The organism is Pseudomonas sp. GP01-A4 (genome assembly GCF_058780865.1).
Map to the genome: position 1 here is coordinate 1 of NZ_JBYSWF010000004.1, position 109,593 is coordinate 109,593.

Below are 109,593 nucleotides of genomic sequence, written 5' to 3' on the forward strand. Positions count from 1 at the left end.
GTATCAGTCAGCCTATTTATCAGCTGACAGACCGCATTCGCGAGCAAGCCCGCTCCCACATTTAATCTTCATTTTTTCGACTATTTGGCCTTGTCTTCCCGCCCCCGCAACACCCGATCAGGCATGGCAATCGCCGCCGCCAACCCCAACAACGACACCCCGGCACTGACCATCAGCAAATGCCTGAAGGTAATCAACAACTCCCCCCGCAAGGCATCCTGCGCCGGCCCAGGCGCCGCATTCAAGCCATCCAGCAGCACATTCCCCGAACTCCCTTCCGCGACCAGCGCCCCACTGGCCAGGTGCGCAAAACTGGAGTCCTGCAACAACGCCAGCAACAGCGCCGACATGCATGCCACCCCAACCGCACCGCCCAGGGAACGGAACAGGTTGGTGGTGCTGGTCGCCACCCCGATATCCCGCTGCTCCACCGAGTTCTGCGTACCCACCAGGGAAGTCGGAAACTGCATCCCGGCGGCAATCCCGCACAGCAACATAAACAGACTGGTGACCGCCACCGCCTGAGGCGCACTCAACGCCATGCCGAAAATCGCGATCGGGCTCAGGAAGGCGCCAATCAGGATCATCGGTTTATAACGCCCGGTCACCGAGGTCATGCGCCCGGCAAAATACGCCCCCATCGGCAAGCCCATCGCCAGCGGCAGCAAATGCAAGGCGGCACTGTCGGCACCGGAACCGGTGACGGTCTGGTAGCGCAGCGGCATCAGCACCGTCAGGGAAATCGCCTGGAAACTGGTAAAGAAAATCGTGCACCAGCACAACACCGCGCTGCGGTTGGCAAACAGGTGCATCGGCAACAAGGGCTCCCGCGCCCGACGCTCGTGCCACACAAACACCGTCAACGCCACCACGGCACAGACCAACAGCCCCAGCACTTCATCGTCGCGCCAATGATGGCCCTGGCCGATTTCGGTGATACCCAGCAACAGCGCCGTCAAACCGACGATCATCAGCAAGGTGCCGAGGTAGTCGATCACCGGCTTGCGTTGCGGCACCGGCAGCCCCACCAGCGTGCGATGGGCCACCCACCAGGCGCCCGCGCCCAGCGGCAGGTTGATCAGGAACACCCAGCGCCACGACAGGTACTCGGTCATGTAGCCGCCCAACACCGGGCCGGCCACGCTCGCCACCGCGTACATGCTGCTGAAGTAACCCTGGTAGCGCCCGCGCTCACGGGGCGGAATAATGTCGCCGATAATCGCCTGGCTGACCGAAATCATCCCGCCAGCACCGATGCCCTGGAGGATCCGCGCCAGCACCAGTTGCTCCATGCTCTGGGCCATGCCGCAGAACAGTGACGCGAGGGTGAACAGCCCCATGCCGATCAGCATCATTGGCCGGCGCCCGTACAGGTCGCCGAGCTTGCCGTAGATCGGCACGGCCACGGTCATTGCCACCATGTAGCCGGAGATCACCCAGGCCAGCAGGTTGACGTCATGGAACTGGGCGGAAATCGCCGGCATGGAGACGGCGACGATGGTCTGGTCCAAAGCCCCGAGAAAGATCGCCATCATCAAGGCGACAAGGACACTGCGCACGGCGGGTGTGGCGGGCTGATTGAGGTTGGTCACGGCAGAACCTGCGAGCAAGGGCCCGCGGGAAAAGAAGGCCCACGGGAATGCTCGTCAGTGTACTAGATAGCTGACTATTCGATAGCCTCGTAAGGAAGTCCGACGTAATTTTCTGCAATGGTTTTACGACCGGCTTCTGAGTCCACGAAATACTCCAATTCGCTCTGTGCAATGCGCTGGCTGAAGCCGTCTGCCTCAGGAAACTGATGCAGCATCGAGGTCATCCACCAGGAAAACCGTTCGGCCTTCCAGATCCGCCGCAGGCAAATCTGCGAGTACTTCTCCAGCAATTCCACTCGGCCCTCGCGGTACACCTTGAGCAGGATATTGAACAAGGTGCTGACATCGCTGGCCGCCAGGTTCAAACCCTTGGCGCCGGTGGGCGGCACAATGTGGGCGGCGTCGCCGAGCAGGAACAGGCGGCCGTACTGCATCGGCTCCACCACAAAACTGCGCAGTGGCGCGATGCTCTTTTCGATGGACGGGCCGGTCACCAGTTGCTCGGTGAGTGAGCTGGGCAAGCGGGTTTTCAGTTCATCCCAAAAGCGTGCATCGGACCAGTCGTCCACCGACTCATCGGCCGGCACCTGCAGGTAATAACGGCTGCGGGTCGGTGAACGCATGCTGCACAGGGCAAAACCGCGTTCGTGCTTGGCGTACACCAGTTCATCGTGGATCGGCGGGGTGTCGGCGAGGATGCCCAGCCAGCCAAACGGATAGACCCGTTCAAAGACTTTCAATGCCTCGGTGGGAATCGACTGACGCGCCACACCGTGAAATCCATCGCAGCCAGCGATGTAGTCGCAGTCCAGCCGGTAATGCTCGCCTTTATGTTCGAAGCTCAGCCACGGCTCCGGGCTTTTCAGATCATGGGGCTGCACGTTGCCGGCTTCATACAACGTTGTCGCGCCGCTGGCCTGGCGCGCGGCCATCAGGTCGCGGGTGACTTCGGTTTGCCCGTAGATCATCACCGTCTTGCCGCCGGTCAGCGTCTTGAGGTCGATATGGGTCAGTTGCCCATTCAGCGCCAGCTCAAAGCCCTCATGCACCAGGCCTTCGGCATCCATCCGCGCACTCACGCCGGCCTGGCGCAGCAGGTCGACCATGCCTTGTTCCAGCACCCCGGCACGGATGCGCCCTTGCACGTAATCCGGCGTCTGGCGCTCAAGAATCAGGGTTTCGATCCCGGCGTTGTGCAACAGTTGACCGAGCAGCAGCCCCGAGGGACCGGCGCCGATGATGGCGACTTGGGTTTTCAGCGTTTTCATTATTTTTATGGCCCGCAAGCTTCACCCGAACGTATCCGGTGAAAGAGTTGTCATTGAAGGTGTTGCTGGCATTTTTCACTTGAGTGCCCGGCATAAGAAGGTGAAAACTGAGCCCAAAGCTGCGCTTTTCGCCAATTGGGGCGATTACCGCACAACTATCCCGAAGTATCGGATGAAGCCATGACCAAAACTGCCAGTGCCGCGATTCCAGTGTTCAAACTCTACGGTGAGAGCCAGCAATGGCCGACCCCGGATTTGTTGCACTGTGAAACCATCTCCCGGCGCAGCCGTGAGTACCAGTGGGAAATCCAGCCCCACCGGCATGCGGACCTGTGCCAGTTGCTTTACGTGCACAAAGGCCAGGCACAACTGGAGATTGAGGGGCAGCGCAGCACCCTGAATGAATCGACGCTGCAGGTGCTGCCGCCGTTATGCGTGCATGGCTTTCGCTTTTCCGAAGACGTCGAGGGGTTTGTGGTCACCCTGGCCGCGCCGCTGATGGCGCACCTGCAGGGGCAACTGGGCGCGGCGCTGGATGGCCTGAATGCCCTGGGCAGCTACCCTGCCGGCAACGACAGTGACTACCTCAACAGCCTGTTTGCGCGCCTGCAGGAGGAGTACGCCAGCGACCAACCGGCGCGAGACATGATGATGCACGCCCTGGTCAGCGTACTGCTGGTGTGGATCAGCCGCCAGGCCATCCAGCGTCGCCATCCACGGGCACCGCGGGGCCGCGAATACTTCCGCCGGTTCACCCAGCTGGTAGAGCAACATTATCGCGAGCACCCGAAAATCGAAGACCTGGCCCACAAGCTCGGGATCTCGGTCTCACACCTGAACGGGACGTGTCGGGAGTTGGGCGGGCAGCCCGCGTTGCAGATCATGCACGACCGCCAGTTGCTGGAAGCCAAGCGCCTGCTGACCTACACCAGCATGACCATCAATGAAATGTCGGAGGTTTTGGGCTTTTCCGACCCGACCAACTTCTCACGGCTGTTTCGCCGACGCGTCGGGTTCTCCCCGAAGGCGTTTCGGGAGCAGTTGAAAGCCGACCAGGACGCTAGCGAAGCGAACTGAAGGCAGCCATGTGGCCAACGCATTGACCGTGATTGCAGCTGGAGGCGAACCCCGGCTGCATGCGGGTCTGTTCGACGCGGTAGGCGGCAGTGCCATAGAGCGCGGTGGCGGCGGCGCACAGGGTGAAAATCATCAGGTACTTTCTTGTTTTGATCGACATGATGCTGACCTCTGATCCGATCAAGAAGGTGCTTTGATAAGCATAGGTCAGCTGGGGCAAGTCGCCATTATCGGGCGACATTCAACCTGTTTATGTCGGCTTAGAGACCGACGTCCCACACCGGCTCTTCCGGAAACCTCAATACCAGGAAATCCAGCAGGCTGCGCAGCGCCGCCGGCATATGCTTGCGCGAGGCGTACACCGCGTAGATGTTCATCTGCTGCGGCTCGGCCTCGGGCAACAAGCGGATCAACTCGCCGCTGCGGATGTAGTCGCCCGCCTGATAACTCGGCAGCCGCGACACCCCTGCTCCCGCCAGCGTCACCCGCAATAAGGTACTGGCCTCGTTGGCGCTGATATTGCCCTGCACCGGCACCGACACCGGCTCGCCGTTTTCCATGAAGTGCCACAGGCTTTTGCCGAAGTAGGAGTGGGTCAGGCAATTGTGCCGTGCCAGGTCCTGTACCTGCCGCGGTTGCGGATGCTCCAGCAGGTAAGCGGGCGATGCGCAGATCACCGAGCGGCACAGCGTGAGGCGGCGGGCGATCAGGTTGGGGTCCAGTTCGAAGCTGGTGCGGATCGCCAGGTCGATGCGCTCATCCACCAGGTTCACCGTGCGATCAAGCATCTGCATATCGATGTTGACCAGCGGGTAGCGCTTGACGTATTCGGCCATGGCATCGGCCAGCTGTGCCTGGCCGAACGAGGTGCTGACACTCAGGCGCAGCAGGCCGCGAGGCGCTTCGTCGGGTTCGCTGACGGCGGCCTGCATGTCGCTGCACAACTCCAGCATCTGCCGGCAACGGGGCAGGGTTTCGCTGCCGGCGGCGGTCAGGCTGAGCTTGCGGGTGGTGCGGTGCATCAGGCGCGCGCCGACCCAGTCTTCCAGCTCCGCCAGGTAGCGCGACACCACCGGGCGCGACAGGTCCAGATGGTCGGCTGCCGCCGACTGGCTGCCCAAGTCCACCACCGCGACAAACACCCGCATTGCTTGAAGACGATCCATGATTTGCCCGCTTTTAGAAACAAACTATGTCCAAGCATCGCATTTTTTGTAGCGTTTGGTGCAACTAAGCTCTGTCCACACCTTACCGATGACTGGAGCTGCACATGTTTGGATTCTCCCCGCTCAAGCGCGTGGCACTGGCCGCCGCCTCCCTGGCCTTCGCCGCGCACGCCATGGCGGCCGACCTGACCCTGGACGCCTACAACCCGGGCGAAACCGCGATGATGCCGGTCACCTCGGTACTGGTCAGCGGCGACAAAGATGCGATCCTGGTGGACGCCCAATTCGGCAAGACCCAGGCCGAGCAACTGGTGCAAAAAATCCGCGCCAGCGGCAAGCGCCTGACTACCATCTACATCAGCCACGGCGACCCGGACTACTACTTCGGCCTCGATACCCTGACCGCCGCCTTCCCCCAGGCCAAAGTCCTGGCACCGCAGCCGGTGGTGGACCATATCAAGGCCACCGTTGAACACAAACTGGCGTTCTGGGGCCCGAAACTGGACGCGGACAAGCCTGGCAAAGCCGTCATTCCCCAGGTGCTTGAGGGCCACAGCCTGACCCTCGAAGGCAAGCAGTTGGAGGTGATCGGCCTCGACGGCGCACAACCGGACCGCACCTTTGTGTGGATCCCGTCGATCAAGGCGGTGGTCGGTGGTGTAGTCGTCGCGGAAAACATTCATGTGTGGATGGCCGATACGCAGACCGCGAAGTCCCACACCGATTGGCTGGCCACCCTGCAACGTATCCAGGACTTGAAACCGCGCACGGTGATTCCGGGTCACTACCTGGGCACGCCGTCGCTCAAATCCGTGGCGTTCACCGCCGACTACATCAAGGCCTTTGACGAAGAAACCGCCAAGGCCAAGGACTCCGCCGCCCTGATTGCGGCGATGCAAAAGCGTTACCCGAACCTGGGTGACGAGAGCACCCTGGAACTGGGCGCCAAAGTCGCCAAGGGCGAAATGCAGTGGTGAGTTGATTCAACCCTTAACCGTACTGGAGAACGTCATGAGCAAGATCGCAATCATTGGTGCCACCGGTCGTGCCGGTAGCCAACTGCTGGAAGAAGCGTTGCGTCGCGGGCACACCGTCACGGCCATCGCTCGCAATACCGACAAGATTGGCGTGCGCCCTGGGGTCATCGCCAAGCAAGTGGATGCACTGGATGCCCAGGCGCTGGAACAGGCCATCCGCGGCAACGACGTGGTGATCAGCGCGGCGCACTTCGCCACCCTGCCTGCGGAAGCGGTGATCAACCCGGTGAAAAAAGCCGGCGTGAAGCGCCTGCTGGTGGTCGGCGGTGCCGGTTCGCTGTTGTTGCCGGACGGCAGCCGGGTGATCGACAGCACGGGCTTCCCCGAGGAATACAAAGCCGAAGCCAGCGCCGGCAGTGTTTTCCTCGATACCCTGCGCCAGGAAAAAGACCTGGACTGGACCTTCCTGTCGCCTTCGGCGGAGTTCGTCGAGACCGCGCGCACCGGCACATTCCGCCTGGGCCAGGATGAATTGCTGGTGAGCAGTGAAGGCCGCAGCTGGATCAGTTTTGCCGACTTTGCGATTGCGCTGATTGATGAAGTGGAAACACCGAAGCATTCACGCCAGCGGTTTACCGTCGGCTACTAAGGCTGACGCGCACTAAAAATGTGGGAGCGGGCTTGCTCGCGAATGCGGTGTGTCAGTCAACAGATGTATTGGCTGACCCGGCGCCTTCGCGAGCAAGCCCGCTCCCACATTTTGATCTTCATTGTGACGGCGACTGTGCCTGGCTCACCAGCCAGTCCATAAGCTGCTCCAACCCCGCCGAGGGCTCAGTGCCCGGCGGGTACACCAGGTAATACCCCATCCCCGTCGGCACCCGTAGTTCAAACGGCGTGGCCAACCGCCCCGCCTTCAGGTCCTCGCCAATCAGCGCGCTGTCACCAATTGCCACGCCCGAGCCTTGGGACGCAACCGTCATCGCCAGGTCCAGGGTTTCAAAATGATGCCCCTGGGCCAGATTGCTCAAGCGTGTATTCGCCGCTTTCAACCACAACGCCCAATCCCGCTCATCCCGCGTAGGGTGCAACAACACCTGTTGCTGCAAATCGGCGGGCGTGTGCAAGCCACCGAGCAAGGCCGGCGCGCACACCGGTGTCAGGCGCTCATCGAACAGATGCCGGGCCTGGGCCGACTGCTCGGCAATCGGCGCGTAGATCACCGCGGCATCGAACTGCTCGCGGCGAAAGTCGACCGTGTAGGCCACGGTGGTGGTCAACTCCACCGGCACATCCGGGCGTTCCTGCTGCCACTGCATCAGGCGCGGCAACAGCCAGCGCATCACGCAGGTGGAGGCCTTGAGCTGCAAGGTCTCGCGGCGGGTGCCGATCTGCTCCACCGCCTCGCCGATCAGGCCGAACACCTGCTGCGCCCGCAGTGACCATTCGCGGCCCTCTTCGGTGAGGCTCAAGCCACGAGCCTGGCGCTGGAACAGCGCATAGCCCAGATGACTTTCCAGCCCGGCGATCTGCCGACTCACCGCGCCCTGGGTGATGTGCAATTGCTCGGCGGCTCGGGTGAAGTTGCTGCACTGGGCCGTGACCCAAAAGGTGTGCAGGGCCGGCAGCGGCGGAAGACGTTTCATAAGGGCGCAGCCATGACGAGAGGACATGGCTAGTATGACTTTTTATCGATTGTTGCCGCTACGGGCCAGCCGTTCCAATACGGGCCTTTATCAACAATAAGAGCGACGACAATGGCGACCTGCGGCGAAGTATTGGTCAACCTGCTGGAAGGCTACGGCGTGGACCAGGTGTTTGGCATCCCCGGCGTGCACACCGTGGAACTCTACCGGGGCCTGGCGCGCTCGAGCATCCGCCACGTCACCCCGCGCCACGAACAGGGCGCCGGTTTCATGGCCGACGGCTATGCGCGCACCAGCGGCAAGCCCGGCGTGTGCTTCATCATCACCGGCCCCGGCATGACCAACATCACCACCGCCATGGGCCAGGCCTACGCCGACTCGATCCCGATGCTGGTGATCTCCAGCGTGCAGTCCCGCAGCCAGCTGGGCGGCGGGCGCGGCAAGCTGCACGAGCTGCCGAACCAGAACGCGATGATCGCGGGCGTGGCGGCGTTCTCCCATACCTTGATGTCGGCGGCCGAGTTGCCCGGTGTACTGGCCCGGGCATTTGCGCTGTTCCAGGCCGGACGACCGCGCCCGGTGCACATCGAAATCCCGCTGGACGTGCTGGTGGAAAACGCCGACGCGTTGCTCGGCAGCGAACCGGTCAGCGTTTCCCGCGCTGGCGCTGCGCCGTCGGCGGTCAAGCAGATGAGCCAGTTGCTGGCGGCGGCAAAACGCCCGCTGATTCTCGCCGGTGGTGGCGCCATCGACGCAGCACCCGAGTTGACGCAACTGGCCGAAGCCCTCGGCGCTCCGGTGGCGCTGACCATCAATGCCAAGGGCATGCTGGCCGCCAACCACCCGTTGCTGATCGGCTCGACCCAAACCCTGGTCGCCACCCGCGCGCTGGTGGCCGAGGCAGACGTGGTGCTGGCGATCGGCACCGAGCTGGCGGAAACCGACTACGACGTAACCTTCGCCGGCGGCTTCGACATTCCCGGCGCCCTGCTGCGCATCGACATCGATTCCGACCAGACCGTGCGCAATTACCCGCCGCAAGTCGCGCTGGTAGCCGACGCGCAAATCGCTGCGCAGGCACTGCTTGCCGAGCTGGGCAACAAACCCCTGGCCGCCCGCGACAGCAACTGGGGCGCCCACCGCGTCGCCCGCCTGTGGAGCGAACTGGAACCCACCTGGGACGCCGCCACCCGCGCGCAAACCCTGTTCCTCAACACCGTCCTGGACGAACTGCCCGACGCCGTACTGGTGGGCGACTCCACCCAACCGGTGTACACCGGCAACCTGACCCTGAACCTCGACCAACCGCGCCGCTGGTTCAACTCCTCCACCGGCTACGGCACCCTCGGCTACGCCTTGCCGGCGGCCATCGGTGCGTGGCTGGGGCGCGGCAACGGTGCGCCGGTGGTGTGCCTGATCGGCGACGGCGGCCTGCAATTCACCCTGCCGGAACTGGCCAGCGCCGTGGAAGCGCGCACGCCGGTGATCGTGCTGCTGTGGAATAACCAGGGCTATGAGGAGATCAAGAAATACATGGTCAACCGCGCCATCGAACCGGTGGGCGTGGACATCTACACCCCGGACTTTATCGGCGTGGCCAAGGCCCTCGGCGCTGCTGCCCAGCGCATCCAGGGTGTTGAGGAATTACGCAGCGCCTTGCGTGCCGCCACTGATCGCCAGGGCCCGACGCTGATTGAAATCGACCAGGGGCTTTGGATGAAGGAGGTGGCGGTATGAGCGCGGTATTGAATGGGCTGTTTATCAATGGCGCGTGGCGTGCCGGCCATGACGTGCTGGACGTGATCAACCCGGCCACCGAGGCCACCCTGGCCCAAGTGAGCGTGGGTGATGCAGGCGCGGTGACTGAGGCCATCGGCGCCGCCAGCGCGGCCTTCCCGGACTGGTCGAAAAGCACCGGCCGCGACCGCGCCGCGCTGTTGCGCAAGATCGCCGAGGGTGTGAGCGCAGAGCGTGAACACCTGATGCAACTGCAATCGAGCAACAACGGCAAGCCGCTGTTTGAAGCCGGCATCGATGTGGATGACGTGATCGCCACCTTTGCCTATTACGCGAACCTGGCCGACGAAATGGACGCCAGCCAGGACCGTCCGGTGGTACTGCCCACTGAGGATTTCAGCGCCCGTGTACGCCGTGAAGCCTGCGGCGTGGTCGGCCTGATTGTGCCGTGGAATTTCCCGATGGTGACCACCGCCTGGAAACTCGCCCCCGCGCTGGCGGCCGGTTGCTGCGTGGTGCTCAAGCCTTCGGAAGTGACGCCGCTGGCAGAGCTGGAACTGGCCCGGATCATCGCCTCGGTGGGCTTGCCTGCCGGTGTGTTCAACCTGGTCTGCGGCACTGGCCTGGCGGTGGGCGCGCCGATGGCGGCTGACCCACGGATCGCGAAAATTTCCTTCACCGGCAGCAATGCCGTGGGCGTGCAGGTGATGCAGCGCGCCGCCGAAACGGTGAAGGGTGTGAGCCTGGAACTGGGCGGCAAATCCGCGTTGCTGGTGCTGGCGGACGCCGACCTCGACCTGGCCGTGGAACTGGCCTGCGGCGGTGGTTTCTTCAACGCCGGGCAGATGTGTTCCGCCACCAGCCGGGTGTTGGTGGCCGACGAACTGGCGGACGAGTTTCTCACCCGCTTGCAGGCCAGGGCCGAGAGCATTCGCGTGGCGGACCCGTTTGCCGAAGACGTGGAAATGGGCGCATTGGTCAACCGTGCGCAGTACCAGCGGGTGCTGGGGCATATCGAACGTGGCGTGCAAGCCGGCGCGAAGCTGCTGTGTGGCGGCGGGCGCCCGGCGGATTTGCCTCATGGGTATTTCATTCGCCCGACGGTCTTCACTGAAGTGCCGTTGGACAGCGCGTTGTGGAACGAGGAGATCTTCGGCCCGGTGCTGTGCGTGCGCAGTTTTGCCAGTGAGGCCGAGGCGGTGGCGCTGGCCAATGACAGTGAGTTTGGCCTGGTCGCGAGCGTGCTGAGCAGCAACCTGGAAGCGGCTGAGCGTGTGGCCAATGCTTTGCAGGTGGGTTTGGTGTGGATCAACGCGCCGCAGGTGATCTTCCCGCAAACGGCGTGGGGTGGTTACAAGCAGAGCAGTATTGGCCGGGAACTGGGGCCGTGGGGGTTGCAGGCGTTTCAGGAGATCAAGCATGTGATCCGGGCGGTGTAGAAACACTCAAGAGCACCACTGTTCCCTGTGGGAGCTGGCTTGCCTGCGATTGCGGTCTATCAGACACAGATGTGTTGCCTGAGCCACCGCTATCGCAGGCAAGCCAGCTCCTACCTGTTGATTTGTGCCGTGTCAGCAGATGCATTTTTTCAATAGCCCCAACGACTTTCTCATTTGCCGCCCTCCCCCACGCCCGGCCTAATACTGCCCTTGTCAGTTCAAGGCTCGCCCATGGAAAACGTCCGCGCAAAACCCGCCACCGCCGTTTGGCTGATGATCAGCGTTGTGCTGGTTGCCCTCAACCTGCGCCCGTCGATGGCCGCCGTCGGCCCGTTGTTGTCGTCGATTCGCGCCGATGTGGCCCTGAGTTTCAGCACGGCCTCCCTGCTGACCATGCTGCCCGTCATGGCCATGGGCCTGGCGATGTTTTTTGGCATGGGCGTGGCCAAACGCTTCGGCGAGCATCGCAGCATTGTGCTGTCGCTGGTGGTGATCGGCCTGGCCACCGTCTCCCGGTTGTTCCTGGACTCGGCGGTTGAGCTGATCCTCAGCGCCATCGCCGCCGGCGTAGGCATCGCGATGATCCAGGCGTTGATGCCCGCCTTGATCAAGTCGCGCTTCAGCGACAACGTTTCCCTGTTCATGGGCCTGTACGTCACCGCGATCATGGGCGGCGCGGCCCTCGCCGCTTCGTTCTCGCCGTTTATCCAGGTGCAAACCGGCAGCTGGCGCATCGGCCTGGCCATCTGGGCGGTTCTCGCGGTATTGGCGCTGGTGTTCTGGTACGCCCAACGCTCGGTGCTGCCGCCGCTGCCGCAAGCCGGCGCAGGCCCGCAGGCGTCATTCTTCGGCAATCGCCGGGCCTGGTTGCTGGCGATTTTCTTCGGCCTCGGTACCGCGTCCTACACCTGCGTGCTGGCCTGGCTGGCGCCGTACTACGTGGAACAAGGCTGGAGTGAACAGAACGCCGGCCTGTTGCTGGGCTTTTTGACGGCCATGGAAGTGGTCTCCGGCCTGATTACCCCGGCCATCGCCAACCGCCGGAGGGACAAGCGGGGTGTGGTAGCGGTGCTGCTGGTGCTGATCATCGCCGGCTTCTGCGGCCTGATCCTGAGCCCGCAATACCTGAGCCTGCTGTGGCCGTGTTTGCTCGGCCTGGGGATTGGCGGCTTGTTTCCGATGAGCCTGATCCTGTCCCTCGACCACCTCGACAACCCGCGCCGCGCCGGTGGCCTGACGGCCTTTGTGCAGGGCATCGGCTACCTGATCGCCGGTTTGTCGCCGCTGATTGCCGGGATGATCCGCGACCAACTGGGCAGCTTCGAGTGGGCCTGGTGGTCACTGACGGCCGTGGTGGTGGTGATGCTGCTGATCGTACTGCGCTTCGATCCCCGGCATTACGCGCGGCATATTCGCTGAGGTCGTGTTGTAAACATTATTTGTCCCACCTCAAACAGAGAAAGGTCCGACAGAGCTTTCTATTGGTACGAGCGTTCCGTTAACATTTTGTATTGTCTTGTACCGAGTTCGGTACAAAGCGCTTGCGGACGGAACGGATGCTAAACAGCAACTTGCTTAGAAAGCTCGATATGCAGGACCTGATGGTGTTTGTCGCTGTTTACGACCAAAGCAGCGTCACCGAGGTTTCCGAAACCCTGTTCGTCAGCCAGTCCACCGTGAGCTACAGCCTGAAGAAGCTGCGCACCAGCTTCGAAGACGAGTTGTTTATCAACACCCGGGCGGGCATGCGTCCTACGTACAAAGCCGCCACCATGTACGGGCATGTGCAGAAAATCCTCGAAAGCATCAACCTGTGCCATGCCGGCAGCCAAACGTTCGACCCCACCCAGAAGGCTGTGACCTTCAACGTCTGCGCCCCCGAATACTTCGAACAGTTGATCCTGCCGCGCCTGCTGAAAAACTTCGACCGCGCCGATCTGCCGGTGATCGTCAACGTGCAGAAGCTCGAAACCGAGGTCCCGGCCGACGCCTTGCGCGACGGGCGTCTGGACCTGGTGATTTGCTTCGGGCCGCACTTTCATCGCGAGCACAAGGACATCAAGACCCAGATGCTGCTGGAGGACGACCTGGTGTGCGTGTTCGACAAACACTCGGCGCCCCGGGAACCGGCGTTCAGCCTGCAATCCTTCGTCGCCCGGCGCCATGTGTTCCCCACGCCCTGGAGTTCCGACACCAACATGATCGACGGCTGGCTGGCGCGCCAGTCCCACAAGCGCCAGGTGATCGCCCGCGCCAACAGCTACAGCGCGGCGCTGAAGATGATCACCGGCACTGACTTTATCGTCACCTTGCCCCGTCGAGTGCTGAAGCTGCTGGCAGACACGACCGTGTTCGGCCATTGCGAAGCGCCGAACGGTTTGCCGGGGTTTACCCTGGATATGCAGTGGAATGAACACAGCGCGCAGGACAGCGCCAACACGTGGTTCAGGGAGCAGGTGGTGAAGGTGTGTGCGGATCAGGGATTATTATGACCCCCTGTGGCGAGGGAGCTTGCTCCCGCTGGGCTGCGTAGCGGCCCCAAGAATTTTGGGAGCGCTTCGCACTGGAGCGCCAGCCCGGTCCAGCGGGAGCAAGCTCCCTCGCCTCAGAGTATTGCCCGTCAGCCGATGGTGACTTTGCTGTAGGACTCGCGATCCATATCGACCAGCAAGACACTGAGCTGCACCTGCAGGTCTGCAGGCCAATCGCCCAGGTCCTGCAGCGCCGCCAACAGGCTTTCCGACAATTGCTTCTTGACCTGCGGTGAACGCCCGCTGAGCAGCGACAGCTTCACCGCGATAAAAGCGCGCGGGCTGATGGACGTGCCAACCTGGAATGTCTCCACCTTCAGCGCGCGGCTTTTGATATCGAACTCGGAACCGAACTGCCCGGACGCCATCAGCACGTTGTTGAGCCGCAACAAGGTTTTCTCAACGGCCAGCTCTGTGAGGTTGGCGGTGTATTCCAGATGCAGATGCGGCATGAAGGCTCCGAGCTTGTTGTAGGAAAAGAGTCATACATATAGCACGGGGCCGGGCGGAATCAGACCGCTTTCAGTGTGAAACTTCGGTCAGGCTGTGCAGCGAGCGATTTTCCCAGATCGCCACGATCACCAACACCGCCGACGTCAACGCCCCCAGTACCAACGCCGAAAACACCTGCTGCAATCCCAGCGGCAGCAATACCAGCAGCATCAGCAAGCCGCCCAGGTGCGAAAACGGTGGCAACGGCCGGTCGCTCATCACCCACTTGAACAGCGCACTGCCCAGCAGGAACAACCACGGGCCGGCGATGATCGCCACCACGCCCGCCTGGCTGGCATGCCCCGGATGCACCAGCACCAGTTCGTCGGCCACGGCGCTGACGATAATCCCGGCGACGATCAATACATGCAGGTAGGTGTAGGCGATCCGCGCCTGACGGCCCGGGTCGGCAGAGCTGGCAATGCGATGGTGGGCGCGCTCGGCGCCGCTGTCGAAATAGATCCACCACAGGGCGATGCTGCCCACCACTGCCACCAGGAATGCCGCCAGCCCGTCCACGCTCCAGGGCAGTTCGGCGAAGGTCGCGCCGGTCACCAGCAACGACTCACCGAGGGCGATGATCACAAACAGGCCGCAGCGTTCGGCCATGTGGTTGCCTTCCACATTCCAGTCCGCAAGCGTCGAGGGCCCAAGCCCGGGCACCCAGAAATACACCGACGGGGAAATCAACTCGATCAACAGCGCCAGGGCCCAGAAGGCCAGGCGCTGCTCGCCTTCGAGCAGCGCACCGGTGATCCAGAACACCCCGGAAAACAGCATCCACGCCAGGATCCGCTGGAAATTGCGGGTCATGTTCAGCGACTCGCCGCGCACCGCCCACAACGCAAACAGCGTGCGTCCTACCTGCATGAACACATAGGCGCCGGCGAACAACAGCCCGCGATCGGTAAACGCCTTGGGGATCGACGAGGACAGCAACAGGCCCGCCACCATCAAGCCGAACAGGCCGATGCGGATCGGGATTTTTTCCGGGTCCAGCCAATTGGTGACCCACGAAGTGAAGATCCACACCCACCACACCGCGACCATCATCAACGCCACCTGCACGGCACCGCCGATGGACAAGTGGGCGAGCAGCGAATGGGACAACTGGGTCACGGCAAACACGAACACCAGGTCGAAAAACAGCTCGACCATGCCAACCTTGCCGCTGTCATGACTGCCGCGCCCACGCAGCAAGGAACGGGATAGGGCCATGCCTGGATCTCCCTGAAGGTTTTATCTCAAGATTTGGGTGCGACCACCGGCAGCATGTCCCGCTCGCTCATGAACGCCTCCAGCCGCGAACGCATCCAGCGCTCCGCCGGATCGGTGTCAACGTGGCTGAGCCAGACCATCGACAAGTCCAGGGTCGGGGTTTCGAACGGGAACGGTTCACAGAACAGATTGCCCCCGGCGGCCATGGCCTGGGCGGTGTAATCCGGCAGGCTGGCGATCATGTCGGTGCCGGCGAGCAGCGCCGGCAATGCGCTGTATTGCGGCACCGAGAGCACCACGTGGCGCTTGCGACCGATTTCCGCCAGCCACTCATCGGCAAACCCGGACACGTTGGCGGTGTGGGACACCAGCACATGGGGCCGCGCGCAATATTCGTCGAGGGTCAGGGGTTTGTCCGAGGCGTCCGCCCGCAGCAGGCACGGGCGGATATGCCGCAATAATTTGCGCTTGGCATTGGCCGGCAGGCCGCGGGTCTGGGTGATGCCGACGGTGATATCCCCGGAACCCAGCAGGTCCGGGATGCGCCAGTAATCCACATGCTGCACCACGAACACCACCTGCGGCGCTTCCTGGCGCAAGGCGCGCAGCAGCGGCGGCAGCAGGCCGAACTCGACGTCATCGGACAGGCCGATGCGAAAGGTCATGGTGCTGATGGACGGGTCGAAATCGTGGGTCAGGCTCAGGGCCGACGACAAGGAGTCGAGGGCCGGCGACAGGTGCTTGATGATTTCCTCGGCCCGCGCGGTAGGTTCCATCCGATGGCCGACACGAATGAACAGCGGGTCATTGAACAACGTACGCAGGCGGTTGAGGGCCGAACTGATGGTGGGTTGCCCGAGAAACAGCTTCTCCGCCACCCGGGTCACGTTGCGTTCGAGCATCAAGGTTTCAAAGACCACCATCAAATTGATGTCGGCCTTGCGTAACTCATTGCGATTCATCGGCGACCGCCCCACTGCCCTGGATAAGTCGCAGTTTAGAAACACCCGGGGCCCTGCGTCTATGCGCACACTGTTCAACACGGGCCTTTGGGACTATAAAGCAGCTTCCAAGGCTTGCGAGAACACCATCGTGCTGGTCATTTCTGCCTTGAGCGTCCTGGTTGCCGGGATTTTGCTCTGGGCCATCAAATTCATCGCTCATCCCACCGCCAGGACACTGTTACGGGTATTTGTCGGTTTGTGCCTGGCGGCAGTCGTGGCTTACCTGGTGCTGGCTTCGGGGTTTCCTACCTCGTTGCTGGTGTGACCGGGCTCCTGCTCCTGCCCCTGACGCAAACGCAAGGCGGCCAACGCGGCCACCACCAGCACCACGGCAATCACTTTCAAGCCATTCGTGGCATTGCCGGTGCTCATCTCGATCGCGCCCATCACCGACGGCCCGACAAACCCGCCGAGCAATCCGCAGGCATTGACGAAGCCCAACCCGCCCGCCAGCGCCACGCCCTTGAGGCGCGAGGCCGGGTAGAGAAAGATGATCGACTGCACCACAAAGAACATCACCGCCGACAGACAAAAGCCCAGCAGGCTGAACACCGGCCCCGACACCGAGGCAATCCCCAGCCCCAACGCCATGGTCAGCAAACCGGTAATCAACAGCCGCCGGGCACGGGTGGGCGTGGTCGCAAAGCGCGGCAGCAACACAGCGCCGGCCGCTGCGGCAATCCACGGCAATGAGGTCAGCAAGCCGACGCTCATGGTGCTCAATTCACCGTATTTGCTGATGATGCTCGGCAGGAAAAAGATCACGGTGTAGATGGTGATCTGATGGCAAAAATACACAAAGATCGCCAGCAGGATCTGCGGTGTCAGCCAGTTCTTCAGGGAATGCCCGCCCTCGCCTGCGCCCTCTTCGGTCTCCATCGCGATGCGCTGTTCAATCCCGCGCGCCTCTGCGGCCGAGAGCCATGGCGCCTTGCTCGGACGGTCCGGCAACTTGCACCACACCACCCAGGCAAACGCGACTGCCGGCAGCCCTTCGAGCAGGAACATCCACTGCCAGCCGTGCCAGCCGAGCAGCCCGTCCATGCGCATCAACGCCGCGCCCACCGGGCCACCGATGATGTTGGCAAAACACACGCCGAGCAGGAAATACCCGGTAGCCCGCGCCCGTTGCTCGCGGTTGAACCAGTAGGTGAGGTACAGCATCACCCCGGGAAACAGGCCGGCTTCGGCAATGCCCAGCAGCAGGCGCAGGATATAGAACGAGGTCTCACCCTGGACGAACGCCATGGCCGCCGAAATCAGGCCCCAGGTCACCATGATCCGGGCTATCCAGAACCGCGCGCCGACCTTGTGCATGATCAGGTTGCTGGGGATTTCCGACAGCGCATAGGTCAGGAAAAACAGCCCGGCGCCCAGGCCATAGGCCGCTGCTGAAATCCCCAGGTCAACGTCCAGGTGGTGCTTGGCCAAGGCGATGTTGGTGCGGTCCAGGAAGCTCAGCACGTAGGCGATGATCAGCAAGGGCATCAGCTTGACGAACATCAGTTTGTTCAACTCCCGTGGTTCACGGGCGGTGTTGGCAGTCTTCATCGGGCAATTCCTCTTGGCGCCCCGCCAGCGCAACGGCTGGGGGACGCATCGGTGTTGTTCTAGGGTTCGAGTTGCGCAACCAGCGCCGGCGGGCGATGGGAAAACAGTTGCAGCAGCGCCCCGCCCAGGGCACAGCCGGCCATCACGAAGAAGCACACCGTGTAGCCGTGCAAGGTGGTCCAGCCGCCGCCCATGGCAATCAGGCTGCCCATCAGCACCGGCGCCAGGCCGCCACCGATAAACATCGCGGTGGTGATGATGCCGTTGGCGGTGGAGGTCGCCGACGGCTCGGCCGAGTCGCAGGCCACCGCGTAGTAGATCGGCCACACCGCGTTGGCCACCAGGCCGAACAGCAGTTGCACGACGATGATCAGGGTCAGGGTGTTGGCGAAGTAGAACGCACCGACACTGGCGGCCATCCACACCCCGCAGATGATCAGGGTGACGCGCCGGCCAATGATGTCCGACAGCGACGGCCACACCAGTTGCCCGAGAATCCCGGTCAAGGTGAACACCACGCTCATCCCCGCCGACTCGGCCAGGGACAGCCCGGCAATGTTGTACAGGTAGGCCGGCAGCACGATGTTGACGCCCATGTACACGACTTGGGTCAGCATCGTATTACCCGCCGTCAGGGCGATATTGCGGTTGCGCAACGTGGCGATAAACGTGCGCCAGGCGTGGCCCTTCACTTGGCTGGCCGGTGCGTTGTCCGGCGGGGTCATGCCCTTGGCGGCGATGTCGACGTACAGCGCGGTGATGCGTTCGGCGGTGGAATACCGCGCCCAGAAAATCATCAGCGGCAACGCCACCACAAACGCGAAGAAGAACACGTAGCGCCAGTTGTCTTCACCGAAGGTGCTGATGACAAAGCTGGCGACGATGCCACTGAGCATGGCGCCGATCGGGTAACCGGTGTGGTGCGCGCCAAGGGCAAAACCACGACGCTCCACCGGCCACCATTCGGCGGTGTTGCTCACGCCCACCGGCTCGCCCCAGCCTGCGCCGAGGTTGACGCCAACCCGCAGCGCGATAAAGGTCGCGAGGTTGCCGCTCAGGGCCTTGAACCCGGAGAGGAACGAAATAGCCGTGTAGCCAAGCACCAGCGGCACCTGGAACCGCGCACGTTTCCAGCCACCGCCGTAGCGGTCACTCCACATCGAGCCGGGAATATCCAGCAGGGCCAGGGCCAGCATGATCACCGTGGCCATGGTGCCCCACTGGTCGGCCGACAAATCGAAATGCTTGGAGATGGTCGGCCCCAGGCGCAGCACGATCTCACGGTCGTAGGCGTTGAGGATCCAGATCATCCAGCACACCAGCAGCGACACCCAGGAGTGCCGGTGAATACTGCGCAGCGAGGCTTTTTTCAAGGTTGCCATGGGTTTCTCCAGGCGCGCGAGGGCGCGCACTGACACAAGGTTGCGAAAGGAAAGTGCCTTGTTGAAAAAAACGCGCTAGCTGGCGAACCGTCGCTCGGCTATTCCTTGCACGCCCAGCCCGGTGATCGCAAAAAGCGCCCCGCGCTGCTGACCGTCGGCCGGGAAACGCGGCAACGGTGGCTTGGCCATGGAGGTGACAAACAGGGTGTCCAGGTTCGGCCCGCCAAAGGTCAGGCTGGTGACCTTTTTCACCGGCATCTGGATGATCCGGTCGACCTGGCCGTCGGGCGTGTAGCGCACCAGTTTTCCGGCATAGACCAGCGCCTGCCACAGGCAGCCTTCGGCATCCACGGTGCAGCCGTCGGCAGCGCCACCGCCGCTGGTATCGACCTTGGCGAAGGTGCGTCGATTGCTCACCGCGCCGCTGGCTGGGTCGTAGTCATAGGCCCAGATCTCGCCGGACCAAGTGTCGCAAAAGTAGAACGTATCGCCCGCCGGGCTCCAGCACGGACCGTTGGACACGATGATGCCTTCGTCCAGGGTGTGCAGGCTCAGGTCCGCGTCGAGGCGGTAGAGTTTGGCGCTGGCGCTGTCTTCGAGGGTGTCCATGGAGCCGAAGACAAAGCGCCCCTGGCGGTCGACCTTGCCGTCGTTGAGGCGGTTGTTGGGCAGTGCGGGTTCCGGGTCGATCACCAGGGCCAGTTCGCCGCTGTTGAGGTCGAGGAGGTGCACGCCGTTTTGCAGGGCGACGATGGCTTGCTCGCCGCTATGGCGCAGGGCCATGGAGCCGATTTTCTGGCCCACATCCCAGGCGCGCAATTCGCGCCCATCCTCGGTGCAGCGCAGGATCCGGCCGTCGGCGCTGTCGATCCAGTACAACCGTTGTTGTTCGACGTCCCACACCGGGCCTTCGCCCAGGGTGGTCTTCACGTCCACAAGCACTTCGATACGCATGGTGTTATCCCCTTTTTTGTTGTTGTGCGGGATGGGCATGGCCGCGCCATGACGCGGCCGGTTTATCAATTAGAAATTGACTTGGTCGCGCCCCTTGAGCCCGAGGATTTCCCGCGCTTCATCCGGCGTGGCGACCTGATGGCCGAGGGCTTCGATCACTGTGCGAATGCGCCGTACCTGGTCGGCGTTGGACGCGGCCAGTTTGCCCGGGCCATCCCACAGCGAATCCTCCAGGCCGACCCGGGCGTTGCTGCCCATGGACAGGCCCATGGTGGCCAGCGGAATTTGCCCACGGCCGGCGCCGAGGATCGACCACACGTAGTCGTCGCCAAACAGGCGGTCGGCGGTGCGGCGCATATGGGCCAGGTCTTCCGGGTGCCCGCCGATGCCGCCGCGCAAACCGAATACCGACTGGATAAACAACGGTGGTTTCAGCAGGCCGCGCTCCAGGAAATGGGCGGCGGTGTACAGGTGGCCGATGTCGTAGCACTCGATTTCAAAACGGGTGCGGTTCTCGGCGCAGGAATTGAGGATGTGGGTAATGTCGCGGAAGGTATTGCGAAAGATCCGGTCGTCGCTTTCTTCCAGGTACGGACGCTCCCAGTCATGCTTGAACTCGGTGAAGCGGTTGAGCATTTCGTACAGGCCGAAGTTCATCGAGCCCATGTTCAGCGAGGCCAGTTCCGGCTTGAACTGCATCACCGGTTGCAGGCGTTCTTCGACGCCCATGGTCGGTGCGCCGCCGGTGGTGATATTGATCACCACGTCGCTGGCGGCCTTGATGTGCGGCAGGAATTCGGCGAACAGCGCGGGGTCCTGGCTGGGACGGCCATCGATGGGATCACGGGCATGCAGGTGGACAATGGCGGCGCCGGCTTCGGCGGCACCGATGGCGGCGTCGGCAATTTCCTGCGCGGTGATCGGCAAATGCGGCGACATCGACGGCGTATGGATGGCACCGGTGACGGCGCAGGTGATGATCACAGGACGATTTTTGGACATGACGATTCTCCGACTTTTATTCTTATGAAAAAAATCCCGGGTGTAACTTGTGTGTTCTTCCCTGGCTTAACGCTGACGCGGCCTACAGGTACTCGACGTTACCGTCGACACTGATCGCCTGGCCGGTGACATTGCGGGCGGCAGGCGAGCAGAGAAACAAGGCCATGGCCGCGACGTCTTCGGCGGTGACCATGCGCTTGAGGGAGATCTTGTTCAGGTATTCCTGGCGCATCTCGGCTTCCGGCACACCGACCTGTTCGGCACGGGCGCGGATCACGCCGTCCATGCGCGGGCCTTCAACGATGCCGGGCAGCAAGGCGTTGACGCGGATGTCGCTTTCGCCCAGCTCCGAGGCCAGGGATTTCATCAGGCCGACGATGGCCCATTTGGTCGCCGCATATGGCGTGCGCCAGGCGTAGCCGAGGCGCCCGGCGACCGAGGCGATATGCAGCAGATGGCCGTGGGACGATTCCTTGAGCATCGGCACCGCGTGGTGGGCAAAGCGGTATTGCGCCGTCAGGTTGATATTGATCGTGGCTTGCCACTCGGCATCACTGATGGCGTCGATGCCGCCGGTGGGCCCGGCAATCCCGGCGTTGTTGACCAGCACGTCCAGCCCGCCGAATTGCTCGCGCTGCACCTGGAACACCGCCTCGATCTGCGTGGCATCGCTCACGTCGGCACGGGTGGCGACAGTGCCCGGGTACTTGTCGCGAAACGCCGCCAGGGCCGGTTCGCTGACATCACACACATGCACCTTGGCACCCGCCTCCAGATAGGCCGCCGCCAACACTTCACCGATGCCGGCAGCCCCGCCGGAAATCAACACACGTAACCCAGGATAGGGCTGCAGCCGCTGTAGGACACTCATGCACGTTTACCTCCTGAAACAGACGACCGCGAACGGTCGTTCTTGACGAGCAGGCGCGCCAGGGAATCGGCGGCCTGCATGATGTCATCGGTCACGGCCGCGCGGGCACCGGCGCCATCGCGGGCGGCCAGGGCTTCGACGATGCGCGTATGCGCCTCCATCGAGCGTTGCAAGTGAGCTTTATCGGGGGCGACCAGGGCAAAACACGGGCCCATGTGCAGCCAGAAGTTTTCCACGGCGGCCATGGTCAATTCGGCCTGGGCGACGGCATAGATCCGACGGTGAAAGGCGAAGTTGGTCCACAGGTAGCGGGAAACGTCGACTTCGTCGGCGGCCTGTTGCATCTGTTGGCAGAGGTCGGAGATTTCGTCGAGGTCGGCTTTTTCCAGGAGCAATACGGCCTTTTCTGCCAGCAAACCTTCCAGGGCGACCCGCGCATCGCGGATTTCCCGCAGGCGTTCGACCGTCATCATGCGTACCCGCAGACGGGAGGTTTCGGTGACTTCAAAGGCGTTTTCGGCGCTGAGGCGCTGGAGGGCTTCGCGCACCGGCATGGGGCTGGAGCCGAGGGCTTCGGCGAGGCCGCGGATGGTGAGTTTCTGGCCGGGCTGGAAACGACCACTCATCAAGGCTTCGCGGATCTGGCGATAGACCTGGTCTTGCAAGGTATCGCGGGACACCTGGCGCAAGGTGGGAAGGAGAAGCGGGCCATCTGTCATGAGTCAAAACCTGTGTTGTCGTTCTTATGGTTCCAATATGTGATCACAAATCAAATATGTCAAATAGTTTCCCGTTGACGGTATGCACGACGCTGACTCTAATGAGCCCTTTCTCCAGCAAGGACCGCTGAACCATGAAATTTGCCTACACCATCGTCTACGTCCCGGACGTCGCTGCATCCCTGCAATTCTTCGAAAAAGCCTTCGGCTTCAGTCGCCGTTTCCTGCATGAATCGGGGACCTATGGCGAGTTGGATACCGGTGATACCACCCTCTCTTTTGCAGCGCATGAGTTGGGCGAGATGAACTTCAAGGGCGGGCATGTGGAGGCGCATGCTTCACAGCAACCGCTGGGGATGGAGTTGGGGTTTGTTACCGAGGATGTGTCAAAGGCTCATGCCAGAGCGCTGGCCGAGGGTGCGACAGAACTTGCTGCGCCGAGCACCAAGCCTTGGGGGCAGGTGGTGTCGTATGTGCGGTGCCCGGATGGGACGCTGGTGGAGTTGTGTACGCCGATTCAAAACTGAAGAAACACTGTAGGAGCGAGCTTGCTCGCGAAGGTCGTTAACGATAACGCGGGAAATCAGGTGCCCCGCGTCGCCCTCAGGTTTTTCGCGAGCAAGCTCGCTCCTACAGGAAACAAGGACTCAAGGCTTGAGCGGGCGCTCCTGGTCACGCTCGGACAGTTCCGTGCCATCGTCCGGATGCTTCCAGGTCTGCGGTTTTTCTTCCTCGCGAAGCTTCCTGGCGCGCTCCTGCTCCAACTCATCACGTTGCTTGTGTTCGTTGCTCATACCCACCTCCCGTCCGTAAGAATTGGACACAATGGAGAAGCATAGATGAGGGAGCGGTTTTGTGTGATCCCGGTCATTGATAACCAAGGCGCATCAATACATGTAAATAACTCACTTATCATTTCCAAATGTGTCAGCCACTATCCGCGGTCTTAAGCGAAACAAGCACTTTAAAAAGAACGCTGGAGACACAAGAAAATGCAAAACCCTTCACGGCCTGACTCTGCCCGCTCCAAAGTCGGCGCGGTCTTTCGCGTCACCTCCGGCAACTTTCTCGAACAGTTCGACTTCTTTCTGTTCGGTTTCTATGCCACCTATATCGCCGCCGCCTTCTTCCCTGCCGCTAATGAATTTGCGTCATTAATGATGACCTTCGCCGTGTTCGGCGCGGGCTTTTTGATGCGTCCGCTGGGGGCTATCATCCTCGGCGCGTACATCGATGATGTGGGCCGTCGCAAAGGCTTGATCGTGACCCTGGCGATCATGGCCAGTGGCACCCTGCTGATCGTGCTGGTGCCCGGCTATCACACCATTGGTTTGTGGGCACCGCTGCTGGTGCTGATGGGCCGGCTGTTGCAAGGTTTCTCGGCCGGTGCCGAACTGGGCGGCGTGTCGGTGTACCTGGCCGAAATGGCCACCCCGGGCCGCAAGGGTTTCTATACCAGTTGGCAATCGGGTAGCCAGCAGATCTCCATCGTGGTCGCGGCCGCCCTGGGTTATGGCCTGAACCAGTGGATGGAACCAGCCGTGGTTGCCGATTGGGGCTGGCGCATTCCGTTCGCCATCGGCTGCGTGATCATCCCGTTCATCTTCGTCCTGCGCCGCAACCTGCAGGAAACCGAAGAGTTCGCCAACCGCAAGCATCGCCCGACCATGCGCGAAGTGCTGGCCACCCTGGTGAAGAACTGGAGCATCGTGATCGGCGGCATGATGATGGTGGCGATGACCACCACGGCCTTCTACCTGATCACCGTGTACGCACCCACCTTCGGCAAAACCGTACTCAACCTGACCACCGCCGACGCCCTGCTGGTGACCTTGCTGGTGGCCGTGTCGAACTTCATCTGGCTGCCCATCGGTGGCACCCTCAGTGACCGTTTTGGCCGCAAGCCGGTGCTGATCGCCATGACTGCTTTGACCGTGCTGACCGCTTACCCGGCACTTTCCTACGTGGTCAATGCGCCAAGCTTCGCGCACATGCTGGAAACCCTGCTGTGGTTCTCCTTCCTCTACGGCATGTACAACGGTGCCATGATCCCGGCCCTGACCGAGATCATGCCGGTGGAAGTGCGTGTGGCGGGCTTCTCCCTGGCCTATAGCCTGGCGACCGCGATCTTCGGCGGTTTTACCCCGGCGATTTCCACCTGGTTTATCCACGAGACGGGCGACAAGGCATCGCCCGCCTACTGGCTGATGTTCGCCGCGCTGTGCGCCCTGTGCGCGACGTTCGCACTGTATCGCCGCGCCAGCGCCCGTCTGCAAGTTGCCTGAGGAGTCGCACTGATGAACCCCATGCTGAAAACACTGGCGGCACTGGCGATCGGTTCCCTGGCGATGGTCGCCCACGCCGAAGAGCTGAAAGTCATGACCTCCGGCGGCTTCACCGCTGCCTACAAGGTGCTGGGTGCGCAATACGCCACCCAGAGCGGCGACACCCTCGACACCATCCTCGGCCCGTCGATGGGCAAGGCGCCGGAAGCGATTCCCAACCGCCTGGCCCGTGGCGAACACGCCGACGTGGTGATCATGGTCGGCTACGCATTGGATGAGCTGATCAAGCAAGGCAAGGTCGACAAGGCGTCCCGCGTTGAACTGGCGGACTCGCGCATCGGCCTGGTGGTCAAGGAAGGCGCGGCCAAGCCCTCGATTGCCACCGATGCCGAACTGAAGACGGTACTGACCAACGCCAAATCCGTCGCGTACTCGGACAGCGCCAGCGGCGTCTACGTCGAAAAGGAACTGTTCAAGAAGCTCGGCATGCCGTCCAAGGGCACCATGATCGAACGCATCCCGGTGGCCTCACAGGTGGCCAAGGGTGATTACGAAGTGGGCTTGCAACAGGTGTCCGAACTGCTGCCGATTCCAGGCGTGACCTACGTCGGAAAGATCCCCGAAGACGTGCAGTCCGTCACCCGTTTTGCCGCCGGCATTCCGGTAAATGCGCAGCACCCGGCGCAGGCGAAAAAGCTCCTGCAATTCCTCGCCTCGCCCCAGGCGCAACCGGTGGTGCAATCCACCGGCCTGGATTCGGTCTCACACTGACCGGAACGGCATCTCCCGCGTCAACCGCTCCAGTTCCAGTGCCGCCGGCGTCAACGTACGCCCGCGGCGCTTGATCAACCCCACGTTGCGCACCACCTCCGGCTCCACCAGCGGCACGCTCGTCAGAATCGGATGTTCGCCGCCCGGCATCGCAATCGACGGCACCATCGCCACCCCAAGCCCCGCCTCCACCAGCCCGATCATGGTCGTCACGTGATGGGTTTCGCAGATGCTTGGTTTCTTCACCCGCACGCCGCGCAGGGCCTGGTCCAGCAGGAAGCGGTTGCCTGAGGTCTTGTCCACGGTGATGTAGTCGTGCTCGTACGCCTCGGCCCACGTCACACTGGCGCGGTCCGCCAGCGGGTGCTCCCGGCGACAGGCCAGTACATAACGCTCCTGCAACAGCAGCTCGAACTCCACCCCGTCTGCCAGGCTGCCGCTGAAACTCACGCCGAAATCCGCCTCGCCACTTTCCACCGCCGCACACACCTCGCCCGCACTCGCGTCCAGGACCCGCAGGCGAATCTTCGGATAGAGCTTGTGGAATTCGGAGATCACGTGGGGCATGAAGTAGTACGCGGTGGACGGCACACAGGCGATGGTGACATTGCCCATGCGGGTCGAGGCGACGTTGCTGATGCCCATCAGGGCGATGTCCAGGTCATCGAGCATGCGCTCGACTTGCGGCAGGAACGCGCGGCCGACCATGGTCAGGCTGACCCGGCGCGTGGTGCGTTCGAAGAGTTTGACGTCGAGGGCGGATTCGAGCTTCTCGATACGCCGGCTGAGGGCCGGCTGGGAGATACGGATGGCTTCGGCCGCCGCACGGAAACTGCCCTTATCTACGACGGCGCGGAAGGCCTGGAGGTCGTTGAGGTCGAAGTTGATGATCACGGGGGCAGCCATTGGTTGAGCAGATGTGGCGGGCATTATCGTATGGAGGCTGGCGGGATGCTATTGGCGCGGGCCACAGAATCGGGATCAGCCAATAACCCTACGGAAAATATGCGGTCATACATATCAGCAGGGAATTTGCGTGGGTTGGAAACGAGACTTCTGAAAAGCGTCAATACTGACAGCTCTTAGGTACCACCTCACAGGTCTAACATGGGAAAAATAGTTGTCAGCACAACACTGCTGATTTGTCTTACTGGATGCGTAGGGATCCATCTAGCCCTTCCCGATGATAAAGATGCTCACACCAACACCCGACCACAACCTACCAAACGTGAATGGTGCGGAATGACTGTATGGGCTGTAGTTCCACTCCCACTGAAATTGCCTATGTGCAACTCGCCTCCTGCCAAATCCCCGCTGTATGCCTGCGGTCCCTTTATGTTTCTCGCACCACTCATGCATGGGTATAAAGGAAATTCTTTATGCGGGAAAATTCCTGCTTAGAGCCTCTTGCAGGATGACGACGACAATCAACCGCAGCGGCAATCTTTTCCACTCACGAATACAGACTGGTAACGCAATCAATGGATGAAACAATAAAAAGGACTTCCAGCCCTGCGCCTCTCTATCGAGCGCTTCGAGCGGGGTTGTGGCTCCTGGGTTTGCTCTGCCTTGCAGCTTTGGGCTTCTTCGCCTGGCAAAGCTTCTACCCGGTCAGTGCAGCCGAAGACTGGAGTGTTCATGTCGTCCACCGAGACGTAGCAAAGGCCGCATCACTGATGCCGATGCCCGACGGTTCGCTGATGGTGAGCCAGGAATTGAGCGATGGGCTTGGCAGTATCGTACGCATCTTGCCCGACGGAAAACGCGAGCTGGTTGTAGGAAAACTATCCAAGCCCGATGGCATGGTCGCCACTCAGGGCGGTTGGGTGTTCAGCCAGGAAGTGGACGGCGCGCCGGTCAGCTTCCTCAAGGACGGCGTCGTCACCGAGCTGTTCAGGGGAGAAAGCGTGCAAGGGCTGTGGGACGACGGCGAGTACCTGTATGCCATCGAAGACCGCAAGGTCGGGGCGCGGATTCTGCGCTATCACTGGAGCGACAGGACCTTGAGCGTCGTGCGTGACCAACTCAGCGAAGGCGAGTCGATTGTTCGTTGCACGGATGGGCGCATGCTCTACACAGAAAAGAAGAAGGGCGTGGTGCGAGAGCTGACCATCGACGGTAGCGACCCGGTGGTACTGAGCCATTTGAACAAACCCACCTTCCTGATGTGCGATGAACGCGGGTTATGGATCAACGAGGATTCAACCCACCGTGCGCGTTTGTTGCTGATCGACAAGCACGGGCGCCAGCAGACGATCCTGTCTTTCCTGAAGGCGCCACAGTCGATTGTGCGTACGACGAAGGGAACGTACCTCGTGGCCGAAGGTGGCCGTGACCGTATCCTGGAACTGGTGCCATCCGTGGCACAAGTAGACCCCGTTACAGCTGAAACCGCGCCACCGCCTCATTGAGCGACACGGCCAAGCGCGCCAGCTCTTGGCTCGACCCGTTGATCTGCCCCGCTCCCGAAGACGACTGCGCAGACAGGTCACGAATATTGACGATGTTGCGATCCACTTCCTTGGCCACCTGCGCCTGCTCCTCGGCGGCGCTGGCGATGACCAGGTTGCGCTGGTGAATCTGGTCGATGGAGTCGGTGATCTGGCTCAAGGCTCCACCGGCGCCTTCGGCCAGGATCAAGGTTTCGCTGGCCCGCTGGGTGCTCGATTGCATTGAGGTCAGTGCCTCGCTGGAGCCACTGCGCATCGCGGTGACCATCTGGTCGATTTCCAGGGTCGATTGCTGGGTGCGATGGGCCAGCGCACGCACTTCGTCGGCCACCACGGCAAAGCCACGCCCGGACTCACCGGCACGCGCCGCCTCGATGGCGGCGTTCAGGGCCAACAGGTTGGTCTGCTCGGCGATGGAGCGAATCACATCGAGCACCTTGCCGATGTCCCGCGATTGATCGGCGAGGTTTTGCACCAGGCTCGAGGTGTCACCGATGTTGGTACTCAACGCCTGAATCGCGCTGACCGTCTCGCCGACGCGCTGCTGGCCATCGCGGGCCGTTTCATTAGAGAGCCGGGTGGATTCGGAAGTGGAGACTGCATTACGTGCCACCTCATCGGCGGCCGAGGTCATCTCGTTGACCGCGGTGGCGGCTTGCTCGATTTCAGCGGTCTGCTTTTGCAGGCTGCGGCTGCTCTGGTCGGTGATGCCGTTGAGGTCGGTGGCCGACGCGGCCATCTGCCCGGCCGACTGGCGAATCAGCTGCAAGGTACTGCGCAGGCTGCCTTGCATGGTCTGCAACGCCACCAGCAGGCGCGTCACTTCGTCATCGCCGGTGACTTCAACGGTCTGGGTCAGGTCGCCTTGGGCGACGTTTTCTGCGGCGCGCACCGCGTGGCTCAGCGGACCAACGATGCTGCGCGTCAGCAACCAGGCCAGGGCCACGGTGCTCAACGCCGCCAGCAGCACGAAGCCGAAGACCATCGTGCGCGAGCGGCTGTACTGCAACTCGGCCGTCTGGCCCTGCAGGTTTATCTGGGCGTTGTAATAGTCGGCCAGGGCATTGAGCTGATTGCCGGAACCGTCGACCACGGTCTTCATGTCCACCAGCAGCAACTTGTTCAGCTCGGCGGTCTGCTGCTTGTCGGCGAGGATGAATGACTGAGTGAGACCTTGCTGATACTGACGCAGGGAGACCTGGAACTGATCATAAAGATTGCGTACCTCGGGGGTATCAATCACCGCATTCAGGTCGGCCAGTTTCTTCGTCAGATCCTGGCTGCGGGTGTCCATCTGGCTACGGTATTGCGAGAGGCTCGCGGGATTGGGATCAAGGGCCATGCGCAGGGAAATAGTGCGGATGCGCAGCATGATTTCGCGGATATCCGAGACCAGGCGCATTTTCGGCACCAGGCCACTTTCAACCTGCACGGCGCTTTCGCGGATGCTTGCCATGTTCGAGAGCGCAAAGAACCCCAACAGCGCCACGAGCAAGGCAATCAAGGCAAAACCGAGACCCGCACGGCGGGCGATGGACAGGCTGCGGAGCGACATGGCGATTGTTCTCATTATGGGCATACGACATCGTATGACAGAGTTTCGGCCAGTCAGGGCGGGACTTTAGGGGTGTCGACCAGAAGTTAAGAGATATAAATTATCGACGTAAAAGGCCCACGGGGCGGACGCGCCTTGAATGTATTTCCAAGGCAGTCCGGGGCGCTTTATTCAGCGGGTTACATTGACCACGCCTGCGCACTTGCAAAAAACGCCTGAGCATTACTGTCCAGCGTTTCCAGGTGATACCCGCCCTCCTGCACGATCACACACGGCAACCCCAATCCACGAATGCACTCCCCCAGCCGCGCAAATCCTTCCCGTGTCACCGCCACTTTGCTTTGCGGATCCAGCTCGTAGATATCGAACCCCAGCGACAACACCAGCACGTCCGCCGAGAAGTCCTTCACTGCCTTCAATGCCTGTTCCAGCTTTTGGAAAAACACCGCCTCACTCGCGCCATGCGCCATCGGCAGGTTGAGGTTGAAGCCTTCACCCGCAGCAGCGCCGCGCTCTTCGGCAAAGCCTGCAACACCCGGATAGAAGTTGGTCGGGTCGCCGTGAATCGACACGTACAGCACGTCATCACGCTCGTAGAAAATCTCCTGGATGCCTTGCCCGTGGTGCATGTCGGTGTCGAGTACGGCGACGCGCTCGAAGCCAGCGCGCAACGCCTGCGCCGCAACCGCCGCGTTGTTGATATAGCAGAACCCACCGGCTGCATCAAAACGCGCGTGGTGGCCTGGCGGGCGGCATAGCGCGTAGGCCGCGGGTGCGCCGTCGAGGATGTCCCGGGCGGCAGCGACGGCGCTTTGGGCGGACCAATAGGCCGAGCGCCAGGTGAGTTCGCCAATCGGGCAACTGCCGTCGGCGAGGTAGCGCGCCGCCTGGGCAAGGATGCCGCGCAGGGCGTTGGGCTCGCGCACGAAGATGTTGGACATGACTTCGTCGCCCCAGTCTTCGGGGATTTCTTTCCAGCGCTGGTGGGCTTCCTGGAGGAAGGCCAGGTAGGCCGCACCGTGCACAGCCAGCAGTGGATCAAGGCCGTGGTCGTGGGGTTGCTGGATGTCGAAGCCCAGGTTTTGCGCGGCCAGCAGCAGATTGCGGGCGCGCTCCGGGACTTCCTGCGGGGTACGCATCTGGCCACGGGAGTAGTAGCTGCGAGGATGGTGCAGGAGTTGTTCGGGGTGGAAATAAGTACGCATGGGATTTCTCCTGATGGGCACACATCTGCGGTTGAACACCGGACCTGTAGGAGCTGGCTTGCCTGCGATTGCGGTGGTTCAGATACAAATTTGTTGCCTGAACCACCGCTATCGCAGGCAAGCCAGCTCCTACATTTTGATCGTGTTCAACCTTGCAGAAATGTTTCGTTAATTAGCCTGGCCGGCACGTTTCAACACGGCATTGAGCAATACATCGGTACCCTGGCGAACGTCCTCGGGCAGCACATCTTCGGCTTCGTTATGACTCAAGCCGCCCACACACGGGATAAAGACCATCGCCGTGGGGCAGAACCGCGCCAGGTGGATGGCGTCATGGCCAGCACCGCTGACAATCGATTGCTGGGCATAGCCCAACGCATCCACGGCGGACTGCACACAGGCGACACACTCGGCATCAAACGGTGTCGCCGGGCTGATCCAGTGCGGGCTGACGGTGACGCTCAGACCACGTTGGGCGGCGATGTCCTGCAAGCGGGCACGCACCTGTTGCTCCATGGCTTCTATGTCGGCGTCGCGGTGATGGCGCAGGTCGACGGTAAAATTCAGCAGGCCGGGAATGGTGTTGCGCGACGACTTGGCGATGCTCAATTCACCCACGGTCGTGAGGCCCTCAGGCGCAAAATCAGCCGCCAGGTTTTCCAGCGACTGGATCATCTGCGCGGCGCCGTACAAGGCGTCCTTGCGCAGTGGCATCGGCGTGGTCCCGGCATGGGCGGCCATGCCTTCCACGCGCACGTCGAGCCAGCGAATCGCCTGCCCACCGGTGACCACGCCAATGCTCTTGGCGTTGTCTTCCAGAATAGGACCTTGCTCGATGTGCGCTTCAAAATACGCATCCACCGCGCCGCCCAATGGGCGCTGGCCGTTGTAGCCGGTGCTGCGCAACGCATCCGCCACGCTGACACCGGCGACATCCCGGGTGGCCAGCGCGTTATCCAACGCCAAGGTGCCAGTGAACACCGCCGAGCCGAGCATGGCCGGGGTAAACCGGGCGCCCTCCTCGTTGGTCCATACCGCGATTTCCAGTGGTTTGCGGGTCTTGATGCCGTGGTCGTCGAGGCTGCGGATCACTTCCAGTCCGGCCAGCACACCATAGACGCCATCAAAACGCCCGCCTTCCGGCTGGGTGTCGAGGTGGCTGCCCATCATCACCGGCGCAGCTTCAGAGCCGGTGCCAGCCCGGCGGGCGAACAGGTTGCCGATGGCATCGACGCTCAGGGTCAGCCCGGCATCCTCACACCAGCGGCTGAACAGTGCGCGGCCCGCCTGGTCTTCGGCGCTCAACGCCAGGCGGCAACTGCCACCGCGGGCCGTGGCGCCGATTTCGGCCATGGCCATCAGGCTGGCCCACAGGCGCTCGCCATTAATCTTCAACATACACATTCTCCAATCAAACGCTTCAAGCCATTTCAAGACGGTGGGCGGTGGCGTGACGACGGGACAACGCGAGTACGCACAGCAGCGAAACCGCCGCGATCGCGCTGTAGAACACTGCCATCGGCCACCACTGGCCCTGGTATTCATGGGCCAGCCAGGTGCCGATCAACGGCGTGAGGCCACCGGCCAGCGCGCCGCACACTTGATAGGCCAGGGAGATGGCGGTGTAGCGCACGCGGGTTTCGAACAAGCCGCTGACGAAGCCTGCAATCACCGCATAAAACGAGGCCATGCACACCACGGCCAGGGCGATGCCGATGATGATCAATAGCGCCTGGCCGCTGCTGACAAGCACGAACATCGGATAAGGCGAGGCCATCGCAAGCACGCTCATCGCACACAGAAAGCGTGTGGCACCGACCTTCTCCGCCACCCAGGCCGCCAGCGGCTGGACACAGAACTGGATGATGGCCACGACAAACAGGCATTCCAGAATCAACGAGCGCGGCAGGTTAAGTTGCTGGGTGGTGTAGGCAATCATGAAGGTGTTGGTGAAATACACCCCGGCAATCCCCAGGGTGTTGGCACCGATGCACAGCAGCAGCGGGCGCCAGGCCGTTTTCAGCACTTCGATGACCGGGGCCTGATCCTGGGTGATGGCCCGGGCCTTTTCTGCCTTGGCTTTGTCTTCCAGGAACTCAGGCGATTCGTTGACGCCCAGGCGGATTGCCAGACCGACGATCAACAACAAGGCACTGGCCAGGAACGGCACGCGCCAGCCCCAACTGAGCAGGTCGGCCTCCGGCAAACGGGTTACCGCACTGAAGGCCAGCAACGACAGGATCAAACCCGCCGGGCTGCCCAACTGTGCAAAGGAGGCAAAGAAATTGCGACGGCCTTTGGGTGCATGTTCGCCGGCCATCAGCACCGCCCCGCCCCACTCGCCGCCAACGGCGATGCCCTGCACGATGCGCAGCAGCACCAGCAACACCGGCGCCGCGACGCCGATCTGCGCATAGGTCGGCAACAGGCCGATACATACGGTGACCACGCCCATCATCACCAGCGTGATCACCAGGGATTTCTTGCGACCGATACGGTCACCGATATGCCCAAACACAATGCCGCCCAATGGCCGGGCGAAAAAGCCCACGGCAAAGGTGCCGAACGCGGCCATGGTGCTGAACAGTTTGTCGTCGGAAGGGAAGAACAATTGACCGAACACCAGCGCGGCGGCGGTGGCGTAGATGTAAAAGTCGTACCACTCGATCATGGTGCCGATGAAAGCGGCGGCCGCGGCACGGCGCGGCTGCGGCGAAGCGGAAGGCTTCATGGGGCTGGCTCCTTTGGTTATTTTTTTGGCAGGAGAAAGGTCTGGCGCACGCGCTCTGATGGCGCTGGTTGAGGGTGATTTTTCGTCTCGGCCCTATGATTAGTCAATTTTCTATTTATTATTCCGATTATAAATCCTGCTTATTATCGAGCTGTCGACATGCCTGAAAATCGCCGCGATGTTCATCCGCTGCTCAATGACCGCCTGGACTGGAACCTGTTGCGCACCTTCCGGGTGATCGGCCAGGAGTTGAGCATCAGTCGCGCCGCCGCCCGCCTGCACCTCACCCAGCCGGCCATCAGCCAGGCGCTCAAGCGCCTGGAAGAACAGCTCGACTGCCAGTTGATCGCCCGGCGCGGCCCGCGCTTCGTGCTGACCGAAGCCGGCGAGCAGATTTTCGCGATCGCCGGCGAGATGTATGGCCAGGTCTCGCAGATGAGCAACGCCCTGCAAAAGCCTGGCGACGAGGTGCTTGGCAAAGTGCGGTTGCTGATGATCAGCCGGATCAGTTCGGACACCTTTGATGACTTCCTGGCGGACTTCCATCGCCAGCATCCCCGGGTCGACCTGGACGTTGAGGTGATGCGCAGCTCTGACATCGTCGCCGCCCTGCTGGAGAAAACCGCGACGCTGGGCCTGAGCCTCAATCGCCGGCCGCAACCACGGCTGGAGCAGCACCTGTTCCTACGTCAGCGTTATGCATTTTTTTGCGGGCGGCATCACCCGTTGTTCGGACGCACCGGGCTGGCGGAGGGAGATTTGCAGTCGGAGAACTTCGTGAGTTTTACCAGCGACCAGATCGGCGGAATGCTCTCGCCGTTGACGATCTTTCGCGACCAGCAGGGCTTCAGCGGGCGCATCGTGGCGTCGTCCTCCAGCCTGGAGGAAGTGCGGCGGTTGGTGATTGCCGGGTTTGGCCTGGGCTGCCTGCCGATTCATGTGGTGGCCGAGGATGTGAAGCATGGGTTGCTCTGGCGCTTGCCGCCAGACGAAGGGATTACCGACGTGGATATCCACCTGCTGTGGAACCGTGAGCAGAAGATGAGCCGGGCGGAGACGGTGTTTATCGAAAGCCTGTCGGCACGGTTGGCCGCAGAATAAAGGGCGTGATATGCAAGTCACTTGGCGGCCTCTTGCTAGTGTATGAGAGAAGCCGGTCGACCATCATTCGTTCACAGGTTACTCCCGCAGTCTCAAACGAAGAGGTGTTCGAATGTCCAGGATATGGTTTATCACCGGCAGTTCCCGCGGCCTCGGCCGCTCGATTACCGTAGCCGCCCTGCGCGCCGGTGATCGTGTGGTTGCCACCGCGCGCAATCCCAAGCAGTTGGATGACTTGGTGGCCGAATACGGCGAGGCGATTTATCCGGTCACGCTGGACGTGACCAATAACCAGCAGGTGCTGGAAGCGGTGGATGCCGCGGTGAAACATTTTGGTCGCCTGGATGTGGTGGTCAATAACGCCGGCTACGGTGACCTGGCGTCGGTGGAAGATGTGACGCTGGAGGATTTTTCCGCGCAGATCAGCACCAACTTCTATGGTGTGGTGCACGTGAGCAAGGCGGTGGTGCCGGTGCTGCGCGCCCAGGGCCGTGGGCATATCTTCCAGGTATCGTCGTTGGGTGGCCGCATCGGCATGGCCGGCCTGGCCGCGTATCAGAGTGCGAAATGGGCAGTCGGTGGATTTTCCACAGTACTGGCACAGGAAGTCACGCCACTGGGCATCCAGGTGACCGTGCTGGAGCCGGGCGGCATGCGCACGGACTGGTCGGGCAGTTCCATGACGATTCCGGCCATCAGTGAGCCCTACCAACAAACGGTCGGCGCCCTGGTTGAATTGGTCAACTCCCCCGGCATCCTGCCGACGGGTCCGGACCGGGTTGCCGAAATCGTGCTGGAGCTGGCACTGAACAAAGACGCCCCGCTACGCTTGCTGATCGGCAGCGATGCCGTGCAATACGCCGCCCGGGCAGCGGCAGACTTGGCCGAGTCGGATAAAAAGTGGCATGACCTCAGCGTGTCGGCCTCGGATTAATCTCACGCTTTTGAAAAAGGTGCCGCATGCCTGACGCGACCCAACCCCGTTTCAACATACCGGATGTGTTCTGGCTGGCGCTGCAGAGCGTCGGGCTGGAGCCGTCGGTGGTGTTGCGTCAGGCACGCTTGCCCATGACCCTGCATATCCGCGAGCGGCGAGACCGGCGGCAGGTGACGACACTGGAGTTCTTTCGCTTGTGGGAGGCGGTGCGCATACTTAATCCTGATCCGGCTGTCGGGATATTACTGGTGACGCGGCTGGATATCACCGCGCTTCCACCCTCCAGCTTTGCCGCTTTTATCGCCCGGGATTATCGCGATGGCCTGCACCGCCTCGCCCGCTTCAAGCAATTGTGCACACCCGAGCGCCTGCAGGTTTGCGAGGATGGCCGTACCTGTACGGTGACCATCGACTGGTTGCACACGCCAGAATTACCGCCTGCGCTGCTGGTGGATGCGGCGTTTGCGACGTTTGTTGAATTGGGGCGACGGGGAGCACGGACGCAGATCACTCCCCTGCAGGTCGAACTGGTTCGCCCGGACGATGGCAGCCGTGCACTGGCCGAGTTTTTCGGTTGCTCCGTGCGTTTTGGTGCCGGGCGCAACGCGCTGATACTGGACGCCGCCGATCTGGACCGACCTTTTCCGGGGTACAACCCGCAAATGCTCGAAATGCTGAACCCGGGCCTGGTGGCAGCGCTTGCGGAGGCCTCGACACCGGCCAGCATCAGCCATCAGGTCAAGATCACCCTCAAGCGCTTCCTGGCCAGTGGCCGCCCCGAGATGGTCGAGGTAGCGCGGGAGCTGGGCATGAGCGAACGCACGTTGCAACGGCGCATTACCGAGGCAGGCACCAGTTTCAGGCAACTGATGCTGGAAACCCGCCAGGAAGTGGTGCGGCATCTGCTCACCGAGCCGTCGATTGAGATAGACGAGATCGCGTGCCTGGTGGGCTATGAAGATACCAACTCGTTTTATCGTGCGTTTCGTTCCTGGGAGGGGACGACGCCGGCTCGGTGGCGGGCGTTGCAGACGCCCTCATCGTCTCATTGAAGCTATGCCGACAAAGCCTTCTCGGCACTGCGCGCCATGATCTGCAAATCCTCGAACGGGTTTCTGCCAATCAACATGAACGCATGGGACGGGCTGGACCAAAACACCACGTTCATGCCCCGGCGCTGTTCGGTGGCCATGGCCACCGCACCTTTTTTCGCCGCCGTAATGCACAGCGCCAGCGGGCCGTGGCGCGCGTCGAGGTAGGTCAGTTGGCCGATCAGTACGCCGTCATAATCGAGGATTTGTGCGCGGCGAAATTCGGCGCCAGGCAGGTGTACTGCATCCGGGTTCAACGACAGGCCGAGCTGGGTCCCGACCGAACTCAGCTGGGCGATATGGGAGTCGGGATCGGCGCTGAGGTTTTCCAGGGTCTGGGGCGTATACAGCGCCATGTATTCGGCCACCGAGGCACGCCAGCCCGAACCGGGCTCAGGCCGGGGCCAGGTCATGAACAATCGATCAGCGACCACACCGGCCACCGCAAAGCTTGCTGCTACCGCGAGAAATTTGCGTCGACTCAGGGTGGGTGTTTGTGCCGGCGGCAAGGCATCGAGCATCACCTGCAAACGCTCTGTAGGGGCTTGATCGAGAACCGAATCGAAGGCTGATTTGAACGGCAAGTGGCCGCGCTTGAGCAGCTCCAAGCGGGCTGTCACGGCAGGATCGATCCCCAGCAGGTTATCGATAACCTGACGCTGCCGAGGGTCTAACTCACCGTCCAGGTAAGCCACCAGCAGTTCATCCGACGGTGGTGTATTTTGAGTCATCGTCGTTCTCCGCTCGATTTATCCAACAAGCCGCTTGAGTGCGCAGTTTCAGCCAGCTTCATGCGTGCAGCGGCCAACCGGCTCATCACCGTTCCTACGGGAATATGCAGGACTTCGGCAATTTCCTTGTATGAGAGGCCTTCGACGTAGGCCAGAAAAACAGTCTCCCGCTGCGCTTCGGGCAATGCATTGACGCGCTTGATCACCTGCGCGGCCAGGACCTGGTCCTGAGCCAGGGCTTCACCGTCGAACGACAACGCCTGCTCGGCGTCGACAAACCCCTGCCCTTGCCGTACTCGCTGGGCGCGCAATTCGTTAAGCCAGATCGAATGCATGATCGTCAGCAACCAGCGGTCCAGCCGCGTGCCAGCCACGAACTGGCCTGCACGCTCCAACGCCCGCACGCAGGTGGCTTGCACCAGGTCATCAGCCACATGCTTTTGTCGCGACAGCACCAGCCCGTATCGCCATAAACGTGGCAACAGCTGGCTCAACTCTCGGCGCAACTCAGCGTCTGTGGTGATGGCAATCTCCCGACTGTTCGCTCACAGGTTCAAGCCTGAGGCGCGGCGGCGATGGCTTCAGCCAGGTCTTCGTACTCTTCGCAGGTGGTGCTGCACAACGCCTTGATCTTCACCAGTTGCTCCTGGGCCAGGTCCACACGGCCCTTGATGACGTAGGCTTCCCGCAGGTACTCACGGACTTGTGCGTAGTTGGGGTCCAGTGCCACGGACTTCAGGTAGTAGCTGATGCCTTCATCGGTGCGCCCCAGTTTGCGGGTGGCGTAGCCGCGGTAGTTCAGGGCCTTGGCGGTGTTCGGGTTGTGCAGGGTGTCGAGCAGTGACAGGGCTTCTTCGTAACGCCCGTCCTTGGCCAGGCGGTAGGCGTAGTCGGTGCGGTCGGCGTCCGACGTGGCCTTGCTGGTTTGCAGCACGCACTTGCCAGTCTTGGTATCCCAGACCTGGCCTTTGGGGCAGTTGGGCTTGGGCGGCGCCGATTCGTCACCGGAGGCATGGGCCTGGCCGGCCAATAGCGCGGCGGCCATACAGGCGCCAAAGAACAAAGCGGTGCGGTAACCAACGGCGTGCTCGGGACGATTCTTCATGGCATTCATGCTCCGTAACGATAGGGAAAGTACAGCAGCAAACTCAGTAGGGAAGATCGCCACGAGGGGCCGGCAGCATGCGGCGCAACGTGCTGTCGCGCTGGATGTAGTGATGCCACAGCGCGGCGCAGGCATGCAGCCCGGCGAGTACGATGATCGCCCAGGCGACATTGTTGTGCAGGCCACCCAGGGTGCCTCGCAATTCGTGATCGATCACAAAAGGCGCTGGCACCGGGAACAGTCCGAAAAAGTTGAAGGGCTCGCCCTGGGCCCAGCGGAACAGGAAGCCCAGGGTCACCTGCGTCAGTAACAACAGGTATAGACAGCCGTGGGCGATTTTGGCGGCCACGTTAAGCGCAGGGTGATTGTCGGCCTTTGGGTGATTGCCGCCGAACACACGCCAGAGGATACGTGCAGCGATCAGCACCGCCATGGCGATGCCCAGGGAGATATGGACCGATTGCAGGCCCTTGCGCAGTGGCGTGCCTTTTTCCAGGTTTTCCCAGACGTGGGCGCTGGCGAACATGAAGATCACCAGGGCGGCGGTCAGCCAGTGGAAGGTGCGGGTCAGGCGGTCGTAGCGGTCGGCGGGATTGTTCATGGGCGTTTCCTGAGTGGTCTGTGTGGTGAACACCGCAGCAGGAAAACTTATTCAGAGGGATGGAAAATTTACAGATTAGACTTGTTTATTTTCCAACCCCGCATCCTTGGTCAAAATATGCGAACTAAATGCTAGAAACTCATCCAGGTGTTTTGTAATGATCGCTACAGTAATCGGCAATTGAAGCGTCTGGTACTCGTGAACAGCAATGTTACGAAACCCGACCATGTTCTTCAGGTTGGTCAGCAACGCAGGATTGACCCAACCGCCCTGACATAACAATTCAAACACGTCACGGGCTCCTTGTGGAACGCCCAGGCGCTCACGACGAATCAAGTGTTGGCCCATGTCCAGCGCTGCCTCACAGGCACGCTGAATATTAAAAATCGCCGCATCCTGGCGCGTGAAATCTGTGGCGAAGCTGGTGGGATCTTTATCGTATTCCTGACGGGCGCGAGCAACGCACCGCTCAATGCTGGCTGCTTTATTGATGAGAACATCATCGACCATAAACTTTCCCTTCCTTCTGGATATCCGCCAACAACTCAGCCCTTGCCGTGTCCAGCGCGGTTTTTTCGCTCAGGACGTAGCTCTCGAATAGACCCGCCTGGACGTTCCCGGACCAGAGCCGACGCCCAGTGGTCAATACTTGGTATTGCATTACCGTTGAGGCTGCGCGCAAATCAAGCAAGTCGACGGGAACTCCAACGATATCGGCCAACTCCCCAGAAAGCTGCCATAGCAATAAAGGCTCGACCACTCCCGCAGAAAGGACCGCAACATCCAGATCACTCTCACTACCTGCCTCACCCGTCACTTGGCTACCGAACACATACACAGCCAATAGCTCGGGAACTTCAGCCTGCAAATGCGCCAGTACTTTTTTAAAATTCATGACCGATGTCCGAAGCGCCAATTAACGAAGACCGTAGCAGAATTCATTATGCAGTTTCTGACTGAAAGCAAAAAACCCCCGACAACATTGAAGTTATCGGGGGTTTTTCATTTTTCAATAATGGCGGAGAGATAGTCCGTCATTTTAGTGTTTCTAGAAATCCATAGATGTTTAATTATTTCTATTAAAACGCTATAAAAACATACAGTTGACGCAGATATTTTCTTTTGTGGTCCAGGCGTGACTATGGGAAGCCAGGGGCCAAGGTATGGGCTGGAGTATGGGCTGGCATTCATTTAGATTGAGTCATCATCCTTTCAAATAGGAAGTGAGTGATGGCATCTCTGACGACGAAAACGGTAGAAAAAATAGTCAGATCGGGGCTCCCTGGAATGACCAACGATGGTGACGGCCTTTACTTGAAACTTGGCCGTACCGGTGGCGCAAGCTGGATTTTCCGCTACAAGCTTGCTGGCAAGAGCCGAGACATGGGACTGGGCAGGCACCCCGAAGTAAATCTTGCGGTCGCTCGTGAGAAAGCAGCAGAAGCCAGAAAACTGAGCAAGTCAGGCGTCGATCCGCTTACCAGCCGAAACGAGGAGATGGAACGGCAACGGCTGGAAAAAGAAGCTGAACGTTTAGCTCAGGATGCAGCCAGGGCCAAAGCAATCACTTTCAAAGAGGTTGCTCTCGACTACATTACTGCCCACAGGGCAGGCTGGAAAAATGCCAAGCATGCCCAGCAGTGGGAGAACACTCTGGGTACTTATGCGTTCAAGGTCATAGGCGATCTTCCGACGCAGGAAATAGGCATTGAGCATGTGCTGAAAATCCTCAAGCCGATTTGGACAGTAATACCCGAATCCGCCAGCCGTTTGCGAAACCGTATCGAACTGGTCCTCGATGCAGCAAAGGCCAGAGGGCTGCGTGATGGAGAAAACCCCGCTCGATGGCGTGGACACCTGGACAAACTGCTACCACCTCGCGCAAAAGTGCGTGCTGTGAAACATCACGCAGCAATGTCGTGGACAGAGCTTCCCGCCTTCATGGCGCCCCTTGAGCAAGCAAATGATCTGAGCTCTAAAGCATTGCGCTTTACCATCCTGACGGCCTGCCGCACCAGTGAGGTGCTTGAATCAACGTGGGCAGAGATTGATGTCGCAGCAAGGGTATGGACCATTCCTGCGCCGAGGATGAAAGCAGGGAAGGAACACCGAGTGCCTCTATCAAAAGCGGCATTGGATTTACTCGCAGGGCTTCCTCGCGTGGAAGGAAACAATTACCTATTTGCAGGGGCTCGCAAAAAGCGCCCTCTAAGCAATATGGCAATGTTGATGGCATTGCGTCGGATGAAGCGGAACGATCTCACGACGCATGGATTCCGTTCGACTTTCAGGGATTGGGCGAGTGAAGTTACTCACTATCCTCGAGAGGTCTGTGAACAGGCGCTCGCGCACACCGTAGAGAATGCGGTAGAGGCGGCTTATCGACGTGGTGATCTTTTTGAAAAGCGGCGAATACTGATGGAAGATTGGGCGCGATATGCCACAGGGCATGCGGTAGCAAATACTGTTGCATGAGAAGCGAGATGTTCACGCCATCCTCTCACCTCGTTTATCGAGTGGAGGATGGCGACAGCGGCGACAGTGGCGACAACCCACGTATTACCTGGCCTGCAGCGTGGCGACAGAGGTGGCGACTGTCGCCGTTGCAAGTCTCGCTCTTGGGGCTTTTTCGGCCAAGCCCACGCGAGCGGGAAGGCTCCGCATTCCCACCTGCGTGGGCTCACATTAAAAACCGACGAATGACCACCCGGCCATGGAGAACCACCGGGTTCCAAGGTCTTCCAGCATTACCGATTGGCGCAAGAGCCGCCCCCAAAATACGGTTGACCGCGAGCAGAACGAGCGCTAAACCAAAACTGTACAAGCGCTGTCCTCGACAGCACCCAGGTAGCCAGAACCTTTGAGGCTACGCCACACCGTGGTGGTTCTCCCCCAAGTGCGATTAGCGTCCGGCGGCTCGCACGGTCACTACCCATGTGATGGATGCCTACTTCTTCCAGTATGCCCACTGCGGCAACTCATACTCCTTCCTGGCTGCTCTGCAGCAACTTATCCGCTTGGCCATTTCTTGCGCCAACCTGTTGCCCGTCTCTTTGCCTCCTAAAGAGACGGGCGCATATCACACTGCTGCAGCCCTGCTCGCACGGGCCTTTGCGGCTTTCCCCCTTGTGACAATCGGCGTGACAAACACCGAATGCTCACTCGCCATAGCGATGCCGATGATGGTGCCGCAGCCCATGAAATGGACTGCACCTGACTGACAGTCAGGCATGCCCCGGTCACCGCCTCACTGCCTTCACCTGACTCAGGATCTCGCGGCACTGGTCTCGTCAGCCAGTGCAGCCTCCACCCGCCCACCGCTATCGGTGTTCAGGAGGCCAGATCATGAGATGCCCAAGCTCCCGGCCGTAAGGAGCCGTCAGTCCCGCGTGAGTGGACAAACCTCACAGGTCGCAGGGGCCTTGATCCCTGGCAACACTCAACAACCGTGGCGGGATGAGTGAGGACGAAGTCGACAATTCCAGGAGAAGTGCGATGCAACTGTGCGAAGCGTTTGAGCCACCACAACCCTTGCTGGAATACCAGCAGGCGCCACTGCCCTACCCGGTCGAAGCACTCGGGGAATTGTTGGGCCCTGCGGTCGAACGACTGGCCGAGGTGATCGGCGTGCCCTGCGCCATGGCTGCGCAATCGGTACTGGCTACCACGGCCTTGGTGAGCCAAGGCCATGCCAATGCCCACCTCGACGGTCGAACCTATCCGCTGTCCCTCTACCTACTGACGGTGGCATCTTCGGGTGATCGCAAAAGCGCGGTGGATCACCTGGTACTGAAGGCGGCACGCGACTGGGAACGACAGCAGTGGACCCTGTATGAGGAAAAGCTCAAAGCCTATCGCTCCGCTACCAGCATCATGGCCAAACCCAAAACCTCGAAGACAACCTCCGGGGCGGAAGGCGGCGAGCTGTCCGAGCCGGTGCCACCGAGACTGATCATTGCCGAGCCCACCATTGAGGCCCTGGTCAAAAGCCTGTGCCATGGCTTGCCCAGCATGGGCTTGTTCAATGATGAAGGTGGCCAGTTCTTGGGTAGCAGCACCATGAGCAAAGAGAATCTGCTCAAGGCAATCACCACCTTGTCGCTGCTGTGGGATGGCAGCCCGATCGACCGGGCGCGCTCCATGGCTGGGGAAAGCCTGCGGGCCTATGATCGCCGCCTCAGCCTGCATCTGATGCTACAGCCCTACCTGGCCAACCAAATTTTCAAAGACCCGGTGATCAATGGCCAAGGCATCCTGGGCCGTTGCCTGATCAGTTGGCCCGAGCGCCTGGCCGGCCAACGAATCTACAAGGCAATCGACCTGACCCGAGATGCCAAAGTCCAGCGCTACCAACAGCGGATCACCGCCCTGCTGCAAAAGCCCTGGTCACTTCACAAGGATGGCTCACTCAATCCCGCCACGCTGGAGCTGACTCCCCGCGCCCGTCGTGCCTGGATCGATATTCACGACACCATCGAGTGCCAGTCTGGCGAGTTCGGCGAACTGGCCGGCGTCCAGCCTGTCGCGAGCAAGGCCGCGGCGAATGTACTGCGTATCGCGGGCGTGCTGGCCATGGTTGAAGAGGCCTGTGCCTTGGACGAAGCACACATCCAGCGCGCCTCCACGCTGATGGATTACTACCTGGCCGAGATTCAGCGCCTGACCGAACAGGAGCCGGTCAATAGCCGACGCGAGGAAGCGGATCGGCTGCTGCGCTGGCTGATGCAGAAAGGCTGGACCCAGTTCACCGTCCGCGACGTCAATCGCAACGGTCCGCGTTTTGCTCGCAAGAGCGCTGACCATACGGCCTCTTTATTCGTCGAGCTGATCACTCATCGCTGGCTGAGCTGCCGCGACGGAAAAACATTCGAGGTGCGCCATGTTTCGCCTCAATGACGCGGTGCGCCGCTACCAGGCGAAACATCAATCGCAACCTGAATCGTGGCGTGTCGCCGCTTCTGTCGCCACCCTGTCGCCACGCGCCAGGCCAGAAACGACGCGGGTTGTCGCCACTGTCGCCGCTGTCGCCACACCCCCCTTGGAACCTGCCCTCCTCGCCCGGCTGATCGAGCAACTGCGTGAGGAAGGGGCAGTGCTGCAACACCAGGAGAACGCCCTCCTGATCCGTCCAACACACTGGCGGCAGGTGGACAGACTCAGCCCTCACTGGAAAGCCCTGCTGCTCTTTCTGCAAACAAACGAAAACGGTGATGACGATGACTTTGATTAGTCGGCGTGATGGTCGCAACTTTGGCTATGGCCGCCAGCTGAGCTATGCCGGCTCACAAGCGCTAAAGGATTTGTTTGCCGGCGGCCACTTCGCCACGGTCAAAACGCATAGTGATCGCTGGCATGCGTTCGTGCGTTGGTGTCGATCAGAGGACGGCCCCGGTTACAACGATGCGCGCCAGATCGATAGACAGACGCTACAAGACTACGCCGCGTCTCTGCGCCAGCAGATCCAGCAAGGTGAACTCTGCATCGCCACCGCGCAGAACCGCCTGAGCAGCGTTAATCGCACCCTCGCCGCGCTACGCGGTGATCAGGACGTGAGGATCGCCAGCCCGAGTCAGGCGTTGGGACAGAAGCGCTCGAGCGTACGCACCCGCGCGCCGGATGGCCAAGACCACCAACAGGTGCGGCGAGTACTCGAGGCGCTTGGCGAACAGCACCACGAGCGGGTGGCCGCGATTGTCCTGTTGGCCCGAGCAACCGGCATGCGCCTGCGCGAAGCGATCCTGGCTGACCTGCCACGCTTGCACCGCGAAGCCGAACACTTGGGCCGCATCAACATCCAGGACGGCACCAAAGGCGGCCGCTCAGGGGCATCAGCGCCGCGATGGGTCGTGGCCAATGAAGCGGTGCAAGCGGCGCTGCAGTTGGCTCGTAAGGCATCGCCGCCCCACAGCCGCAACTTGCTGGCCCGAGACGAAAGCTACGCCGTGTTCCTGCAACAGACCGTGCTCCCCGCCCGCAAAACGCTGCATGAACACGGGCTGAAGGGTTTCCATGAACTGCGAGCGGCCTACGCCTGCGAGCGTTACGAGCAACTCACTGGCCACGCCGCACCGGTCAAAGATGGTCACTGCTATCGCATTGACCGCGACCTCGATCAACAGGCTCGGCATCAGATCAGCCTTGAGCTCGGACATAACCGGATCGATGTGGTTTCGGCCTACATTGGAGGTCGAGCATGACCAAGCCCTTCGATATGATGCTGTTCCTGAGCGGCGTATTGACTGGCTCGAATGCCACCCAGCAACGCCACCTACGCCAAGCCCAAATCATGCAGGCAGCCATTCAGCAACGATGGCGGCGAGACAATCCCTGGACCTGGCAGCTCAAGCATGTGCGCTGGTTTTTCACTCAGCACCTGAAAGATCATTCCGACGCCACCCGGTATTACTATCGACTCACCGCTATATTAATCACGAAGCGATTAGGGAACGACCGAGGACTCCTCCTCACCTCGGCATCTTGAGTTCCAGACTGAAGGTGCGAGTCCACACGTGAAGCTTATGCGCATTGCGGTCGACTTGGCCAAGAACGTGTTTCAGATTCACGGCGTGGATCGGCATGAGCAACCAGTCTGGCGGCAGCGTTTACCTCGAGATCGATGACTTCAAACGGTGCTGAAGAAGATCGAGCCCCACTGTAAGATCGGTATGGGAAATTGTAGCGGTGCGCACCATTTTGCGCGGCAGCTACAGGCATGCGGATTCCAGGTGAGGCTGATCGCGCCTCAGTTCGTCAAACCGTACGTCAAGAGCAACAAGAACGATGCCAACAATGCCGAGGCAATCTGTGAGGCGATGAGCCGCCCCAGTATGCGCTTCGTCGCCGTCAAGACAATCGAGCAACAGGATATCCAGGCGGCGCATCTCATCCGGGCCGGTTTAATCGAACAGCGGACAGCCAAAGCCAATCAGATTCGTAGGCGGATCGCCGAGTACGGCCTCATTGCGCCTAAGGCATTACTGATGCAATACCGTGCGGGCTAGAAGATGCAGGTAACGAGTACCAGGCTTTTTAGCCACCAATCCACCGATAACTTCGCCCCTCACCCCGCTTGCCAGAGCAAAACTCCGACTCGTTGGATCCAGGCCTTCGTCTGGATCCATCCCTGCGGGCTTTTATCCTACAGTGCCGCCCAATCGTTCTGCGACCCAATCCGCAATCCATGCACCGGCGTTCGCGGTGTTGTCCAGGCTGCTGTGGTGGATGCCGCCCTCACGTGGGGTAAATATCTTCAACTCGCGATCAGGGCTGTGGGTGAGTTGGTCGAAGGACTGGTGCGCGTACTCCAGCGGGATCTGCCGGTCCGCCTGGCCATGGGTCACTAGGAACGGTACCTTGATGCGCTCCATCACGCCGTTGAGGTGCACCTGCTCGGCGAGGGTCATGAACTCGTCCATATCGCTCGCACCCCATACCCAGCGCACGTGCTCCCAGTAATGCGGCACCGGCCGTTCGCCTTCGCGAGTCAGGCGGCGTTTTTGCATTTCGCCCCAGTTGTGGTTGGCGCCCCACACCACGCCCAGGGCGAAGCGCGGTTCGAAGGCCACGGCGCGCGGGCAGTAGTAACCGCCCAGGGACACGCCCAGCAAACCGATACGCTGCGGGTCGATTTGCGCGCAGGTCTGCAGGTAGTCCATCAGCGGGCTGGCCCACTGTTCGGTGTTCGGCACAGCAGTCATGCCGTGCAGGCGCAGCGCTTCCCCGGTGCCAGGCTGGTCTATGAACAGGCTGGCGATGCCGCGCTTGGCCAGCAACTGGGGGAACAGGCCCGCGCGATGGACCATCTCCTTAGTACTGTCCAGGCCGTTGACAATCACCAGGCACGGCGCCGCACCTGTCACACCTTCTGCCGGAGTGAATAGCCCGGCGATGTGGGCACCGGCGTAGGGGATCTCGAAGCGCTGGGTGTTTTCTTTCGACAGCTTCACGCCCTCGGCAAAGGTTCGCAGAAACTTGGCATAAAGAGCCTTGCGCGGCGCATAACCGTGGGCCTGCATGCGCTCCGCGGTGATGAAGTACACCGCGGCGCGGTTGAGCTTATCGCCAGCGCTGAGCAATCGGCCGCAGGCCTTGTCTTCTTCGGCCAGGGCCACCAGGTTGTCACCGCCCGCCTCCCATGCGGCCAGAAACGCCTGGGTGCCTTCGTCGTCACCCTGGCGAGCCACTTCCAGCAACGGCCGGCACATGGTCTCGATCTCGCCGATCTTGCCGCCCATCTCGATGGCCGCTGCCACCGCCAGGCTCCACACGTAGTTGGTTTCGAAATACTGGAACATGCTCATCAATCAATCCTTATCAAGTTCAGCGGCGCACGGCCGGGTGTTCGCCCTGGTAAAAGCTGACGTCCCACGGGATGTCGTCCTGCATAAACGGCGGCGGGTTACCCATCCACTGCGCCGTGCCGAAGCGGAATTCCCACTCGCGCGGCACCCAGTTGTCGTCCAGGTAGTCGGTATCGGCGCCGTATTCGGCTTCACCGCCAGTGGGCGAGTTGAAATAGCAAAAGATCGCTGAGGCGATGCGGTGCCGGCCGGTGCCGAGAAAACCGTGCTGCCAGCCGCGCTTGGTCATGTAGTTGGAGCCCACCATCACCTCGTCGAAGTCCTCGACGCCAAAGCAGGTGTGATGGAAGCGCGGCACCCCGCCCGCCCCTGGCGCCTGGTTGTTGAGCAAAAAGGTGTTGTGGTGCTCGTTGGCGCCATCGGCGCGCAGGTATGTGCCCACACCCTTCTGGTGGTCGGAGAGGCGAAAGTTCAATCGGTCGCGAAAGAACGCGAAACTCTGCCAGTAATCATCCACGGCAAACACCACGTGGTTAATGGTTTTCGGCCGCGCGCGGGTGCGCCACTTGCGGTGCTGGTTGAGGCGGTTAACGTTACCTGCGGCGTTGATCGGGTCGGGCGCGTAAGTCACCTTCTTGCGGGTGAACACGCGCAAGCCCAGGGCCTGACCGCAGTCGCTGTGAAAGTGCCAGGCGCCGTCGTCGCCCAGGCGCACGTCGCGGTCCTTGGAAAGGTCCGCCACCAGCCGCGCCAAGCTCTCGGTGTTGTCCACGCCCCAGATGGTTTCCTTCACGCCAAAGCCTTCGTAGCGCGAGACCGGGATGGAGGCGTGCTCGATGCCGCGCACGATGATGGTCGAGCCTTCATCCAGGCGGTAAAGGGTTTCCTGATCGTTGGCGCTCAAGCGCACCAAGCCGAAATCGTCGAAGAACCGCGAGGCCGAGGCCAGGTCCTCGACGCCGTACAACAAGGTGTCGATGCCGATGATCGCCATCTTAGGTCTCCTGCAAAATAAAGTTACGCTGCATTGTTGTTGTCCTTGTAGAGCGGAGTTGCCCTGCCAGAGTAAGGAAGCCTGGCCCCTGCCGACCAATCGTTTGTCGGCATGGGATCTATCCATTCTGTGGATAGCTAAAAAAGGAAACCACCATCCACGTTAAATACCTGGCCGGTCATGTAGCTCGAGGCGTTGGATGACAGGAACGCCAGCACCCCGCACAGGTCCTCGGGCTCGCCGGTGCGCTTGATCAACTGGCTGTCACGCACTGCCTCGAACAACTGCTCTGGCAAGGCAGCGGCGCTGCCAGGGTGACGGATGAGACCCGGTGAAATGGCGTTGACGGTGATACCGTATTCGCCCAGCTCCACAGCCAGCCCGCGGGTTAATCCGATCACGCCGCTCTTGGCGGCGATGTAGGCCAGAAAGCCCTTTTGCGGGCGCCCGGTGTTGCTCGAGGCCAGGTTGATGATGCGCCCCCAGCCGCGCTCGCGCATGCCGGGCGCAAAGGCCTGGCTGAGCAAGAACGACGCGTCCAGGGTCACCGCCAGGCAGTCACTCCAGTCCAGTAAGCTGGTATCTGCCAGGTTCTTAAGCGGGATGTAGGCAGCGTTGTTGACCAGCACGTCGCAACGGCCGAAGCGCTCCAATACCTGGCCCTGGAGGTAGGCGATCTGCTCGGGCTCGCGCAGGTCGCAGCGAAAGGCCTGCGCCACCCCGCCCTGTTGCTCGATGGCACGCACCACGTGGTCGGCATCAACGCAGTCGACCACAGCGATGCGCATCCCTTCCCTGGCCAGGCGTACGGCGAAGGCATGGCCCAGGCCACCCGCGGCGCCGGTGATCAGGGCGACCGGTTGATCGTTGTATTCAGCCATGGTGTTTCTCCGAATCAGTGGTGAGAGTTCAAACCGAGCATTTCGTCGAACTGCACGTGGAACAGCAGGCCCGCGGCGTAGCCGTCTCGTGGGTTGACGCCGGTGTAGGGGTTAAGCCAACTGTTGGCGCCCCATGTACGCAGTACAAACGGACTGACGACGATGCTGTCGGTGAGGATGAAGTTGGCGTCCAGGGACACGGCGTATTCATTACGCCCGGGGTTGTAATTTCCGCCCCCGGTTGCGGCGTGAGCCTCTTCGAGGAAGCGTTGCTCGCGGCTGGTCAGTTGCGCCCAGTTGACGTTCACCGAATAGCTGTCGAACGGCCGGCTGCGAAACGGGGCCGAGAGGATCAGCCCGGCGTTGCCCTGGGTGCCGACGCCGTTGGTGGTATCTTCGTCTAGGGTGTGGGTCAGGTTGGCATAGGCCGCCACGGCGGTGGGGGCAAGGTCGTTGGTTTTGCCGCCATCCTGGCGCCAGACGGTTTTCTTGGCGCCCAAGTAAAAGCCGCTGACGCCCTTGCTGGTGTCGGCTGCGGCACTGGGATCGGTGACTTTAGAGGTGCCGTTAACCGTGTAGTACGGGTCGGTCTGCTGGCCGTTGTTATGAAAACCCAGTACCTCGAGGGTTTGCGGGTAGGCTTCCATGCGGTAGTCAGTGCGATAGGCCAGGTTGGCCAGGTACACCGTGCTCAGGGTACCACCGCTGTCACCGGCGTCTCGCTCCCAGCCGTTGGTGAACGGGTAGGCATTGTTACTGCGCCAGGCTCCGACCTGGGCGCGTAACGCTGAGCTGAAATCGTAGCCCACCCGCGCGCCCCAGTTGGCGTAAGGCGGCGGGTTGAAACCGGCGGTGTCCTGCAAAATGGCGTTCACGCATCCAAGCGGGACGTTGCACAGCGGTAGGGCGAAGTAATTGCCGGCGTTGCTCTTACCCACCTCGATGGCCAGCTTGTCATCCATGAGCTTTTGCTCATAGGTGAACAGAGTCAAGTGGCTGACCCGTGGAATGTAGGGCCCCGGTTTGCCGGCGATGACGTCGCCCACCTGCCCGCCGTAGGTCAGGTTGCTGGTCCAGGGCACGTAGAGCTGCTCGAAGTGAATGGTGCCACCGGGCAGGCCCACCAGCTTGTCCAGGTTGAAATCGGCGCCGATGGCAAAGAGGGTCAGCGCTTCGTGGTTGCCGGTGTCCAGGCCTACGCTGGGGTTGCGCAGGTAGATCTCGGTCATCGACAAGTGCGGGCTGACGCCGTGGTCGTTAAGCCACTTGCCTTGCTCTTCCAGTAGCTTGCCACTGGCCGGCGGCACATTGGGCTCGACGTTGAGTACCCGTGGGCCAATCTTTTCGTTAGGGTATTCGGTGGCCATGGTGTCGGCCACCGGGCCGGCTTCGCCTGCCAGGGTGGGACCCGCCGCCGCGATCATCAATGCACAGCCAAGCGCTGTTCTAATGGTCATGTTCAGTCTCTTTTGTTGTTTTTTTGAGATGAGGATGTTCGCTCCGGTGCCAGGGCACCGGAGAGTTCTATCAGTTAAAGGTCAGGCGTCTTAGAGGTTGGCGCCCATCACCCGCACGTTGCGTGCGGCCCGGCACTTGACCAGGCTGGCGGCCAGGGCCAGCACCGCCACCGGCACGCAGAGCCAGCCGGCCCAACCGACAGTGGTGGCAAGGCTGCCGCTGATCTTGCCGATGGCCACCACCAGGATCGGGCTACAGAACATGCCCAGGCAGTAGCTGCCGTACCACATGCCGGTACCGAGGCCGCGGCGCTGCCAGGGCAGCTCACGCATGTTCCAGATGGCCAGGGTGGGCAACAGCAGCCCGCAACCCAGGCCATTGACCAGCGCCACCGCCATGATGGCCTGCCAGGTGTGCATCGCCGGGATCAGCAGGAAACTGGTGGCGATCAAGCCGAACGCCAGTGCCAGGCAATGTGGTGTGCGCAACCCTAGGCGGGTCAGCAGGTGTACGCTCAGGGTGCCCAGCACGATCATCACACTGCAGGCCGAAGCCACAAGGCCTGCGGTCTGAGGCGAATGCTCGCCGACATCACCCAGCAGGTAGGCCATCTGAATCTGCAAAATCATGAACATCACCGCGCCGATAAAGGTCACCACGCAGATGCCCAGTAACACCTGTGGCCGGAACGTCACCGTCTCGCGCGCCTGCTCTTCATCCGACGCCATGTTCGCCGCCTTCGGCTCCCACAGCATGATCTTGCTCAGCAAAGCCAGGGCCAAGGGCACCGCGTACACCACGTACGGCATGCGCCAGCCGATCTCGCCCAAGGCGCCGCCAACCATGAAGAACAGGATGGCCGAGGACGACGCGAAGGTGGTCTGCAGCGCCAGGTACTTCTGCCGTTGCGCGCCGCTGTAGTAGTCACCGATAAGCATGGTACTGATGGTCACCACCACCGCCTCCACGCAGCCCAGGGCGATACGGCTGACGATGATCGCATAGAGCGAATCGAGGAACATCGGCATGAGGCCGAACAGGCCGTAGCCGACGATGGATGCCACCAGCAACTGCTTGCGCCCGTAACGATCGGCGAGGATGCCCACCAAGGGGCTGAGCAGCGCCACCAGGAGACCCGGTACTGTCAGGGCCACCGGAATCAGGAACTCGACGTTGGGCACGCTGGCAAAATGCGCCTGCATTTGCGGCAGGCTCGGTGCCACGACAATTGCCGCCATGGGTGAAAGGCAATTGATCAACAACAGCAGGTACGTGGCGAGGGTCGCCTTGGACTGGGTGATGCTTGTGGGAGCGTTCATGGCCTCTCCGGATTGTTATTATAAAGGGTAAAACGCACGCTCTTTCTGTAGCAGCTTCTCAGGATTCGCGAGCAAGGCTTACTCCCACGGGAGAGCAAGCCTTGCTCGCGAATTTCAACGGCAGCGGTTACAGGGTTCGGTTGACCAGTTGCTGGATATCTCCGTCATGGCGCAGGCCGAGTGCTTCGGCGGCCTGCGCTTGCAACGGCGGGTAACGGCCGAAATTTGCTTCCAGTTGTTCATTGGGTTGGTAAACCACTTGTGCGCGACGGTCCTCGCCGAAGCGCTGGCACAGCCCGTCAACCAACTGCGCCATGCTCAGGTGCAGCACCGGCAAGGCAAACACTCGCCGCGCCAACAGTTTCTCGGCCGGCAGCGTGGCAGCGTGCAGCAGGTTGTCGACGCAGCGCGCCGCCGACATCCACCAGGCCACTGCCTGCGGCGACACCGGGCAGTCGAAGCGTTCGCCAGCCGCAAGCTTCCAGAACACCTCGCTCATGAACGCCGACAGCAGGCCCGAGGGCTGCGGAGGGCGCGCCACAATACCCGGAAGGCGCAGGCTAATACCATCAATCCAGCCACGGCGGCTGAAATCGTCGATCAGCAGCTCGCCCATCAGTTTCTGGGTGGCGTAGCTCAATTGCGGGCGCAGCGGCGTGTGGTCGTCCACCTGCACCGGCAACGGCGAGCCGTACACCGCGATGGTGCTGGCGAACACCACCCGTGCCGGGCTGTCCTGGTCCTTGAGCCCTTCGAGCAGGGCCAGGGTGGCGTCCAGATTGACCCGGCGGCCCAGGTTGTAGTCGCGCTCGGAGGCGCCGCCCGGGATGCTCGCCAGGTGAAAGGCGATGTCCACCGGGGTTTCCAGGGCATCGGCCAACAACGCAGTGTCGGCGATGCTGCCGGCCAGGCAACGCACACGGGCATCCTGCGGCGGCTCGGGAAAATTCAAGTCCAGCAGGGTCAGTTGGCTCCAGCCCGGCAGCGCATCGGGGTCCTCCAGCAAGCGGCGCACCAGGGTGGCGCCGACAAAGCCGTTGGCGCCGGTGATCAGTACATGCATGTCAGTTCTCCAGCACAGGCGCAGGGACAAAACGGTGATCAATGGCGCCAAACAGGCTGTGCCCGTCCAGGCCGAAGATCTCGAAACGCAGGCGGTCGCCGAACTTGAGGAATGGCGTGCTCGCCACTCCCGTCTCGATCACTTCCACCGCGCGGCGCTCGGCCAGGCAGGCAGAGCCGGTGAGGTTGTAGTCGCGATTGGAGAACGTGCCCGAACCCAGCACCGTGCCGGCGCGCAGGTTGCGAGTGCGGGCAAGGTGCATCACCAATTCCGGAAAGCTGAAGTCCATCTCGGCGCCATTGGGCTCGCCGAAACGCTGGCCGTTGCACTGCACGTGCATGGGCAACTTGACCCGGCCATCGTGCCAGGCCTCGCCAAGCTCGTCCGGGGTGACCGCCACGGGGGCAAACACCGTGCTCGGCTTGGCCCGCAGCGGGCCAAAACCAATGCTCACTTCCTTGAACAGGTGCGCACGCAGGCTTACGTCGTTAAGCAGCATCAGCAACTTGATGTGCCCAGTGGCCGCTGCCGGCTGGATACCCATGGGCACGTCATCGAGGACCACGGCCACTTCCCCCTCGAAATCGATCTGGTGCTCTTCACCCGGGACCGGGTAATCGTCGCAGGCACCAAGGAAGTCATCCCCCGAGCCCTGATAGATGATAGGCACCGCCGGGTCTTTTTTGATGTCCAGATTGTACGCACGCTCCATCAGGCTGCCGTGGTTGAGAAACGACGACGCATCGGCCCATTGATAGGCCCGTGGCAGCGGCGCCATGGCCTCCCGCGGCTCGAAATCAAAGGCCTGGGCCGCGCGCCCTTCATTGAGTGCGGCAGACAGTTGCTGCAAGGCAGGCTCGCAGCGCGGCCAGTCTTCCAGCGCCGCCTGCAGGGTGCCGGCGATACCACTGGCCAGCACGGCGCGGCTCAGGTCGCGGCTTACCACCACCAGGCGGCCGTCACGGCTGCCGTCCTTCAGAGTTGCGAGTTTCATCGGTGTTCTCCTTGCGCCGGCCACAGGGCCGGGCATTGAATGAGTTCCAGCAAGTTACCGCTGTTGTCGCGCATAAAGCCCATGGGCGTGCCGTCGATGACGTTCTCGAAGACGATGTCGGCACCCTTGCCGCGCAAGACCGCAAAGGCCGCTGGGGCGTCCTGCACGGCAAAGCACAGGTGCTTGTGGCCGTGGGTCTTGAGGTCCAGATGCGGCTCGCGGCGGTCGGTCGGCAGGGGGTGCGCCTGTTCAAGTTGGAACAGTTCGATGCGGTAGTCGCCGCTACGGATAAAGGCGATTTCGGCCGGAATCTGCGGGATAAACGCACGGTTCTCCAACTCGAAGCCGAGCATCAGCCGGTACCAGTCGATGGACTCATCCAGGTTGGGCACGCTGATGCCGCCGTGGTGGGGTTTGATCGCGAACATACCCACCTCCTCAGCTCAGGGGTCGTCCGCCATCCACAGGGATGACGGCGCCGGTGGTAAAGGTCAGGTGGCAGGCCAGGGCCAACACCGCCTGGGCGACTTCCTCGGGCAAGGCCAGACGCCCCAGTGGGGTGCGCGCGGCTTGCTCGTCACGCCAGTCCTGGGCCAGGCCCTGGACAAACTCGGTATCGGCCAGCCCTGGCGCCACCGAAACCACCCGTACCTGGGGCGCCAAAGCGCGGGCCAGGGATTGGGTCAGGTTATCCACCGCCGCCTTGCTGGCGCAGTAGGCGATGTTGCTGCCCATGGCCGTGCGCGCGGCGATCGAACTGATGTTCACCACCAGGCCGTCGCCGCTGGCCTTGAGCAGCGGTGCCAGCGCGCGAATGCAGGCAATCGGGCCGCGCACATTGGTGGCCAGGATGCTGTCGATCAGCGCGTCGTCCAGGCCGTCAAGGTCGACATGGGCGACAAAACGCGTGGTACCGGCGCAGTTGACCAGGATGTCGCAGCGCCCGTAATGGGCCTGAACCTGGCGGGCCAATCGGCCCAGCGCAGCGCTGTCGGTCACCGCCGCCGCCACGGCCAAGTGGCCGTTGGCAGTGGCTGGCAGGTCGGCGACTAGCGCATGGGCGGCATCGCTGGAGCGGTTGTAGCCCGCCACCACGCTGGCCCCGGCCCGGGCCAGCGCTTCACAGATCACCGCCCCCAGTCCCCCGGTGGCACCAGTGACGACCGCGACCTTACCTTCCAGGCGGTTCATCAAAGGGCCTTCTTCAGACGACGCACGCGAATGTCGGCCTGCTCCTTGTGCCCGGAGAAATGCTCCAGGGCGCACAGCCGCGAGCAAACCTCGCCAATGGCCACGCTGGCTTCGTCGGTGAGCACCCGCTGGTAGGTGTGGGTCTTGATGAACTTGCCCACCCACAGCCCGCCGGTGTAACGCCCGGCGCCCATGGTCGGCAGGGTGTGGTTGGTGCCGATCACCTTGTCGCCATAGGACACGTTGGTGCGGTGGCCCAGGAACAGCCCGCCGTAGTTAGTCATGCGCGCCAGGAACCAGTCCGGGTCGCGGGTCATCACCTGCACGTGCTCGGAACAGATGCGCTCGGACTCAGCGAGCATCTCTTCGTCGGTGTCGCATAAAATGATTTCGCCATAGTCACGCCAGGCCACACTGGCCACCGGCGCGGTGTCCAGGCGCGCCAACACCTTCTCGATGGCAGCCGGCAGTTCTTCGGCAATACGCGAACTGGTAGTCACGCAAAAGGCCGGTGAAGTCGGCCCGTGTTCTGCCTGGCCCAGCAGGTCCACGGCCACCAGTTCGGCGTCCACCGTGTCGTCGCAGATCACCATGGTTTCGGTGGGCCCGGCGAACAGGTCGATACCCACGCGGCCGTACAACTGGCGCTTGGCTTCGGCCACGTAGGCGTTGCCCGGGCCGACGATCATGTCGACCTTCTCGATGTTTTCAGTACCCAAGGCCATGGCCGAGACGCCCTGCACACCGCCCATCACGTAGATTTCGTCAGCACCGGCCATGGCCATCGCCGCGATGATCTCCGGCGACGGCTGACCATCGAACGGCGGCGCGCAGGCGATCACCCGTTTCACGCCGGCGACTTTCGCCGTCAGCACGCTCATGTGCGCCGAGGCCAGCAGCGGGTACTTGCCGCCAGGGATGTAGCAGCCCACCGAGTTCACCGGAATGTTCTTGTGGCCCAGCACCACGCCCGGCAGCGTTTCTACCTCCACGTCGCGCATCGAAAGCAGTTGGATCTGCGCGAAGCGGCGGATCTGCGCCTGGGCAAACTTGATGTCTTCAATCGCTTGGGGCGACAGGCTGTCGATGCAGCCCTGGATCTGTTCCTGACTCAGGCGCAGACTCGCTGGGTTCCAGCGGTCGAATTTTTCCGAATACTCGCGCACAGCCGCTTCGCCACGCTGTTCGATGGCGTGGATTATCTGCTCGACGGTGTCACGCACTTGAGCGTTGAGTTCGGCCTTTTGCTCGGCCGGTTTGCCTTTTTTCAGATAACGAATCATGGTCGGTTCCTGTCTTTTATTGATTTTTCAGCGCCAGTGGATCAGCGGCTGACCAGCCACCGGGGCCTGGAAAAACGGAATGTGGGTGCCCTGCAGGCTGCCCAGGTATACGGTCTTCAAGTCGGGCCCACCGAAGGTCAGGCTGGCCATCCACGGTGCCAACGTGCCGTGGGCGGCCTGCATGATCTGGGGGGTCAGGGTCTTGGCCTGGTAGTGCTGGTTCAGCAGTGCAGTGGCCTGGGGGTTGCCGTCGTCAAGCAGGGTCAACACCTCACCGTCCGGGGTCAGGGCGATCAGCTTGTCGCTCATCACCAGGGTCACCCAGAGGTTGCCGAAGGTGTCGAAGGCAAAGCCGTCGGGAAAGCCTTCCAGCTCCGCCGGGCCGAACACTTCGCGGTCGCTCAGCGAGCCGTCGGCGTTCAGGCGCAGGCGAGAGATGCGCCGCACATTGCTTTCCACCACGTACAGCCACTCTTCGTTGTCGTCGAAGCGGATCTCGTTGGTGCCGCCGAAGCCTTCGGCGACGATGCGGATACCCTGCTCGTCGATCACGCCGATGTAACCATCCAGCACGCCGGAATTGATCGAGTCAGTCCAGGGCTGCATCGTGGTGGTTACGGTGAACCAAATCCGGCCCTGACGATCACGCAACGGGAAGTTGGTCTTGCCCATGGGCTTGCCGTCGAGCTGGTCGAACAGCACCTGGATGTTGCCCTGGCGGTCGAGCTTCTCGATACGGTCCAGGCCCCAGTTACAGATGATGAAGTCGCCCTGCTCGGTCAGCGCCAGGCCGTTGGGCAGGGAGGCACCTTGCGATTGCACGTAGCGCGATTCAAAGGAGGTCTCGTGCCCCTCCATTTGCTTGGGCGCCAGCAATGTTTGCTCGCCACTGGCGGCAATGTGCATTACCCCGCCACGAGCATCGGCGGCCCACAGGCTGCCGTCAGGTTGGGCGATGATGCATTCGGGGCGCTGCAGGTCGTGGCCGATGAAACCGATGGTATCGCGCTCGACCTGCCAGCCATTGAGGGGGTTGCGTTGCATGTGCGTGTCCTTGCGTCAGAGCGGCTGGGCGACTACGTCGATCATCTTTTTCATCAGGCCGGCGAAGTCGGCATCCGGCGTGGGCCGTTGCTCCCATTCACCGATCTGCACCGAGCCCTGGTTGATGAACTTGCAGCGCTCAAAGCGGCGTTGCATGAAGCCGTCGAGCACCTGGTCAAGGGTCAATTCGGCACCACAGAGTTCGCCCAGCACCACGGCGTCTTCCACGGCTTGCGCGGCGCCCTGCCCCATGTGCGGCGTGGTGGCGTGGGCGGCGTCGCCGATCAGAAGCACGCGGCCGCGGTACCAGGGTGCCGGCATCAACAGTACTTCCAGCGGGCGGTACACCACCTGGCTGTTGTCGGTGATCTGCGCGCTCAGTTCCGGCACCAGGCCGCCGTAGCCTTCCAGGCGCAGGCGAAACTCGGCCGCCAGGGTGTCAGGGTCAAAGAACGGGTTACCCGGTTCCTCGAACACCGAGAGGATGTACAGGCTATCGTCGGTCAGTGGCGTGTAGCCAGCCTTGCCGCCCGCCTTGCCCTCGAACATGTGCGACCAGAGCAGGTCCTTGGGCCGTGGCAAGTTGTAGCGCCACACGCCCTGGCCGGTGAACTGCGGCGTGTACTGCTCGCCGAACACCGTGGTGCGCACCTTGGAGTACACACCGTCGGCGCCCACCACCAGGTCGTAGTCGCCACGACTGCCGTCGGTGAACTGCACGTTGACGTTATCGGCGCTCTGTTCAATGTTACTGAAGGTCAGGCCCAGGCGAAGGTGGGCGCCACTGGCGGTCACCGCATCAAGCAGCACCTGGTGCAACGCCGGGCGGGTCAGGCCGAGGTTGGCCGGGTACTGCTCACCGGCCAGCCGGGCGCCGCTGAGTTCGACTTTTACCTCGCCCTGCTGGTTGCAGATGCGCAGGCCCTTGTACGGGAAACCGGCGGCCACTGCGGCATCGGCGATGCCCAGTTGCGCCATGGCGCGAATGCAGTTGGCTTGCACCACGATGCCCACGTGGAAAACCTTGGCCTGGGGGCTGATTTCGACGATGTCGACCGCAACGCCCGCCTTGCGCAGGGCAATGGCGGCGCTGAGCCCACCGATGCCACCGCCGACGATCAGGACTTTCTTGATGTCGCTCATCAAAGCGTTCCTCTTGAACGGATCTTGTTGTAGGGGTGAATCGGGGCGGCCTTACGAGGAAATATGAGATGGGACACGGATCAGCTCTCCAAACTTATTCTTGTTATCGCCAGCCTGGTGGGGGTGCCGGCTGAACATGGCTCTACCTTAATCACCCCTCAGGTATGCCGGAAATTGTTTGTTCAGATAGGTCAAATCCAGACCGTGGATAGCTCAGCAAGCAGTCGCGCCGGCATCCACTCGTAGCTCCGTGGCCGTAACCCAGCTGGACTCGTCGCTGGCCAGGTAGATTGCCGCCTAACCGATGTCTTCGGGCTGGCCGATGCGCTGTGGTAGTAACTGATGGTCCAGGGCGGCCTGGCGAAAATGCGGGTCGGCCGCCAGGTGGGCACGGGTGGCGGCGGTTTCGATCAGCCCCGGGGAAATGCTGTTGGCGCGGATACCGTGAGGGCCGCCCTCCATTGCCAGTTGCCGGGTCATGGCCAGCACCCCGCCCTTGCCGGCGCAGTGGGCCAGTGCCGGTGAGCCTTTCAAACTCATCCAGACATTAACCGAGGCGAAGTTGATGATCGAACCGCCACCCTGGCCTTGAGCACCGGCCAGGCGGCCTGGCACAGCAGGAACACCAGGTCCAGTTCACCAGCGAGGGGCTTTCGCCAGTGCTGTGGTAATCCATGTCTTCGATCCAGGCGAACGCCCCGAAGGCAGCCTCGTTGATCAGGATATCAAAGCCCTGGTGCAGGTCTGCCGCCCACCGCACCAAGCGTTGAGCTTCGTGGGGATCGGTCAGGTCGCATGGGTGTAGGCTGTCGATGCACAGCCCTTCGCCCAAGGCCTGCGCCACGGGGTGTTGAGCGGCGACAGCGTCCAGGTCGCAGCCCAGTACACGGGCCCCCTGACGGGCGAACATCAGGGCGCAACACCGGCCAATGCCACTGCCAATACCGGTGACGAGGGCGACCTTGCCCAGCAAACGAGATGAATGAGTCATGTGCGTTCCCGCGAGAAGGATGGAACTCACCAATTTAGGAAGTCCGCCCTTCATCAGGAAATCGCCAGTCTGGATGCCAGGCATCCTTCTTGCGAATAGGCCATTTTTATCATCCAGGTTCCAACTTGCTCTATGCATAGGTATAACGACCACAAATGCCTGCCCATAATCATAAAAACACGGAGCAAGACCATGCGCTTCCATGGTTTGGATTTGAACCTGCTGGTGGTGCTGGACGTGCTGCTGGCCGAACAGAACATCACCCGCGCAGGCGAGCGCCTGCACCTCAGCCAGCCGGCCACCAGCGCGGCGCTTTCACGCTTGCGCAATTACTTCGAGGACGATCTGTTGGTGCAGATCGGCCGCAAGATGGTCCGCACGCCGATGGCCGAGACCCTGGCCCAGCCGATTCGCGACCTACTGATCCAAATGCGCTCCACGCTGGAGAACCGCACCCAGTTCCAACCGGAACTGGCCAGCCGCAACTTCACCCTGATGGCCTCGGATTATGTGGGCATGGTGCTGTTGCCCGAAGTCAGCCGCAAGCTCAGTGCCATTGCCCCGCAGTGTTCCATCGAACAGTACCTGCCCACCGATGAGGCGGCCCTCGAGATCGAACGCGGGCATGTGGACTTTTTGTTGCTGCCTGACAACAACATCCTCAAGGAACACCCTTCCACCGCACTGTTCAGCGACGAGTACGTGTGCGTGCTATGCAAGAATCACTCGGCGGCAAACGGGCCGCTGTCGATGGATGACTACAAGGCATTGGGGCACGTGCTAGTGCGTTGGGGCACCGAACATCGCGCGCCGATGGCCGATGAGTGGTTTGTGCGCAGCTTCGGCTTTGAGCGCCGGGTTGAGGTGACCACCAATACTTTCAACAGCGTGCCGCCCTTCCTGATCGGCACTCAACGTGTGGCCACCATGCACCGCCGCCTAGCCGAGCGCTGGGCGCACTACCTACCCCTGAGCGTGGTTCCCGCGCCTTGGACGGCGCCGCCGTTGACCATTGCCATGCAGTGGAATAAATACCAGCAGCATGACCCCGGGTTGGCGTGGTTGCGCCATCTGATCATCGAGACCGCAGCCTCTCTCCCCTGACCCGCTGCCTGTAGCCGCTGTCGAAGCTGCTACAGGTTAGCCGTAGTAGGCTTCGCGGGCGGCGTTGATGGTCGGGGCCTGTTGTTCGAGCCAGGCCAACAGCCCGTCCAACTGCTCCACGAGTGCCAACCCCAAAGGTTTGAGGCTGTATTCGACCTGCGGTGGGATGGTCGCGATCACCGTGCGTTCGAGCATGCCATCGCGCTCCAGGGCGCGCAGCTTGAGGGTCAGAATACGCTGTGAAAGCGTGCCATCGGCCATGCCATTGACCTCCCGCTGCAACTCGGTAAAGCGCAGTGTGCCATTGCGCAACACCAGCAACAGCAGCGGGCTCCAGCGATCGCCCAGGCGGGCCAGAGTTTCGCGGACCGGCCCATGGGGGTCGTTACCGCCGCGCAGCACGCGCGCTTTCAGATCGTCCAGCGCTTGGCGCTGAACCGTGTCGACCACTCGCGTAGACCCTTCGCCCTTGTGCATCCCACTCTCCACATATTGCGCCCAGGGGGTACGCACATTCAGGTAACCGACCCACATTAAAGTGCCGTCTTCCGCGTATCTACCAGCCGCTCTTAGAATCGCCCCAGCAGCGCCTGCACCTGGCAAGGAGCTGAAAACAAAAACAACAGACGCGGAAGGTCCACATGAATCACTACGATGTTGTCGCCATCGGCGGCGGGCACAATGGCCTGGTGGCCGCGGCCTACCTGGCCAAGGCCGGCAAGAAAGTCCTGGTGCTGGAGCGCAAGGACTACGTCGGCGGCGGCGTGACAACGCGCCAGCTTAACACTCCCGGCTTCTGGCATGACGAGCACTCGAGCGTGCACATCATGATCCAGGGCAACCCCCTGATCACCCAGGACGAGCTTGAGCTGTTCAGCAAGTTTGGCCTCAAGTACAACTACTCCGACGTGCCCCACGCCACCGTTTTCGAGGACGGTAGCGCGCTGATCACCTACCGCGACCTGGACAAGGCCTGCGAATCCATCGCCAGCATCTCTCCCCGCGATGCCGAAACCTATCGCAAACTGGCCACCAAGGCCGCGGGTCTATTGCCGATGTTCCTTTCCGGTTTCTACTCACCGCCCCTGCCCATGGGCGCCATGGTCGCCATGCTCGACCAGAGCCTGGAAGGTCGCGAGATATTTGACGCCATGCAACGCAGCACCCTGGACATCATCGATAACCTGTTCGAGCATGACAAGGTCAAGATCCATCTGCTGCGGGTGATCGCCGAGAACCTGCAAACACCCGATGAGCTGGGCACCGGCATGGGCGTCTACGTGTTCGTCGGCATCATGCACACCTATGGCGTATCGCAGCCGGTGGGTGGCAGCGGCAAGCTGTCCGAAGCACTGGTGCGCTGTATCGAGCACCACGGAGGCGAAATCCGCTGCAACAGTGAAGTGCGCAAGGTCATCACAGAAGGTGGCCGCGCTACCGGTGTCGAGCTAGCCGATGGTGAGCGCATACTGGCTCGCGACGCAGTGATCGGCGCTCTGCACCCCCATGTGATCAAACGCTTTGTCGATGGGCTGGACCCGGGTATGGTTGCCCGTGCCGAACGCGCCACGCTGGCTCCATTCAGCCTATTCGTCAGCCACTACGATTTGCACAACAAGGCCGAGTTCTACGCCGGAGCCGATGTCGGTCGCGCCACCATGTTGACCATGATGAGCAGCGACCGCCTGAGCGACATGCTCGACGACTTCGACGAGCTGCGCCGTGGTCGCGTGTCGAAGCGCCGACTGGTGGCCGGTGGTGACGAGAGCATCAACGATCCGACACGTGTGCCGCCTGGCAAAGGCATGTTCCATGGCATGACCTTTGCTCCCTACAATCTGGCAGAAGGCGGCGCCGCGCGCTGGGATGACTATAAGGAGGAGTTCGGCGACCTGAGCCTTCAGGCCTACCGCAAGTTCGTCAAGAACCTCACGCCCGACAACATCATTGCCCGCAAGGTGTGCTCACCGCTTGACCTGGAACGCAGCTCGCCCAACTCCATGGTCAAAGGCGACGTACACGGCGTAGCCCCCTACTTCTATCAGAACTTCGCGCACCGCCCCACGCCCGACCTGGGCCGCCTCTGCGTACCTGGGTTGGACAACCTGTACCTGGTAGGTCCCTTCATGCACCCAGGTGGTGGGGTATTTGGCGCAGGCCGTGGCACCGCCATCAAAATGTTCGATGACATGGGCATCGATTTCGAACGCGTGACGAGGAACTGAACATGAAGATTTTCGGTAGCGACAATAGTGAGTTGATGGCCGTCAGTGCCATTGAACGCAGTGGAAATGAGTTGGTGCTCAAGGGCAAGATTTTCGGTGCCATGCCGATGCTTGCCAAGGTACGGCCGGAGGAAGCCCGTGCAGCATTGCGATTGCTAGACTGCAAAACGGTTATATTCCTCCTTAGTCTTTTGTTCAGACCATCTAGTAAGAAGCCAAAAAATTGAGAGCCGCGGATAAAGCGATGTTGGATTTTGTTGAGCTCAATTCAGAAACGCAATATTTGATCCGGCTTTTCCTGGGCCGCTAGCTACTATCGGCTCCACCACTTCAACATCTAAAGACGTTCACGGACGTCTTTTTTTGTGTCTGAAATCCACCAAAATCAAGGGTTTGATCGCTACAGAGCTCCGCAGAGAATTTTTGAGTTCCAGCCGTTTGGGTATTCCAAGCCATCCGGTGCTATTTTTTGGAATACCAAAATGGTGTCAGAAGTAGCTCTCATGCCTGCTCCAGCCCTTCGCCTCTCCGACCGCTAGCTCAAGACAGTCAAGGCAAAAGACAAGGATTACGTCCTCAGCGATGGTGACGGCCTCCAGCTCCGATTCAGGAGCAATGGCTCGATGCTGTGGAACTTCAACTATTGCGAGCCGGTAACCAAAAATCGTATCAATATGGGGCTGGGCACGTACCCAGCGCTCTAACTAGCGAACGCCAGGAATGTTGGCGCCGACGCCGAATTGACCCACGTGCCAACGCAAGACTGACCCAACTTCAATCGGCAGAAATCCAGCACAGGAAATGGTTCGCGAGGAATCAGACTGAGTCAGTGGCATCTCGGTAACTGAGTCAATTCAGTGCCGGCGCCAACAGACAATCGCTGGCAAGCGTTCGTGCGTTGGTGTCGGTCAGATGATGATCCCGATTACAACGATGCGATTCAGATCGATCGACGGATCGCTCCTGGACTGCACCGCTTAGAAACTGTCGAAAAATCAGCCTTTGGTCGAAAAAACACTGAGCCATCCAGAGTATGGGCCAAAGTATGGGCTGGGATTTTTTTCAGAAACACAGAAACGAAAAAGCCCTGAATAATCAGGGCTTTAACGTATAGGTATGGCGGAGAGATAGGGATTCGAACCCTAGGTACCGGTGAAGGTACAACGGATTTCGAATCCGTCCCATTCGGCCACTCTGGCATCTCTCCAACGGCGCGCATCATAACAGCCTGTTTCCTGGAAGCAAAGCGCCAAAGCGATTTTTTTCCGTGCTATCAGATGCTTGCGTCGGTTACAGCGGTACGCCGAGACGATTGGCGACTTCTTCGTAGGCTTCGATGACATCACCGAGGCCCTGGCGGAAGCGGTCTTTATCCATCTTCTTGCGAGTGTCTTTGTCCCACAGGCGGCAGCCGTCAGGGCTGAATTCGTCGCCCAGGACGATGGAGCCGTCGTGGAACACGCCGAATTCGAGTTTGAAGTCCACCAGCAGCAGGCCGGCGTCGTCGAACAGTTTGCTCAGGACGTCGTTGACCTTCAGCGACAGCTCCTTCATGCGAGCCAGTTGCTCAGCGGTGCCCCAACCGAACGCCACCACGTGGGATTCGTTGATGAACGGGTCACCCTTGGCGTCGTCTTTCAGGAACAGTTCGAAGGTGTAGGGGTTGAGCTTGAGGCCCTCCTCCACGCCCAAACGCTTCACCAGGCTGCCGGCCGCATAGTTACGCACGACGCACTCGACCGGGATCATGTCGAGTTTTTTCACCAGGCATTCGTTGTCGCCCAGCAGTTTGTCGAATTGGGTCGGAATGCCGGCCGCTTCGAGTTTCTGCATGATGAAGGCGTTGAACTTGTTGTTCACCATGCCTTTGCGGTCGAGCTGTTCGATGCGCTTGCCGTCGAACGCCGAGGTGTCGTTGCGAAACAGCAGGATCAAGCGGTTGGCGTCGTCGGTCTTGTAAACCGATTTGGCTTTGCCGCGGTAGAGTTCTTCACGTTTTTCCATGATGGGCTCCGCTTGCTAAGTAGGTGGGCTAGGCGATGTGTCGCCAGTCGAGCCCTGAATCTTGATCGGCCAGTTGCAGCCAGTCCGGGTCGCACCCAAGGGTGTCGACAAAACATTGCCGGGCCAGCTGCGGCAGGTTGTTCTTGCTGCTCAGGTGGGCCAGGACCAGGTGTTGCAGGTCTTGCCAGCCCAACTCATACACCAGGTACGCCGCCTGGTGGTTGTTCAAATGTCCAAACTGCCCGCCGACCCGCTGCTTGAGAAAGGCCGGGTAGTGGCCACGCGCAAGCAGGTCACGGCAGTGGTTGGACTCGATCATCAATGCGTCGAGGTCCCGGTAACCGTCCAGCACCTTGGCGCAGTACGAACCCAGGTCAGTGAGCAGGCCAAAACGCCGTTCACCGTCACTGAATACGTATTGCGTCGGTTCCTGGGCATCGTGGGCCACTTCAATCACATCGATGCTCAAGGCACCGATCTGCAATTGTTCGCCACCGGCCAGCAAACCTGCGGGCTCAATCGGTTTGCGCATCCCGCGCAAGGTGCCGCGACTCAGGTACACCGGAAGATTGTAGCGCCGAGACAGCAAACCCACGCCATGCACGTGGTCGGCATGTTCGTGGGTCACCAGAATCGCGCTCAGCTGCGCGGGGTGAACCCCCAGGCGCAGCAGGCGCCGCTCGGTTTCCCGCAGGGAGAAACCACAATCCACCAGGACGTACGTGTCGTCATGGGCTACAAGCGTGCCGTTCCCTTGGCTACCGCTGCCGAGAACGGCAAAACGCATCGGATCAGCCCAGGTTGTCCTGAATCACGCCCAACACTTTGCGCGCCACTTCTGCCGGCGCCACGGTGTTGATGTTTTTCTCGACGGTGACTTGCACGCTTTCGCCTACCTTGCTCAAACGAACCTGGTAACGCTCGGCGCGGGTCTCGATCTCTTCCTTGGTCGGCTTGCTGCCGAACAACTTGCTGAAGAAACCTGGCTCGTCGTCTTTCTTCTCGGCTTTTTCGGCCAGGTTGATGTAGTACAGGCCCAGGCTGCGGTTGATGTCTTCAACGCGCCATTCGCCGTGCTCCAGCGCGCGGCCGACACTCGACCAGGCGCGGTCCAGGTCTTCACCCAGGTTGAGCACCACGTTGCCGCTGCCGTCTTCGCTGAGGCTGACGCGGCTAGGTGTGTCAAAGCTACCGGCGGCGAGCAGGGAGACGGAGCCGCCCTTCTCGGAAATACGGCTCATGCTGGCGAGCATTTCGTCGACCAGGGCAGCGTCCACGCCGGTGTTGACCGAACGTGGGGTGAAGTCGACGTTGGCGGTGCTGCCGGCAGGACGCTCGGCGCTGACTACGTAGACTTCACTGGTGTTGCGTTGCACGCCTGGCTCGATACGCACGCGGATGCGGGCTTCGCTGTCATTGGCTACGCCACCGGCCTGCAGGCGCTTGGCCATGGATGCCGACAGTTCGCTGGTGTGCTGCCACGCGGTGGTGAATTCACCGGTCTGCGGGCGTTGTTCGTCAATGCGGAAACCGTTGTCCTGGAAGAACTGGACCGCCACCGGCCAGACTTCGGCAGGTGGGCGCTGGGCCATGACCCAACGGGTGTCGCCGCTCTTCTGCAGGCTGTAGTCGCTGGCGTCGGCCACGGCCGACAACGGCTGTGGACGCGGCACTTCGTATTCACCCTTGACGGTGTCGTCGGCCACGTTGCGCGGAATCGGCAGCAACGGGTCAAGGCGCTTGGCGACATTGACGTCCGACGGCAATTTCATCGGGGCGGTTTGTTGGGCTTCCAGGTAATCGCTACCGCGGTCGCGGAAGTAGCCTTCCGGGCCCCAGATCCAACCGCAGCCACTGGTGCTGGAGATAATCAAGGCAAGTGCGGAAAGTCCGGCCAATCGCTTCATGCGTAGTGCTTCCTCAATTAAACCAGGACGCCGGACTGGCGCAGGGCCTGTCGCAGCGGTTCGTGACAGGCTTCGCTGAGCCAGGTGAGCGGCAGACGGATACCGTCCGGCATCAGGCCCATCTCATGCAGCGCCCATTTCACGGGGATAGGGTTGGATTCGATAAACAGGGTTTTGTTGAGCGGTGCCAGTTGTTCGTGGATCGCCCGGGCCTTGACCGCATCACCGGCGATGGCCGCGGCACACAGCTCGCTCATGGCGCGCGGTGCAACGTTGGCAGTCACCGAGATGTTGCCTTTGCCGCCCAGCAGGATCAGCTCGACCGCCGTGGCGTCGTCACCGGAGTACACCAGGAAGTCGCTGCTGACGCCGGCCAGGATGTCCTTGGCGCGCTGCAGGTCACCGGTGGCTTCCTTGATACCGATGATGTTCGGTACGGTGGACAGGCGGATCACGGTCTCGGCCTTCATGTCGCAGGCGGTGCGACCGGGTACGTTGTAGAGGATCTGCGGGATATCGACCGCTTCGGCAACGGCGCGGAAGTGCAGGTACAGGCCTTCCTGGGTCGGCTTGTTGTAGTACGGCGTCACCAGCAGGCAGGCATCGGCGCCGGCTTTCTTGGCGTTGCTGGTCAATTCGATCGCTTCGCGGGTCGAATTGGCGCCCGTGCCGGCGATGACAGCAATGCGCCCTGCAACGCGCTTGACCACGAACTCGATCACTTCGATGTGTTCTTCCACATCCAGTGTGGCCGATTCACCTGTGGTGCCGACCGCCACGATGGCGTTGGTGCCCTCTTGCAGGTGGAAGTCCACCAGTTTGCCCAGGCTGTCCCAGTCGAGATTACCTTGTGCATCCATGGGTGTGACCAGTGCCACCATACTGCCCGCAATCATGCAACCGCTCCTGCCGGAAAAAGAGAGCGGTAATGGTACTGGCGCCAAGATGCTTGTACAAGCGAAGTACCGCCTGAGGATGCGTTCTGGATCAACTTAGTTCGCAGCAGCGCCATCATTCGGCCAAAGCTGGGTTTGATGAAGCTGATTACGTAATGAAAACGCCACCTCCTAGCCCTTGGCGATGGTTTTCGCTACCCTTCATCCTTTGATTGATACCGCTTGCATCGTATCGACCGCTCATCGCTTTAGGAAGGCTGCATGTCCACCCCCACAGTCCGCGAACAATTCCTTGTCATCAGTGCCCTCGGCGCCAACCCCATGGAGCTGACTAACGTCCTGTGCCGCGCCAGCCATGAAAACCGCTGCGCCGTCGTGACCTCCCGCCTGACCCGCCATGGCGAGTGCAGTGCGCTGGTCCTGCAGATTTCCGGGACCTGGGATGCCCTGGCCCGCCTTGAAACCGGTTTACCGGGTTTGGCGAAGAAGCATGACTTCACGGTCAACGTGGTGCGCAGCGCCGCCCTGGAAAACCGTCCGCAGGCCCTGCCCTACGTGGCCTATGTCAGTTCGGCCTACCGCTCGGACATCGTCAACGAGCTGTGCCAGTTCTTTATCGACCACAACGTCGAGCTGGAAAACCTGACCTGCGACACCTATCAGGCTCCGCAGACCGGCGGCACCATGCTCAACGCCACCTTTACCGTGACCTTGCCGGCCGGCGTACAGATCAGTTGGCTGCGCGACCAGTTCCTGGATTTCGCCGATGCCCTGAACCTCGACGCACTGATCGAGCCTTGGCGCCCACAGAACCCTATGTAAGGAAGTCTTCATGTCTGTAGTGATCGACCAACCGGTAGCCGACTTCGAAGCCCAGGCCACCAGCGGGCAAACCTTCAGCCTCGCCGGGCTCAAGGGCAAGCAAGTGGTGATCTACTTCTACCCGAAAGACAGCACCCCGGGCTGCACCACTGAAGGCCAGGGCTTCCGTGACCAGCATGCTGCGTTCAAGGCGGCCAACACCGAGGTGTTTGGCGTGTCCCGGGACAGCGTGAAGTCCCACGAGAACTTCAAGGCCAAGCAGGAATTCCCCTTTGAGCTGATCAGCGACAAGGACGAAGCGGTTTGCCAGCTGTTTGATGTGATCAAGCTGAAGAAGCTGTATGGCAAGGAATACCTGGGTGTTGATCGCAGCACCTTCCTGATCGACAAGAATGGCGTACTGCGCCAGGAATGGCGCGGTGTGAAAGTGCCGGGCCATGTGGATGCAGTGCTCGAAGCGGCACAGGCGCTGAACCAGGCTTGATTCACCTGCTGGCTTTGAAATAGCTATCGCAGCCAAGCCAGCTCCCACCTGTGATCATTGTTCGACAGGACAACTCAGTCAATGTGGGAGCCGGGCTTGCCCGCGATGAGGCCCTGCACCGGCACCACAAATATCAGAGTAACGGCGCCACCACCGGCTCCTGCCGAGGCCAGGCATCCAGCACCGCCTTGAACAGCGTCGCCAGGGGAATCGCAAAGAACACCCCCCAGAAGCCCCACAACCCGCCAAACAACAACACCGCACAGATGATCGCCACCGGATGCAGGTTCACCGCCTCGGAGAACAGCAGCGGCACCAGCACGTTGCCGTCCAGCACCTGGATGATGCCGTACACCGCCATCAGGTAGATGAACTGATCACTCCAGCCCCACTGGAACAGCGCGATCAACATCACCGGCACCGTCACCACCACCGCGCCAACGTATGGCACCACCACTGAAACACCCACCAGCAGCGCCAACAGGGCAGCGTAGTTAAGCCCCAGCGCGACAAAACCGATGTAAGTGACGCCACCGCAGATAAAAATCTCGATAACCTTGCCGCGGATGTAGTTGGCAATCTGGCGGTTCATTTCCTCGGCGACCCGGGTAATCAGCGCACGCTCACGGGGCAGATAGCCACGCACCCAGCGACCGATCATCTCGCGGTCCTTGAGGAAGAAAAACACCAGGATCGGCACCAGTACCAGGTAGATCATGATGTTGACCAGCAGCGGCAAGCTCGAAAGGGAAAAGGTCAGCGCCCATTGTCCGAACTTTCCGATTTCGCCGCGAGCCACCTCAATGGCCTGCAGGACCTGCTCGTCCGACACCAGGTGCGGATAGCGCTCAGGCAACAGCAGCAGCAATGACTGCCACTTGGCGAGCATGCCCGGTAGCTCGTTGAACAAGGTGATCAACTGGTGCCACAGCAAAGGCACCACGATCACGATAAATACCAGCAACAGCCCCATGAACAAGGCAAACACCAGACCCACCGCTGCCCCACCCGGCAAGCGCAGACGCTCCAGGATGGAGACCAGGCCTTGCATCAGGTACGCCAGCACCATCCCCGCCAGTACCGGCGCCAGCATGCCGCCCAAAGTGAGCACGGCCGTAAAGGCAAGAAACAGCAGGACGGCCAGCACCACGGCTTCTTCGTCGGAGAAGTAGCGCTGAATCCAGTCACGTAACACTTTGAACATCAATAAACCTCAGGCGATAAGGACAGCATATTCAAGCGATTCAGGCCTTGCGCAACCAGTAACGATAGACGCCCGCTTCGTCTTCTTCATGCAGCAGGGTGTGGCCGGCCAGCTTGGCAAACGTACGAAAGTCCCGCTGGGAGCCAGCGTCCGTGGCGATCACCTTGAGCACCGCGCCGCTGGCCAGCCGATTGAGCTCCAGCTTGGCCTTGAGCAAGGGCAGCGGGCAGTTAAGGCCACTGGCATCCAGTTCGGCATCGAAGGCTACAGCGTCGGTCATGGTCTAACTCCGGGTGGGCGTCGAGGGCGCTTAGAATATCTGGTCCGAAGCTCAGTGTCCGGCTACAGTAAGCTCTTTGTCGAAAGGCTTTGTGCATGACTTTTTTGCGCCCTACCCTGCTGACGCTGGCTTGCCTGCTTGCCTCTCCAGGCTTCGCCGACGACCTGCCGTCACTTGGCGACGCCAGTTCTGCCATTGTCTCGCCAAAACAGGAATACGATCTGGGTCGGGCATGGCTGGCCTACCTGCGTGGCCAGGTCTCGCAACTCAACGACCCGCAGCTCAAGGATTACGTCGAATCCAGCGTTTATAAGCTGGTGGAAACCAGCCAGGTCAATGACCGGCGCCTGGAATTCATTCTGATCAACAGCCCGCAGTTGAACGCCTTTGCCGCACCGGGCGGCATCGTCGGGGTCAACGGCGGCCTGTTCCTCAACGCCCAGACCGAAGGCGAATATGCCTCGGTACTGGCCCACGAACTGGCTCACTTGTCCCAACGTCACTTCGCACGAGGCGTGGAAGCACAGCAGCGCATGCAGATCCCGATGATGGCTGCGCTGCTCGGCGGCATCATCGCTGCCGCCGCTGGCGCAGGCGATGCGGGCATTGCCGCGATCGCCGGCAGCCAGGCCGCCGCGATCCAGGAGCAACGGCGCTTTTCCCGGCAAAACGAGCAAGAGGCTGACCGCATCGGCATTCTCAACCTGGAGAAAGCCGGCTACGACCCACGGTCCATGCCAACCATGTTCGAGCGCTTGATGCGCCAGTACCGTTTCGATGCCAAGCCGCCTGAATTCCTGCTGACTCACCCGGTAACCGAATCGCGGATCGCCGACACCCGCAACCGTGCGGAGCAAGCCAAGCTGGGTGGCATTGAGGACAGCCTGCGCTATCAACTGATCCGTGCTCGGGTGCAGCTGTATTACGAAGACACCCCGGGGCTGGCCGCCAAACGTTTCCAGGCCCAGCTGGATGAAAATCCGAAGAACGATATCGCGCGTTATGGCCTCGCCATCGCTCAGATCAAGGGTGCCCAGTTCAACCTGGCCCGGGAAAACCTCAAGCCGCTGCTGGCCAAGGCGCCCAACGACATCACCTACAACCTGGCGCAGATAGAGCTGGACATGACCAACAATCGCCTGCCGGATGCCCAGCAGCGTACGGACCGAATGTTGACGCAATATCCAGGCAACTATCCGCTGAACCAGGTTCGTGTGGATCTGCTGCTCAAGCAGAACCGCAACGCTGACGCGGAAAAAGCCCTGGAAGGATTGTTGAAGTCTCGCCCGGACGATCCGGACGTCTGGTACCAGGTTGCGGAAACCCGTGGCTTGTCGGGCAATATCATCGGCCTGCACCAGGCCCGCGCCGAGTACTTCGCGCTGGTGGGAGATTTCAAGCAGGCCATCCAGCAATTGGATTTCGCCAAGCGTCGCGCCGGCAGCAACTTCCCGCTTTCGTCACGTATCGACGCACGCCAGCGTGAACTGATCGACCAGGAGCGCATGATCAAAGACATGATGGGCTAAACCTTTCAGCCACAAAAAAGCCCCGCTCTCGAACATCGAGAGCGGGGCTTTTTATTGGACTAGCGGATTACTCGGCCAGTTTGAAGGTAATGAAGCTGGCACGCCCCTGACGCAGGACGCGCATCGACACCGAACGGTTCTTCGGCAGCGCCTTGGCGATGTCGGTGAACTCTTTGGTGGAGTTGATAGCCTGGTTGTTCAGGTGGGTGATGACATCACCTGGTTGCAGGCCGATCAGGGAGGCAGGACCGTCCTGGACTTCCTTGATCACTACACCGCTCTTGAGGTCGAAGCTCTTTTTCTGTTCGTCGGTCAACTCGACGACGGCAATGCCCAGGCGATTGCTGCTGCGCTCGGCACCTGGCTTGCTGTTGCCCAGCGCATCCAGCGCCGCGCCTTCTTCCGGGATCGCACCGACGGTCAGTTCGACGTTCTGGCGCTTGCCGTCACGAATCACTTCCAGCTTGGCCTTGCTGCCGGCCTTGAGCGCGCCCACCAGGTGTGGCAAGTCCGCAGACATGACGATCGGCTGGCCGTTCATGCTCAAGATCACGTCACCGACTTGCAGGCCACCTTTGGCAGCAGGGCCATCGTCCTGGATCTGCGCGACCAGGGCACCGGCCGGCTTGTCGAGACCGAAGGATTCAGCCAGGTCCTTGTTCACTTCCTGGATCACCACCCCCAGCCAGCCGCGGCTGACTTTGCCACCGGTTTTCAGCTGGTTCGAAACGTCCATGGCCACGTCGATCGGAATCGCGAACGAAACGCCCATGAAACCACCGGAGCGGGTGTAGATCTGCGAGTTGATGCCAACGACTTCACCCGCCAGGTTGAACAACGGACCGCCGGAGTTGCCCGGGTTGATCGGCACGTCGGTCTGGATGAACGGCACGTAGTTTTCGTTCGGCAGGCTGCGACCGATGGCGCTGACGATACCCTGGGTCACAGTATGGTCAAAACCAAACGGCGAACCGATGGCGACGACCCATTGGCCGGCTTTCAGGTCCTGGGATTTGCCCAGTTTCAGCACCGGCAGGTCCTTGCCTTCGATTTTCAGCAGGGCCACGTCGGAACGTGGGTCGGTGCCCACCAGTTTGGCTTTCAGCTCACTGCGGTCCGCCAGGCGCACCAGGATCTCGTCGGCGTCGGCAATCACGTGGTTGTTGGTGAGGATGTAGCCGTCAGGCGAGATGATGAAGCCCGAGCCCAGGGACTGGGCCTCACGCTGGCCGCCACCACCGCCACGCGGCGTGCGCGGCTGGGGCATGCCGCGTTCGAAGAACTCCCGCAGCATCGGCGGCAGGCCTTCCAGGTCGGGCATCTGCTGGTTGGAGACCTTACGATCCGGCAGCTTCTGCGTAGTACTGATGTTCACCACGGCAGGCGACGCCTGCTCCACCAGTTGGGTGAAGTCAGGCAGCTCGGCCGCTTGCGCGGTAACGGCCTGACCCAGCACCAGCACCGTGGCGACTATGGATAGGTAAGACTTCAAACGTGGTATCGACATACAGCTCCCGTTACGACGAGCAGGGTTGAGCGACAGGGTTCAATAAACGCCGAAAAACTGCGACCGACATTTTTGTTCCGCGAACAAAACAAGGCCAGGGCCGTTAAGCCCTGACCTATAAAAAACATAGGGAATATTAGCAAGTGAAAAAAATGATCCAGACATTTCATGTCTCTCGGCAGAGGCAGGCATCGACTATCTCCTGCGCAACATTGAAATATCAGGATGAACATAGGATTAACAACTCAAGGCTTGGCGGGCACGGTGCCACTGCGTAGTGACAGCGCTATTCGCTCGGCGGTGCCAATCGGGATCTCGCCGACGACGGTCACCATCACCTCGCCTTCCAGGGTATTCAACCGCCGTGAAACGGCGACTGTCGGGCCCAACTGGGTGCGGGTCTCGTTTACGGTCGCACCGTTAAGCGGCTCCAGGAATACCGAAAAACGCGCCAGACCATCGTCATACATCAGACTGCTGACGGTTACCTTGGTGTGGGAGTCTTTATGGGCACTGCTGTTGACCAGCTGAAAGCCTGGTGGCAACCAGTCGAGGCGCCAATCCTGAGGGATTTCGACCTCCGGGGCCTTGGCGTTGGTCACCGCCACCGGCGTGCATTCGCCACTGGGCTGCAAATCACGATCGTCAGGCACCGATGTATTGAGCTGGGTGAACTGGAAACGCTCCAGCAACTGGCCCTGGTCGTTAAGCAACAATGACTTCAATGGCAGCGCAGTTTCACGATCCAGATGCAGCTCAAAACCATAACGGTATTGATCGCGGGGGGTCACGGAGACGATCACCGCATTCCGACCGGCCACGCGCGATTTGCCGATGACGGCAAGATCGTAGAACGCTTTGAGTTTTTGCGGATCAAGGGTACGCGCAGAGGTATTGGGGGAGCCCCCAAGCCCGGCAACCAGCGTGCCGCTCACGCATTGGGTACGGCCATCGAAGCGCAGGACTTCCTGGGCAGAACCATCGAGCTGCAAAAGCCGCTCACGGACCTGACCATTCTGGACACGATGCCAGATGTCATGGGTAGAAAAACTACCGTTACGCTCGTAGATGAAGGTGCCCTGAAAGCTTTGCTGCTGCTCCGCCCGCCCAAGACGCGTCAGCCAGTCTTGGGCTTCATCGGCATGGGCGGGGACTGCAAACCAGCCACTGAGCAAAAGCGCAAGGAGCGGTATGGCGCGCATAAAGCTCCTTGGCGGACTAGCGGTTTTCCAGGCTTGCAGCGCGGGCGTAAGGCAGAGCGCTTTCAGTGCCTTTCAAGGCCGATTCCTGTGCGTGTTGGCGCAGGTAGCCTGGAAGACGCTGATCCTGCCAGCCGGATTGCCCTTGAAGTACACCGTTGGCCATAGGCCCGGTGGTATCGGAGCTTTCCTTGTAGCCGGCCAGTACGGCTGGACCCTTGACCTGCGGGCCGGCCATGACCGGTTGCTGGGTCTGTTGGGCCAGTTCGGCACCGGCGATTTCGTCCTGGTTGTACAGGCGGACACCTGCCAATACAGCGACGGTCACCGAAGCAGCGACTGCCAGACGGCCCAGGCTACGCCAAGGACCGCGAGCAGCTTTTGCCGGAACGGCTTCATCAGCCAGTGCAGCAGAAACGGCCGCAGCAATATCCAGACGAGGGATTAGAAGATCCTTGTGCATCACCGCCCGAGCGACTTGGTAACGAGACCAGGTATCACGGGTTTCGGCATCATCAAATGCATTAAGCACTCGACGAAGTTCCAGTTCATCCGCTTCGTTATCCATCACTGCGGACAGCGATTCCTGCAGGGCATCACGACTCATGGCGGTTCCTCTCTTGGCTGTCGCCGCTGTCTCAGTTTTCCTGCAACAACGGCTGCAGGGCTTTATCGATGGCTTCCCGAGCCCGGAAGATCCGGGAGCGTACGGTACCCACCGGACATTGCATGACGCTCGCAATGTCTTCGTAACTCAGACCATCGAATTCACGTAAAGTTAACGCCGTACGCAAATCTTCTGGCAGTTGTTGAATAGTGCGATGGACGGTTCCTTCGATCTCGTCGCGCAGCAATGCACGCTCCGGCGACTCGAGATCCTTGAGGCCGTGATCACCATCATAAAATTCAGCATCTTCCGAACTAACATCACTATCCGGCGGGCGGCGACCGCGAGAAACCAGATAGTTCTTCGCCGTGTTAATGGCGATGCGATACAGCCACGTGTAAAACGCACTGTCACCGCGGAAATTACCGAGTGCACGGTACGCCTTGATAAAGGCTTCCTGTGCAACGTCCTGCGCTTCATGGGTGTCGTGCACAAACCGCACGATCAACCCGAGAATTTTGTGCTGGTATTTCAGCACTAGCAGATCAAATGCCCGCTTGTCGCCGCGTTGAACGCGCTCGACCAGCTGCTGATCCTCTTCCTGGGTTAGCATGAACACTCCTCGTTGTACTTGAAGGAGGCTTGCATAACTAATCGATCAGGCTTGCAAACATAGACTCGGACTTTTCGCAAAAGTTCTCCCCCTCCAAGCAAGTTTCCGGCGCGCACTGATTTGGCACACACGAAAAACGCAGCGCGGGCAATGCCGGCTGCGCGAATAATCTGTCGCCAGTTTCCTGACGCGCCTGACACAGACGCGGCTCAGCAAATCCAGCGTGTTCCCAGCTTTCGGGCATCCTGCTATTGAGTCGGGGCCTATGCAAAAAGTTCCCATCCCAATCGCTGTCCGTTTCATGAAAGCCGTGCAGTTCGTTGCCCGTAGTCTCACAATGCCACGAATGCCCGGCTATTGTGCCGCTCCCCCCCTCTATATACTAGTGGGCCGTGTCACCCTTTGATTCGCCGATCCAGGCGTCCTGTTTGCGCCCCCTACGGATCGCTTTTTGCGGAATCCTTCAAATGAGCCAACAGTTTCAACACGATGTCCTGGTGATTGGCAGCGGCGCTGCGGGTTTGAGCCTTGCACTGACCCTGCCGGGCCACCTGCGCATAGCCGTACTGAGCAAGGGCGACCTCGCCAATGGCTCGACGTTCTGGGCCCAGGGCGGTGTCGCCGCGGTGCTCGATGACACCGACACGGTGCAATCCCACGTCGAAGACACCCTGAATGCCGGCGGCGGCCTGTGCAATGAAGAAGCGGTGCGCTTCACCGTCGAGCATAGCCGCGAAGCCATCCAGTGGCTGATCGACCAGGGCGTGCCCTTCACCCGCGACGAACATTCCGGCACCGACGACGGCGGCTTCGAGTTCCACCTGACCCGCGAAGGCGGCCACAGCCATCGGCGGATCATCCATGCCGCCGACGCCACCGGCGCCGCGATCTTCAAGACCCTGCTCGCCCAGGCCCGGCAACGCCCCAACATCGAACTGCTGGAACAGCGGGTCGCCGTCGACCTGATCACCGAAAAGCGCCTTGGCCTGCCGGGCGAACGCTGCCTCGGCGCCTATGTGCTCAACCGGGCCAGCGGCGAAGTCGACACCTACGGCGCGCGCTTCACCATTCTCGCCTCGGGCGGCGCAGCGAAGGTCTACCTCTATACCAGCAACCCCGACGGCGCCTGCGGTGACGGCATTGCCATGGCCTGGCGTTCGGGCTGCCGGGTGGCGAACCTGGAATTCAACCAGTTCCACCCCACTTGCCTGTATCACCCGCAGGCCAAGAGCTTCCTGATCACCGAAGCCCTGCGCGGCGAAGGCGCACACCTGAAGCTGCCCAACGGCGAACGTTTCATGCAGCGCTTCGACCCACGAGCAGAACTGGCCCCGCGGGACATCGTCGCCCGGGCCATCGACCATGAAATGAAGCGCCTGGGCATCGACTGCGTCTACCTGGACATCAGCCACAAGCCCGAAGCCTTCATCAAGACCCATTTCCCGACGGTCTACGAGCGCTGCCTGGCGTTCAATATCGACATCACCAAGGGCCCGATCCCGGTCGTCCCGGCGGCGCACTACACCTGCGGCGGCGTGATGGTCGACCAGAACGGCCGCACCGACGTGCCCGGCCTGTACGCCATTGGCGAAACCAGCTTCACCGGCCTGCACGGCGCCAACCGCATGGCCAGCAATTCGTTGCTGGAGTGTTTCGTGTACGCCCGCTCCGCCGCCGCCGACATCCTTGAACAGCTGCCGCGCATCCCGGTGCCGGCCGCCCTGCCCCGCTGGGACGCCAGCCAGGTGACCGATTCGGACGAAGACGTGATCATCGCCCACAACTGGGACGAGTTGCGGCGCTTCATGTGGGACTACGTGGGCATCGTGCGCACCAACAAGCGCCTGGCGCGGGCGCAGCACCGGGTTCGACTGTTGCTGGATGAGATCGACGAGTTCTACAGCAACTATAAAGTCAGCCGCGACCTGATCGAGCTGCGCAACCTGGCCCAGGTGGCGGAACTGATGATCCGCTCGGCCATGGAGCGCAAGGAAAGCCGGGGATTGCATTACACCCTCGACTACCCGCAAATGCTGCCCGAAGCACGCGACACTATTCTGGTGCCAACCACCTACGGCGGCTGAACTTCAAGCGCACCCGCAGGCGCCGATGCACATCGGTAGCCTGCGAATCCCGTGGCACGCAGATCGAACGCACCCGCCAGTCACCCTGCACCCGAAAGCGCAGCACCACGGCCAACGGCAACGCCAGGCTGTCGGGGCGCAGTTGCACGCTGTGCCAGCCACGCGCGGCGCTCCACAACTGCCAGCCATCCTCGTCGCGGCGCAGGCCACGGATCGACGAACGGTGAGTCAGCAGGATATGACGCGGCAATACCCAACCGGCATGGGCCAGGCACAACAAGGCGCCAAAGGCTCCGAACCATCGGGACACATCGAGAAACCACAGCGCACCCAGTGCGAACGCCTGGGCGAAAAGATAAGCCGCCAGCAACTGCCCGGAGGCGTGCCAGCGGCATTCGAACGTATTACTTGGGCTGGACACGATCCAGAATCATCCGAACCATGCGCTGCAGCTCCGGGTCTTCCGATTCGGCGCGTTCCATGAACCAGCCGAACATGTCCTGATCCTCGCATTCCAGCAGCTTGCGGTAGCAGTCGCGGTCGACGTCGTTGAGGTGCGGATAGACCTCCCTGACGAACGGTACCAGCAACACGTCCAGTTCAAGCATGCCGCGGCGGCTGTGCCAGTAGAGGCGATTGAGTTCTACATCTTCGACCATGGAGCGCTCCTCAAATAGAGCGCAAGTATACAGGCCGAAGCTGCCTGGAACAGTCGGCTTTGGTCGGCCATACGGAAACTATCCATTTGCCGGGCGCCCCTCTATGATGCACTCATGACTTTTTAACCTGCGATGACCCATGGCTGACTCTGCTTTTTTCTGCCCCCTGTCCCACGAAGGCGTTCTCGCCGTCCGTGGTGCCGACGCTGCCAAGTTCCTCCAGGGACAACTGACCTGCAACCTTAACTACCTGAGTGACACCCAGGCCAGCCTGGGCGCGCGCTGCACCCAGAAAGGGCGCATGCAGTCGAGCTTCCGCATCCTACTGCAAGGCGATGGCGTGTTGCTGGCCATGGCCACCGAACTGCTGGAGCCACAACTGGCGGACCTGAAAAAGTACGCCGTGTTCTCCAAATCCAAACTCACCGACGAAAGCGCTGCCTGGGCGCGTTTCGGTGTGTCGGATGCCGATCAGGTACTGGCCGGCCTCGGCCTCCAACTACCCGCCGAGACCGACAGCGTGGTGCGCAGCGACGACCTGATCGCCATCCGCGTATCGCCGGGCCGTGCCGAACTCTGGGCCCCCGCCGCCCAAGCTCAAACCCTGCACAGCCAACTCGCCGCACAATTGAACGAAGGTGAACTGAACCAATGGCTGCTGGGCCAGATCCGTGCCGGTATCGGCCAGGTCATGCCCCAGACCCGCGAACTGTTCATCCCGCAGATGCTCAACCTGCAAGCCGTCGGCGGCGTCAGCTTCAAGAAAGGCTGCTACACCGGCCAGGAAATCGTCGCGCGCATGCAGTATTTGGGCAAACTCAAGCGTCGCCTGTATCGCCTGAGCCTGAATGCCGGCGAGCTGCCTGAGCCCGGCACCCCACTGTTTTCCCCGAATCACAACAGCGCCATCGGCGAGGTGGTGCTTGCCGCCCGTGCCGATCAGGCGATTGAACTTCTAGCGGTGCTGCAAGCCGAAGCAGCAGAGAGTGGCGATGTGCATGTAGGCACGCTGGAAGGCCCGGGCCTTCAGCTGCTCGACCTGCCCTACCAGCTGGACCGTGATCGCGAGATCCAGCGCTGATCGTCGTACCTTTTTGCTACACCCTAGAGATCTTGAATGAACAAGCTGGCGGAAAAAGTCCAACAGGCGTTGGTTGTGGCCATCGATAACGATGACCTGGTTCTGCCAACGCTGCCGGAAGTGGCCCTGAACATTCGCCAGGCCGCCGAAGACCCGGACATCAGCATCAGCCATCTGAGCAAAGTGATCGGCCGCGACACCGCCTTGTCGGCGCGGCTGATCAAAGTGGTCAACAGCCCCCTGTTGCGCGCGACCCAGGAAGTCACCGACCTGCACACCGCCATCACCCGCCTGGGCACCAACTACAGCAGCAACCTGGCGATCGGCCTGGTGATGGAACAGATCTTCCACGCCCGTTCCGAGGTGGTCGAACAGAAGATGCGCGATGTCTGGCGGCGCAGCCTGGAAGTGGCCGGCGTGAGCTATGCGTTGTGCCGCAACCACAGCCAGTTGAAGCCTGACCAGGCGGCGCTGGGTGGGCTGGTGCACCAGATTGGCGTGCTGCCGATCCTGACCTTCGCCGAAGATCACTATGAACTGCTGTCCGATCCGGTCAGCCTCGATCACGTGATTGAAAGCATCCACCCGTTGCTGGGGGACAAGCTGCTGCGGCGCTGGGACTTCCCGGAAATGCTGGTGAACCTGCCGGCGCAGTACATGAACCTTGAGCGCGACTCCGAGCGCCTGGACTATATCGACCTGGTGCAGGTCGCCGTGTTGTATTGTCACCGCGACACTGACCACCCGCTGGCCAGCGTGCCGATATTGACGGTACCTGCGATCAAGAAGCTGCGACTCGACCCCTACAGCGACACCTTGCGCGCCGAGCTGGATGAAGCACGGTCGATGTTCTACTGATTACCCCGCGATAAAACTGACCCGCACTTTCAACCCCGCCAACTCTCCGTCATGCAAGCTGATCTGCGCCAGGTGTGCCCGGCAGATCTCGCCAACAATCGCCAACCCCAAGCCCGCCCCCAAGCCCTGCTGGCTGCGCCGATAGAAGCGCTCGAACACTCGGTCCCGCTCATCCAGCGGGATGCCCGGGCCGTCATCTTCCACCTCAAGTACCGCCGGCGCCGTGACCCGCAGGATCACGTTGCCGCCCGGGGGCGTGTGGGCCAGGGCGTTGTCCACCAGGTTGCTCAACAACTCGTTCAACAAGGTGGGCTCGCCCCGCAGCCACACCGGTTCATCCGCCTCCAGCGCCAGGGCCACGCCACGCGCATGGGCCAGCGGCGCCATGGCCATGCCCAGCTCGCGAGCCAACTGGCTCAGGTCCAGCAACTGGGCCCCGCCTTCGGCAATCGCCCGGGCGCCGTTTTCGATGCGCGCCAGCGAGAGCAATTGATTGGCCAGGTGAGTCAGGCGATCAGTGCCCTGGGCTGCGGTTTCCAGGGTGGTGCGCCAGGTAGCCGGATCTTCGGCACGCAGGCCAAGCTCCAAGCGTGCCTTGAGCGCTGCCAACGGAGTGCGCAGCTCATGGGCGGCATCGGCAATAAACTGTGCCTGGCGCTCGAACTGCCCGCGCAGGCGTTCGGTGAAATGGTTGAGCGCATGTACCAGCGGGCCCAATTCATGCTGCACTTCCACCAGCGGCAATGGCCGCAGGTCATCGGGCTGACGCTCTTCCACGGCCGTGCGCAAGCGCTCCAACGGCCGCAGCGCCGCACTCACGGCAAAGAACACCAACAACAATGCACCGATGGCCAGCATCCCCAGGCGCAGCAAGGTATCGGCCATCAGGCTGCGCGCCATCGCCACCCGCGCTTCGTCGGTTTCGGCCACGCGGATTTCCGCCATGCCGTTCATGTTCGGTTCGGAGACTGCCTTGAGCAGGCTGACCACTCTCACGTTCTGGCCCTGATACCTGGCGTTATAAAAGCGCGCCAGCGCCGGATAGTCATCGGTGCGTGGAGTGCCCGGCGGCGGGCCCGGCAGGTTTTCGTAGCCGGAAATCAGCTTCTGGTGAATATCGTTGACCTGGTAGTAGATTCGCCCGGCGCTGTCGTAGGCGAACGTATCCAGGGCGACGTAGGGCACATCGGCACTCAAGGTGCCGTCGCGGTGGGACAGGCCGGCCGCAATGGTCCGCGCCGAGGCCAACAGCGTGCGGTCGTAAGCCGTGTCCGCCGCCTCGCGCCCATTCCAGTAAGCGCTCAAGCCGCTGGCAATCATCAACACCACCAGCAACAGCGCCAGGTTCCACAGCAGGCGCCAGCGCAGGCTGCTGGGCTTATGCATCGCGGGCTTCCAGCAGGTACCCCAGGCCACGGAAGGTGACGATGGCCACAGGCTGGCCATCGAGTTTCTTGCGCAGGCGGTGCACGTAGATTTCGATGGCATCGGGGCTAGCCTCTTCATCCAGGCCAAACACCTGGGAAGCCAGTTGCTCCTTGCTCATGACCCGGCCCGGGCGCGCGATCAGCGCCTCAAGCACCGCCTGCTCGCGGGAGGTCAGGGTCAGCAGTTCACCACCCAGGGTGAAGCGCCGCGTATCCAGGTCGTAAATCAGCACGCCACACGCCTGTTGCCGCTCACCGCCCAGCACGCTACGGCGCAGCAGCGCCTTGACCCGGGCTTCCAGCTCCGTCAGTTCGAACGGCTTGGCCAGGTAGTCATCCGCGCCCAGGTTGAGGCCATGCACGCGGTCCTTCACATCGCTGCGTGCGGTCAACATCAACACCGGCAGATTTTTCCCACGGGCCCGCAGGCGCGCCAACACTTCAAAACCGTCCATGCGCGGCAGGCCCACATCGAGAATCGCCACCGCGTATTCCTCGCTGCTCAAGGCCAGGTCCGCCGCCACTCCGTCGTGCAACACGTCGACGGTCAAACCCGTGCTCTTGAGCGCCTGGGCGACACTTTCGGCTAGCTGCAAATGGTCTTCGACCAGAAGGACACGCATGGGTTTTTACCTCGTTCGGGGGTGGTCGGCGCCACGCTTTGCCGGGGAGTTTACAGGCGCGGCCTGCGCTGTGAAGCCCGAAAACATTGAAAGGCGACTGAAAGGTTAGTGAAAGCTTCGCCCTTTAGCATCCAGCCACGGTGGGTTTCGCCTGCCGAGCTATTTCACCCATAGCGCCCGAAAAACGCCTCGAAGCGTTTTCGCCAAAATAAGAACAATAACGGAGTACACCCACGATGCTGCGCACACAGCCGCCTGCTCGTTCTTCTCGTATCACCCAGACCGCCCTTGCCAGTGCCGCCGCCCTCGCCGGCTTTTCGCCCGCAGGCCAGGCCGCCTTTTTCGAGGACAGCACCGCCACCCTCGAAACCCGCAACATGTACTTCAACCGCGACTTTCGCGACGGCACCAGCGCACAACAATCCAAGCGCGACGAGTGGGCCCAGGGCTTCATGCTCAACCTGCAGTCGGGCTATACCGACGGTACCGTCGGCTTCGGCGTGGATGCGCTGGGCATGCTCGGGGTCAAGCTCGACTCCAGCCCCGACCGCACCGGCACCGGGCTGTTGCCGACCCACGACGACGGCCGCGCCGCCAACGAATATTCCAAACTCGGCCTGACCGGCAAAGTGAAGATCTCCGCCACCGAGCTGAAGATCGGCGCGCTGATCCCCGAATTGCCGATCCTCAAGCCCAACGACGGGCGCATCCTGCCGCAGACGTTTGAAGGCGGCCTGCTCAGTTCCAGGGAATTCAAGAACCTGGTGTTCACCGGCGGCCGCCTGAACAAGGCCAAGGACCGCGACGACACCAACTACGAAGACATCGGCCTCAACAACAAAAACAGCCGCTTCCTCAGCGGCGCCACCGGCAAGCATTTCGACTTCGGCGGCGTGGACTACAAGTTCGCCGACAAGATCACCGGTAGCTACCACTTCGCCCAACTCGACGACGTGTACCGCCAGCATTTCCTCGGCCTCGTGGCCTCGCGCCCGATGGGCCCCGGCACCTTCGGCGCCGACCTGCGCCTGGCCGTCAGTGACGACACCGGCGCGGCGCGCGGCGGCAAGATCGACAACACCTCCCTCAACGGCCTCTTCAGCTATGCCCTCAATGGCCATAAGCTCAGCGCCGGTTACCAGCACATGTCCGGCGACAGCGCCTTTCCCTACGTGGACGGTAGCGATCCTTACCTTGTCAACTTCGTGCAGATCAACGACTTTGCCGGCGCCGAAGAACGCTCCTGGCAGGCCCGCTACGACTACGACTTCGCCAAGCTGGGGATTCCCGGCCTGAGTTTCATGAGCCGTTACCTGTCGGGTGACAACATCAAGCTCAAGAACGGCGAGACCGGCAAGGAGTGGGAACGCAACAGCGAGATCCGCTACGTGGTGCAAAGCGGCACGTTCAAGGACGTGGCCGTGCGTCTGCGCAATGCCACCTACCGTTCCAACTATTCGGCCCGTGATGCGGATGAAGTGCGCCTGCTGGTGAGCTACAGCGTCGCACTCTGGTAACAGCAACCTCATAACAACAATGATGGAGATGAACATGACCCTTTCACTGCGTAAATTTGCCCTGACGGCCAGCTGCATGCTGTTCGCCAGCCAACTGCTGGCCGCCGAGCCCAAGCGCCCGGAGTGCATCGCCCCGGCGTCCCCTGGCGGTGGTTTCGACCTGACCTGCAAACTGGCGCAGAGCGCGCTGGTCAACGAGAAACTGTTGAGCAAGCCGATGCGCGTGACCTACATGCCCGGCGGCGTGGGCGCGGTGGCCTACAACGCCGTCGTGGCGCAGCGTCCGGCCGACGCTGGCACGCTGGTGGCGTGGTCCAGCGGCTCGCTGTTGAACCTGGCCCAGGGCAAATTTGGCCGCTTCGATGAAAGCGCCGTGCGCTGGCTCGCGGCCGTCGGCACCAGCTACGGCGCCATCGCGGTGAAAAACGATTCGCCCTACAAAAACCTCGACGATCTGGTCAAGGCCCTGAAGAAAGATCCAGGCAGCGTGGTCATCGGTTCCGGCGGCACCGTCGGCAGCCAGGACTGGATGCAAACCGCCCTGATCGCCAAGGCCGCCGGCATCAACCCGCGTGACCTGCGTTACGTGGCACTGGAAGGCGGCGGCGAGATCGCCACCGCCCTGCTCGGCGGCCATATCCAGGTAGGCAGTACCGACATCTCCGACTCCATGCCGCACATCCTCAGTGGTGACATGCGCCTGCTGGCGGTGTTCTCCGACGAACGCCTGGACGAGCCGGAAATGAAGAACATCCCGACCGCCAAGGAACAAGGCTACGACATCGTCTGGCCGGTGGTGCGTGGCTTCTACCTCGGGCCAAAAGTCAGCGACGAAGACTATGCCTGGTGGAAAGACGCCTTCGACAAACTGCTGGCTTCCGAAGAGTTCGCCAAGCTGCGTGACCAGCGCGAGCTGTTCCCGTTCGCCATGACCGGCCCGGAGCTGGACACCTACGTGAAGAAACAGGTGGCTGACTACAAAGTGCTGGCCAAAGAGTTCGGCCTGATCCAGTAATCGCCCCTCTGTGGGAGCGGGCTTGCTCGCGAAAAACTTCAACGATGACGCGTGCTGCCTGTATAAACGCGACGTCCTGGCGTTCTTCGTGAGCAAGCTCGCGCCTACAAGAGTCTCCAAGGAGTTTCCCATGCTCTTACAACGCATTTTCGCCTCAGTGATGTTGCTGGTCTGTGCCGGCCTCGCACTGATGGCCTGGCCATATCAGGCGTCGTTTTCCTACGAGCCGGTAGGGCCTCGGGCCTACCCGCTGCTGATGCTCGGGCTGATGGGCCTGGGCCTGATCTACATGCTGTTTCGTCCACAGCCCACCAAGCACACAGAAGAAGAGCCCGCGCTGGACCGCCAGACCCTGATCAAGATCGGCATCTGCGTCGGGTTGCTGCTGGTGTTTGCCGGCACCTTCGAACCCTTGGGTTTCATCCTCAGCAGCATGCTGATCGGCATTCCGATGGCGCGCCTGTATGGCGGCCGCTGGATGCCCAGCGTGGTGATCGTGACCTTGATGAGCATCGGTCTTTACCTGCTGTTCGACAAGGCCATGGATGTACCGCTGCCGCTCGGCCTGCTTGAAGTTCTGGAGAACTGATATGGATACGTTCAGCTATTTGGGCCAGGGCTTCGGCGTTGCACTGACCCCTTACAACCTGATCACCGCACTGTGCGGCACCTTGATCGGCACCGTGGTCGGCCTGTTGCCGGGCCTTGGGCCGATCAACGGCGTAGCGCTGTTGATCCCCATCGCATTTGCCCTGGGGCTGCCGCCTGAGTCGGCCTTGATCCTGTTGGCGGCCGTGTACCTGGGCTGCGAATACGGCGGGCGCATCAGCTCGATCCTGTTGAACATCCCGGGTGAAGCTTCCACCGTGATGACCACCCTCGACGGCTACCCGATGGCTCGCAAAGGCCTGGCGGGCGTGGCGTTGTCGCTGTCGGCGTGGAGTTCGTTCATCGGTGCGTTTATCGCCACCTGCGGCATGGTGCTGTTCGCCCCGCTGCTGGCCAAATGGGCGATTGCCTTCGGCCCGGCGGAATATTTCGTACTGATGGTGTTTGCCATCGTCTGCCTGGGCGGCATGGCCGGTGACAAGCCGCTGAAGACCTTTGTCGCGGCCTTGATCGGCCTGTTTCTGTCAGCAGTGGGTATCGATGCCAACAGCGGCGTGTACCGCTTCACCGGCGATAACATCCACCTGACCGACGGCATCCAGTTCGTGGTGCTTGTATTGGGCCTGTTCTCCATCAGCGAGATCCTGTTGCTGCTGGAAAAAACCCACCGTGGCCAGGAAGCCGTGAAAGCCACCGGACGCATGATGTTCAACCTGAAGGAAGCTTCCGCGGTATTCGTCGTGAATATTCGCTGCGGCCTGCTGGGTTTCATCATGGGCGTATTGCCGGGCGCGGGTGCCACACTGGCCTCGGCCGTGGCCTACATGACCGAAAAACGCCTGGCCGGTGCCAGCGGTAAATTCGGTCAGGGCGACATGCGCGGCCTGGCGGCTCCGGAAACCGCGATCGGCGCTTCCGCCTGCGGCGCCCTGGTGCCGATGCTGACCCTCGGCGTACCCGGCTCGGGCACCACGGCGGTGATGATCGGCGCCCTGTCGCTGTACAACATCACCCCCGGCCCGCTGCTGTTCCAACAGCAACCGGACATCGTCTGGGGCCTGATCGCCTCGTTGTTTATCGCCAACATCATGCTGGTGATCCTCAACATCCCGATGATCCGCATCTTCACCCGCATCCTTGCCGTGCCGAACTGGGCACTGGTGCCGGTGATCGCCATCATCACTGCGATCGGTGTGTACGCGGTTCACGCCACCACCTTCGACCTGTTCCTGATGGTCGGCATCGGCATCTTCGGCTACATCCTGCGCAAGCTGGATTTCCCGCTCTCGCCGGTGCTGCTGGGCTTTATCCTCGGCGGGTTGATGGAGCAGAACCTGCGTCGTGCGCTGTCGATTTCCAACGGCGAATTGCAGATCCTCTGGTCGAGCCCGATCACCTTCGGCGTGTGGGTACTGACGGCCTTGATGCTGTTGTTCCCGCTCCTGCGCATCTGGCGCAAGCGTTCCCTGCAGCGTCGTGCCGTGGCCGATGTCTGAGGCCACGTTCAGAAACTGGTGGGCAACACCGCTGGTCGGTCTGCTGGGCGGGTATCTCGCCAGCCAGATCGGCTGGCCACTGCCGTACATGGTCGGCTCGTTGCTGGCGATCATCCTGGTGCGCTGCCTGACACCCTGGCAGCTCGCGGAAATTCCCGGCGGCCGCAAATGCGGCCAATGGGTGGTGGGCATCGGCATCGGCCTGCACTTCACCCCGGTGGTGATCGAGCAGGTGATGAGCCACTTCGGCCTGATCTTCTTCGGCGCGCTGGTCACCAGCCTCTCCAGCATTGTGGGTGTGTGGTTGATGCGCCGCAGCGGTGAAGACCGCGCCACGGCGTTTTTCTCGAGCATGCCAGGTGGATCGGGGGAGATGGTCAACCTCGGCGCACGCAATGGCGCAGTGCTCAGCCGCGTCGCGGCGGGCCAGAGTTTGCGGGTATTGGTGGTGGTGCTCTGCGTGCCGGCGGCGTTCAAGTATTTGCTGGGGGAAGGTGCCCCGCAGTTTCATCCGGCGACGGTGGATTGGACCTGGCTGGCGCTGCTGTTTCCCGTCGGCGCCCTGGTGGCCTGGGGCTGGCAACGCTTGCGTCAGCCAAACCCCTGGCTGTTCGGGCCGCTGCTGGTCAGTGCCGCCGCCAGCATTACCTGGGACTTGCACATCGGGCTGCCCGACGGCGGCAGCCAGATCGGCCAGTGGCTGATCGGCAGCGGCCTGGGCTGCCACTTCAACCGGCAGTTCTTCCGGCGCGCGCCGTTGTTCATGGGACGTACGTTGATCGGTACGGCGTTGACCATGTTGATTGCGACGCTGGCGGCTGTGGGCTTGAGTGCACTCACACATCTGGACCTGCGTTCGCTGACACTGGGCATGATGCCAGGCGGAATTGCGGAAATGAGCCTGACGGCGGAAACCCTGCAATTATCGGTGCCGTTGGTGACGGCGATGCAGGTGATGCGTTTGTTGTTTGTGCTGTTTCTGGCGGAGCCGTTGTTTCGGCACTGGAACCGGCAGCCAGACAAAATCTGAAGCCCAAGAGACATTCAATTGTAGGAGCTGTCGAGCTTTAGCGAGACAGCTCCTACATTGGAGCTATGTCAAACCGGCGGCAATCGCCACTCGATCGGCGTCTCGCCATTCTGCTCAAGAAACTTGTTGGTGCGGCTGAAATGCCCGCAGCCAATAAACCCTCTATAGGCCGACAACGGCGACGGATGCACCGACGTCAGCACCAGGTGCTTGGTGGCGTCGATCAGCTTCTGCTTGCCCTGCGCATGGGCGCCCCACAGCAAGAACACCAAGTGCGGCTGATGCTCGCTCACCACTTCAATAATCCGATCGGTAAAGAACTGCCAGCCCTTGCCCGCATGGGCGTTGGCATTCGCGCGCTCCACGGTCATGGTGGTGTTGATCATCAGCACGCCCTGGTCGGCCCAGCTTTGCAGGTAGCCGTGGTTGGGAATGTCGATGTTCAGGTCACGCTTGAGTTCTTTGTAGATATTGACCAGCGACGGCGGTGCCGGCACGCCCGGTTGCACCGAGAAGCACAAGCCGTGGGCCTGGCCCGGGCCGTGATACGGGTCCTGGCCGAGGATCACCACCTTGACCTTGTCCAGGGGCGTTGAGTTGAGTGCGTTGAAGATCATCGGGCCGGGTGGATAGATCTCCTTGCCTGCCGCGTGCTCCTGGCGCAGGAATTCCCGCAACTGGGCCATGTACGGCTGGTCGAACTCGTCACGCAGGGCGTGTTTCCAGCTGGGTTCGAGTTTGATACGGTCGTCGGTGGTCATGGTTACGCTGTCTAGTCAAAAGAATGAGGCGAACCCTAGGAAAGCCGACCTTGCTTGTCAATTGATCTGACGCAGATACCGCACTTTCCTGCGAAGCGATCATACTGAACCTTCACTTTATCGATTGAGGTCATGATGAACCTGCACTTCGAAGAGCTGATTGGCACCGGCGGCGCCCGCGTTGGCATCGCCAGCCTGGACGCGGAAAAATCCCTCAATGCCTTGTCGTTGCCGATGATCCTGGCCCTGAGCGAACGCCTGGACGCCTGGGCCAAAGACCCGCAAATCGTCTGCGTGCTGCTGCGCGGCAATGGCCCCAAGGCCTTTTGCGCCGGTGGCGAAGTACGCAGCCTGGCCCAGGCCTGCCGTGAACATCCCGGCGAAGTACCGGCGCTGGCCGCGCAATTTTTCGCCGCGGAATACCGCCTCGACTACCGCCTGCACACCTACCCCAAACCGCTGATCTGCTGGGGCCACGGCTATGTGCTGGGCGGTGGCATGGGCTTGCTGCAAAGCGCCGCCGTGCGCATCGTCACGCCAAGCAGCCGCCTGGCCATGCCGGAAATCAGCATCGGCCTGTACCCGGACGTGGGCGCCAGTTGGTTCCTGTCTCGCCTGCCCGGCAAGTTGGGGTTGTTCCTCGGCCTGACCGGCGCCCATATGAATGGCCGCGACGCCCTGGACCTGGGCCTGGCCGACCGCTTCCTGCTGGATGAACAACAAGACGAACTGCTTGAAGGCCTGCTGCAACTGAACTGGCAGGAACAGACCGACATGCAGCTCAACAGCCTGCTCAAGGCCCTGGCCCAGGAAGCCGCCGGCCAGTTGCCCGAAGCCCAATGGCTGCCGCGCCGTGGGCAGATCGACGAGTGGCTGGACGTGGGGGATGTGCGCTGTGCGTGGCGAGCCTTGAGCCAGTTACGCGATCACACCGACCCGCTGCTCCGCCGCGCAGGCAAGACCCTGAACGAAGGCTGCCCGCTGACCGCGCACCTGGTGTGGGAACAGATCCAGCGAGCGCGGCACCTGTCCCTGGCCCAAGTGTTCCAGATGGAATACACCTTGAGCCTGAACTGCTGCCGTCACCCGGAATTCAGCGAAGGTGTGCGGGCGCGGTTGATCGACAAGGACCAGCAGCCACACTGGCACTGGCCGGACATCAACTTGATCCCCGAGGCCGTGGTGCAGGCGCACTTCCACAAGGTCTGGGAAGGGCGGCATCCGCTGGCGGACCTGTCTGACTATTGAGCGTCCGCCGGCGCTTTTTTGCCCTCGAACGTGAAGGCACAATTATCGGGTTGGTGGTCGTCGCACTGGAAAATCTGTTGCCCGAAAGCATCGGTGCCCGGTACCCAATGCGTGGTATCTGCCAGCGACATCGCCCCCCTGGCTTGGGCCGTGCCGTACCTCAGGGTGACTGTCTTACCCCTCAGGGTTTTATAAATGCACTTTTCCAGATAGCCATGCTTGCGCTCGTCCTGCTCGCTAGGAGTAAAAAGCGCGCCGACAAAGGTTTCCACGAATTCCCCGCCGCTCATTGCCTGGCTTATCCATGGCGAGTCGCTGTCAGTTCCCTGAAAGTGACCGTCAACGTAGCGTACAGCGCTCGGGTAAGGACAGGATTGCGCTGCTGCCAACGTACTGACGCCAAGAAAAGCAAAAAATAACAGGTAGAGCGGGCTGACGTTCATGTCATGGGTTCCATCAGTCGATGCTGGAAGCGATACGCCAAACAGGCGACTGCTCCCAATTAACTACAGGCGTAACCCACAGGATAGCTGTCAAATATGACAGTGCCGACCAACGGTAAACAAAAACGGCGCCTGAGCGCCGTTTTTCCAATTATTCCTATCAGCGATGACCGCCGCCACGGCCTCCACCCTGACCACCACCCTGGCCATGTCCGCCACCATTACCCCAGTGACTGTTGCCCCAACCCTGGTTTGGGTAAGGCCGATAACCCGCGCGCGGCCCCGCAGGATAATAGCGCGGCGCCGGCTGGTAATAACGCGGCGACGGGTAATAACGCTGCGGTGGCGGGTAGTAACCCTGGCGGTAATGGTAATACGGGCCGCCGCCGTAGTAATACGCCGGCGCGGGCGCCGTGTAGACCTCGGAACCGTAGTAGGCCTGGCCGCCACCGTAATAAGGCGCGCACGCAGAAAGGGTCAAGCCGAGCAAAGCGATGAGAAGCAGTCGACGATACATGGCGGCCTCCTGGACCGCGGAAGAGCACACCCAGCGACGCTGGAGGGCGGCAAACAGCTTTCACTGCCTGACGAAATATCTGACATCAAAAACGGAATCTGGTGCGATTTAGACATAGGTTGATACATCTGCCGGTCGCCTCATTGCAGTGCAATCCCGCACCACCACGACGCATATTCACCGCACGTTGCGCCCCCCTCCTCGCGCCAACCCGCGCCATTACTGCACCCGTGCCACTTGGCACGACTCTCGCTTTACCTCTCCCGTGCAGGAGTCATCACAGGTTCGCGGCACCACAATTTGCAATGGCTGACTAGGGTTCCGGCTCGCTAAGGCGAGTGGCTGGTCCGAGAGTCGGCGACCTCCAGTTGAGGTTACACGGCGGGATAAAAGCCCGGGAGACAAGCCACCGTTCACGGTGCCGCGTTGCTCCTGCTCGCCCTTGATCAACTGGAGAAGCATCCATGCCCTCGATACGTTTACCCGCCCTGCTCGCCGCCGCCTTCGCCGCCGTGGTGAGTTTTTCCGCCCAAGCCGCCCCCAAAGACCATTTCAGCGTGTGCTGGACGATCTATGCCGGCTGGATGCCGTGGGAATACGCCGGCAGCCAAGGCATCCTCGACAAGTGGGCCAAGAAGTACGGCATCAAGATCGACATGGTGCAGCTCAATGACTACGTCGAATCCATCAACCAGTACACCGCCGGCCAGTTCGACGGCTGCACCATGACCAACATGGACGCCCTGACCATTCCCGCCGCCGGCGGCGTGGACAGCACCGCACTGGTGGTCAGCGACTTCTCCAATGGCAACGATGGCGTGGTCATCAAAGGTGAAGGCAAGACCGTCGCCGACCTCAAGGGCATGAACGTCAACCTGGTGGAACTTTCCGTGTCCCACTACCTGCTGGCCCGCGCCCTGGAGTCGGCCAACCTCAGCGAAAAAGACCTGAAAGTGGTCAACACCTCCGACGCCGACATCGCCGCCGCCTTCAACACCGACCAGGTCAAGGCCGTCACCACCTGGAACCCGATGCTCTCGGAGATCAAGGCCAAGCCCGGTGTCACCGAAGTGTTCGACTCCAGCAAAGTGCCCGGCGAAATCATGGACATGATGGTGGTCAACACCCAGACCCTCAAGGACAACCCCAAGCTGGGCAAAGCGTTGACCGGCGCCTGGTTTGAAGTGGTGGCGCTGATGAACGCGAAAAACGCCGCCAGCACCGACGCCCTGGAGCACATGGCCAAGGCCTCCGGCACCGACCTCAAGGGCTTCCAGTCGCAACTGGACACCACCAAGCTGTTCGCCACGCCCAAGGAAGCCCTGGCCTTCGCCACCAGCGCGCAGTTGCCCGCCACCATGGGCAAAGTCGCCGAGTTCTCGTTTAAACACGGCCTGCTGGGTGAAGGTGCCAAGGACACCAACGCCGTGGGCATGAGCTTCGCCAATGGCGTGACCCGCGGCGACACCGCCAACCTCAAGCTGCATTTCGACCCCAGCTACGTACAGATGGCCGCCGACGGCACGCTGTAAGAGGACGCGGCCATGCGCCTGATCAACCGTCACCCGGAACGCTCCAGTCGCCTGCTGTTGGTGCTGCTGCCCTTCGCCCTGCTGCTGTTCGCCTACTTCGTGGGCTCGGCCGAGCGCCTGGCAGACAACCCCAACGACAAGCTGCTGCCCAGCGCCGCACAAATGGGCGACGCAGTGAAACGCCTGGCCTTCAGCGCCGACACTCGCACCGGTGAATACGTGCTGTGGCAAGACAGCGCCTCAAGCCTGCGCCGCCTGGCGATCGGCCTGGGCATCAGCGCCCTCGCCGGCCTGTGCCTGGGCATTGCAGCCGGCACCTTGCCGCTGTTTGGCGCACCGTTGTCGCCGTTACTGACGGTGCTGTCGATGGTGCCGCCGCTGGCGATCCTGCCGATCCTGTTCATCGTGTTCGGGCTGGGGGAATTGTCGAAAGTGATGCTGATCGTGATCGGTATCACCCCGCCCCTGGCGCGGGACCTGGAACAGCGGGCACGGGAAATTCCCGTGGAGTTGCTGGTGAAGGCACAGACCCTCGGCGCCTCCACCTGGACCCTGATGCTGCGGGTGGTGCTGCCGCAATTGCTGCCACGCTTGCTGATCTCCCTGCGCCTGATGCTCGGCTCGGCGTGGCTGTTCCTGATTGCAGCCGAAGCCATCGCCTCCACCGACGGTTTGGGTTACCGGATCTTCCTGGTGCGCCGCTACCTGGCGATGGACGTGATCCTGCCCTACGTGGTGTGGATCACCCTGCTGGCCTGGCTGATGGACTGGGGCCTCAAGGCCCTGACGCGGCGCGCGTTCCCCTGGTACGAAGGAGCGCGGGCATGAGCTTTATCAACGTCAACAATGTGTGGCAGCGCTATGGCGACCAGGTGGTATTGGAGCGCCTGAACCTGCACGTGGCTGAAGGCGAATTCTGCACCCTGGTCGGCACCTCCGGTTGCGGCAAATCGACCTTCCTGCGCCTGCTGCTGGGGCAGGAAACCGCCAGCCATGGCGAGATCCTGCTGGACGGTAAACCGCTCGCCGCCGAACCCGATGCCAGCCGTGGCGTGGTGTTCCAGCGCTACTCAGTGTTCCCGCATCTGACGGTGCTGGACAACGTTGCGCTGGGCCTTGAGTTGCCGCGTTCAGCGTTGCTCGGCCGCCTGTTCGGCAGCGCGAAAAAACAGGCCCGGGAACAGGCCGCAGCCCTGCTGCATAAAGTCGGTTTGGGCCATGCCCTGGACAAGTACCCGGCGCAGCTTTCCGGCGGTATGCAGCAGCGGCTGGCCATCGCCCAGGCGCTGATCATGAAGCCCCGCGTGTTGCTGCTGGACGAACCCTTCGGCGCCCTCGACCCGGGCATTCGCAAAGACATGCACCTGCTGTTGCTGGAGCTGTGGCGCGAAACCAGGCTGACGGTGTTCATGGTCACCCACGACCTCAGCGAAGGCTTCAGCCTCGGCACCCGCTTGCTGGTGTTCGACAAGGTGCGCCTCGACCCCCACGCCCCCGGCGCCTACGGCGCCCGCATCACCTACGACATCCCTTTGAACAGCGAGCGCCGCAAGGCGATCGCCGCCGAACTTGGAGCCACTTCCAAATGACCGACTCAACTCAATTGTTCCCACCTTTCGCCGAGGAAATGCTCCCCGGCGGCGGCCACCGTTCCTTTGTGCTCAAGCGCGGCCAACTGCTGCGCCTCACCGACATTCGCGGCGGCGCCAACGTCAGTTTGACCCTGCTCAATGCCAATGAAAAAACCGAGCGCCTGAACCTGCCCGACAGCCTCAAATGCCAACACACCGCCAAGCTCACCAACGGCCATTGCCTGTACTCGGACATGGGCCGCGTGCTGGCTGCCATCACCGCCGACACCTGCGGCTGGAGTGACAGTATCGGCGGCGTGTCATGCGCCTCCGAGGTCGCGGAAAAATACGGCAAAGGCCGCTATCAAGAGCTGCGCAACGGCTTCTACCGCAACGGCACCGACAACCTGCTGGTGGAACTGGGCAAGTGGGGCCTGGGGCTGTCCGACCTGCTGATGACCCTCAACCTGTTCAGCAAAGTCACGGTAGATGAAGCTGGCAGCCTGCACTTTGTCCCCGGTCACTCCAAGGCCGGCGACTACGTCGAACTCTACGCACCGATGGACACACTGGTGGTGCTCACCGCGCTGCAACATCCCATGGACCCCAACCCCGAATACGCGCCGCAGCCGCTGAAACTCAGCTGGATGAACGCTGACCCAAGCGTCGCCGAACACTGCCGTACCTCGCGCCCGGAAAACGAGCGCGGCTTTATCAACACCGACCGTCTGTTCGCCTGAGGACCTGCCATGTCTATCGCACTCGCCAAACAACCGGACGCGGCCGTGTACCGCGCGACCATTCCCGCCGGCGAACCCTGGCTGATGGAAGTCAAGGCCGGCCAGACCCTGCGCATCCTCGACCTTGAGGGCAACCAGGCGGTCGACACGCTGTTCTACAGCCTGAAAAACCCCAGGGAACGCTACGACGTGCAGCGCACCCTGCGTCGGCAAAACAGCGTGTACCTGAGCACCGGCAGCGTGCTGTATTCCAACCTCGGCCAGCCGATGCTGACCATCGTCGACGACACCTGCGGACGCCACGACACCCTTGGCGGCGCCTGCGCCCAAGAGAGCAACACCGTGCGCTACGCCCTGGAAAAACGCTACATGCACAGCTGCCGCGACAACTACCTGCGGGCCTGCGCCCACGATGGCCGGCTGGGTAAAAGCGACATCGGGCCGAACATCAATTTCTTCATGAACGTGCCGGTGACCGCCGATGGCGGGTTGACCTTCGAGGACGGGATTTCCGCCCCCGGCAAGTACGTCGACCTGCGGGCCGAGATGGACGTGATCGTACTGATCTCCAACTGCCCGCAACTGAACAACCCGTGCAACGGCTACAACCCAACCCCTGCGGAGTTACTGGTATGGAACTGAAGATCAAGCGGTTGCGCCGGTGGTTGTTCGCCCTGTGCCAGGCTCGCGCCGGGCAGTGCCTCCGAAAACGCTGAAGATCACCTGTGGGAGCGAGATTGTGTGGGAGCGGGCTTGCTCGCGAAAGCGGCGTATCAGGCGACTGATGTATTGACTGAACCACCGCATTCGCGAGCAAGCCCGCTCCCACACTCCACCTCCCACACTGACTGCATGCGCTGCGGACGACCGTAGCGCCATCCACATTTGCGGGACGGCCCGCATCCCAGGACAAGGCCGAGCACTCATCGGCCTGCGGGGTTTTGCCATGTTCGAAAAACTGTTGATCGCCAACCGTGGCGCCATCGCCTGCCGCATCCTGCGCACCTTGCGTGAGCTTTCGGTCAAGGGCGTGGCGGTGTATTCCGAAGCCGATGCCGCGAGCCTGCATATCCAGCAAGCGGATGAGGCCTACAGCCTGGGCGAAGGCGCGGCGGCCGGCACCTATTTGTCGGTGGAGAAAATCCTCGCCACGGCCAAGGCGTGTGGCGCCACCGCGATTCATCCCGGCTATGGCTTTCTATCGGAAAACGCCGCCTTCGCCGAAGCCTGCGAAACAGCAGGCATCGCCTTCGTCGGCCCGACGCCGGAACAGCTGCGGGTGTTCGGCCTCAAGCACACCGCGCGCGCGTTGGCCAGGCAGCACAACATCCCGCTGCTCGAAGGCACCGAGCTGCTCAACAGCCTCGACGCCGCACTACTGGCCGGGGAAACCGTGGGCTATCCGATCATGCTTAAAAGCACCGCCGGTGGTGGCGGGATCGGCATGCGCGTGTGCCAAAGCGCCGATGAATTGCGCGACTGTTTCGAGGCGGTGAAACGCCTGGGCCAGAACAATTTCAGCGATGCCGGTGTGTTTATCGAGAAGTACATCCAGCACGCCCGGCACCTGGAAGTGCAGGTGTTTGGTGACGGCGGCGGCGAGGTGATCGCCCTCGGCGTGCGCGACTGTTCGGTGCAGCGGCGCAACCAGAAAGTGCTTGAAGAAACCCCGGCGCCGAACCTGCCCGACGGCATGGCGGATGAGCTGTGCCGTGCCGCCATCACCCTGGCCAAGGCAGTGAATTACCGCAGCGCCGGCACCGTGGAATTTATCTTTGATAGCGCCGATGGCCGCTTCTATTTTCTGGAAGTGAACACCCGGTTGCAGGTGGAACATGGCGTCACCGAGCAAGTGTGGGGCGTGGACCTGGTGCGCTGGATGGTGCAATTGGCCGCCGGGGAAATGCCGCCATTGCGGGAACTGCAACTGAAGCCTCACGGCCACGCGATTCAGGCACGCCTGTACGCCGAAGATCCGGGCCGGGAGTTTCAGCCAAGCCCGGGGCTTTTGACGTATGTGGACTTCCCGGTCGCTGAAGGCCTGCGCATCGACACGTGGGTGGAGGCCGGTTGCGAGATTCCGCCCTACTTCGACCCGATGATCGCCAAGCTCATCACCTGGGCGCCGACCCGCGAACAGGCACGCCTGGACTTGCATCAAGCCCTGAGCAACAGCCAACTGTACGGCGTGGAAACCAACCGCGATTATCTGCGCCAGATTCTGCTCGCTACACCGTTCGCCAGTGGCCATCCGTGGACGCGCTGCCTTGAAGATTTGGTGTACCACGCCAACACGTTTGAAGTGCTCAGCGCCGGCACGCAAACCAGTGTGCAGGACTATCCGGGGCGCCTCGGTTACTGGGCCGTAGGCGTGCCGCCGTCGGGGCCGATGGACAGTCGCGCGCTGCGCCTGGGCAATCGCCTGCTGGGCAATGCCGAGGGCACCGCTGCGCTGGAAATCACCATGAGCGGGCCGTTGCTGCGCTTCAATTGTGCGGCGGTGGTGGCGGTGACGGGTGCAGACATTGTGCTGCGCTTGAATGATGAAGCGGTACCGATGAACACCGCGTTGCTGATCCCGGCGGGCGCAACCTTGAGCCTGGGCACCATCGCCGGGGCCGGAGCTCGCAGCTACCTTTGCGTGCGCGGCGGGCTGCAGGTTCCGGATTATCTGGGAAGCAAAAGTACCTTCACCCTTGGCCAGTTTGGTGGGCATGGCGGGCGGGCTTTGCGGGCGGGTGATGTGTTGCACTTACTGCCGTTGGAGGATGTCAGTTGCGGCAATACGCTAGTGCCTGAACCGCTTGGCGAGGTGCGAACACTGCGGGTGATCTACGGCCCCCACGGCGCGCCGGAATACTTCAAGCCCGAGTACATCGAGACGTTCTTTGCCACCCAGTGGGAAGTGCATTTCAACTCCAGCCGCACGGGTGTGAGGTTGATCGGGCCGAAGCCTCTGTGGGCGCGTACGGATGGCGGTGAGGCGGGGTTGCATCCGTCGAATATTCACGACAATCCCTATGCGATCGGTGCGGTGGATTTTACCGGGGACATGCCGGTGATCCTCGGCCCCGACGGCCCGAGCCTGGGTGGGTTTGTATGCCCGGTGACGGTGATCGAGGCGGACTTGTGGCAGTTGGGCCAGCTCAAGGCGGGTGACAAAATCTGCTTCACCCCCGTCGACATCAAGACTGCCCGCGACCTCGCCTTGAAATGGGATCAAGTGTGGGAGCCGGGCTTGCTCGCGATGCAGGCAACTCGGTCCGACAGGCAAACCGAGGCGATGCTTTCGCGAGCAAGCCCGCTCCCACATTTGATTGAGTCGCCTGTTGTTCTGGACATCGGCCAGGCCGACACCCGCCTGGTCGCCCGCCTCGCCGGCGACACCCACCTGCTCCTGGAAATCGGCGCTCCGGAACTCGACCTGGTGCTGCGCTTTCGCGCCCACGCCCTGATGCAAGCCCTCGAAGCACAAGCCCTGCACGGCGTCATCGACCTGACACCCGGCATCCGCTCCCTGCAAATCCACTACCAGCCCGAACAACTTACCCTCGCCGACCTCCTGGCGCTGATCACCGCCGAATGGCACGCCGTCTGCGCCAGCCAAAACCTGCAAGTGCCGTCGCGCATCGTCCACCTGCCACTGTCCTGGGACGACCCGGCCTGCCAACTGGCGATCGAAAAATACATGACCACCGTGCGCAAGGATGCCCCGTGGTGCCCGAGCAACCTGGAGTTCATCCGCCGCATCAACGACCTGGCCAACCTCGACGAAGTGCGCCACACCGTGTTCGATGCCAGCTACCTGGTGATGGGCCTGGGCGACGTCTACCTCGGCGCGCCCGTGGCCACGCCGCTGGACCCGCGTCACCGCCTGGTCACCACCAAGTACAACCCGGCACGCACCTGGACCGCCGAAAACTCCGTGGGCATCGGTGGCGCCTACCTGTGCGTGTACGGCATGGAAGGCCCCGGCGGTTATCAGTTCGTCGGGCGTACCTTGCAGATGTGGAACCGCTACCGGGAAGTCGCCGCGTTCGATGGCAAACCGTGGTTGCTGCGCTTCTTCGACCAGATCCGCTTTTACCCGGTGAGCGCCGATGAGCTGGTGCAGATACGCCGGGATTTCCCCCTTGGGCGGTTTGAACTGAGCATCGAACACAGCCAGTTGAACCTGACGGATTACCAGGCCTTTCTCGCGCAGGAAGCCGAAAGCATCGGCGCGTTTCGCGGGCAACAGCAGCGCGCGTTCAACGCCGAACGCGAACGCTGGATCGCCAGCGGCCAGGCGCATTTCGACAGCGAGGAACTCGCCGCACCACAGGGCGCAGACACGCCCTTGCAGGCCAACGAATACAGCATCGACAGCCACATCGCCGGCAATCTCTGGCAAGTGCAGGTCAGCGCTGGCGAACGCGTGGCGGCGGGGGATGTGCTGGTGATCCTGGAGTCGATGAAAATGGAAATCCCGGTAGTCGCACCGTTCGCCGGTACCGTGCGGGAAATTCCGGTGCAGCCCGGCAGCGGCATTGGCGCAGGCCAACGGGTGGTGGTGCTGGAGCGTGATTTGCAATAACGCGGCGGGGCTGTATCGTGCAAGGCACACCGGGTTTCACCGGGACCTTGTCCGATACAGCCTGAACCGACCGATGACCACGCCAACCCTCTGCCCCGCCTGCGGCGCCCGCAACGATTGCGCCCTGGCCGACCCGCGCACTGCCGACCAGGCGTGCTGGTGCTATTCCGTCAGCATCGACCCCGCAGTGCTCGAAGCCTTGCCGGCGGAACTGCGCAATAAAGCCTGCCTGTGCCCGCGTTGTGCCCAGGTGGACGAACAACTGCGCGGCAACGAGCGGTCGTAATGCGCGTAGATCGCTTCCTCAGCAACCTGCCGCGTTTCAACCGTAAACAGGTTCGCCTGTTGCTGGTGGAGCGGCGGATCAGCGTCGACGGCCAGGCCACCAGCGATCCGCACCACCCGGTAAGCGAGTTCAGCCGTGTGTTGCTGGATGACGAAGTGCTGCAAGCCGGCAAACCCGCGCGCTACTTCATGCTGCACAAACCCCAGGGCTGCGTCAGCGCCACGTCCGACCCGCAACACCCCACGGTGCTCGACCTGCTGGATGAACCGGACAAGCACGAGCTGCACATCGCCGGTCGTCTGGATTTCAACACCACCGGCCTGATGCTGATCACCAACGACGGCCAGTGGTCGCGCCGCCTGACCCAGCCGCAAACCAAACTGCCCAAGGTCTACTACGTCGAGACCGAGCAGGACATCGGCCCGCAATACGCGGCCACCTTCGCCGCCGGCCTGTACTTCGCCTTTGAAGACCTCACCACCCAACCGGCGGAACTGGAACTATTGGGCCCCAGAACGGCGCGCCTGAGCATCATTGAAGGGCGTTATCACCAGGTGAAGCGCATGTTCGGGCACTTCGACAACAAAGTGATACGCCTGCACCGCGAACGCATGGGACCGCTGGAGTTGGACGCAGCCCTTGCGCCAGGCCATTACCGGGCGCTTACAGAGGCTGAAATCCAACAGGTCTGATGACCGTTCAGCCGATGATGGCAAAAACCCACGCCATCGACTGGCGAACTGGCATCCCTGATGCTTGAATCAACCCAGCCAGCCGCAATCTGACTGGCGAGTCACCCCTACCTACAAGAAACACTTTGCCCGTCCGCACGCTTGACCTGCGGGCCTCTCACGGCAAATTGCCCGCCATAACAACACCCGTCGGCCAGCCAGTACCGGATCGACATGGGCCCTCACTTCCAGGCGTATGCCTACCTGTCACAAAGCTCGTGCAGAGTGATCTGCGCGCATTACCCGCTTGCCAGGAGTCTTACGACATGAGGCCAGAAATCGCTGTGCTGGATATACAGGGTCAGTATCGGGTTTACACGGAGTTCTATCGCGCGGACGCAGCAGCCAAGACCATCATCCTGGTCAACGGCTCAATGGCCACCACTGCGTCTTTCGCCCAGACCGTGAAAAGCCTGCACCCGACGTTCAACGTGGTTTTGTATGACCAGCCCTACGCTGGCCGCTCCAAAATCCACAACCGCCACGAGCATATGCTGACGAAAGAAGTCGAGGGCCAGATCCTTCTGGAACTCATCGACCACTTCGCCGCCGAACACGTGCTGTCCTTTTCCTGGGGCGGCGCCGCGACCCTCGTCGCCCTCGCCCACCGCCCGCGCCGTGTGGAAAAGGCCGTGATCAGCTCGTTCTCCCCGGTGATCAACGCCCCGATGCGCGACTACCTGGAGCGCGGTGTCGACTACCTCGGCAACCTCGACCGCGACCGCGTGGGCCACCTGGTCAACAGCACCATCGGCAAACACCTGCCGTCGCTGTTCAAACGCTTCAATCACAAACACGTGAGCAGCCTGGCCGAGCACGAGTATGGGCAGATGCACTTTCACATCAGCCACGTGCTCAACAGCGACCGGCTGTGCTACCTCAAGGCCGCTAAACAGATTGATATACCGGTGTTGTTCTTGAACGGCGAATGGGACGAGTACACCAGTGCCCAGGATGCCAAGCTGTTTGGGCAACATATTGCGAAAAGCAGCTTCGGCACGATTCAGGCGACCGGGCACTTTCTGGATATGGAGCACAAGGCCGCGTGCCGGGATAGCCGGGAGGCGTTGATGGGCTTTTTGAGACCGGAGCAGCAGCCAAGCCGGTTGCGGTACCACGCGTCACAGCCACAGCATGCGTTTGCCGTATGAGCGGTGGGGTTGTGGGTGGGCTGGATTTCCCAGGGGGTCCGCCTGCCCATGATCGACCGTTGGCACGTAAAACACAGAATTTTCGAAGAAAAACTTCAAATCCGCGAGCACATCTGGTACAAAGTCAGCCGCTCTGAGCGGGTATAGTTTAGTGGTAGAACGAAAGCTTCCCAAGCTTTAGATGAGGGTTCGATTCCCTCTACCCGCTCCACTTTAGCTTCCATGGAAATCCACCGAGTTCCATAAGCTGCTGTCAGCAAAGGATTTTTTGCCCGACAGCGATCCAATGAGATCCACCCAAATCCACCCGCTGCTGGACCGAATTAGTCCATCCAGTAGTCCATCAAAGCGGTCGGGTTCGAGTCCGGATTGTTGCTGGGGCCGAGCGGGCCATGGAATGAGCATCTGACTCCTGACGTGTTCAGGAGCAGACATGGCACTCACTGACATGGTCGTCCGGCAGGCCAAGGCCACCGGCAAGGACTACACCCTCCCTGACTTCAACGGTCTGTCGTTGGCCGTCTCAGAATGCGGCACCAAGACCTGGCACTTCCGCTACACCTGGCTGGGCAAGCAGAAGCGGATGTCGCTCGGGATCTATCGGGAGATCAGCCTGCGCGAGGCCCGCGAGCTTCGCGACCAGGCTCGCTCGCTGGTGGCCAAGGGCGTCAATCCGCAACGGCAGCGTGCGAAGGACCGGCGACTGGCCGTTCAAGCAGAGCAGAACACCTTCGAGGCGGTGTACGAGAAGTGGCTCGCATTCCGTGCGCAGGGTCGTCTCAAGAAGGGACGCCAGACCACGCTCTCGATGATTCCGCGCATCTTCGAGAAGGACATCCTGCCGAGCCTGCGCAAGCGGTCGATCTACGACGTCACCCGCACCGATCTGCTTGAGGTCGTCGGTCGCATCGAGAAGCGCGGAGCGCCGTCCGTCGCCGAGAAGGTGCGTACCTGGTTCAACCAGCTCTTCCGGTACGCCCTGGTGATCGTTCCGGGGTTGGAACAGAACCCGGCTTCCGACCTGGATGTGGTCGCCATGCCGCAGCCTCCTGTGCGCCACAACCCCTTCCTGCGTATGCCCGAGTTGCCCGAGCTCCTTCGGGTTCTGCGCAAGTACCCCGGGCGGTTGCAGACACAACTCGGCCTGCGGATGTTGCTGCTGACAGGCGTGCGTACCGGAGAGCTGCGTCTGGCGACGCCGGACCAATTTCGCCTCGATGAGGGTCTCTGGGTCATCCCGCCGGACGTGGTGAAGCAGTTGGAACTGAAGATGCAGAAGGATAACATCCGGTCGGAGGACATCCCGCCGTACATCGTGCCGCTGTCCGTACAGGCGGTTGAGATCGTCCGACACATGCTCGATCGGTTCAAACCGGCGCAGAAGTACTTGTTCCCAGGAGCCAAGAGTCTGAAGCAGCGCATCAGCGAGAACACGCTCAATGCGGCGTTGAAGCGTCTGGGGTACGAAGGACGGCTGACCGGGCACGGCATCCGAGCCACCCTTTCGACGGCTCTCCACGAACTGGGCTATCCCGAGAAGTGGGTCGATGCGCAGCTCTCCCACGTCGACCCGAACCAGGTCCGGGCGACCTACAACCACGCCAAGTACGTGGAGCAGCGTCGGCGCATGATGCAGGACTGGGCCGATCGGCTGGATCTGTTCGAGCTTGGGCAGGTCGAAGCGGCCAGCACCCTCCTGACCATCCAACTGGAAGGCTTTCCCGTGGTCGCCGGTGAGCAGGATGGACAGCCCTCGCCGACGGTGAAGGCGGCGCCCACACTCGTGGTGTCCCAGCCCCAGGGCGCGATGACGCTGACGACGGTGCCGACGCAGCGCCTGTCCGCGGTACGAGCGCCCAGGCCTCAGGAGCCGGCCATCTCGAACGTCCAGCGCGAGCGCATGATCCTGCTGGACATCCTGGAGGCTCCGCACAATCTGTCCGTCGCCGATTATGCCAAGCTGGCCGGCAAGTCGCGTCGCTGGATCACCTACGAGATCACGGCCGGCAACCTGCTGTCGATCAGCCTGGGCAACCGGGGGCAACGGGTGCCGGACTGGCAACTCGACCCTCTCAAGCGCCGGCTGGTCCGGGCTATCCTCAAGCAGACGCCCCGCGGCGTGGATTCGTGGCGCATCTATCACGCCTTGACGCGACCGCATGACGTGTTTGGAGGGTTGTCTTCGATCGAGGCCTTGACGCCGGATAACCTCGACGTTGCTGTGCTCGCGGTACACGACGCGATGAACGAGGCGGAGGACCTTTACGGCGTGGCGACTACACGACTGCCCGAGCTCGTCTAGCGAAACGCGAGATGGCAGGGGCTGCGCGGCTGGCGGAGGTAGGCCTGAGCAAACTCGTCCCGATCCAGTACGCCCCCTCCGCCAGGGGGCGCATCACGATGCCCCAGTCACGAGCCTGAAGGATGCGAGTGCGGGAGGCAATCCCTACGCCGTAGCCGGCCGCCACCAGCAAGGCCATCAGCTCGAAGGAACCCGACGTGCACGACACGCGGGTCTGGTCCCCTGCGAGCAGCGCCTCGATCTGTTGGCTGAGTGCCTCACAGACACGCGGATACGACTGGATCATGGGATAGCGCAACAGTTCCGTCAAAGAGACCGCGGCATGCGCCAGCAAAGGCGACCGTCGAGGTACGGCCGCGGCCAGTTCATCCCGCCAAAGCAGCTGGCTGTCCAGGGTAAGCGAAGTCGGGCCGGATATTGCGATACCAAGATCGTAATGGCCGTCCTCCAATCCCTGGATGAGGTCTTCCTGCCGGACCTCCGTCGCCAGGATGGGGGTCTCAGGCTCTTCCGCACGCTGTAACGCGAGCAGAGTCGCCAGTTGTGGCGACAGTACTCCCTCCGAGACCGCGAGCCTGAGTGTCGAAGGTTGGCTGGAGACGCCCATGAATGCCCTCTCAAGAGTTCGGGGCTAAAAAACGAACTTCCATCATACCAAGGGTTATATTTAACGTGGTTTAAATCACGGTGACACTCGACGCTTCTGCCGATGCAGAAGCGTACAGTTCAACGAGGCCGTCCCGCCGGCTCGACCACCTACGAAGCCGCGCCCGCGTTAGCTTTTGGCCTGGAGATCCGCGCTGCGCGGACAGAACTGGGAATAGCTCAAGAAGAGCTGGCGTCCTTGGCAGGAATTGAACGATCGCACATGGGCAAGATCGAGCGTGGGGAGCATATGCCCACGTTGGCGCTAATCCTCAGAATTGCTGCTGCTCTGAACAGTAGTGCCGCTGATCTAATGGCAGCGACAGAGAAGAACCTACGATCGAGACCAAATACGTAGCAGGTGTAGGCGTCGGGCTTCGCCCGTCATTCGTCCATCTGGGCATGTAGACGCGCAATGAAACGGTCCAGGGGCGGGGCTGGAGAGGTATCAGTACAGCCACTTGGTCGTAGAAGGTACGTGGTGTGAATGACGTTCGGAGCCTTGAGGGGACGAGTCACGATGTCAGATCGATTGCAAACTCCGATTCGCGCCGCGTTCGCGAACCCAACTCCATAACCTGCTGCGACCAGCGTCAGCATCATGTCCATCGAAGCAACATACTCGACGTTGCCCGGTTTGCTTGTCGCAGTGTGCAGCAATCGGTTCAACTCGCCATTGCACTGTCCGAAAAGACGCGGATCCGCCATTACCAATGGATAGCGTAGCAGAGCCTCCAGAGGGATCTGCGGGTGAACGAGCAACGGATGTCGTGTCGATACGGCCACAACCAGTGAGTCGATCCAGATCGGTTCCGCTTCAACGCCATCCCCTACATCGGCGGTGCATGCAAACCCCACATTGAACGCGCCCGAGCGCAGCCCGTGCAACTGCTCGACCAGCGGAGCCTCGGTCAAACGTATCTCTATTTTCGGATCTTCTTCGCGACAGCGTGCGAGAAAGGTGGTCAAGCGCGGATCAATGCAGCCGCACGGGACAGCTATACGAAAAACGCCCAGATAGCCAGAAGAAACCGCCCTCGCGTTTTCACGGGCCACGTCCAGGCTCAAGAACAGTCGAGTCACATCCTGGAGAAACACTGTCCCTGCCTGGGTCAGGCGTGTCCCGCGTCGGTCGCGATCGAACAACAGAACACCCATTTCGTTTTCGAGTTCCTTGATGATGCGCGACAGTGGGGATTGCTCGATATGCAGCCTTTCAGCGGCCCGCGTAAAGTGCAACTCCTCTGCCAGGACCACGAAGCAGCGAAGGTGACGCAATTCCATGGCTTGTCCTCCCTCAGAACTGAGGCGGAGCCGCTTCGCCTCACGTGGACTGGTTCAAGCAGGTACGGCTAAAGGCTCCCTTGTAGGGGGTTGGGAGCAATGGAACAGAAAGTGCACTTAAGCCCTACCATCGCCGCTCCGTACCTTCTTCCCGGGCATCCGCCTCGATAAAACAGTTGCGCATGTCGGCTTCCTGGCTGATTTCGGTCAGCAGGTCATGTCCGGTCTTGTCCAGCTCGTCGTCGCTCCGATACGGGATGGTCAGCTCGTAGTGGCCAGCCTCCAGCCGCTTCACGCAGTAGGGCTCCAGGCAATAGCGCTCGATGTTCTCCGTTGCCCACTTTCGGCCGCGCACGAACTTGCTGTTATTCACCACTGCCAGGCGCAGCGTGACGGTGGTCACCCGCTCGACGGCGGACAGCTCTGCCGGCGATGACGACAAGGCGGTGAGCTGCTGATCGCGTGACCGGGCGCACTTCTGATATGCGCCGATCTTGACGCCCCGGTGCCGTAGGTAGCTGTACAGCGTGCTCTTGGAGATATGCAGCTCGAGCCGCTCAAACGCAGGCTGGTTCAATCAGTGTTGAAGCAGCTACCTCAGGGCATCGACGCCTGGGACATCTACCATGCCCTCTTGTGCTCCTACGACGCCCTGGGAGCACACACAGTCATTGAGGCAGTGTCCCCGACGCACCTGCACCTGGCTGCACGGCTGGTTGCCGCGCAGTGCATGGAGACAAGCGATCCTATAGTGCCTTTCGAATTTCCGGGGCGATTCAACCATCGCTGAGCCGCTTAGTGTTGGCTGATTACTACCGTCCTCGTAAGTTCGTCAAGATCGATAATCGCCCGACTCACATAGAACTCAGCACCACTTTTGGCGTGTAACTTTCCGAGTTGCAACTGGCTGCGTACGAAATTGAAGTTTCTGCGTCTCTTGTCAAGAGTAGCGCGGTGCTCAGCCAACATGTACAGCAGTTGGTCGAAGCGCGCCTCAATGTTCTAATCAAGCATATGCATCTGTTCGGGCGACATCAGAAACTGTTCCTTGTCCACCATCGGATAATGGCGTAACTGATAGTCGAACAGGAGTCTGGCCAAAGCACGGCTCTGACCAGTGAGCAACGCAACAAATGAATCGGGCTGCAAACCTTGCTGCTCGCGGGAGTAGGCTAAATCAGCAGCCTGCTGCAGGTCTCGGACGTGAACCAGGAGTTGCCGCACCAGGTCGGGAAGCATATGGACATGTAAACCTCTTCCTAAACGCTATTAACACTTGCCAGCACGCTCATAATGATCTTGCAGCGGCGCTAACAACTCTTCACTAAACTTGCGGCTAGCCTCAATCGCCCTGTCAGGAAAATCCGGAACAGTGGGGGAGGAGGCGAATAGTGGAAACCCGCTATGCGACTCATCCTTTGTCAATCTCCTAGTTTCAGGCATTAACCTCGTCGGTGGCCCTCCCACTATGAGTGGCATCGCTACGTCTAGCGTCGCACCTTGCTCGCCGGTTCACCACCGATGCCGAAGCGGTTCTTTGGCATTTCGGTGATGATCACCCGCACCCGCTCGATGGGTGTGTCCAGCGAGCGTGACATTGCCTCGCTGACTTCGCGGATCCCTTCTGCTCGCGCGGAGACCTGCGAGGTTATACAACTGGGCAATGGGCATGGCCTCATTCCTTACAGTCAGCGGCCGACCATAGGCCGGCCGCACAGGTTTTAGATGAAGCGCGCGGTAACCGAGCCAAGCCCCTGATAACGCACGCTGATATTGTCTCCCGGTGCCACTGCCACTGCCGCAGTGATGCCGCCGGTCATGATGAACGTACCCGCCGGTATGTACTCACCACGCTCGGCCAGCAGGTTGGCCAGTATCGCCACGCTGGACAACGGATGGCCGAGCACAGCGGCACCGGCACCGACTTCCACCACCTCGCCGTTCTTCTCCATCACCACACCAAGGGTGCGCAGATCGACCTCTTCAAGACAGGCCATCCGGCCTCCGGCAATAAAGCGGGTCGACGAAGCGTTATCGGCCACCACGCTGGTCAGGTCGAACTTGAAGTTCTCGTAGCGCGAGTCGAGCACTTCCACCGTTGGGATCACGTAGTCGATCGCCGCAATCACGTCATTGATATGGCAACCAGGGCCCTGCAACGGTGCTTTGGTGACCACGGATATCTCCGCCTCAATCTTCGGGTGGATCAGCTTCGAGCAGTCCACCACGCCACCGTCCGGCATGCTGAAGTAATCGGCAAGAAAACCGTATATCGGCGTTTCCACACCCATCTGCGCCATCTTCGCCCAGGAGGTCAGGTCCATCTTCAGGCCGACGATCTTGTTGCCGCGGGCCTCCTTACGCCGGCGGATATCCCACTGCACGTCGTAGGCGTCGGCGAAGGTCAGCTCCGGATAGTCGTTGGTCACCTTGGGAATGTCGTGGACCTCAAGCTCGGCCTTCTCGATGTGCTCGACCAGGGCCAGTACCTCTTGGCGGCTCAGGGTACGGTTCATGCCCGTGTCCCCTTTCCGGCGGCCAGCAGGTCCAGGGCGACATCGACGATCATGTCCTCCTGGCCACCAACCATACGGCGCTTGCCCAGTTCGACCAGGATGTCTACAGCCTTCAGGCCGTACTTAGCCGCCGCTACTTCCGAGTGGAGCAGGAAGCTGGAGTAGACCCCGGCATACCCAAGGGCTAGGGTTTCGCGATCCACACGCACCGGGCGATCCTGCAATGGCCGGACGATGTCGTCGGCGGCGTCCATCAGGGTATACAGATCGGTGCCGTGCTCCCAACCCAGGCGCTCGGCAGCGGCGATAAAGACTTCGAGAGGGGCATTACCGGCACCGGCACCCATTCCGGCCAGGCTGGCGTCGATGCGATCACAGCCCTCCTCCACCGCGACGATGGAGTTGGCTACGCCGAGAGACAGATTATGGTGGGCGTGCATGCCGGTCTGGGTTTCCGGCTGGAGTACGTCCTTGAGTGCACGGAAGCGATCACGAATATCCTGCATGCTCATGGCACCGCCGGAGTCGACCACGTACAGGCAGGTGGCACCGTAGCTTTCCATCAGCTTGGCTTGCTCGGCCAGGCCTTTGGGCGTTTGCATGTGGCTCATCATCAGGAAGCCGACGGTATCCATGCCAAGCTTGCGGGCGTGCTCGATA

Annotated in this window: 111 protein-coding genes, 2 tRNA genes, 4 pseudogenes and 1 riboswitch (1 of these 118 only partly in view); of the genes and pseudogenes, 50 read left to right on the top strand and 67 right to left on the bottom strand. The window is 61.3% G+C overall.

Annotation, left to right across the window (positions count from 1 at the left end; translation table 11 throughout):
• Window positions 1–80: 80 nt before the first annotated feature.
• Together AC3WKX_RS04005 and pobA are read right to left on the bottom strand one after the other, a co-directional pair.
• The gene (locus AC3WKX_RS04005) at window positions 81–1,592 is read right to left on the bottom strand and encodes an MDR family MFS transporter (protein ID WP_102604253.1); all 1,512 of its coding nucleotides are present in this window, start codon (window positions 1,590–1,592) and stop codon (window positions 81–83) included.
• A 74-nt stretch (window positions 1,593–1,666) separates the two neighbouring features.
• Entirely contained in the window at window positions 1,667–2,851 is a 1,185-nt protein-coding gene (pobA, locus tag AC3WKX_RS04010) for a 4-hydroxybenzoate 3-monooxygenase (RefSeq protein WP_173883010.1), read from the bottom strand.
• Between the two features lie 189 nt (window positions 2,852–3,040).
• Between pobA and AC3WKX_RS04015 the strand changes: the two genes are divergently transcribed.
• Window positions 3,041–3,937: a helix-turn-helix domain-containing protein gene (locus tag AC3WKX_RS04015; protein WP_003210655.1), complete on the top strand. Its 897-nt coding sequence runs from the start codon at window positions 3,041–3,043 to the stop codon at window positions 3,935–3,937.
• Here the strand turns inward: AC3WKX_RS04015 and AC3WKX_RS04020 are convergent.
• Window positions 3,921–4,097, bottom strand: coding sequence for a hypothetical protein (locus AC3WKX_RS04020; protein WP_162835184.1), 177 nt, complete (start codon window positions 4,095–4,097; stop codon window positions 3,921–3,923). The genes AC3WKX_RS04015 and AC3WKX_RS04020 overlap by 17 nt on opposite strands.
• A 100-nt stretch (window positions 4,098–4,197) precedes the next feature.
• A complete protein-coding gene (locus tag AC3WKX_RS04025; protein ID WP_003210653.1) occupies window positions 4,198–5,103 on the bottom strand; it encodes a LysR family transcriptional regulator in 906 nt (301 codons plus the stop codon).
• 104 nt (window positions 5,104–5,207) lie between these two features.
• On the opposite strand from AC3WKX_RS04025, the gene AC3WKX_RS04030 reads away from it, so the two are divergent.
• Both AC3WKX_RS04030 and AC3WKX_RS04035 read left to right on the top strand, forming a co-directional pair.
• Window positions 5,208–6,080: an MBL fold metallo-hydrolase gene (locus tag AC3WKX_RS04030; RefSeq protein ID WP_102604251.1), complete on the top strand. Its 873-nt coding sequence runs from the start codon at window positions 5,208–5,210 to the stop codon at window positions 6,078–6,080.
• Window positions 6,081–6,114: 34 nt separating this feature from the next.
• Window positions 6,115–6,729, top strand: a complete 615-nt coding sequence (locus AC3WKX_RS04035; protein ID WP_102604250.1) for an NAD(P)-dependent oxidoreductase — start codon at window positions 6,115–6,117, stop codon at window positions 6,727–6,729.
• 118 nt (window positions 6,730–6,847) lie between these two features.
• Here the strand turns inward: AC3WKX_RS04035 and AC3WKX_RS04040 are convergent, their stop codons facing one another.
• Window positions 6,848–7,726, bottom strand: a complete 879-nt coding sequence (locus tag AC3WKX_RS04040) for a LysR substrate-binding domain-containing protein (RefSeq protein ID WP_102604249.1) — start codon at window positions 7,724–7,726, stop codon at window positions 6,848–6,850.
• 111 nt (window positions 7,727–7,837) lie between these two features.
• On the opposite strand from AC3WKX_RS04040, the gene AC3WKX_RS04045 reads away from it, so the two are divergent.
• From AC3WKX_RS04045 to AC3WKX_RS04060, 4 genes are all read left to right on the top strand, one after another.
• On the top strand, window positions 7,838–9,463 hold the full coding sequence (locus AC3WKX_RS04045; protein ID WP_102604248.1) for a 5-guanidino-2-oxopentanoate decarboxylase: 1,626 nt from the start codon (window positions 7,838–7,840) through the stop codon (window positions 9,461–9,463).
• Complete coding sequence (locus AC3WKX_RS04050) at window positions 9,460–10,902, top strand: aldehyde dehydrogenase family protein (protein WP_102604247.1); 1,443 nt, start codon at window positions 9,460–9,462, stop codon at window positions 10,900–10,902. Before AC3WKX_RS04045 ends, AC3WKX_RS04050 begins: the two co-directional genes overlap by 4 nt.
• Before the next feature lie 231 nt (window positions 10,903–11,133).
• A complete protein-coding gene (locus tag AC3WKX_RS04055) occupies window positions 11,134–12,321 on the top strand; it encodes a cyanate transporter (RefSeq protein ID WP_087692582.1) in 1,188 nt (395 codons plus the stop codon).
• Window positions 12,322–12,458: 137 nt separating this feature from the next.
• Window positions 12,459–13,394 carry a LysR family transcriptional regulator gene (locus tag AC3WKX_RS04060; protein WP_023659100.1) on the top strand — a complete coding sequence of 312 codons (936 nt, stop codon included), beginning with the start codon at window positions 12,459–12,461 and terminating at the stop codon, window positions 13,392–13,394.
• A 128-nt stretch (window positions 13,395–13,522) separates the two neighbouring features.
• Here the strand turns inward: AC3WKX_RS04060 and AC3WKX_RS04065 are convergent, their stop codons facing one another.
• The 3 genes from AC3WKX_RS04065 to AC3WKX_RS04075 form a co-directional block, all read right to left on the bottom strand.
• Window positions 13,523–13,885 (bottom strand): 5-carboxymethyl-2-hydroxymuconate Delta-isomerase, encoded by a 363-nt coding sequence (locus tag AC3WKX_RS04065; RefSeq protein ID WP_102368307.1) that lies wholly within the window; start codon window positions 13,883–13,885, stop codon window positions 13,523–13,525.
• Window positions 13,886–13,955: 70 nt separating this feature from the next.
• Window positions 13,956–15,143, bottom strand: a complete 1,188-nt coding sequence (locus AC3WKX_RS04070) for a low temperature requirement protein A (RefSeq protein WP_102604246.1) — start codon at window positions 15,141–15,143, stop codon at window positions 13,956–13,958.
• A 26-nt stretch (window positions 15,144–15,169) separates the two neighbouring features.
• Entirely contained in the window at window positions 15,170–16,105 is a 936-nt protein-coding gene (locus tag AC3WKX_RS04075; RefSeq protein ID WP_003211897.1) for a LysR substrate-binding domain-containing protein, read from the bottom strand.
• Between the two features lie 61 nt (window positions 16,106–16,166).
• Between AC3WKX_RS04075 and AC3WKX_RS04080 the strand changes: the two genes are divergently transcribed.
• Window positions 16,167–16,412, top strand: a complete 246-nt coding sequence (locus tag AC3WKX_RS04080) for a hypothetical protein (protein ID WP_023659101.1) — start codon at window positions 16,167–16,169, stop codon at window positions 16,410–16,412.
• Here the strand turns inward: AC3WKX_RS04080 and AC3WKX_RS04085 are convergent.
• The 6 genes from AC3WKX_RS04085 to AC3WKX_RS04110 all read right to left on the bottom strand — a co-directional run bounded on the left by AC3WKX_RS04085 (window position 16,367) and on the right by AC3WKX_RS04110 (window position 22,626).
• Window positions 16,367–17,698, bottom strand: a complete 1,332-nt coding sequence (locus AC3WKX_RS04085; RefSeq protein WP_102604245.1) for an MFS transporter — start codon at window positions 17,696–17,698, stop codon at window positions 16,367–16,369. The genes AC3WKX_RS04080 and AC3WKX_RS04085 overlap by 46 nt on opposite strands.
• 59 nt (window positions 17,699–17,757) lie before the next feature.
• Entirely contained in the window at window positions 17,758–19,080 is a 1,323-nt protein-coding gene (locus tag AC3WKX_RS04090; protein ID WP_003211904.1) for an MFS transporter, read from the bottom strand.
• A gap of 75 nt (window positions 19,081–19,155) precedes the next feature.
• Window positions 19,156–20,034 carry an SMP-30/gluconolactonase/LRE family protein gene (locus AC3WKX_RS04095; RefSeq protein ID WP_003211906.1) on the bottom strand — a complete coding sequence of 293 codons (879 nt, stop codon included), beginning with the start codon at window positions 20,032–20,034 and terminating at the stop codon, window positions 19,156–19,158.
• 69 nt (window positions 20,035–20,103) lie between these two features.
• The gene (gene kce, locus AC3WKX_RS04100) at window positions 20,104–21,036 is read right to left on the bottom strand and encodes a 3,5-dioxohexanoate:acetyl-CoA acetone transferase (protein ID WP_008437904.1); all 933 of its coding nucleotides are present in this window, start codon (window positions 21,034–21,036) and stop codon (window positions 20,104–20,106) included.
• An 82-nt stretch (window positions 21,037–21,118) separates the two neighbouring features.
• On the bottom strand, window positions 21,119–21,907 hold the full coding sequence (locus AC3WKX_RS04105; protein ID WP_008437903.1) for an SDR family oxidoreductase: 789 nt from the start codon (window positions 21,905–21,907) through the stop codon (window positions 21,119–21,121).
• Window positions 21,904–22,626 (bottom strand): GntR family transcriptional regulator, encoded by a 723-nt coding sequence (locus tag AC3WKX_RS04110; RefSeq protein WP_003211913.1) that lies wholly within the window; start codon window positions 22,624–22,626, stop codon window positions 21,904–21,906. Before AC3WKX_RS04110 ends, AC3WKX_RS04105 begins: the two co-directional genes overlap by 4 nt.
• Window positions 22,627–22,760: 134 nt before the next feature.
• Here AC3WKX_RS04110 and AC3WKX_RS04115 point away from each other — a divergent pair, with 134 nt between their 5' ends.
• On the top strand, window positions 22,761–23,153 hold the full coding sequence (locus tag AC3WKX_RS04115; protein ID WP_008437902.1) for a VOC family protein: 393 nt from the start codon (window positions 22,761–22,763) through the stop codon (window positions 23,151–23,153).
• A gap of 120 nt (window positions 23,154–23,273) precedes the next feature.
• Here the strand turns inward: AC3WKX_RS04115 and AC3WKX_RS04120 are convergent, their stop codons facing one another.
• The gene (locus AC3WKX_RS04120) at window positions 23,274–23,420 is read right to left on the bottom strand and encodes a hypothetical protein (RefSeq protein WP_008437901.1); all 147 of its coding nucleotides are present in this window, start codon (window positions 23,418–23,420) and stop codon (window positions 23,274–23,276) included.
• Between the two features lie 198 nt (window positions 23,421–23,618).
• Between AC3WKX_RS04120 and AC3WKX_RS04125 the strand changes: the two genes are divergently transcribed.
• Together AC3WKX_RS04125 and AC3WKX_RS04130 are read left to right on the top strand one after the other, a co-directional pair.
• The gene (locus AC3WKX_RS04125) at window positions 23,619–24,911 is read left to right on the top strand and encodes an MFS transporter (RefSeq protein ID WP_102604244.1); all 1,293 of its coding nucleotides are present in this window, start codon (window positions 23,619–23,621) and stop codon (window positions 24,909–24,911) included.
• A gap of 12 nt (window positions 24,912–24,923) precedes the next feature.
• Window positions 24,924–25,682, top strand: a complete 759-nt coding sequence (locus AC3WKX_RS04130; protein WP_008437882.1) for a substrate-binding domain-containing protein — start codon at window positions 24,924–24,926, stop codon at window positions 25,680–25,682.
• Here AC3WKX_RS04130 and AC3WKX_RS04135 read toward each other — a convergent pair.
• Window positions 25,674–26,576: a LysR family transcriptional regulator gene (locus AC3WKX_RS04135; protein ID WP_008437881.1), complete on the bottom strand. Its 903-nt coding sequence runs from the start codon at window positions 26,574–26,576 to the stop codon at window positions 25,674–25,676. The genes AC3WKX_RS04130 and AC3WKX_RS04135 overlap by 9 nt on opposite strands.
• 665 nt (window positions 26,577–27,241) lie before the next feature.
• Between AC3WKX_RS04135 and AC3WKX_RS04140 the strand changes: the two genes are divergently transcribed.
• A complete protein-coding gene (locus AC3WKX_RS04140) occupies window positions 27,242–28,093 on the top strand; it encodes an SMP-30/gluconolactonase/LRE family protein (RefSeq protein WP_102604260.1) in 852 nt (283 codons plus the stop codon).
• Here the strand turns inward: AC3WKX_RS04140 and AC3WKX_RS04145 are convergent.
• From AC3WKX_RS04145 to AC3WKX_RS04165, 5 genes and pseudogenes are all read right to left on the bottom strand, one after another.
• Window positions 28,062–28,925 (bottom strand): methyl-accepting chemotaxis protein, encoded by an 864-nt coding sequence (locus AC3WKX_RS04145; RefSeq protein WP_371858887.1) that lies wholly within the window; start codon window positions 28,923–28,925, stop codon window positions 28,062–28,064. The genes AC3WKX_RS04140 and AC3WKX_RS04145 overlap by 32 nt on opposite strands.
• Window positions 28,920–29,711: pseudogene (locus tag AC3WKX_RS04150) on the bottom strand (MCP four helix bundle domain-containing protein); the annotation flags it as partial. The gene AC3WKX_RS04145 and the pseudogene AC3WKX_RS04150, both read right to left, overlap by 6 nt.
• Before the next feature lie 155 nt (window positions 29,712–29,866).
• The gene (locus tag AC3WKX_RS04155; protein ID WP_102604241.1) at window positions 29,867–30,892 is read right to left on the bottom strand and encodes a histone deacetylase family protein; all 1,026 of its coding nucleotides are present in this window, start codon (window positions 30,890–30,892) and stop codon (window positions 29,867–29,869) included.
• 168 nt (window positions 30,893–31,060) lie between these two features.
• Entirely contained in the window at window positions 31,061–32,290 is a 1,230-nt protein-coding gene (locus AC3WKX_RS04160) for a Zn-dependent hydrolase (RefSeq protein WP_102604240.1), read from the bottom strand.
• Window positions 32,291–32,312: 22 nt separating this feature from the next.
• Entirely contained in the window at window positions 32,313–33,623 is a 1,311-nt protein-coding gene (locus AC3WKX_RS04165; RefSeq protein ID WP_102604239.1) for an MFS transporter, read from the bottom strand.
• Between the two features lie 159 nt (window positions 33,624–33,782).
• Here AC3WKX_RS04165 and AC3WKX_RS04170 point away from each other — a divergent pair, with 159 nt between their 5' ends.
• The 3 genes from AC3WKX_RS04170 (at window position 33,783) to AC3WKX_RS04180 (ending at window position 36,713) form a co-directional block, all read left to right on the top strand.
• A complete protein-coding gene (locus tag AC3WKX_RS04170) occupies window positions 33,783–34,724 on the top strand; it encodes a LysR family transcriptional regulator (RefSeq protein WP_003211934.1) in 942 nt (313 codons plus the stop codon).
• 112 nt (window positions 34,725–34,836) lie between these two features.
• Window positions 34,837–35,658: an SDR family NAD(P)-dependent oxidoreductase gene (locus tag AC3WKX_RS04175; protein ID WP_102604238.1), complete on the top strand. Its 822-nt coding sequence runs from the start codon at window positions 34,837–34,839 to the stop codon at window positions 35,656–35,658.
• 26 nt (window positions 35,659–35,684) lie between these two features.
• Window positions 35,685–36,713, top strand: coding sequence for an AraC family transcriptional regulator (locus AC3WKX_RS04180; RefSeq protein ID WP_102604237.1), 1,029 nt, complete (start codon window positions 35,685–35,687; stop codon window positions 36,711–36,713).
• Window positions 36,714–36,715: 2 nt separating this feature from the next.
• On the opposite strand, the gene AC3WKX_RS04185 is transcribed toward AC3WKX_RS04180, so the two are convergent.
• The 6 genes from AC3WKX_RS04185 to mntA all read right to left on the bottom strand — a co-directional run bounded on the left by AC3WKX_RS04185 (window position 36,716) and on the right by mntA (window position 40,084).
• Entirely contained in the window at window positions 36,716–37,483 is a 768-nt protein-coding gene (locus AC3WKX_RS04185; protein WP_102604236.1) for an anti-sigma factor family protein, read from the bottom strand.
• Window positions 37,480–37,977, bottom strand: coding sequence for an RNA polymerase sigma factor (locus AC3WKX_RS04190; RefSeq protein WP_003211943.1), 498 nt, complete (start codon window positions 37,975–37,977; stop codon window positions 37,480–37,482). Before AC3WKX_RS04190 ends, AC3WKX_RS04185 begins: the two co-directional genes overlap by 4 nt.
• Window positions 37,978–38,036: 59 nt before the next feature.
• Window positions 38,037–38,588, bottom strand: coding sequence for a hypothetical protein (locus tag AC3WKX_RS04195; protein WP_256579704.1), 552 nt, complete (start codon window positions 38,586–38,588; stop codon window positions 38,037–38,039).
• 43 nt (window positions 38,589–38,631) lie between these two features.
• Window positions 38,632–39,189 carry a cytochrome b gene (locus AC3WKX_RS04200; protein ID WP_087692600.1) on the bottom strand — a complete coding sequence of 186 codons (558 nt, stop codon included), beginning with the start codon at window positions 39,187–39,189 and terminating at the stop codon, window positions 38,632–38,634.
• Between the two features lie 75 nt (window positions 39,190–39,264).
• Window positions 39,265–39,699, bottom strand: a complete 435-nt coding sequence (hepT, locus tag AC3WKX_RS04205; protein ID WP_008437859.1) for a type VII toxin-antitoxin system HepT family RNase toxin — start codon at window positions 39,697–39,699, stop codon at window positions 39,265–39,267.
• Complete coding sequence (gene mntA / locus AC3WKX_RS04210) at window positions 39,689–40,084, bottom strand: type VII toxin-antitoxin system MntA family adenylyltransferase antitoxin (RefSeq protein WP_087692601.1); 396 nt, start codon at window positions 40,082–40,084, stop codon at window positions 39,689–39,691. The genes hepT and mntA overlap by 11 nt, the downstream gene beginning before the upstream one ends.
• Before the next feature lie 335 nt (window positions 40,085–40,419).
• On the opposite strand from mntA, the gene AC3WKX_RS04215 reads away from it, so the two are divergent.
• The 7 genes and pseudogenes from AC3WKX_RS04215 to AC3WKX_RS04245 all read left to right on the top strand — a co-directional run.
• The gene (locus AC3WKX_RS04215) at window positions 40,420–41,664 is read left to right on the top strand and encodes a tyrosine-type recombinase/integrase (RefSeq protein WP_032892912.1); all 1,245 of its coding nucleotides are present in this window, start codon (window positions 40,420–40,422) and stop codon (window positions 41,662–41,664) included.
• A 464-nt stretch (window positions 41,665–42,128) separates the two neighbouring features.
• A complete protein-coding gene (locus tag AC3WKX_RS04220) occupies window positions 42,129–42,410 on the top strand; it encodes a hypothetical protein (RefSeq protein ID WP_102604235.1) in 282 nt (93 codons plus the stop codon).
• 274 nt (window positions 42,411–42,684) lie between these two features.
• Window positions 42,685–44,085, top strand: a complete 1,401-nt coding sequence (locus tag AC3WKX_RS04225) for a YfjI family protein (RefSeq protein WP_102604234.1) — start codon at window positions 42,685–42,687, stop codon at window positions 44,083–44,085.
• Window positions 44,069–44,419 carry a hypothetical protein gene (locus tag AC3WKX_RS04230; RefSeq protein ID WP_102604233.1) on the top strand — a complete coding sequence of 117 codons (351 nt, stop codon included), beginning with the start codon at window positions 44,069–44,071 and terminating at the stop codon, window positions 44,417–44,419. The genes AC3WKX_RS04225 and AC3WKX_RS04230 overlap by 17 nt, the downstream gene beginning before the upstream one ends.
• Entirely contained in the window at window positions 44,406–45,386 is a 981-nt protein-coding gene (locus AC3WKX_RS04235) for an integrase domain-containing protein (protein ID WP_102604258.1), read from the top strand. The genes AC3WKX_RS04230 and AC3WKX_RS04235 overlap by 14 nt, the downstream gene beginning before the upstream one ends.
• Window positions 45,383–45,670, top strand: a complete 288-nt coding sequence (locus tag AC3WKX_RS04240; protein WP_102604232.1) for a hypothetical protein — start codon at window positions 45,383–45,385, stop codon at window positions 45,668–45,670. The genes AC3WKX_RS04235 and AC3WKX_RS04240 overlap by 4 nt, the downstream gene beginning before the upstream one ends.
• 28 nt (window positions 45,671–45,698) lie before the next feature.
• Window positions 45,699–46,151, top strand: a pseudogene (locus tag AC3WKX_RS04245) (IS110 family transposase); the annotation flags it as partial.
• Between the two features lie 171 nt (window positions 46,152–46,322).
• Here AC3WKX_RS04245 and AC3WKX_RS04250 read toward each other — a convergent pair.
• The 14 genes from AC3WKX_RS04250 to AC3WKX_RS04315 form a co-directional block, all read right to left on the bottom strand.
• Window positions 46,323–47,483: an alpha/beta hydrolase family protein gene (locus AC3WKX_RS04250; RefSeq protein WP_102604257.1), complete on the bottom strand. Its 1,161-nt coding sequence runs from the start codon at window positions 47,481–47,483 to the stop codon at window positions 46,323–46,325.
• Between the two features lie 25 nt (window positions 47,484–47,508).
• Entirely contained in the window at window positions 47,509–48,483 is a 975-nt protein-coding gene (locus AC3WKX_RS04255) for a VOC family protein (protein ID WP_102604231.1), read from the bottom strand.
• Between the two features lie 137 nt (window positions 48,484–48,620).
• Window positions 48,621–49,364: an SDR family NAD(P)-dependent oxidoreductase gene (locus AC3WKX_RS04260; RefSeq protein ID WP_102604230.1), complete on the bottom strand. Its 744-nt coding sequence runs from the start codon at window positions 49,362–49,364 to the stop codon at window positions 48,621–48,623.
• Window positions 49,365–49,378: 14 nt separating this feature from the next.
• On the bottom strand, window positions 49,379–50,821 hold the full coding sequence (locus AC3WKX_RS04265; RefSeq protein ID WP_102604229.1) for a carbohydrate porin: 1,443 nt from the start codon (window positions 50,819–50,821) through the stop codon (window positions 49,379–49,381).
• A 90-nt stretch (window positions 50,822–50,911) separates the two neighbouring features.
• Window positions 50,912–52,141, bottom strand: coding sequence for an MFS transporter (locus AC3WKX_RS04270; protein ID WP_032892919.1), 1,230 nt, complete (start codon window positions 52,139–52,141; stop codon window positions 50,912–50,914).
• A gap of 127 nt (window positions 52,142–52,268) precedes the next feature.
• Complete coding sequence (locus AC3WKX_RS04275) at window positions 52,269–53,204, bottom strand: NAD-dependent epimerase/dehydratase family protein (RefSeq protein ID WP_102604228.1); 936 nt, start codon at window positions 53,202–53,204, stop codon at window positions 52,269–52,271.
• Window position 53,205: 1 nt separating this feature from the next.
• Entirely contained in the window at window positions 53,206–54,198 is a 993-nt protein-coding gene (locus AC3WKX_RS04280; protein ID WP_032892921.1) for a fumarylacetoacetate hydrolase family protein, read from the bottom strand.
• Window positions 54,195–54,626, bottom strand: coding sequence for a VOC family protein (locus AC3WKX_RS04285; protein ID WP_102604227.1), 432 nt, complete (start codon window positions 54,624–54,626; stop codon window positions 54,195–54,197). The genes AC3WKX_RS04280 and AC3WKX_RS04285 overlap by 4 nt, the downstream gene beginning before the upstream one ends.
• Before the next feature lie 10 nt (window positions 54,627–54,636).
• Entirely contained in the window at window positions 54,637–55,389 is a 753-nt protein-coding gene (locus tag AC3WKX_RS04290; protein WP_032892923.1) for an SDR family NAD(P)-dependent oxidoreductase, read from the bottom strand.
• On the bottom strand, window positions 55,389–56,672 hold the full coding sequence (hisD, locus tag AC3WKX_RS04295; protein ID WP_032892924.1) for a histidinol dehydrogenase: 1,284 nt from the start codon (window positions 56,670–56,672) through the stop codon (window positions 55,389–55,391). The genes AC3WKX_RS04290 and hisD overlap by 1 nt, the downstream gene beginning before the upstream one ends.
• Window positions 56,673–56,699: 27 nt before the next feature.
• On the bottom strand, window positions 56,700–57,716 hold the full coding sequence (locus AC3WKX_RS04300; protein ID WP_102604226.1) for an SMP-30/gluconolactonase/LRE family protein: 1,017 nt from the start codon (window positions 57,714–57,716) through the stop codon (window positions 56,700–56,702).
• 15 nt (window positions 57,717–57,731) lie between these two features.
• Entirely contained in the window at window positions 57,732–58,859 is a 1,128-nt protein-coding gene (locus AC3WKX_RS04305) for an FAD-dependent oxidoreductase (protein WP_102604225.1), read from the bottom strand.
• A gap of 297 nt (window positions 58,860–59,156) precedes the next feature.
• Window positions 59,157–59,399, bottom strand: coding sequence for an SDR family oxidoreductase (locus tag AC3WKX_RS04310; RefSeq protein ID WP_252117766.1), 243 nt, complete (start codon window positions 59,397–59,399; stop codon window positions 59,157–59,159).
• A gap of 7 nt (window positions 59,400–59,406) precedes the next feature.
• Window positions 59,407–59,850, bottom strand: coding sequence for an SDR family NAD(P)-dependent oxidoreductase (locus AC3WKX_RS04315; protein WP_252117767.1), 444 nt, complete (start codon window positions 59,848–59,850; stop codon window positions 59,407–59,409).
• A 192-nt stretch (window positions 59,851–60,042) separates the two neighbouring features.
• Here AC3WKX_RS04315 and AC3WKX_RS04320 point away from each other — a divergent pair, with 192 nt between their 5' ends.
• Window positions 60,043–60,954 carry a LysR family transcriptional regulator gene (locus tag AC3WKX_RS04320; protein ID WP_032892927.1) on the top strand — a complete coding sequence of 304 codons (912 nt, stop codon included), beginning with the start codon at window positions 60,043–60,045 and terminating at the stop codon, window positions 60,952–60,954.
• Window positions 60,955–60,990: 36 nt separating this feature from the next.
• Here the strand turns inward: AC3WKX_RS04320 and AC3WKX_RS04325 are convergent, their stop codons facing one another.
• Window positions 60,991–61,431 (bottom strand): winged helix-turn-helix transcriptional regulator, encoded by a 441-nt coding sequence (locus tag AC3WKX_RS04325; protein WP_102604224.1) that lies wholly within the window; start codon window positions 61,429–61,431, stop codon window positions 60,991–60,993.
• A 164-nt stretch (window positions 61,432–61,595) separates the two neighbouring features.
• Between AC3WKX_RS04325 and AC3WKX_RS04330 the strand changes: the two genes are divergently transcribed.
• The 3 genes and pseudogenes from AC3WKX_RS04330 to AC3WKX_RS04340 form a co-directional block, all read left to right on the top strand.
• The gene (locus tag AC3WKX_RS04330; protein ID WP_032892928.1) at window positions 61,596–63,179 is read left to right on the top strand and encodes a phytoene desaturase family protein; all 1,584 of its coding nucleotides are present in this window, start codon (window positions 61,596–61,598) and stop codon (window positions 63,177–63,179) included.
• A gap of 2 nt (window positions 63,180–63,181) precedes the next feature.
• Entirely contained in the window at window positions 63,182–63,406 is a 225-nt protein-coding gene (locus AC3WKX_RS04335) for a hypothetical protein (protein ID WP_032892929.1), read from the top strand.
• A gap of 276 nt (window positions 63,407–63,682) precedes the next feature.
• A pseudogene (locus AC3WKX_RS04340) lies at window positions 63,683–63,880 on the top strand (integrase arm-type DNA-binding domain-containing protein); the annotation flags it as partial.
• A gap of 416 nt (window positions 63,881–64,296) precedes the next feature.
• Here the strand turns inward: AC3WKX_RS04340 and AC3WKX_RS04345 are convergent.
• From AC3WKX_RS04345 to dapA, 5 genes are all read right to left on the bottom strand, one after another.
• Window positions 64,297–64,386: transfer RNA gene (locus AC3WKX_RS04345), tRNA-Ser, on the bottom strand.
• Between the two features lie 83 nt (window positions 64,387–64,469).
• The gene (purC, locus tag AC3WKX_RS04350) at window positions 64,470–65,183 is read right to left on the bottom strand and encodes a phosphoribosylaminoimidazolesuccinocarboxamide synthase (RefSeq protein WP_003211975.1); all 714 of its coding nucleotides are present in this window, start codon (window positions 65,181–65,183) and stop codon (window positions 64,470–64,472) included.
• Between the two features lie 28 nt (window positions 65,184–65,211).
• Window positions 65,212–65,970 (bottom strand): MBL fold metallo-hydrolase, encoded by a 759-nt coding sequence (locus AC3WKX_RS04355; protein WP_003211977.1) that lies wholly within the window; start codon window positions 65,968–65,970, stop codon window positions 65,212–65,214.
• A gap of 4 nt (window positions 65,971–65,974) precedes the next feature.
• A complete protein-coding gene (gene bamC, locus AC3WKX_RS04360) occupies window positions 65,975–67,090 on the bottom strand; it encodes an NlpB/DapX family lipoprotein (RefSeq protein WP_102604223.1) in 1,116 nt (371 codons plus the stop codon).
• A gap of 17 nt (window positions 67,091–67,107) precedes the next feature.
• The gene (gene dapA, locus AC3WKX_RS04365; RefSeq protein WP_003211981.1) at window positions 67,108–67,986 is read right to left on the bottom strand and encodes a 4-hydroxy-tetrahydrodipicolinate synthase; all 879 of its coding nucleotides are present in this window, start codon (window positions 67,984–67,986) and stop codon (window positions 67,108–67,110) included.
• Between the two features lie 261 nt (window positions 67,987–68,247).
• Here dapA and AC3WKX_RS04370 point away from each other — a divergent pair, with 261 nt between their 5' ends.
• Both AC3WKX_RS04370 and AC3WKX_RS04375 read left to right on the top strand, forming a co-directional pair.
• On the top strand, window positions 68,248–68,808 hold the full coding sequence (locus tag AC3WKX_RS04370; RefSeq protein WP_003172487.1) for a glycine cleavage system transcriptional repressor: 561 nt from the start codon (window positions 68,248–68,250) through the stop codon (window positions 68,806–68,808).
• Window positions 68,809–68,818: 10 nt separating this feature from the next.
• Window positions 68,819–69,292, top strand: a complete 474-nt coding sequence (locus AC3WKX_RS04375; RefSeq protein WP_003211984.1) for a peroxiredoxin — start codon at window positions 68,819–68,821, stop codon at window positions 69,290–69,292.
• Between the two features lie 133 nt (window positions 69,293–69,425).
• On the opposite strand, the gene AC3WKX_RS04380 is transcribed toward AC3WKX_RS04375, so the two are convergent.
• Window positions 69,426–70,496, bottom strand: coding sequence for an AI-2E family transporter (locus AC3WKX_RS04380; protein ID WP_003211986.1), 1,071 nt, complete (start codon window positions 70,494–70,496; stop codon window positions 69,426–69,428).
• A 40-nt stretch (window positions 70,497–70,536) separates the two neighbouring features.
• Window positions 70,537–70,776 carry a sulfurtransferase TusA family protein gene (locus tag AC3WKX_RS04385; protein ID WP_003211989.1) on the bottom strand — a complete coding sequence of 80 codons (240 nt, stop codon included), beginning with the start codon at window positions 70,774–70,776 and terminating at the stop codon, window positions 70,537–70,539.
• Window positions 70,777–70,871: 95 nt separating this feature from the next.
• On the opposite strand from AC3WKX_RS04385, the gene AC3WKX_RS04390 reads away from it, so the two are divergent.
• Window positions 70,872–72,305: a M48 family metalloprotease gene (locus AC3WKX_RS04390; protein WP_087692605.1), complete on the top strand. Its 1,434-nt coding sequence runs from the start codon at window positions 70,872–70,874 to the stop codon at window positions 72,303–72,305.
• A gap of 67 nt (window positions 72,306–72,372) precedes the next feature.
• Here AC3WKX_RS04390 and AC3WKX_RS04395 read toward each other — a convergent pair whose 3' ends face one another.
• The 4 genes from AC3WKX_RS04395 to rpoE all read right to left on the bottom strand — a co-directional run bounded on the left by AC3WKX_RS04395 (window position 72,373) and on the right by rpoE (window position 76,231).
• Window positions 72,373–73,812, bottom strand: coding sequence for a DegQ family serine endoprotease (locus AC3WKX_RS04395; RefSeq protein WP_003211993.1), 1,440 nt, complete (start codon window positions 73,810–73,812; stop codon window positions 72,373–72,375).
• 245 nt (window positions 73,813–74,057) lie between these two features.
• The gene (locus AC3WKX_RS04400; protein ID WP_102604222.1) at window positions 74,058–75,014 is read right to left on the bottom strand and encodes a MucB/RseB C-terminal domain-containing protein; all 957 of its coding nucleotides are present in this window, start codon (window positions 75,012–75,014) and stop codon (window positions 74,058–74,060) included.
• A 16-nt stretch (window positions 75,015–75,030) separates the two neighbouring features.
• Complete coding sequence (locus AC3WKX_RS04405; RefSeq protein WP_003172479.1) at window positions 75,031–75,618, bottom strand: sigma-E factor negative regulatory protein; 588 nt, start codon at window positions 75,616–75,618, stop codon at window positions 75,031–75,033.
• A gap of 31 nt (window positions 75,619–75,649) precedes the next feature.
• Window positions 75,650–76,231: an RNA polymerase sigma factor RpoE/AlgU gene (rpoE, locus tag AC3WKX_RS04410; RefSeq protein WP_003172477.1), complete on the bottom strand. Its 582-nt coding sequence runs from the start codon at window positions 76,229–76,231 to the stop codon at window positions 75,650–75,652.
• Window positions 76,232–76,698: 467 nt separating this feature from the next.
• Here rpoE and nadB point away from each other — a divergent pair, with 467 nt between their 5' ends.
• Window positions 76,699–78,315, top strand: a complete 1,617-nt coding sequence (gene nadB, locus AC3WKX_RS04415; RefSeq protein ID WP_003211997.1) for an L-aspartate oxidase — start codon at window positions 76,699–76,701, stop codon at window positions 78,313–78,315.
• Here the strand turns inward: nadB and AC3WKX_RS04420 are convergent.
• Together AC3WKX_RS04420 and AC3WKX_RS04425 are read right to left on the bottom strand one after the other, a co-directional pair.
• Window positions 78,284–78,736, bottom strand: coding sequence for a protein YgfX (locus AC3WKX_RS04420; protein WP_102604221.1), 453 nt, complete (start codon window positions 78,734–78,736; stop codon window positions 78,284–78,286). The genes nadB and AC3WKX_RS04420 overlap by 32 nt on opposite strands.
• Entirely contained in the window at window positions 78,720–78,974 is a 255-nt protein-coding gene (locus tag AC3WKX_RS04425; protein ID WP_003212000.1) for an FAD assembly factor SdhE, read from the bottom strand. Before AC3WKX_RS04425 ends, AC3WKX_RS04420 begins: the two co-directional genes overlap by 17 nt.
• 139 nt (window positions 78,975–79,113) lie before the next feature.
• Between AC3WKX_RS04425 and ygfZ the strand changes: the two genes are divergently transcribed.
• A complete protein-coding gene (gene ygfZ / locus AC3WKX_RS04430; protein WP_102604220.1) occupies window positions 79,114–80,055 on the top strand; it encodes a CAF17-like 4Fe-4S cluster assembly/insertion protein YgfZ in 942 nt (313 codons plus the stop codon).
• A 36-nt stretch (window positions 80,056–80,091) separates the two neighbouring features.
• Complete coding sequence (locus AC3WKX_RS04435) at window positions 80,092–80,913, top strand: HDOD domain-containing protein (RefSeq protein WP_003212004.1); 822 nt, start codon at window positions 80,092–80,094, stop codon at window positions 80,911–80,913.
• Here the strand turns inward: AC3WKX_RS04435 and AC3WKX_RS04440 are convergent, their stop codons facing one another.
• On the bottom strand, window positions 80,914–82,299 hold the full coding sequence (locus AC3WKX_RS04440; RefSeq protein WP_003212006.1) for a sensor histidine kinase: 1,386 nt from the start codon (window positions 82,297–82,299) through the stop codon (window positions 80,914–80,916). It lies immediately after the preceding gene.
• A complete protein-coding gene (locus tag AC3WKX_RS04445; RefSeq protein ID WP_003212008.1) occupies window positions 82,292–82,963 on the bottom strand; it encodes a response regulator in 672 nt (223 codons plus the stop codon). The genes AC3WKX_RS04440 and AC3WKX_RS04445 overlap by 8 nt, the downstream gene beginning before the upstream one ends.
• 236 nt (window positions 82,964–83,199) lie before the next feature.
• On the opposite strand from AC3WKX_RS04445, the gene AC3WKX_RS04450 reads away from it, so the two are divergent.
• The 5 genes from AC3WKX_RS04450 (at window position 83,200) to AC3WKX_RS04470 (ending at window position 88,630) form a co-directional block, all read left to right on the top strand.
• Window positions 83,200–84,480: an OprD family porin gene (locus tag AC3WKX_RS04450; RefSeq protein ID WP_008437839.1), complete on the top strand. Its 1,281-nt coding sequence runs from the start codon at window positions 83,200–83,202 to the stop codon at window positions 84,478–84,480.
• A 28-nt stretch (window positions 84,481–84,508) separates the two neighbouring features.
• Window positions 84,509–85,495: a Bug family tripartite tricarboxylate transporter substrate binding protein gene (locus tag AC3WKX_RS04455; RefSeq protein ID WP_166742143.1), complete on the top strand. Its 987-nt coding sequence runs from the start codon at window positions 84,509–84,511 to the stop codon at window positions 85,493–85,495.
• A 130-nt stretch (window positions 85,496–85,625) separates the two neighbouring features.
• Window positions 85,626–86,084, top strand: coding sequence for a tripartite tricarboxylate transporter TctB family protein (locus AC3WKX_RS04460; RefSeq protein ID WP_008437838.1), 459 nt, complete (start codon window positions 85,626–85,628; stop codon window positions 86,082–86,084).
• A gap of 1 nt (window position 86,085) precedes the next feature.
• Entirely contained in the window at window positions 86,086–87,600 is a 1,515-nt protein-coding gene (locus AC3WKX_RS04465; protein WP_003212016.1) for a tripartite tricarboxylate transporter permease, read from the top strand.
• Window positions 87,593–88,630, top strand: coding sequence for an AbrB family transcriptional regulator (locus AC3WKX_RS04470; RefSeq protein ID WP_003212018.1), 1,038 nt, complete (start codon window positions 87,593–87,595; stop codon window positions 88,628–88,630). Before AC3WKX_RS04465 ends, AC3WKX_RS04470 begins: the two co-directional genes overlap by 8 nt.
• A gap of 68 nt (window positions 88,631–88,698) precedes the next feature.
• On the opposite strand, the gene ung is transcribed toward AC3WKX_RS04470, so the two are convergent.
• A complete protein-coding gene (gene ung, locus AC3WKX_RS04475) occupies window positions 88,699–89,391 on the bottom strand; it encodes a uracil-DNA glycosylase (RefSeq protein WP_003212020.1) in 693 nt (230 codons plus the stop codon).
• 135 nt (window positions 89,392–89,526) lie between these two features.
• Here ung and dspII point away from each other — a divergent pair, with 135 nt between their 5' ends.
• Window positions 89,527–90,639, top strand: a complete 1,113-nt coding sequence (dspII, locus tag AC3WKX_RS04480; protein ID WP_102368292.1) for an enoyl-CoA hydratase/isomerase DspII — start codon at window positions 89,527–89,529, stop codon at window positions 90,637–90,639.
• Here dspII and AC3WKX_RS04485 read toward each other — a convergent pair.
• Entirely contained in the window at window positions 90,633–91,082 is a 450-nt protein-coding gene (locus AC3WKX_RS04485) for a DUF3757 domain-containing protein (RefSeq protein WP_102604219.1), read from the bottom strand. The genes dspII and AC3WKX_RS04485 overlap by 7 nt on opposite strands.
• Window positions 91,083–91,242: 160 nt before the next feature.
• Window positions 91,243–91,599, bottom strand: coding sequence for a hypothetical protein (locus AC3WKX_RS04490; protein WP_003212026.1), 357 nt, complete (start codon window positions 91,597–91,599; stop codon window positions 91,243–91,245).
• A 302-nt stretch (window positions 91,600–91,901) separates the two neighbouring features.
• Window positions 91,902–92,002, top strand: a riboswitch (guanidine-I (ykkC/yxkD leader).
• Window positions 92,003–92,063: 61 nt separating this feature from the next.
• Here AC3WKX_RS04490 and AC3WKX_RS04495 point away from each other — a divergent pair.
• The 11 genes from AC3WKX_RS04495 to AC3WKX_RS04545 all read left to right on the top strand — a co-directional run bounded on the left by AC3WKX_RS04495 (window position 92,064) and on the right by AC3WKX_RS04545 (window position 104,488).
• Window positions 92,064–93,131: a putative urea ABC transporter substrate-binding protein gene (locus AC3WKX_RS04495; protein ID WP_003212027.1), complete on the top strand. Its 1,068-nt coding sequence runs from the start codon at window positions 92,064–92,066 to the stop codon at window positions 93,129–93,131.
• Between the two features lie 12 nt (window positions 93,132–93,143).
• Window positions 93,144–93,959 (top strand): ABC transporter permease, encoded by an 816-nt coding sequence (locus tag AC3WKX_RS04500; protein ID WP_102604218.1) that lies wholly within the window; start codon window positions 93,144–93,146, stop codon window positions 93,957–93,959.
• Window positions 93,956–94,720, top strand: coding sequence for an ABC transporter ATP-binding protein (locus tag AC3WKX_RS04505; RefSeq protein WP_102604217.1), 765 nt, complete (start codon window positions 93,956–93,958; stop codon window positions 94,718–94,720). Before AC3WKX_RS04500 ends, AC3WKX_RS04505 begins: the two co-directional genes overlap by 4 nt.
• Window positions 94,717–95,442 (top strand): urea amidolyase associated protein UAAP1, encoded by a 726-nt coding sequence (locus tag AC3WKX_RS04510; RefSeq protein ID WP_102604216.1) that lies wholly within the window; start codon window positions 94,717–94,719, stop codon window positions 95,440–95,442. The genes AC3WKX_RS04505 and AC3WKX_RS04510 overlap by 4 nt, the downstream gene beginning before the upstream one ends.
• A 9-nt stretch (window positions 95,443–95,451) precedes the next feature.
• On the top strand, window positions 95,452–96,084 hold the full coding sequence (locus AC3WKX_RS04515; protein ID WP_003212037.1) for an urea amidolyase associated protein UAAP2: 633 nt from the start codon (window positions 95,452–95,454) through the stop codon (window positions 96,082–96,084).
• Between the two features lie 304 nt (window positions 96,085–96,388).
• On the top strand, window positions 96,389–100,018 hold the full coding sequence (gene uca / locus AC3WKX_RS04520; protein WP_102604214.1) for an urea carboxylase: 3,630 nt from the start codon (window positions 96,389–96,391) through the stop codon (window positions 100,016–100,018).
• 73 nt (window positions 100,019–100,091) lie between these two features.
• Entirely contained in the window at window positions 100,092–100,304 is a 213-nt protein-coding gene (locus AC3WKX_RS04525) for a cysteine-rich CWC family protein (RefSeq protein ID WP_003212042.1), read from the top strand.
• Window positions 100,304–100,996 (top strand): pseudouridine synthase, encoded by a 693-nt coding sequence (locus tag AC3WKX_RS04530; protein ID WP_003212044.1) that lies wholly within the window; start codon window positions 100,304–100,306, stop codon window positions 100,994–100,996. The genes AC3WKX_RS04525 and AC3WKX_RS04530 overlap by 1 nt, the downstream gene beginning before the upstream one ends.
• A 305-nt stretch (window positions 100,997–101,301) precedes the next feature.
• A complete protein-coding gene (locus tag AC3WKX_RS04535) occupies window positions 101,302–102,186 on the top strand; it encodes an alpha/beta fold hydrolase (RefSeq protein WP_003212046.1) in 885 nt (294 codons plus the stop codon).
• Window positions 102,187–102,323: 137 nt separating this feature from the next.
• Window positions 102,324–102,397 (top strand) — tRNA-Gly (locus AC3WKX_RS04540).
• A 222-nt stretch (window positions 102,398–102,619) separates the two neighbouring features.
• On the top strand, window positions 102,620–104,488 hold the full coding sequence (locus AC3WKX_RS04545; RefSeq protein ID WP_102604213.1) for a tyrosine-type recombinase/integrase: 1,869 nt from the start codon (window positions 102,620–102,622) through the stop codon (window positions 104,486–104,488).
• Here AC3WKX_RS04545 and AC3WKX_RS04550 read toward each other — a convergent pair.
• Window positions 104,463–105,095, bottom strand: coding sequence for a LysR family transcriptional regulator substrate-binding protein (locus tag AC3WKX_RS04550; RefSeq protein WP_102604212.1), 633 nt, complete (start codon window positions 105,093–105,095; stop codon window positions 104,463–104,465). The two genes, AC3WKX_RS04545 and AC3WKX_RS04550, sit on opposite strands and share 26 nt — an antisense overlap.
• Before the next feature lie 102 nt (window positions 105,096–105,197).
• Here AC3WKX_RS04550 and AC3WKX_RS04555 point away from each other — a divergent pair, with 102 nt between their 5' ends.
• A complete protein-coding gene (locus AC3WKX_RS04555; protein ID WP_102604211.1) occupies window positions 105,198–105,491 on the top strand; it encodes a helix-turn-helix domain-containing protein in 294 nt (97 codons plus the stop codon).
• 26 nt (window positions 105,492–105,517) lie between these two features.
• Here AC3WKX_RS04555 and AC3WKX_RS04560 read toward each other — a convergent pair whose 3' ends face one another.
• The 6 genes and pseudogenes from AC3WKX_RS04560 to dmpG all read right to left on the bottom strand — a co-directional run.
• Window positions 105,518–106,417: a LysR family transcriptional regulator gene (locus AC3WKX_RS04560; protein WP_102604210.1), complete on the bottom strand. Its 900-nt coding sequence runs from the start codon at window positions 106,415–106,417 to the stop codon at window positions 105,518–105,520.
• Window positions 106,418–106,541: 124 nt separating this feature from the next.
• Entirely contained in the window at window positions 106,542–106,994 is a 453-nt protein-coding gene (locus AC3WKX_RS04565) for a transposase (protein ID WP_102604209.1), read from the bottom strand.
• A gap of 425 nt (window positions 106,995–107,419) precedes the next feature.
• The gene (locus tag AC3WKX_RS04570) at window positions 107,420–107,656 is read right to left on the bottom strand and encodes a hypothetical protein (RefSeq protein ID WP_102604208.1); all 237 of its coding nucleotides are present in this window, start codon (window positions 107,654–107,656) and stop codon (window positions 107,420–107,422) included.
• Window positions 107,657–107,904: 248 nt separating this feature from the next.
• Window positions 107,905–108,088 (bottom strand): annotated as a pseudogene (locus AC3WKX_RS04575) (2-hydroxymuconate tautomerase family protein).
• Between the two features lie 50 nt (window positions 108,089–108,138).
• Window positions 108,139–108,933 carry a 2-oxo-3-hexenedioate decarboxylase gene (gene dmpH, locus AC3WKX_RS04580; protein ID WP_102604207.1) on the bottom strand — a complete coding sequence of 265 codons (795 nt, stop codon included), beginning with the start codon at window positions 108,931–108,933 and terminating at the stop codon, window positions 108,139–108,141.
• On the bottom strand, window positions 108,930–109,593 hold the 3' portion of the coding sequence (gene dmpG, locus AC3WKX_RS04585; RefSeq protein WP_102604206.1) for a 4-hydroxy-2-oxovalerate aldolase. 374 nt of this gene lie beyond the right edge of the window; the window shows 664 of its 1,038 coding nt (coding positions 375–1,038); the start codon falls outside the window, past its right edge; its stop codon occupies window positions 108,930–108,932. Before dmpG ends, dmpH begins: the two co-directional genes overlap by 4 nt.

What these genes read in the sequence shown, in the direction of transcription:
- AC3WKX_RS04015 (WP_003210655.1), top strand. Translation starts at nt 3,041, where the DNA reads ATGACCAAAACTGCCAGTGCCGCGATTCCAGTGTTCAAACTCTACGGT.
- AC3WKX_RS04020 (WP_162835184.1), bottom strand. Translation starts at nt 4,097, where the DNA reads ATGTCGATCAAAACAAGAAAGTACCTGATGATTTTCACCCTGTGCGCC.
- AC3WKX_RS04025 (WP_003210653.1), bottom strand. Translation starts at nt 5,103, where the DNA reads ATGGATCGTCTTCAAGCAATGCGGGTGTTTGTCGCGGTGGTGGACTTG.
- AC3WKX_RS04030 (WP_102604251.1), top strand. Translation starts at nt 5,208, where the DNA reads ATGTTTGGATTCTCCCCGCTCAAGCGCGTGGCACTGGCCGCCGCCTCC.
- AC3WKX_RS04035 (WP_102604250.1), top strand. Translation starts at nt 6,115, where the DNA reads ATGAGCAAGATCGCAATCATTGGTGCCACCGGTCGTGCCGGTAGCCAA.
- AC3WKX_RS04040 (WP_102604249.1), bottom strand. Translation starts at nt 7,726, where the DNA reads ATGAAACGTCTTCCGCCGCTGCCGGCCCTGCACACCTTTTGGGTCACG.
- AC3WKX_RS04045 (WP_102604248.1), top strand. Translation starts at nt 7,838, where the DNA reads ATGGCGACCTGCGGCGAAGTATTGGTCAACCTGCTGGAAGGCTACGGC.
- AC3WKX_RS04050 (WP_102604247.1), top strand. Translation starts at nt 9,460, where the DNA reads ATGAGCGCGGTATTGAATGGGCTGTTTATCAATGGCGCGTGGCGTGCC.
- AC3WKX_RS04055 (WP_087692582.1), top strand. Translation starts at nt 11,134, where the DNA reads ATGGAAAACGTCCGCGCAAAACCCGCCACCGCCGTTTGGCTGATGATC.
- AC3WKX_RS04060 (WP_023659100.1), top strand. Translation starts at nt 12,459, where the DNA reads ATGCTAAACAGCAACTTGCTTAGAAAGCTCGATATGCAGGACCTGATG.
- AC3WKX_RS04065 (WP_102368307.1), bottom strand. Translation starts at nt 13,885, where the DNA reads ATGCCGCATCTGCATCTGGAATACACCGCCAACCTCACAGAGCTGGCC.
- AC3WKX_RS04070 (WP_102604246.1), bottom strand. Translation starts at nt 15,143, where the DNA reads ATGGCCCTATCCCGTTCCTTGCTGCGTGGGCGCGGCAGTCATGACAGC.
- AC3WKX_RS04075 (WP_003211897.1), bottom strand. Translation starts at nt 16,105, where the DNA reads ATGAATCGCAATGAGTTACGCAAGGCCGACATCAATTTGATGGTGGTC.
- AC3WKX_RS04080 (WP_023659101.1), top strand. Translation starts at nt 16,167, where the DNA reads ATGCGCACACTGTTCAACACGGGCCTTTGGGACTATAAAGCAGCTTCC.
- AC3WKX_RS04085 (WP_102604245.1), bottom strand. Translation starts at nt 17,698, where the DNA reads ATGAAGACTGCCAACACCGCCCGTGAACCACGGGAGTTGAACAAACTG.
- AC3WKX_RS04090 (WP_003211904.1), bottom strand. Translation starts at nt 19,080, where the DNA reads ATGGCAACCTTGAAAAAAGCCTCGCTGCGCAGTATTCACCGGCACTCC.
- AC3WKX_RS04095 (WP_003211906.1), bottom strand. Translation starts at nt 20,034, where the DNA reads ATGCGTATCGAAGTGCTTGTGGACGTGAAGACCACCCTGGGCGAAGGC.
- kce (WP_008437904.1), bottom strand. Translation starts at nt 21,036, where the DNA reads ATGTCCAAAAATCGTCCTGTGATCATCACCTGCGCCGTCACCGGTGCC.
- AC3WKX_RS04105 (WP_008437903.1), bottom strand. Translation starts at nt 21,907, where the DNA reads ATGAGTGTCCTACAGCGGCTGCAGCCCTATCCTGGGTTACGTGTGTTG.
- AC3WKX_RS04110 (WP_003211913.1), bottom strand. Translation starts at nt 22,626, where the DNA reads ATGACAGATGGCCCGCTTCTCCTTCCCACCTTGCGCCAGGTGTCCCGC.
- AC3WKX_RS04115 (WP_008437902.1), top strand. Translation starts at nt 22,761, where the DNA reads ATGAAATTTGCCTACACCATCGTCTACGTCCCGGACGTCGCTGCATCC.
- AC3WKX_RS04120 (WP_008437901.1), bottom strand. Translation starts at nt 23,420, where the DNA reads ATGAGCAACGAACACAAGCAACGTGATGAGTTGGAGCAGGAGCGCGCC.
- AC3WKX_RS04125 (WP_102604244.1), top strand. Translation starts at nt 23,619, where the DNA reads ATGCAAAACCCTTCACGGCCTGACTCTGCCCGCTCCAAAGTCGGCGCG.
- AC3WKX_RS04130 (WP_008437882.1), top strand. Translation starts at nt 24,924, where the DNA reads ATGAACCCCATGCTGAAAACACTGGCGGCACTGGCGATCGGTTCCCTG.
- AC3WKX_RS04145 (WP_371858887.1), bottom strand. Translation starts at nt 28,925, where the DNA reads ATGCAAGGCAGCCTGCGCAGTACCTTGCAGCTGATTCGCCAGTCGGCC.
- AC3WKX_RS04155 (WP_102604241.1), bottom strand. Translation starts at nt 30,892, where the DNA reads ATGCGTACTTATTTCCACCCCGAACAACTCCTGCACCATCCTCGCAGC.
- AC3WKX_RS04160 (WP_102604240.1), bottom strand. Translation starts at nt 32,290, where the DNA reads ATGTTGAAGATTAATGGCGAGCGCCTGTGGGCCAGCCTGATGGCCATG.
- AC3WKX_RS04165 (WP_102604239.1), bottom strand. Translation starts at nt 33,623, where the DNA reads ATGAAGCCTTCCGCTTCGCCGCAGCCGCGCCGTGCCGCGGCCGCCGCT.
- AC3WKX_RS04170 (WP_003211934.1), top strand. Translation starts at nt 33,783, where the DNA reads ATGCCTGAAAATCGCCGCGATGTTCATCCGCTGCTCAATGACCGCCTG.
- AC3WKX_RS04175 (WP_102604238.1), top strand. Translation starts at nt 34,837, where the DNA reads ATGTCCAGGATATGGTTTATCACCGGCAGTTCCCGCGGCCTCGGCCGC.
- AC3WKX_RS04180 (WP_102604237.1), top strand. Translation starts at nt 35,685, where the DNA reads ATGCCTGACGCGACCCAACCCCGTTTCAACATACCGGATGTGTTCTGG.
- AC3WKX_RS04185 (WP_102604236.1), bottom strand. Translation starts at nt 37,483, where the DNA reads ATGACTCAAAATACACCACCGTCGGATGAACTGCTGGTGGCTTACCTG.
- AC3WKX_RS04195 (WP_256579704.1), bottom strand. Translation starts at nt 38,588, where the DNA reads ATGAAGAATCGTCCCGAGCACGCCGTTGGTTACCGCACCGCTTTGTTC.
- AC3WKX_RS04200 (WP_087692600.1), bottom strand. Translation starts at nt 39,189, where the DNA reads ATGAACAATCCCGCCGACCGCTACGACCGCCTGACCCGCACCTTCCAC.
- hepT (WP_008437859.1), bottom strand. Translation starts at nt 39,699, where the DNA reads ATGGTCGATGATGTTCTCATCAATAAAGCAGCCAGCATTGAGCGGTGC.
- mntA (WP_087692601.1), bottom strand. Translation starts at nt 40,084, where the DNA reads ATGAATTTTAAAAAAGTACTGGCGCATTTGCAGGCTGAAGTTCCCGAG.
- AC3WKX_RS04215 (WP_032892912.1), top strand. Translation starts at nt 40,420, where the DNA reads ATGGCATCTCTGACGACGAAAACGGTAGAAAAAATAGTCAGATCGGGG.
- AC3WKX_RS04220 (WP_102604235.1), top strand. Translation starts at nt 42,129, where the DNA reads ATGGATGCCTACTTCTTCCAGTATGCCCACTGCGGCAACTCATACTCC.
- AC3WKX_RS04225 (WP_102604234.1), top strand. Translation starts at nt 42,685, where the DNA reads ATGCAACTGTGCGAAGCGTTTGAGCCACCACAACCCTTGCTGGAATAC.
- AC3WKX_RS04230 (WP_102604233.1), top strand. Translation starts at nt 44,069, where the DNA reads ATGTTTCGCCTCAATGACGCGGTGCGCCGCTACCAGGCGAAACATCAA.
- AC3WKX_RS04235 (WP_102604258.1), top strand. Translation starts at nt 44,406, where the DNA reads ATGACTTTGATTAGTCGGCGTGATGGTCGCAACTTTGGCTATGGCCGC.
- AC3WKX_RS04240 (WP_102604232.1), top strand. Translation starts at nt 45,383, where the DNA reads ATGACCAAGCCCTTCGATATGATGCTGTTCCTGAGCGGCGTATTGACT.
- AC3WKX_RS04250 (WP_102604257.1), bottom strand. Translation starts at nt 47,483, where the DNA reads ATGTTCCAGTATTTCGAAACCAACTACGTGTGGAGCCTGGCGGTGGCA.
- AC3WKX_RS04255 (WP_102604231.1), bottom strand. Translation starts at nt 48,483, where the DNA reads ATGGCGATCATCGGCATCGACACCTTGTTGTACGGCGTCGAGGACCTG.
- AC3WKX_RS04260 (WP_102604230.1), bottom strand. Translation starts at nt 49,364, where the DNA reads ATGGCTGAATACAACGATCAACCGGTCGCCCTGATCACCGGCGCCGCG.
- AC3WKX_RS04265 (WP_102604229.1), bottom strand. Translation starts at nt 50,821, where the DNA reads ATGACCATTAGAACAGCGCTTGGCTGTGCATTGATGATCGCGGCGGCG.
- AC3WKX_RS04270 (WP_032892919.1), bottom strand. Translation starts at nt 52,141, where the DNA reads ATGAACGCTCCCACAAGCATCACCCAGTCCAAGGCGACCCTCGCCACG.
- AC3WKX_RS04275 (WP_102604228.1), bottom strand. Translation starts at nt 53,204, where the DNA reads ATGCATGTACTGATCACCGGCGCCAACGGCTTTGTCGGCGCCACCCTG.
- AC3WKX_RS04280 (WP_032892921.1), bottom strand. Translation starts at nt 54,198, where the DNA reads ATGAAACTCGCAACTCTGAAGGACGGCAGCCGTGACGGCCGCCTGGTG.
- AC3WKX_RS04285 (WP_102604227.1), bottom strand. Translation starts at nt 54,626, where the DNA reads ATGTTCGCGATCAAACCCCACCACGGCGGCATCAGCGTGCCCAACCTG.
- AC3WKX_RS04290 (WP_032892923.1), bottom strand. Translation starts at nt 55,389, where the DNA reads ATGAACCGCCTGGAAGGTAAGGTCGCGGTCGTCACTGGTGCCACCGGG.
- hisD (WP_032892924.1), bottom strand. Translation starts at nt 56,672, where the DNA reads ATGATTCGTTATCTGAAAAAAGGCAAACCGGCCGAGCAAAAGGCCGAA.
- AC3WKX_RS04300 (WP_102604226.1), bottom strand. Translation starts at nt 57,716, where the DNA reads ATGCAACGCAACCCCCTCAATGGCTGGCAGGTCGAGCGCGATACCATC.
- AC3WKX_RS04305 (WP_102604225.1), bottom strand. Translation starts at nt 58,859, where the DNA reads ATGAGCGACATCAAGAAAGTCCTGATCGTCGGCGGTGGCATCGGTGGG.
- AC3WKX_RS04310 (WP_252117766.1), bottom strand. Translation starts at nt 59,399, where the DNA reads ATGAGTTTGAAAGGCTCACCGGCACTGGCCCACTGCGCCGGCAAGGGC.
- AC3WKX_RS04315 (WP_252117767.1), bottom strand. Translation starts at nt 59,850, where the DNA reads ATGACTCATTCATCTCGTTTGCTGGGCAAGGTCGCCCTCGTCACCGGT.
- AC3WKX_RS04320 (WP_032892927.1), top strand. Translation starts at nt 60,043, where the DNA reads ATGCGCTTCCATGGTTTGGATTTGAACCTGCTGGTGGTGCTGGACGTG.
- AC3WKX_RS04325 (WP_102604224.1), bottom strand. Translation starts at nt 61,431, where the DNA reads ATGCACAAGGGCGAAGGGTCTACGCGAGTGGTCGACACGGTTCAGCGC.
- AC3WKX_RS04330 (WP_032892928.1), top strand. Translation starts at nt 61,596, where the DNA reads ATGAATCACTACGATGTTGTCGCCATCGGCGGCGGGCACAATGGCCTG.
- AC3WKX_RS04335 (WP_032892929.1), top strand. Translation starts at nt 63,182, where the DNA reads ATGAAGATTTTCGGTAGCGACAATAGTGAGTTGATGGCCGTCAGTGCC.
- purC (WP_003211975.1), bottom strand. Translation starts at nt 65,183, where the DNA reads ATGGAAAAACGTGAAGAACTCTACCGCGGCAAAGCCAAATCGGTTTAC.
- AC3WKX_RS04355 (WP_003211977.1), bottom strand. Translation starts at nt 65,970, where the DNA reads ATGCGTTTTGCCGTTCTCGGCAGCGGTAGCCAAGGGAACGGCACGCTT.
- bamC (WP_102604223.1), bottom strand. Translation starts at nt 67,090, where the DNA reads ATGAAGCGATTGGCCGGACTTTCCGCACTTGCCTTGATTATCTCCAGC.
- dapA (WP_003211981.1), bottom strand. Translation starts at nt 67,986, where the DNA reads ATGATTGCGGGCAGTATGGTGGCACTGGTCACACCCATGGATGCACAA.
- AC3WKX_RS04370 (WP_003172487.1), top strand. Translation starts at nt 68,248, where the DNA reads ATGTCCACCCCCACAGTCCGCGAACAATTCCTTGTCATCAGTGCCCTC.
- AC3WKX_RS04375 (WP_003211984.1), top strand. Translation starts at nt 68,819, where the DNA reads ATGTCTGTAGTGATCGACCAACCGGTAGCCGACTTCGAAGCCCAGGCC.
- AC3WKX_RS04380 (WP_003211986.1), bottom strand. Translation starts at nt 70,496, where the DNA reads ATGTTCAAAGTGTTACGTGACTGGATTCAGCGCTACTTCTCCGACGAA.
- AC3WKX_RS04385 (WP_003211989.1), bottom strand. Translation starts at nt 70,776, where the DNA reads ATGACCGACGCTGTAGCCTTCGATGCCGAACTGGATGCCAGTGGCCTT.
- AC3WKX_RS04390 (WP_087692605.1), top strand. Translation starts at nt 70,872, where the DNA reads ATGACTTTTTTGCGCCCTACCCTGCTGACGCTGGCTTGCCTGCTTGCC.
- AC3WKX_RS04395 (WP_003211993.1), bottom strand. Translation starts at nt 73,812, where the DNA reads ATGTCGATACCACGTTTGAAGTCTTACCTATCCATAGTCGCCACGGTG.
- AC3WKX_RS04400 (WP_102604222.1), bottom strand. Translation starts at nt 75,014, where the DNA reads ATGCGCGCCATACCGCTCCTTGCGCTTTTGCTCAGTGGCTGGTTTGCA.
- AC3WKX_RS04405 (WP_003172479.1), bottom strand. Translation starts at nt 75,618, where the DNA reads ATGAGTCGTGATGCCCTGCAGGAATCGCTGTCCGCAGTGATGGATAAC.
- rpoE (WP_003172477.1), bottom strand. Translation starts at nt 76,231, where the DNA reads ATGCTAACCCAGGAAGAGGATCAGCAGCTGGTCGAGCGCGTTCAACGC.
- nadB (WP_003211997.1), top strand. Translation starts at nt 76,699, where the DNA reads ATGAGCCAACAGTTTCAACACGATGTCCTGGTGATTGGCAGCGGCGCT.
- AC3WKX_RS04425 (WP_003212000.1), bottom strand. Translation starts at nt 78,974, where the DNA reads ATGGTCGAAGATGTAGAACTCAATCGCCTCTACTGGCACAGCCGCCGC.
- ygfZ (WP_102604220.1), top strand. Translation starts at nt 79,114, where the DNA reads ATGGCTGACTCTGCTTTTTTCTGCCCCCTGTCCCACGAAGGCGTTCTC.
- AC3WKX_RS04435 (WP_003212004.1), top strand. Translation starts at nt 80,092, where the DNA reads ATGAACAAGCTGGCGGAAAAAGTCCAACAGGCGTTGGTTGTGGCCATC.
- AC3WKX_RS04440 (WP_003212006.1), bottom strand. Translation starts at nt 82,299, where the DNA reads ATGCATAAGCCCAGCAGCCTGCGCTGGCGCCTGCTGTGGAACCTGGCG.
- AC3WKX_RS04445 (WP_003212008.1), bottom strand. Translation starts at nt 82,963, where the DNA reads ATGCGTGTCCTTCTGGTCGAAGACCATTTGCAGCTAGCCGAAAGTGTC.
- AC3WKX_RS04450 (WP_008437839.1), top strand. Translation starts at nt 83,200, where the DNA reads ATGCTGCGCACACAGCCGCCTGCTCGTTCTTCTCGTATCACCCAGACC.
- AC3WKX_RS04455 (WP_166742143.1), top strand. Translation starts at nt 84,509, where the DNA reads ATGAACATGACCCTTTCACTGCGTAAATTTGCCCTGACGGCCAGCTGC.
- AC3WKX_RS04460 (WP_008437838.1), top strand. Translation starts at nt 85,626, where the DNA reads ATGCTCTTACAACGCATTTTCGCCTCAGTGATGTTGCTGGTCTGTGCC.
- AC3WKX_RS04465 (WP_003212016.1), top strand. Translation starts at nt 86,086, where the DNA reads ATGGATACGTTCAGCTATTTGGGCCAGGGCTTCGGCGTTGCACTGACC.
- AC3WKX_RS04470 (WP_003212018.1), top strand. Translation starts at nt 87,593, where the DNA reads ATGTCTGAGGCCACGTTCAGAAACTGGTGGGCAACACCGCTGGTCGGT.
- ung (WP_003212020.1), bottom strand. Translation starts at nt 89,391, where the DNA reads ATGACCACCGACGACCGTATCAAACTCGAACCCAGCTGGAAACACGCC.
- dspII (WP_102368292.1), top strand. Translation starts at nt 89,527, where the DNA reads ATGAACCTGCACTTCGAAGAGCTGATTGGCACCGGCGGCGCCCGCGTT.
- AC3WKX_RS04485 (WP_102604219.1), bottom strand. Translation starts at nt 91,082, where the DNA reads ATGAACGTCAGCCCGCTCTACCTGTTATTTTTTGCTTTTCTTGGCGTC.
- AC3WKX_RS04490 (WP_003212026.1), bottom strand. Translation starts at nt 91,599, where the DNA reads ATGTATCGTCGACTGCTTCTCATCGCTTTGCTCGGCTTGACCCTTTCT.
- AC3WKX_RS04495 (WP_003212027.1), top strand. Translation starts at nt 92,064, where the DNA reads ATGCCCTCGATACGTTTACCCGCCCTGCTCGCCGCCGCCTTCGCCGCC.
- AC3WKX_RS04500 (WP_102604218.1), top strand. Translation starts at nt 93,144, where the DNA reads ATGCGCCTGATCAACCGTCACCCGGAACGCTCCAGTCGCCTGCTGTTG.
- AC3WKX_RS04505 (WP_102604217.1), top strand. Translation starts at nt 93,956, where the DNA reads ATGAGCTTTATCAACGTCAACAATGTGTGGCAGCGCTATGGCGACCAG.
- AC3WKX_RS04510 (WP_102604216.1), top strand. Translation starts at nt 94,717, where the DNA reads ATGACCGACTCAACTCAATTGTTCCCACCTTTCGCCGAGGAAATGCTC.
- AC3WKX_RS04515 (WP_003212037.1), top strand. Translation starts at nt 95,452, where the DNA reads ATGTCTATCGCACTCGCCAAACAACCGGACGCGGCCGTGTACCGCGCG.
- uca (WP_102604214.1), top strand. Translation starts at nt 96,389, where the DNA reads ATGTTCGAAAAACTGTTGATCGCCAACCGTGGCGCCATCGCCTGCCGC.
- AC3WKX_RS04525 (WP_003212042.1), top strand. Translation starts at nt 100,092, where the DNA reads ATGACCACGCCAACCCTCTGCCCCGCCTGCGGCGCCCGCAACGATTGC.
- AC3WKX_RS04530 (WP_003212044.1), top strand. Translation starts at nt 100,304, where the DNA reads ATGCGCGTAGATCGCTTCCTCAGCAACCTGCCGCGTTTCAACCGTAAA.
- AC3WKX_RS04535 (WP_003212046.1), top strand. Translation starts at nt 101,302, where the DNA reads ATGAGGCCAGAAATCGCTGTGCTGGATATACAGGGTCAGTATCGGGTT.
- AC3WKX_RS04545 (WP_102604213.1), top strand. Translation starts at nt 102,620, where the DNA reads ATGGCACTCACTGACATGGTCGTCCGGCAGGCCAAGGCCACCGGCAAG.
- AC3WKX_RS04550 (WP_102604212.1), bottom strand. Translation starts at nt 105,095, where the DNA reads ATGGGCGTCTCCAGCCAACCTTCGACACTCAGGCTCGCGGTCTCGGAG.
- AC3WKX_RS04555 (WP_102604211.1), top strand. Translation starts at nt 105,198, where the DNA reads ATGCAGAAGCGTACAGTTCAACGAGGCCGTCCCGCCGGCTCGACCACC.
- AC3WKX_RS04560 (WP_102604210.1), bottom strand. Translation starts at nt 106,417, where the DNA reads ATGGAATTGCGTCACCTTCGCTGCTTCGTGGTCCTGGCAGAGGAGTTG.
- AC3WKX_RS04570 (WP_102604208.1), bottom strand. Translation starts at nt 107,656, where the DNA reads ATGCTTCCCGACCTGGTGCGGCAACTCCTGGTTCACGTCCGAGACCTG.
- dmpH (WP_102604207.1), bottom strand. Translation starts at nt 108,933, where the DNA reads ATGAACCGTACCCTGAGCCGCCAAGAGGTACTGGCCCTGGTCGAGCAC.